Below are 115,343 nucleotides of genomic sequence, written 5' to 3' on the forward strand. Positions count from 1 at the left end.
TATATAGATTGTTTAATAGTACGTTTGCATTAGCATCACGACGTACTTCCATGACAATACGCATACCATTACGATCTGATTCATCACGTAAATCTGTAATACCTTCAATTTTCTTATCGCGAACTAATTCTGCGATTTTTTCAATTAATCGTGCCTTATTAACTTGATAAGGTAGTTCAGTTACGATAATAGATTGTTTACCGTTTGACTTCTCTTCAATTTCAACCTTAGCACGAAGCATAATGGAACCGCGACCTGTTTCATAAGCTCTTCGAATTCCACTTCTTCCTAAAATTAAACCTGCCGTCGGAAAGTCTGGACCGGGAATGTATTCCATTAATTCCGCGATAGTAATATCAGGATTATGACTTAATGCCAGCACACCATCAATTACTTCGCCAAGCTGATGCGGCGGTATATTTGTTGCCATACCAACAGCTATACCTGTTGTACCGTTTACTAATAAATTAGGGAAACGCGCTGGTAGTACTATCGGTTCTCTTTCGGAACCATCATAGTTATCTTGATAATCAATTGTATTTTTTGAAATATCACGTATTAATTCCATAGAAATCTTAGACATTCTTGCCTCTGTATAACGCATTGCAGCTGCTGAATCTCCATCTACAGAACCGAAGTTACCATGCCCATCTACAAGCATATAACGTTGACTAAAATCTTGCGCCATACGTACCATTGTTTCATAAACGGCTGAATCACCATGAGGGTGATACTTACCGATTACTTCACCGACAATACGTGCTGATTTCTTATACGCTTTATCAGCTGTAATTCCTAAATCATTCATCGCATATAAAACCCTACGATGCACAGGTTTTAATCCATCACGAACATCTGGTAATGCACGAGATACGATAACACTCATTGCGTAATCTAAAAATGAGGTACGCATTTCATGACTAATATTAATTTCTCGAATTCGTGCTTGTTGTTGATTGTCTGACATCAACGAGCACCTCCTCTTACATTTCCGTTACACATACATTGATTTATATGTAGAAGACAGGAATACTTAGATTCCTGTCATTACTCATTTAAATATCAAGGTTCTTCACGTATTTTGCATTCTCTTGGATAAAGTTACGACGTGGCTCTACTTTATCTCCCATTAAAATTTCAAATGTTTCGTCTGCTTCAATTGCATCTTGAAGGGAAACTTGAAGTAATGAACGTACTTCTGGATCCATTGTCGTCTCCCATAGCTGAGTTGGATTCATTTCCCCTAGACCTTTATAACGCTGAATCCCTGGCTTAGGTTGGGCCGGTAATTCTGCTAAGATTTTTTCAAGTTCCTTATCGTTGTAAGCATATTGAATTTTTTTACCTTGTTGTATTTTAAACAACGGCGGCTGTGCAATATAGATATAACCACACTCAATTATTTGACGCATATAACGATAGAAGAACGTTAATAATAGGGTACGAATATGTGCACCATCAACATCGGCATCGGTCATAATAATAACCTTATGATAGCGTGCTTTTTCAATATCGAAGTCTCCACCAATATTTGTACCAATCGCCGTAATAATTGTACGAACTTCATCATTTGATAAAATCTTATCTAAGCGTGCCTTTTCCACATTAATAATTTTACCCTTCAGCGGTAAAATTGCTTGGAAATGACGATCGCGTCCTTGTTTTGCAGATCCACCCGCAGAGTCACCCTCTACGATGTAAATTTCACTAATTGCTGGATCTTTCGAAGAGCAATCAGCTAATTTACCAGGTAAACTTGAAACTTCTAACGCACTCTTTCGACGTGTCAATTCACGCGCTTTTTTCGCAGCTACACGTGCACGTGCAGCCATCGTACCTTTTTCTACAATTTTTCGCGCTACATTAGGATTTTCTAGTAAGAACTTTTCAAACGCCTCTGAGAATACAGACTCTGTAATTGTTCTCGCTTCACTATTCCCAAGTTTTGTCTTCGTTTGTCCTTCAAATTGTGGGTTTGGATGCTTGATTGATACAATTGCTGTTAAACCTTCACGAACATCCTCACCAGTTAAATTACTGTCCGCATCTTTTAAAATGCTATTTTTACGACCATAGTCGTTGATTACACGAGTTAAAGCTGTTTTAAAACCTACCTCATGTGTACCACCTTCATACGTATGGATGTTATTCGTAAATGAGTAAATATTATTTGTGTATCCCTCGTTATATTGAAGAGAAACCTCAACCTGAATACCATCTTTTGAACCTTCTACGTACACAGGCTCTTCATGAATCGGTTGTTTTGAGCGATTTAAATGCTCAACGTATGATTTAATTCCACCTTCGTAATGGAATTCTTTCTTTTGCTTATGTTCACGTTTATCTTCAATTGTTAATTTAATATTACGATTTAAAAACGCTAATTCACGCATACGAGTTGCTAGCGTATCAAAATCGTATACTGTTGTTTCTTGGAAAATTTCCGGATCTGGTTTAAATCGAGTTATTGTTCCTGTTTGATCTGTGTCACCAATGACTTTTAAATCCGCAACCGGAATACCTCTTTCGTATTTTTGGTAATGGATTTTACCTTCACGATGTACAAATACTTCTAATTCTGTTGATAGAGCATTTACAACCGATGCCCCAACACCATGTAAACCACCAGAAACTTTATAACCGCCACCGCCAAATTTACCACCGGCATGGAGAACAGTCATAATAACTTCTACAGCTGGACGTCCCATTTTTTCTTGTATACCAACCGGAATACCACGCCCATTATCCGTTACACGAATACTATTATCTTCTTCGATACTAACATTAATTTCATCACAATAACCTGCAAGTGCTTCATCAATACTATTATCTACGATTTCCCACACAAGATGGTGAAGCCCTTTTCCACTTGTAGATCCAATATACATACCAGGGCGTTTCCGAACTGCCTCTAGTCCTTCAAGTACCTGTATCTGACTTTCATCATATGCATTTTCTTGCATTTGCTTTTGTTCCATTGACACAAAGATCACCTACTTTTCCATTTAAACAGGGGTTATTCCCTATCTATTTCACAATCTACAGTGCCGTTCGTTACATGAATTGTTTTCGCTTCTTTTAATGTTTCGTGTTCAATTCCGTCGACACTCGTCGTTGTAACAAATGTTTGCACTTTTCCTTGAATTGTATTTAAAAGATGTGATTGACGATAATCATCTAATTCTGATAAAACATCATCCAACAAAAGGATTGGATATTCTTTAACCTCTGAATAAATCAATTCAATTTCAGCTAATTTTAGGGATAGTGCGGTCGTTCGTTGTTGTCCTTGCGAACCAAAGACTTGAACATTTTTACTATTAACGAAGAATTGTAAATCGTCACGATGAGGACCAATTAAAGTCGTACCACGGAAAATTTCACGTTGTTTCACAGATTGAAAACTTTCATAGTATACTTCTTTTATTTTCGACAAATCCATTGATTCTGATACATCTACACTTGGTTTATAGACAATTTCTAACTCTTCTAATCCACGGCTTATACCTCGATGAATTGGAGCTGCCCATTCCTGTAGCAAATGCAAAAATTCAAAACGTTTTTGCAGTATTTTCGCACCATGCTCAATTAGTTGAAGTGTAAATACATCCAGCATCGTTTCCTCATTCTTACTATTCCCTTGCATTTTTTTCAACAAGTGATTTCGTTGCGTGAGCACCTTTTGATATTGACTTAATTCATACAAATATACAGGAGCTATTTGTCCTAATTCCATATCTAAAAAGCGTCTTCTTACTTGAGGGCTTCCTTTTACAAGATTTAAATCTTCTGGGGCAAACATGACAACGTTCATCACGCCAATATATTGACTTAACTTTTGTTGTTCAAGTTGATTTAATTTTGCCTTTTTACCTTTTTTCGAAATATTTAATTCCAAAGACAAAGAACTGTTTCTTTTTTGTAATTTCCCCTTTATTTGACCAAAATCTTCATCCCAGCGGATAAGTTCGCGATCATTAGAGGTTCTATGAGATTTCGCCATCGCTAAAACATAAATAGCTTCCATCAAATTTGTTTTCCCTTGTGCATTTTCGCCGATAATTACATTTACCTTATCTTCAAAGGAAAGCTCTAATTTTTCATAATTGCGATAGTTTTTTAATTGTATTTCTGAAATAAACAAAGGGCTCCCCCTTTATGCCTGAACTTGGAAAGTTCCGCTTCCTGGAATTTCAATAACATCATTCGCATATAGTTTGCGACCTCTTCTATTTTCAAGTTCGTTGTTCACGTACACTTCATATTCTTGTAAAAACCATTTTACAGCGCCACCTGTATCAATTACATCAGCTAACTTTAAAAATTGTCCTAGTGTAATATACTCTGTTGAAATTTTAATACGTTTCATAAAATCGCTCACTTTCTGAAAGTGTTCATTCTTTCATTGTACTAAATAAACTAGCATTAGGAAAGTAATACCCAAAAATCAAATAAGGGCCACTAGCATCTTTAAACTAGCAACCCTTATTCCTTACCTAGTAAGTACGAACCGGTAAAATTAATTGAATAATTGAATCATCATTTACTGTACGAATTAAGAACGGTCTCATTGCCCCAGTAAAGCTAACTTTAATCTCTGTACTATCCAAAGCTTTTAATGCATCCATCATATATTTTGCACTAAAAGATATTTTTAACTCTTCTCCATCTACTTTTTCGCATTGTACTTCTTCGACAACTTTTCCGATTTCTGGTGAATTCGAAGAAATCTCTAGCATTTCTTGCTCTAAAGTTGATAATTTAACAACGTTATTGCGGCCATCTCTTGCTAATAGTGAAGCACGATCAATTGCTTGTAGGAATTCTTTTGTATTTACAAAAATATCCGTTTTACTCTCTGCTGGAATTAAACGTGTCGTATCAGGATAATTTCCTTCTAACAATCTTGAGAAGAATAATAAATGTTTTGTACGGAATAATACTTGATACTCCGTAATAACGATATCTACCATTTCTTCAGACTCATCTAAAATTTTACTTAATTCATTTAAGCTCTTACCTGGAATAACAACATTAGCTTGGAATTCATCTGCAATGTTATGTCCTTCAATTTTTGCTTTTCGAAGTGCCAGTCTATGACTATCTGTTGCAATACAAGTTAACTCGCTGTTATATACCTTCCAGTTTACACCTGTCAAGATCGGTCTTGTTTCAGAAGTAGAAACTGCAAATACAGTTTGTCTGATCATATGCTTAAGTAAATCTGTTGGTATCTTAAATACATGATGTTCTTCAATCTGTGGCAATAACGGATATTCTGCAGAATCTAAACCATTTAAGTTAAACTCTGATTTTCCAGATTTTATTTTTGTCATAAAATGATTTTCTACAGAAATTTCGACAGTGTCTTTAGGTAGTTTTTTTACAATCTCACTAAAATATTTTGCCTGTAAAACAATGCTTCCTGATTGAGCAATTTCTACGATTTCTTTTCCATCTTCTTCGACTGGAATAAACGATTCAATAGAAATATCAGCATCGCTTCCTGTTAATGTAACCCCTTCTTCAGTAGCTACAACTTTAATTCCCGTAAGGATGGGGATTGTTGTACGAGAAGAAACTGCCTTCATTACATCTTGTACACCTCTTACAAGATAGTCTTTTTGTATTGTAAAACGCATAAAGAAAAACCTCCGGTAAGTATAAGATTTTATTTAATTAATAAAGATAAAAAAATAGTAGTAATAGTAATAGGGCTTGTGGATATGTGGATAACCCCTATAAAGGATGTAAAAACAGTCTATCTACATGTGGATAGACTGTGCGTAAAACAAGGTAAGTTATTCACACTATTCAGCTACTACTTTAAAATACCATTAATTTCTTCAACTTGCTTTTGTAATTGCGTATCGGTTTTTAGTAGTTTAGAGATTTTTTCATGGGCATGGATAACTGTTGTATGATCACGTCCACCAAATTCTTCACCTATTTTTGGTAAAGAGGAATCTGTAAGCTCGCGCGATAAATACATTGCAATTTGGCGAGGAAACGCAACTGATTTGGTACGTTTTTTCGCTTTAAAATCTTCTAATTTCACTTGATAAACATCCCCGACAGCTTTTTGAATATCATAAATAGAGATAATTTTTGGCTTAGAATTTGGAATAATATCTTTAAGTGCTTCAGCTGCTAAATCAGCATTAATATCTTTATTAATTAAAGATGAATAAGCTACAACTCGGATAAGTGCACCTTCTAATTCACGAATATTTGAATCAATTTGATTTGCGATATAAAGCATAACTTCATTTGGTATATCAAGCCCTTCAGCTTTTGCTTTTTTGCGTAAAATCGCAATTCGTGTCTCTAAATCTGGCGGCGTAATATCTGTAATAAGCCCCCATTCAAAGCGGGAACGAAGACGATCTTCTAAAGTCGGAATTTCTTTTGGTGGTCGATCACTAGAAATTACAATTTGTTTACTTTCTTCGTGTAATGCATTAAATGTATGGAAAAACTCTTCTTGAGTTTGTTCTTTTCCAGCAAGAAATTGAATATCATCTATCAATAAAACATCTACGTTGCGATATTTATTACGAAAATCAACAGCCTTATTATCACGAATAGAGTTAATAAATTCATTTGTAAATTTTTCTGATGATAAATATACAACTTTTGCATTTGGATTATGTTCAATTACATAATGACCAATTGCGTGCATTAAATGCGTCTTTCCAAGCCCAACTCCCCCGTAAATAAAGAGTGGGTTATACGCTTTAGCTGGCGCCTCGGCTACAGCTAATGAAGCTGCATGGGCAAAACGGTTACCAGAGCCGATAACGAATGTATCAAATGTATATTTTGGATTTAACATGCTCTGTGGTAAATGAGCTGAATCATCTTGTGCTGGATTCGGCTTAACTGGAGGCAGATCAATATCCTCTTCAGCTTGACTTTGAGGAATAATAAAGCGAATTGCTAATTTTGCCCCTGTTAAATCGTATAGTGTTTCTGAAATTAGTTCGGAGTAATGAGATTCTAGCCAGTCACGAGCAAATTCATTTGGAGCTGTAATCGTTAATACGTCTTTCTTCAAGTTATGAGCCGTTGTTGATTTTAACCATGTCTCATAACTAGGCTTGCTTACCTTTTTTTCTAATTCTTTTAAGGCACTATTCCATAAATCAGAGATATTTTCCAAAGGTGTCCCTCCTTTACTAAGATGGTAAAAGAATAAGGTTGCGCAACAAATGTACAACCCAATAAATATAAAATGTATATTTATACGAAACGTATTTTAAAACCTAAAAACGTCGTTTGTATATGAGATAGGGTTTTCGACAAAAAAAGCAAATGTGGACAACTATTTACCCACATGTGATTAAAACTGTCCACATGTTATACACAAACTGTGGATAAAATAAAGGTGTGGAAAACTTATTCAAAGTGAAAACACAACTATAATATCAAAAAAAAGTGGCTATAGCAATGAATTTAAGAAAGTTATCCACAAAATCAATACCTTGTGGAATAAACTTGTCCACAACACGATATACTGTGTAAAAGTGCGAAAAAAGTTTGTGGATATAAAAAACGTGAAAAAACATTTATCCACAAGGAAATATAGGTGCTGTGTAAAAGTATGTGAATAGGTTCAAAATGAATATTTGATGAAAATTTCTAGAACCATTGACATTTTCCTAGTTGATTAACTATAATTTATAGGACTGTCTTTAACAGATATTCCTCAGGGAGGTGTCATATAATGAAAAGAACTTACCAACCAAATAAACGTAAGCGCAGCAAAGTACATGGTTTCCGCAGCCGTATGAGCACAGCGAACGGACGTAAAGTGCTAGCAGCTCGTCGTCGTAAAGGAAGAAAAGTATTATCTGCGTAGACCACTGATCGTTCAGTGGTCTTTTTTTCTAATAATAGTGAATTTCCGCTGATGAAATACAGGAGTGTCAATTGATATGAAGAAAAAACATCGTATAAAGAAGAATGATGAATTCCAGGCGGTTTTTCAAAAAGGAAAATCAAATGCGAATCGTCAGTTTGTTGTATACCAATTAGATAAAGAAGAACAGCCAAACTTTCGCATCGGCCTTTCTGTTAGCAAGAAAATTGGAAATGCAGTAGTTCGTAATCGAATTAAGCGCATGGTCCGTCAGGCTATTACAGAGTTAAAAGATGAGATAGATTCTGGGAAAGATTTTGTTATAATAGCAAGGAAGCCTTGTGCAGAGATGACATATGAAGAAGTAAAGAAAAGCTTAATTCATGTCTTTAAACGCTCTGGTATGAAAAGAATAAAAAAGTAGCGTAAGGAAATGAATTACACTATATACATACCGATACAAGGAGGAGTAGGCTTTGAAAAAGAAATTAGGTTTACTAGCCATGGTCGTTGCATTAATGGCGATTGCCACCGGTTGTAGTGAAACGGGTCAGCCGATTACATCGAAAAGTACTGGGATTTGGAATGAATATTTCGTATATCCGCTTTCTCAGTTAATCACGTATTTTGCCGACTTATTTAACAGTAATTACGGTTTAGCAATTGTTATTACAACTCTTATCATTCGTTTTGCATTATTACCACTAATGATTAAACAAACGAAGAGTACGAAAGCGATGCAAGCGTTACAACCGGAAATGGTGAAGTTAAAAGAGAAATATAGCTCTAAAGATCAAGCAACACAGCAAAAACTGCAGCAAGAAATGATGCAGTTATATCAAAAAAATGGTGTAAATCCATTAGCTGGTTGTTTACCAATCTTTATTCAAATGCCAATTCTGTTCGCTTTTTATCATGCAATTATGAGAACAGCTGAAATTAAACAACATAGTTTCTTATGGTTCGATTTAGGACATGCAGACCCGTTCTATATCTTACCGGTCGTTGCAGCAATTACGACATTTATTCAGCAAAAGCTTGCAATGGCAGGAACAGCTGGTCAAAATCCGCAAATGGCAATGATGCTTTGGCTTATGCCGATTATGATTTTAATCTTTGCAATTAACTTCCCAGCCGCATTATCACTTTACTGGGTTGTTGGTAATATCTTTGGTATTGCTCAAATGTACTTTATCAAAGGGCCAGAAATTAAGGCTAGCAAAGCTGGAGGCTCAAGCAAGTGAGTGTAATTACTGCTAAAGGACAAACAGTCGAGCTGGCAGTAGAGGATGCTTTAAGGCAATTAAATACATCAAAAGATCGAGTAGATATAAATATTGTCGATGAGGGTAAAAGAGGATTCTTAGGTTTATTTGGGAATCGTCCTGCAGTAGTAGAAGTTGTATTGAAGAAAGATCCAATTCAAGAATGTGAAGAATATTTAAGAAATGTTATTCACGATATGGGTGTGGAAGTTGAGATTAGTAAAATTGTAAAAGGACGCGAAATTGAATTTATAATTTCTGGTAATAATGTAGGTGTTTTAATTGGGAAAAGAGGTAATACATTGAACTCTTTACAGTATTTAACAAAACTTGTCGCGAATCGTAACACGAAGCAGTATATCGGTATTACACTAGATGCTGAAAATTATCGTAGTAAAAGAAAAAGTACGTTAGAATCACTTTCTTATCGATTAGCGAAACAAGTATTTAATACGAAAAAAAGAGTTATTTTAGAACCGATGCCATCTTTTGAACGAAAAATTATTCATCAGGCATTATCAAATCATCAAGGTATCAATACAACTTCTGAAGGAAATGAACCACATCGGCATGTTGTAATATCTCCTAAATGACCGGTTGCTCAAATGAGTGCCGGTTTTTTTGAGCGGAAAATAGATGTGGATAACTAAAAAACACTAAACTTATCCACTGTGAATAAGTTTAGTGTTTTTTACATGGGGATATAATAAAATGAGTTATTCTTCTTTTGTAGATAGGTTCGTTATGGTATCCTAATAATTTAGTGAAAGAAATAATCATGTTGAAATAGAGATAAATAAGCAAGTGAGGTGAAAGGACATGGAATTTGATACAATTGCTGCGATTTCCACAGCGCTTGGAGAGGGTGCAATTGCCATTGTTCGAGTAAGTGGGGATGATGCGGTTGAGAAAGTTAATCGTATTTTTAAGGGGAAAGATTTAACAGAGGTTCCTTCTCACACTATTCATTATGGTCATATTGTTGATTTAGATACAAATCAAGTTATTGAAGAAGTTATGGTGTCTATTATGCGCGCACCAAGGACTTTTACACGTGAAAATATAGTGGAAATTAACTGTCACGGTGGACTTGTTTCAGTAAATAAAGTATTGCAACTTATTCTAGCACAAGGAGTACGATTGGCAGAACCAGGCGAATTTACAAAACGTGCTTTTTTAAATGGACGTATCGATTTATCACAAGCAGAAGCTGTTATGGATTTGATTCGAGCAAAAACAGATCGTGCGATGAATGTAGCAATTAATCAAATGGAAGGGCGATTATCTAAATTAATTGGTCTTTTGCGTCAAGAAATATTAGAAACATTAGCTCATGTTGAGGTAAATATAGATTATCCAGAATACGATGATGTAGAAGAGATGACACATAATATTTTAATTGAGAAAGCGACGCATGTTCGTTCGGAAATCGAAAAAATATTAGAAACATCAAAACAAGGGAAAATTTTACGTGAGGGTATTGCTACAGCAATTATCGGTAGACCCAACGTTGGGAAATCATCGTTATTAAATAGTCTTGTTCAGGAGAAAAAGGCAATTGTAACTGATATTGCAGGAACAACTCGTGATGTTATTGAAGAGTACGTTAACGTGCGTGGTGTACCTCTTAAACTTATAGATACAGCCGGTATTCGGGAGACAGAAGATGTTGTTGAACGAATTGGTGTGGAACGTTCAAAAGAAATGATGAGCCAAGCGGATTTAGTATTAGTTGTTGTCAACTATAGCGAGGCTTTAACAAATGAGGATGAAGATCTATTCCGTGCGGTACAAGGAAAAGACTTTATTGTTATTGTGAATAAGACTGATTTACCGCAAGCGATTGATATGGAACGTGTTACAGAGTTAGCCGCGGGAAATCGTGTTATTACAACATCCTTAATTGAGGAACAAGGAATAGATGAACTCGAAAAGGCAATAGCTGATTTATTCTTTGAAGGAACAATCGATTCTGCAGATATGACATATGTTTCTAATGCGAGACATATTGGATTATTAACACAAGCAGGAAAAACAATCGGTGATGCAGTTGAGGCGATTGAAAATGGTGTACCAATTGATATGGTACAAATTGATTTAACAAGAACGTGGGAAATACTTGGTGAAATTACTGGGGACACAGTGCATGAAAGCTTAATTGACCAGTTGTTCTCTCAATTTTGTTTAGGAAAATAATATAGTGAAGTTGTAGAAAGATAGAGATTATTAGGAGGAATAAACAATGGGATACAATGCCGGTTCATACGATGTCATAGTAATCGGTGCAGGTCATGCAGGATGTGAAGCTGGTCTTGCGGCAGCACGAATGGGCTCAAAAACATTAATGTTAACAATTAACTTGGATATGGTAGCATTCATGCCATGTAACCCTTCTGTTGGTGGACCAGCAAAAGGGATTGTTGTTCGTGAAATTGATGCATTAGGCGGAGAAATGGGACGTAATATTGATAAAACTCATATTCAAATGCGTATGCTAAATACAGGTAAGGGACCAGCCGTACGTGCACTTCGAGCGCAAGCTGATAAATTCTCTTACCAACATGAATTAAAGAAAACAATTGAAGAAACACCAAACTTAACGTTGTTCCAAGGAATGGTAGAGCGTTTAATCGTTGAAGAAGGTGTATGTAAAGGGGTAGTTACACAAGCTGGTGCAGAATATACAGCAAAAACAGTTGTAATTACAACTGGAACATTTTTACGCGGCGAGATTATCATGGGCGACTTAAAATATTCAAGTGGTCCAAATAATCAGCAACCGTCTATTACATTATCTGAGCATTTAGAGGAGCTTGGATTTGATCTTGTGAGATTTAAAACAGGGACACCTCCTCGTGTAAACAGTAATACAATTGACTACAGTAAAACAGAAATTCAACCAGGTGATGATAAGCCACGTGCATTCTCTTTTGAAACAACGAAATTTATTATGGATCAAATTCCATGTTGGTTGACATATACAAGTACAGAAACACACCGTTTAATAGATGAAAATTTACATCGTTCAGCTATGTATTCTGGTATGATTAAAGGAACAGGTCCTAGATACTGTCCTTCTATTGAAGACAAAGTAGTAAGATTTAATGATAAACCACGTCATCAAATTTTCTTAGAGCCAGAAGGGCGTAATACACAAGAAGTATATGTACAAGGTTTATCCACAAGCTTACCAGAAGATGTACAACGTGACATGCTTAGAACAATTCCAGGCCTAGAAAATGTTGAAATGATGCGTACAGGTTATGCAATTGAATATGATGCAATCGTGCCAACACAACTATGGCCAACACTTGAAACGAAAAAGATTAAAAATTTATATACAGCAGGACAAATTAATGGAACTTCTGGTTACGAAGAGGCGGCCGGACAAGGGCTTATGGCTGGAATTAATGCAGCATGCCGTTCTTTAGGTAAAGAAGAAGTTGTTTTAGGTCGCGAGGATGCTTATATTGGCGTCTTAATTGATGATCTTGTAACGAAAGGTACAAATGAACCATATCGTTTATTAACGTCTCGTGCAGAATACCGTCTATTATTACGCCACGATAATGCTGATCTTCGTTTAACTGAAGTTGGTCGTAAAATTGGATTAATTAAAGAAGAGCGCTATGAGCGATTTACAAATAAAAAATTACAAATTGAACAGGAAAAGGAACGTTTAAGCAGCATTATTATTAAACCACGTCCTGAAGTTCAAGAATTAATTCGCAATATTGGCGGAAGTGAATTGAAAGATGGAATACGTGCAAGTGACTTATTACGTCGTCCAGAGATGACATATGAGCATATTCATCTTTTAGTACCAAGTGAAGTAGAATTAAGTGATGAAGTTAAAGAACAAGTTGAAATTCAGATTAAGTATGAAGGATATATTGAAAAATCTTTACAGCAAGTAGAGCGTATGAAGAAAATGGAGAATAAAAAAATCCCTGTAGATATTGATTATGATGCGATTTCTAGCATTGCTTCAGAAGCTAGACAGAAATTGAAAGATGTTCGTCCACTTTCAATGGGGCAGGCTTCACGTATTTCTGGCGTAAATCCAGCGGATATTTCCATTTTACTTGTGTATATAGAACAAGGAAAAATTGCACGCGTATCGAACCAATAAATAGTAAGGAGATATTGCTAGATGAACATAGAACAATTTCAATCTATGCTAGAAGAGAAGGGAATCACCCTCTCTTCTAGACAGTTAGAGCAGTTCAAAATCTACTTTGAAACATTAGTAGAGTGGAATGAAAAAATGAACTTAACGGCTATTACAGAAAAAGAAGAAGTATATTTAAAACACTTTTTTGATTCCATTACAGCTGCTTTTTATTATGATTTTTCAAAACCATTCTCAATTTGCGATGTTGGTGCAGGGGCTGGATTCCCAAGTATTCCTTTAAAAATTTGTTTCCCGCATTTAAAAGTAACAATTGTAGATTCGTTGCAAAAACGTATTAATTTCTTAAATCACTTAGCACAAAAGTTAGAATTAAGTGATGTTGCATTTTGTCACGATCGTGCTGAAACGTTTGGGAAAAAAGAAGGTGTACGTGAATCATACGATATTGTAATGGCACGTGCAGTTGCGCGTCTTTCTGTATTAAGTGAGCTATGTTTACCGCTTGTAAAAGTTGGAGGAACATTCATTGCAATGAAAGGTGCAGCAGCAAACGAAGAAATTGAAAATGGCAAGTATGCTTTAGAGGTGCTAGGCGGAGAGTTAAAAGAGATGTCTACGTTCCAATTACCGTTTGAAGAGAGTGAACGTAATATTTTATTAATCGAGAAAAAGCGCAAGACACCAAAGAAATATCCACGCAAACCGGGAACACCCAATAAATTACCTATTGAAAAATAAATCTTATTAGACGTAAGATTAAATTATATAAATGAAAACGTAAATGTTTCATAGGAAACATTTTATGGAGAATAGTCAATAGGCCTAAAAGGTGGTGGAATATGTATGAAAAATACGTTTTCTCGTTTATTTGGCTTTGGAGATAAAGAGAGCGAATTCGAATTACAAGACGAAAGCCATGAAGAGATAGATAAAAAGGTATATGAAGAAATACAAGAAATTCCGATAGTAAATATTACCCCTAACCGTTATCAACCAAGAACAGTTTTTGATGATGCGCGTATTGATGAGCTAGCATTAACAATTCGTACACATGGACTTATTCAGCCGATTGTTGTAAGGCAATATGAGGATGATAAGTACGAGATTATTGCTGGAGAAAGACGTTTTCGCGCGGCAACAAAGTTAGGTTGGGAAAAGGTTCCTGCAATTATAAAGAACTTAAATGATACAGAGACAGCTTCTGTAGCTTTAATTGAAAACTTGCAACGTGAGGAACTAACGGCAATCGAGGAAGCTGTGGCATATCAAAAGCTGATTGAGTTACATAATTTAACACAAGAAGCATTGGCACAACGACTTGGAAAAGGACAATCTACAATCGCAAATAAGTTGCGATTGTTAAAGTTGCCTGAAGAAATAAAAAGTGCATTATTAGAAAAAAGCATTACAGAACGTCATGCCCGCGCTCTCATTCCTTTAAAAAATGAGGAATTACAACTGAAAGTTTTACAGGAAATTGTGGAGAAACAACTAAATGTAAAGCAAACAGAAGAACGAATTGCGAAGTTACTAGAGGAAGCGAAACCGAAGCGTAAGGCAAAGCAAAAAGCAGTAAGTCGAGATACGAGGATTGCTATGAATACAATTAGACAATCTTTACAAATGGTTACTGAAAGTGGTTTGAATGTTAATTCTGAGGAAGAAGAATTTGATGAGTACTATCAAATTACAATTAAAATTCCAAAGAAAAAATAATAATGACGTGCTAGAGACCTTATCCTATTGGAGAGGTCTCTTTTACTATATTTTCTTGTTAAATGAAGAAGGAGTTTAGAAATAAATTTTGAAGTTTAATAAAGGACGTAAAAGAAAAAGTTTTATTTCATGTTACAATAAACGTAATTGTTACTAGAATAAGATAGAAAGGTTGAAAGTAGGTGACATCATGGGAAAAATCATTGCTATTGCTAATCAAAAAGGCGGTGTTGGAAAAACAACAACATCTGTTAATTTAGGGGCTGGATTGGCGCAAGTAGGTAAAAAAGTCCTTCTTGTAGATATTGATGCTCAAGGAAATGCAACGACTGGTGTGGGAATTGAAAAATCTGAATTAGATCAATGTATTTACAACGTTCTTGTGGAAGATGCAGATGTTCAAGGGGTTATACAGAAAACCGCAACTGAAAACTTAGATGTTCTACCCGCTACAATTCAATTAGCTGGTGCTGAAATTGAATTGGTACCGACTATTTCCCGGGAAGTACGTTTGCAAAGAGCATTACAGCCAGTTCGTGATGAATATGACTATATTATTATCGACTGTCCCCCATCTTTAGGGTTATTAACGATTAATGCATTAACAGCAGCAGATTCTGTTATTATTCCTGTACAGTGTGAATATTACGCACTAGAAGGGTTAAGTCAGCTATTAAATACAGTTCGACTTGTACAAAAACATTTAAATAAAAATTTAGCAATTCAAGGTGTATTGTTAACAATGTTGGATGCCCGTACAAATTTAGGAATCCAAGTTATAGATGAAGTGAAAAAGTATTTTAGGGATAAAGTATATCGCTCGATTATTCCGCGTAATGTACGCTTGAGCGAGGCTCCAAGTCATGGGAAACCTATTATGCAGTATGACGCTAAATCAAGAGGAGCAGAAGTATATATAGATTTAGCAGAGGAAGTGATTGCAGGTGGCTAAAGGATTAGGAAGAGGAATTAATGTGTTTTTTCCTGATTTAGATGTGAAAGAAGAGGAAACAATTCAGGAGATTCTTGTAACTGAATTAAGGCCGAATCCATATCAACCGCGTAAACACTTTAATAAAGAGGCGATTCAGGAATTAGCAATTTCGATTAAGGAACACGGTATTCTACAACCATTAATTGCTAGGAAGAGCATTAAAGGATATGAAATTGTTGCAGGTGAAAGACGATTTCGTGCTGCGAAAGAGGCTGGTTTAGAAAAAGTACCTGCGGTTGTAAGACAATTAAATGAACAGCAAATGATGGAATTTGCTTTGTTAGAAAACTTACAACGAGAAGATTTAAATCCTATGGAAGAGGCAATGGCATACCAGATGTTAATGAATGAGCTAAATGTAACGCAAGAACAATTAGCGAAACGTCTTGGTAAAAGCAGACCTTACATTGCAAATTATACTAGGTTATTAAGCCTACCTTCTTTCGTACAAGATATGATTGCAAATGGTCAACTTTCAATGGCTCATGGGAGAACTTTACTTACGATAAAAGATGAAGAACAATTGAAGTCCTTATTGAAACGCATTGAAAAAGAAGGATTAAATGTTCGTCAATTAGAGAAAATCGTCCAAGAGATTAATCAACACGTTTCACGTGAAACAAAAAAAGTGAAAAAAGAGCGAAATATATTTTTCGTAGAACGTGAAACGTTCTTAAGAGAAAAGTTTGGCACAGATGTGAAAATTAAAGAGACGAAAAAAGAAAAAGGTAAAATCGAAATTGAATTTTTTAATAAAGAAGATTTAAATCGTATTTTAGAACTATTAGCACAGAAAAATTAAAAAGCAAACCATCTTATTATTTATAGATGGTTTGCTTTTTTTAATGCGGATAATTTTTGATCCGTCTCTTTTATACTTTGTGCGATTACATCAGCCATTTTCATGACTAAACTTAATCTTGTATTTTGAAGAACGAAAAACTCCATAAACCCATTTAGATTGACGATACCGTGTATGTGCAAATCACCAACTGCAGGTAATTTCTTATTCATAGCAGCTCCAGGTTTACTAGGTCCCTTTCCAGTAGTGATTGATCCGATATTTTGGGACTTTCCTAAACATGCATCAACAGCAATTATAAATGCAGTAGGATATTCTTTCTGTATATTCTGAATTTTCTCTTCTAAATTTAGCGCATGTACTGGCTCATCTAGTGTACCAAATACTTGGAGGTTTTGGATGTCTATCTGTTCAAGTTTTGTACCAACTAATGGGCCGAGTGCGTCACCTGTAGAGCGATCTGTGCCGATACAAACGAGAATGAGTGGTATATTAGTTTTAATAGGAATATGGGTAAGTAAGAAATTACTGATTATCTCGGAGGCTTCTAGATCTTGGTGCATAACGTTTTGAGTTTCTTTCTCAAAAAATGGTAAGCGAAAACTTCCAATATTCATGAAGCACCCATCCTTTTAATAAATTTTCAATATATGTTATATGGTGAGGAAAATGGAAAGTTATAAGTGCGTAATTTTTGCAAAATGTGAATGAAAACGGAAATAATAGTACTAGTATATATATATTCGTTCCATTTTATACCTGGATGTCGGGGATAAAATAGGATTAAAATCATAAAATTTTTTCAGCAATTAGGGGACTTCTGATACAATAATAAGGGTAACTAAAAAGAAATTTCAGCTAGAGAGGTAGAGGTACATGGATTTATTAGCGAAGTGGTTTAATTCTATGAAACAGTATTTATTAGATGCTGATCGTTGGGCTCATATTGGAGTTGCGACATTAAAAATATGTATTATTTTAACAATTGGTGCAGTTGTTGTGCGAATTGCAAGAGCGGTTGTACGAAATGCGTTTCGCATGGGAAGTCGTTCTCCAATTCAAATTTCAGAACGTCGTACAGTTACAGTAGCGAAATTACTTGAAAATATTGTAGCGTACGTTGTTATGTTCATTATGCTAATTGCGATTTTAGGTGTGTTTGATATTAATGCATCAGGTTTATTAGCGGGTGCTGGGGTAATTGGTTTAGCAGTCGGATTTGGTGCTCAAAGTTTAGTGAAAGACGTTATTACAGGTTTATTTATTTTGTTAGAAGATCAGTTTTCAGTTGGCGATTATGTTAAAATCGGTCAATTTGAAGGAGTCGTTTTAGAAATTGGACTTCGTACAACGAAAGTAAAGAGTTGGACAGGTGAAATTCATACTTTACCAAATGGAAGTATTATTCAAGTTACTAACTACTCAGTTAGTAATAGTGTAGCGTTTGTTGATGTATCTATTTCATATGAGGCTGATATTGCGAAAGCAGAGCAGGTTATTGAAGATTTATTAGTAGAATTACCTTCAAAGTACGAAAAAATGGTAACAACGCCTCAATTATTAGGTGTGCAAACATTAGCTGCATCAGAAGTTATATTACGTGTTATTGCTGAAGTAGAGCCGATGCAACATGCAGTTATTGCAAGGGCACTTCGTAAAGAGATTAAAAATCGTCTTGATTTACATGGAATTGAAATTCCATATCCGCGTATGGTTTTATATAATCGTGAAGAATTAGTTAGTGGAAAAGCAATTTAGTATGGAGAGGAGTTTGGAGAGTGGAGCAAAAGGAATATAACTTGTATGATGTTGTGGAAATGAAGAAAGCCCATCCATGTGGCGAGAATCGTTGGAAAATTATTCGTATGGGAATGGATATCCGCATTAAGTGCGAGGGGTGTGACCATTCAGTAATGATTCCTCGAAGAGAGTTTGATCGTAAGGTGAAAAAAATACTTGTGAAGCACGAAGAATAGAGGGAGAGTAACAGTTACAGTAGGTAACTGTTACTTTTTTTCGTTTGGCGGAAACTTGTCATTTTTTTCGTTACTATCTATAATGATGAAAGATTGAGACATAGGAGTGAAAAATATGGGATTAACGGCTGGGATTGTTGGATTACCTAACGTAGGGAAGTCCACTTTATTTAATGCAATTACACAAGCAGGAGCAGAATCTGCGAACTATCCATTCTGTACAATTGATCCAAACGTAGGGATTGTAGAAGTACCAGATGAGCGTTTAAATAAATTAACGGAACTAGTAGAACCGAAAAAGACTGTTCCGACTGTATTCGAGTTTACTGATATTGCAGGTATCGTAAAAGGTGCTAGTAAAGGTGAAGGTTTAGGAAATAAATTCTTATCTCACATTCGTCAAGTAGATGCAATTTGTCAAGTTGTTCGTTGTTTTGAAGACGAAAATATTACGCACGTTTCAGGGAAAGTAGATCCAATTGATGATATTGAAACAATCAATTTAGAGCTAATTTTAGCGGACTTAGAGTCTGTTGATAAGCGTATTGAGCGTGTTGCGAAATTAGCAAGACAAAAAGATAAAGAAGCGGTATATGAGCATGAAATTTTAGTTCGTTTAAAAGAAGCTTTTGAAGAGGGAAAACCAGCTCGTACTGTTGAATTTACAGAAGAGCAGATGAAGGTTGTTAAAGGCCTTCATTTACTTACAACAAAAGAAATGTTATACGTAGCGAATGTAAGTGAAGACGATGTTATCGATCCTTCGGAAAATAAATACGTACAAATGGTAAAAGAATTTGCAGCAAATGAAAATTCTCAAGTAATCGTTGTATGTGCAAAAATCGAATCAGAAATCGCTGAATTAGACGAAGAAGAGAAAAAAGTATTCCTTGAAGAATTAGGAATTGAAGAGTCTGGTTTAGATCAATTAATTCGTGCAGCATATGACCTATTAGGACTTGCTACTTACTTTACAGCTGGCGTTCAAGAAGTACGTGCTTGGACATTTAAACAAGGAATGAAGGCACCGCAATGTGCTGGTGTTATTCATACAGACTTTGAGCGTGGATTTATTCGTGCAGAAACAGTTTCTTACGATGACTTAATGACAAACGGTTCTATGACAGCTGCAAAAGAAGCTGGAAAAGTACGTTTAGAAGGAAAAGAATATATCGTAAAAGACGGAGATGTTATGCACTTCCGTTTTAACGTTTAATTTAATATTTCCTAGGAAAAATAAAGATATGAGCTTGGCAAATATATTATATGTTTGCCAAGTTTTTTATGTATTGGTGAGTTGATTCATATAACTTACTATGATATAATCTAAACTCGTGAGTAATTACTATAAATTAATTGCTCCTTGCCCATTACGGGCCGTTTAGACCAAAAGGAGGTGAAAGTGTAATGAGAAAGTACGAAATTATGTACATCATTCGTCCTGGCGTTGAAGAAGAAGCTCAAAAAGCTTTAGTTGAACGTTTTGCAGGTGTTTTAACAAACAATGGTGCAGAAATCATTAACACGAAAGAGTGGGGTAAGCGTCGTTTAGCTTACGAAATCAACGACTTACGTGAAGGTTTCTACATGATCTTAAACGTGAAATCTAACGCAGAAGCGATTAACGAATTCGACCGTTTAGCTAAGATCAACGAAGACATCCTTCGTCATATCGTTGTTAAAGAAGAAGAAAAATAATTGATATATAAGGGAGAGTGGTTCGATTGATGAATCGTGTTATCCTCGTTGGTCGTTTAACTAAGGACCCTGACTTACGTTACACGCCCAATGGTGTTGCAGTAGCTACTTTTACGTTAGCTGTGAATCGCGCATTTGCCAATCAACAAGGTGAGCGTGAAGCTGACTTTATTAATTGTGTAATATGGCGTAAACAAGCAGAAAACGTAGCAAATTATTTGAAAAAAGGTAGCTTAGCAGGCGTAGATGGACGTCTTCAAACTCGTAATTACGAGGGACAAGATGGTAAACGTGTATACGTAACAGAAGTTCTTGCGGAAAGCGTGCAATTTTTAGAGCCGCGTAATGGCGGTGGGGAGCAACGTGGTTCATTTAATCAGCAACCATCAGGAGCTGGTTTCGGTAACCAAGGCTCTAACCCATTTGGTCAATCTAGTAATTCAGGTAACCAAGGTAACTCTGGATTTACGAAGAATGACGATCCATTTTCAAATGTAGGTCAACCGATCGACATTTCCGACGACGATTTACCGTTCTAATACAGTAAATTTGTTAGTTTTAACAAAGAATGGAGGGAAATAGACATGGCAGGACGCAAAGGTGGACGTGCGAAACGTCGTAAGGTGTGTTTCTTCACAGCTAACGGCATCACTCGCATTGACTATAAAGATGTTGATTTATTAAAACGTTTCGTTTCTGAGCGTGGTAAAATTTTACCTCGTCGTGTAACAGGAACAAGCGCGAAATACCAACGCAAACTTACAGTTGCAATTAAACGTGCTCGTCAAATGGCACTTTTACCATATGTTGGTGAATAATAGCGTATGAAATGCACAGTAGAGTCGGACTCTACTGTGCATTTTGCTATGCTTTTCTTTTTTGAAAGAGAGGTTAAAATGTGAAACAAGCAAGATTTATTACTGAAGGTGCCGCGTTGTTGGCTATATATGCAATGTTATTGCTTATATCTATGTATGTTCCGATTTTGGGTACAGTTGTAACTTTTGCGTTGCCGTTACCATTTATACTATTAATGATAAGACATAAACTATCTAATGTGCTCGTGGTTTTTGTAGCGGCACTTTTTGTTACTGTTATTGTGAGTCAACCGATGAATTTAGTGAAGACAATTATGTTTGGATTGATAGGGATTGTTTTAGGATATATGTATAAAACAAGAAAAAAGCCAGTGGAAATCTTAATAGCTGGGACGCTTGCATACTTAATTGGTTTTGTACTTATTTATGTTGCGAGTATAAAGTTTTTCAACATAGATATAATGAAGCAAATGCAAAGTATATTTAGTGAAAGTATGGCGAAAAGCGAAAAGATAGTAAGTGCTACAGGTATGCCGATTAGTAAGGAACAAAAAGAGTTACTTGCACAAATGAACGATATATTACAATCGTTACTTCCGAGTATACTTGTGCTAGTTTCAGTATGTTTTTCTTGGATTACAGTGATAATATCAGGTAGTGTTTTGAAAAAGTTAAAACATGACGTTATATCTTGGCCTAAATTTAAAGATATACAATTACCAAAGAATATCATTTGGTATTACGTTATATTTATTTTGTTAGCAACTTTTATAAAAGTAGAACCAACGTCATATTTACATATGGTATTTTCTAACCTAAATGTCATATTTGCACTATTGCTTGTACTGCAAGGTCTGACATTTATCGCCTTTTTAGCGTATAGAAAAGGTTTTACTAAAGGGGTTCCTATTATTAGTTTTATTGCATGCATGTTTATTCCGATGCTGTTTCCTCTTGTGACAATCTTAGGTATAATTGACTTAGGGATTTCATTGCGTTCTAAAATAGGGGGATAAAATAATATTCCTTATACTATTTTAATCTGTTTAACTAACTGGAAGGTGAGTTAGTTTTACTTTATAGGAGTTGTATACATGCCTGAATTTGATAAGAAACAGTGGTTTTTATATCCTGTTTATGTATTGGCATTTTTTGTGTTTGTGCTCATTTCAATTCTCTGTTATTTTCATTTAATTATGGGGATAGCTGCTTTTGTCATTTTTTGTATCGTATTCTTTATCGTTATACGATTTGAACTTAATTTTCAAAGGAATTTCGAAAAGCATACGACAGATATGATTACAAGAGTAAAGAAAGTAAGTAATGAAGCATTTAACCAAATGCCGATTGGTATTTTGTTATACAATAAGGATTATGGGATTGATTGGGCAAATCCTTATTTATCTTCATGTCTGGGACAGCATGCATTAGCTGGATGGCACCTTTACGATGTATCAGAAACATTACTTCTTTTCATTAAAGGAGAAACTTCTGATGATATAGTCTCTTTAAATAATCGAAAGTTTCGCGTTTTTGTAAGGAAAGAAGAAAAGTTAATTTATTTCTTTGATGTAACGGAACAAACAGAAATCGAAAAGATGTACGAGGATCAAAGGACTGTTTTAGCTGTCATCTATTTGGATAATTATGATGAAGTTACACAAGGATTAGATGATCAATTACGTACGAATATAACAAGTCTTGTGACATCGCGACTAAATGAATGGGCACTTAAGTATGGGGCGTATTTAAAACGTGCATCTTCAGAAAGATTCTTCGTTGTGCTAAATGAAAGTATTTTGACGCAGATGGAAAAAGGGAAATTTAGCATTTTAGATCAGGTGCGTGAAGAAACATCTAAAAGGAATATACCACTTACATTAAGTGTGGGTGTCGGATCAGGTGATTTACCTTTATCAGAGCTTGGAGCAATGGCTCAATCTGGTTTAGATCTTGCGCTTGGGCGTGGGGGAGACCAAGTAGCTATTAAACAAGCGACAGGTAAAGTTAAGTTCTATGGAGGTAAGACAAATCCGGTTGAAAAACGTACCCGTGTACGCGCTAGGGTCATTTCGCATGCGTTAAAGGATTTAGTATTAGAAAGTAGTAATGTCATTATTATGGGGCATAGGGCTCCCGATATGGACGCAATTGGTGCTGCGATTGGTATTTTAAAAGTGGCTCAATTAAATGAGCGTAAAGGATATATTGTGTTAGATGAAAATGATTCCGATAAAGGAATTAAGCGTTTGATGGACAAAGTGAAACAAAATGAGGAGTTATGGTCTCGTTTTATTACTCCAGAGCAAGCGATGGAATTTGCAAATGATGAGTCGTTACTTGTTGTTGTCGATACGCATAAACCTTCTATGGTGATGGAGCAAAAACTGTTACATAAAATTGAAAATGTAGTAGTTATTGATCATCATCGCCGTGGAGAAGATTTTATTGAAGATCCATTGCTAGTTTATATGGAACCATATGCTTCTTCAACAGCAGAATTGGTTACAGAATTACTTGAGTATCAACCTAAAAATTTAAAGATGACAATGTTAGAAGCGACGGCATTGTTAGCGGGTATTATTGTCGACACGAAAAGTTTCACATTCCGGACAGGGGCTCGTACATTTGATGCTGCTTCTTATTTACGCTCACATGGTGCAGATACTGTACTTGTACAAGAACTTTTAAAGGAAGATATGGATCAGTATTTACGGGTTGCAAAAGCTATAAAAAATGCGTACATTTATAAAAATGGAATTGCGATTGCTAAAGTTGATAGTGATGATTACTACGATCAAGTGCTTATTGCGCAATCGGCAGACACGTTATTAACGATGACAGGGATTATTGCATCATTTGTTGTTGCGAAACGTGGCGAGAATCTCATTGGAATTAGCAGCAGGTCTTTAGGTGAAGTGAATGTGCAGCTAATTATGGAAAACTTAGGCGGTGGCGGGCATTTGACGAATGCAGCCACACAGATGAAAAATGTTACAGTAGATGAAGCTGAGGAGAAGCTTCGATTTGTTATTGATGACTATTTACAGGGAGGCACACAATCATGAAAGTAATTTTTCTAAAAGACGTAAAAGGTAAAGGTAAAAAAGGAGAAGTAAAAAACGTACCAGATGGCTATGCAAATAACTTCTTATTAAAACAAGGATTAGCTGCTGAAGCAACAAATAGCAGTATGAAAACTTTAGAAGCTCAAAAGCGTAAAGAAGAAAAAGATGCAGCAGCAGAGCTTGAAAATGCAAAAGAGTTAAAAGAGACTTTAGAGAAATTAACTGTAGAATTAAAGGCGAAATCTGGAGAAGGTGGCCGTTTATTTGGTTCTATCACAAGCAAACAAATCGTAGATGCAATGCAAAAATCACACAAGATTAAGCTTGATAAACGTAAATTTGAAATGGACGATGCAATCCGCGCGTTAGGTTATACAAACGTTACTGTGAAATTGCATCCACAAGTAACAGCAACAGTAAAAGTTCATGTTAGTGAACAATAAAAATAAATTAAGCAAGGAGGATTGCGTATGAGTGATGTACTTGCTGATCGTACCCCTCCGCATAATATAGAGGCTGAGCAGGCGGTTTTAGGGGCCATATTGATTGATCAAGATGCGTTAACTTCAGCATCAGAGTTATTGGTACCTGATTCGTTCTATCGAACGAAACATCAAAAGATTTTTGAAGTCATGCTTGGGCTATCTGATAAGGGAGAGCCGATCGACTTAGTAATGATGACATCAGCAATGGCTGATCAAGGACTACTAGAAGAAGTTGGTGGGGTTTCTTACTTAGCAGAGTTAGCAGAAGTTGTGCCAACTGCAGCTAACGTAGAATATTACGCACGCATCATCGCTGAAAAGGCGCTTTTACGTCGTTTAATTCGCACGGCGACTCATATTGTATCGGATGGATACGAGAGAGAAGATGATGTGGATGGTCTTTTAAATGAGGCTGAGAAAAAAATATTAGAAGTATCCCATCAAACGAATGCAAAAGCATTCCAAAACATTAAAGATGTTCTTGTAGATGCTTATGACAAAATTGAACTTTTGCATAATCAAAAGGGTGAAGTTACTGGGATACCAACTGGGTTTACTGAATTAGATAAGATGACAGCAGGTTTCCAACGAAATGATTTAATTATCGTGGCAGCACGTCCATCAGTAGGGAAAACGGCATTTTCATTAAATATTGCACAAAACGTAGCGACGAAAACGGATGAAAATGTAGCGATTTTTAGTTTGGAGATGGGTGCTGATCAGCTTGTTATGCGTATGCTTTGTGCAGAAGGGAATATTGATGCACAAAGACTTCGTACTGGTTCATTAACTTCCGATGATTGGGCAAAATTAACAATGGCAATGGGGAGTCTCTCAAATGCTGGTATATATATTGATGATACGCCAGGTATTAAAGTAAATGAGATTCGAGCAAAATGTCGTAGATTAAAGCAAGAACAAGGTCTTGGTATGATTTTGATTGACTATTTGCAGCTTATTCAAGGAAGTGGGAAATCAGGAGAAAACCGTCAGCAGGAAGTATCTGAGATTTCTCGTACCTTAAAAGGGATTGCACGTGAATTGCAAGTGCCTGTTATTGCTTTATCACAGTTATCTCGTGGTGTAGAATCTCGTCAAGATAAACGCCCGATGATGTCTGATATTCGTGAATCTGGAAGTATTGAGCAGGATGCTGATATTGTAGCTTTCCTATATCGTGAAGACTACTATGATCGAGAAACGGAAAACAAAAATACAATTGAAATTATTATTGCAAAACAACGTAACGGTCCAGTAGGTTCAGTGGAACTTGCATTCGTCAAAGAGTTCAATAAGTTCGTTAACTTAGAACGTCGTTTTGAGGATGGACATGCTCCACCGGCATAAAGGCAGTATAAAAAAGAAACACATTTCTTATAATAAGATGTGTTTCTTTTTTTTTATAAGAAAGATAAGGCTTTCATAAGTTAAATATATAATTCTTACGAACGAAAATGTTTTTTTGTGAAAAAATGTTCGCTTTTCGGTTGACTTCTCTTTCGGTTTTGGTACAATTATATTGTTTGAATAGATCGTTTGAAAATTGCGGAGGTGCTTTAATAATGTCTTCAGTAGTAGTTGTAGGAACACAATGGGGCGATGAAGGAAAAGGTAAAATCACTGATTTTCTTTCTGAGCATGCGGAAGTAGTTGCAAGATATCAAGGTGGAAATAACGCGGGACATACAATTGTTTTCGGCGGAGTTAAATATAAATTACACTTAATTCCATCTGGTATTTTCTATAAAGAGAAAATTTGTGTAATCGGAAACGGATTAGTAGTAGATCCAAAAGCATTACTTGAAGAGTTAAAATACTTACACGATCGTGGTGTAAGTACTGATAATTTACGTGTAAGTAACCGTGCACATGTTATTTTACCTTACCACTTAAAGCAAGATGAGTTAGAAGAAGCAAGTAAAGGTGATAACAAAATCGGTACAACGAAAAAAGGTATCGGTCCTGCATATATGGATAAAGCTGCTCGTATTGGTATTCGTATGGCTGATCTTTTAGACCGTGAAGCATTTAAAGAGAAGCTTGAGCGCAATTTAGTAGAAAAAAATCGTTTATTTGAAAAAATGTACGATACAGAAGGTTTCACTGTAGAAGAAATTTTCGAAGAGTACTTCGAGTACGGGCAACAAATCGCGCAATATGTATGTGATACGTCTGTTGTATTAAATGATGCATTAGATAATAATCACCGTGTATTATTTGAAGGTGCGCAAGGTGTTATGCTTGATATTGACCACGGTACGTACCCGTTCGTTACATCTTCTAACCCAATTGCTGGTGGTGTAACAGTTGGAACTGGAGTTGGTCCTGCGAAAGTTACTCGCGTTGTAGGTGTATGTAAAGCATATACAAGCCGTGTTGGTGATGGTCCATTCCCTACTGAACTTCATGATGAAATTGGTCATCAAATTCGTGAAGTTGGTCGCGAGTATGGAACGACAACTGGTCGTCCACGCCGCGTAGGTTGGTTCGATAGCGTTGTTGTAAGACATGCACGTCGTGTTAGTGGTTTAACGGATTTATCATTAAATTCTATCGACGTTTTAACAGGTATTCCAACTCTTAAAATTTGTGTTGCTTACAAATACAATGGCGAAGTTATTGATGAAGTTCCAGCTAACTTAAACATTTTAGCGAAATGTGAGCCTGTATATGAAGAGCTTCCAGGTTGGGAAGAAGATATTACTGGTGTAAAATCATTAGATGGACTTCCTGAAAATGCACGAAAATACGTAGAACGTGTTTCTGAGTTAACAGGAATTCAAATATCTATGTTCTCAGTTGGACCAGATCGTAACCAAACAAATATTGTTCGTAATGTATATGAAGCTTAATTAATATTTTTTAGAAAAAACTCATGTCCGCATGAGTTTTTTCTTATTCTTTTATAAAAAAACGAAAAAAAGTATTGCAATAAATACAGAATACATGTTATGATACATCTTGTCGTCACGAAAATATGACGTTGGTGAGTATGAGCCATTAGCTCAGTTGGTAGAGCATCTGACTTTTAATCAGAGGGTCGAAGGTTCGAGTCCTTCATGGCTCACCATTTTATTTTTCGTGGCCCGTTGGTCAAGTGGTTAAGACACCGCCCTTTCACGGCGGTAACACGGGTTCGAATCCCGTACGGGTCATGTTTTTTTTTGCTTGTTTTTGGTCCCGTGGTGTAGTGGTTAACATGCCTGCCTGTCACGCAGGAGATCGCCGGTTCGACCCCGGTCGGGACCGCCACTTTTGTTTATACCACCATTAGTGGTTTTATATATAGTTTTGGCTCGGTAGCTCAGTCGGTAGAGCAGAGGACTGAAAATCCTCGTGTCGGCGGTTCGATTCCGTCCCGAGCCACTCTCAGGATATTAAGTGGGCCCACTTAATATCCTTTTTATTTATGTAATTTTACAAAACTGAGTAGTTATTTTAAAATAGAACGAGGAGCCTCTAGCAGTTGAAGCTAGAGGTTTTTCTATAGATCGTATAAGATGCCGTGTAAAAGTGGATCATACATGAGTCTATGAGAATAGAGGAGAAAATACTTAAACAAAGGATGCGGTCATATAGGACATACTATGTAAACATCAATATGTTTAGGGATTATTGACCATATTTTTATAAGGAGGAAATAGACGATGATGGGAAAGAAAATTTTAGTAGTTGATGATGAAAAGCCGATTGCAGATATTTTGAAGTTTAACTTAGAAAAAGAAGGTTTTGAAATAGTAATGGCGCATGATGGTGATGAAGCAATTGAAAAGGCTAATGAAGAGCAACCAGATATGGTTTTATTAGATATTATGCTACCAGGTAAAGACGGCTTAGAGGTTTGCCGTGAAATACGTAAAAGCTCAGAAATGCCGATTATTATGCTTACAGCAAAGGACTCTGAGATTGATAAAGTATTAGGGCTTGAGCTTGGGGCAGATGATTATGTAACGAAGCCATTTAGTACAAGGGAATTACTTGCTCGTGTGAAGGCGAATTTACGCCGCCATCAACAAGGTGGTGCTGCGGAAAAAGAAGAAAATACAGAAATGGTTATTGGACCAATTGTGATTAATCCAAATGCATATAGTGTAACGAAGCGCGAGGAAAATATCGAGCTTACACATCGTGAATTTGAGTTGCTACATTATTTAGCGAAACATTTAGGACAAGTTATGACACGCGAACATTTATTACAAACAGTTTGGGGTTATGACTATTTTGGAGATGTGCGCACAGTAGACGTTACAGTACGTCGTTTGCGTGAAAAAATTGAAGATAATCCAAGCCATCCTACTTTAATTGTAACTAGACGTGGAGTAGGGTATTACTTGCGTGACCCAGAGCAGGAATAGTATATGAAGAAAGTTGGTTTTTTTCAATCTATTCATTTAAAATTTGTGCTTATATATATGCTATTAATATTAATAGCGATGCAAGTTATTGGAGTATATTTCGTAAGGGAATTAGAGAAGAGCTTAGTACAAGGTTTTAGGGATTCTTTAACGCAGCAAACAAACTTATTATCATATAATTTGAAGCAAGAGTTTAAAAAAAGTTATACAAAAGCAGAAACAGAGTCAACAGATGAAACGATTAAAACGTCAATTCGAAAATTTGCCTCTGATCAGAAGAAAGTTATACAAGAGGTAAGTGTATTTGATTCGCACAGAAAGTTACTGGCTATTTCAGATGAATCAAAGCAGAATAAGGTGAATCGAACATCAACTGATATAGCTGTTCAGCGAGTGTTAGTACAAAAAAAGCCAGAAGTGAAAATTGAGAAGGATGGTAGTACAGGTCATCGTGTTCAAGTTATGCTTACTCCGATTCTAGATGATAACGGTAAGGATGCGCTTGGTGTTATTTACATTGTGGCATCTATGGAAGATGTATATAAACAAATGAAGGATATAAATCAAATTTTTGCTACGGGAACAGTAATTGCTTTATTAGTAACGGCCGTACTTGGGATTTTATTGGCTCAAACAATTACAAGACCAATTTCAGATATGCGGAGACAAGCAATTGAAATGGCAAAAGGAAATTATTCCAGAAAAGTAAAAGTGCATAGCCATGATGAAATTGGACAACTGGCATTATCCTTCAATAATTTATCGAAAAAATTACAACAAGCTCGTTCTTCTACAGAAAGTGAAAGGCGTAAATTATCATCTGTTTTATCACATATGACAGATGGAGTAATTGCTACTGATCGAAAAGGGGATATTATTTTACTAAATGACCCTGCGGAAAAGATGTTAAATGTTTCTCGTGAAACAGCGCTCGATCAATCTGTTTTAGAGGTATTAGGGATACAGGAAGAATTTACGCTCGATCATTTATATGAAGAGCCAGATTCTGTTTTATTAGATTTTAGTACGAGAAATGAACCATATATTTTACGTGCTAGTTTCTCTGTTATTCAAAAAGAAACAGGGAAGGCAAACGGCTTAATTGCTGTACTATATGATGTAACAGAGCAGGAACGTATAGAACGGGAACGCCGTGAGTTTGTGGCAAATGTCTCTCATGAATTAAGGACGCCATTAACGACGATGCGCAGTTATTTAGAGGCACTTACAGATGGAGCATGGCAGGATCCAAATATTGCACCACAATTTTTAACGGTTACACAAGAAGAAACAGAAAGAATGATTAGACTTGTAAATGCGTTGTTACAGCTATCTAAACTGGATAGTACAGAGCATCGTTTAATGAAAGAATGGGTCGACTTTACTGATTTCTTTAATAATATTATTGATCGCTTTGAAATGTCTAAAGAGCAAAATGTAAGTTTCAAACGATCTTTCTCTAAGAAATCTAGATTTATTGATATGGATACTGACAAAATTACTCAAGTGCTGTATAACATTATTTCTAACGCATTAAAATATTCACCAGAAGGTGGAACAGTAACATATCGTTTACGTGATCGCGGTGATTTATTAGAAATTAGTGTAAGTGACCAAGGAATGGGTATTCCAAAAGAAAACGTTGATAAAATCTTTGAACGTTTTTATCGCGTAGATAAAGCTCGTTCAAGACAAATGGGTGGTACGGGACTTGGATTAGCAATTGCAAAAGAAATGATTGAGGCACATGGTGGCTCTATTTGGGCGAAGAGTGAAGAAGGAAAAGGGACAACTATTTATTTCACGTTACCAATGGCAGCAGATGAAGAGGACGATTGGGAATGAGTATGGAAAACTTTAAAACAATAGTTTTAATTAACCTAGTTGTAATTAGCCTATTTCTTACTTTTAATCTATGGACGTATGTGCCAGATTCTACATCCATGCAAAACGCGAAATTTGTACAGGGGAATGAAGGAATGAACCAAACTAAAATTTCCGATGTTGTCCGTCCTACTTCTATCATCGTGCATAAAGATAAAAATCATTATGGGAGCAGAAGAGAGGCAGATATAGAATCAATCTATAAGCCCCTGGAAGTAGGGGAACTACATGATTTTAGAGAGATATCAATCACTAAGGGTGATTTCCTTTCATATGTGCATGGTGAAGGGAAAGTTGAACTTGTTTTCCCTACCGATATCCCATTTGATGCAGTAAAATCCATGTTTAACATGAAAGAGAAAAGTACAGATAAGCCTAAACATTTTAATCGTATTCTCCTTGATCCTTCTAGAAGTAAGGATCAAGAAATTAAAATTAACTTTGTTTCTGATGGTGATAACTTTAAAATATACGAGGCAAAATTAAGTGGCTTGTATTTAAAAGATATTGTAAATGCCCAAAATCAATTTATAGTATCAGCAAAACCTTATTTTGATTATCAACTCAATGATATGAAAAAATTATTTTTACCAGATGGAACGACAGAGTTAAGCAATATAACATATATTTCATCTAATTTAGCAGTTGATACGTTTAAGAATGCTCTGTTTAGTGATCCTCGTTATTTAAGTCCGATTACCGAGATGTCGAAAGAAACATTTACAGATGGTATTAGATCCATGGAAATTGAAAACGATCGTCACATGCTAAAGTATAAAAACTCTTCTGTCTTAACTGAGAAAACGATAGATAATTTAATGCTTTTACAAAAAAGCTTTGAATTTGTAAGTGGTCACAGTGGGAGTTTGGATTCATATCGTTTGGACTATATGAATAAAGGAGAGACAGTATTTCGCTTAAATGAAGATGGATATCCAGTATTCAATGCAGATGGATTAGCGGAATTAAGACAAGTATGGGGATCAGAAGAAGTAATGGAATATGAAAGACCGTTGCTGTCTTTAAATACTAAAGGTATAGAACAGAAGGTTACTCTTCCGTCAGGGCATGTTGTAATAGCATCCCTAGAAAATAATCCAGAGATAAAGAAACAAGTAATTAAGGATATTGGCATTGGATACAAGTTATCACTAGATGGGCAAGTGGTTCGACTACAACCAATTTGGTATGTAAAGCTTGTTGAAGATGAAACAGGTAAACAGAAAATCTATGAGTGGAGTGAGGGAGGACTAAATGGATTGGGATCGGATTAAAACCATATTTATTGTGACCTTTTTTGTTTTGGACCTCTTTCTCATTTTCCAATTCATTCAAAAGCAAGATAGTAATCAATTGGAGCTTATTGCAGAAACAAAGATAGATCAAGAATTAAAAGCAAATAAAATTACGATGGGAAATATCCCTAAAGAACCGAAAAAAGAGTCATTTATTAGAGCGGAAAATAAAGCCTTTAAAGAAGAAGATATACAGTCTTTGAAAAATCAAACGGTGCATATACAAAATATGTACAAGATAGAAAGTAAGCTAAAAGAGCCTTTTTTAAATACGAAATCATTATCAAAAGATAAGTATAATGAATTTTTGAAGAACTATGTATTGGATGGACAAAAGTATGAATTTGGAGCGGTGAAAGACTCTAAAATTTATTTCTTCCAAAAATATAAAGATAAGCCTATTTTCTATAATAATCAGGCGATGATTGTTGTGGAATTAAATGAAAAAAATGAACTTGTTTCATATACGCAGACAATGCTAACTGATTTAAAAGAAATGGGCGAAGGTGAAAAAACGAAAGAGCAAGAAATTATTACGGCTCAAACAGCTTTAGAAAATTTGTATTTAAAAAATAAAATTCATGGAAATACGCATGTTAAAGAAGCGCAAATTGGTTATGCCACTCTTACCGCATCTACTTCTAATAACCAAGTACTTGCTCCAACGTGGAATTTAAAAACGGAGCAGAAGCAGGACTTCTTTGTGAATGCAATTGAAGGACAAGTTATGGAATTAGGAGAAAAGGAAAATCAAGTGGTTGATGAACATACTGGAGTGAGAAAGAATGGGGTTGCATTTTAGCGTACTTGCAAGTGGAAGTACAGGAAATATGCTATACGTAGGAACCGATGAAAAAAAATTACTAGTCGACGCAGGTTTAAGTGGTAAAGCAACAGAGGCTTTATTTAAACAAGCAGAACTAAATATAAATGATGTATCAGGTATTCTTGTAACGCATGAGCATAGTGATCATATTAAAGGATTAGGTGTATTGGCACGTAAATATGATTTACCTGTTTATGCGAATGAGAAAACATGGAATGCAATGGAACATTTAATAGGAAATATCCCAACTGAACAAAAGTTTATTTTCTCAGTTGGTGATGTGAAAACATTTGGTGATATTGAAGTCGAGTCATTTGGAGTTTCTCATGATGCGGCAGAACCGATGTTTTATGCTTTCCATAACAATAATAGGAAATTAGCGCTTATTACAGATACGGGATACGTAAGTGACCGTATGAAGGGCGTTATTAAGGGAGCTAATGCTTTTGTATTTGAAAGTAATCATGATGTAGAAATGCTTCGTATGGGACGTTATCCATGGAGCATTAAACGACGTATTTTAAGTGACGTTGGGCATGTTTGTAATGAGGATGCTGCATTAGCGATGGCAGATGTAATTACAGATGAGACAAAGCATATTTATTTAGCCCATTTAAGCTTAGATAATAACATGAAAGAACTAGCGCGTATGTCAGTATCACAAGTACTAGAGGAAAAAGGATTTGGAGTGGGTGAATCCTTTGAAATTCACGATACAGATCCAAAAATGCCTACAAAAATTCAATACGTATAATTCTTCATTTTAGTAAACAATAAAGGTGAATATAGTTGTTTTCAGGAAGATAGGTGAACAAATATGTCCTTTATTGATGAAGAAAGTTATCGTATGAAACGTGCAGGAAAAAAGAAGCACAAAGGTATAGTTCTTTCGAGTATAGCGGGAACAATTGTAGGAGCTTCTTTATTTGCGTTTGGAGCGCCTTTATTTTCAAATTCTGCTGATACGCTTCCGCAAGCTGAAGCAAGCGGAAGTAATATGGCTGAAGCTCAAGGGATTAAACAGATTAGCTTTGTAGATGCTGTTGATCGTGCATCTGAAGCTGTTGTGGGTGTTATTAACATTCAACGAGATAACTTTTCAGAGGCAGATTCAGAGGCCGGTACAGGATCAGGAGTAATTTATAAAAAGACAGATGGTCAAGCTTATATTGTAACAAATAATCATGTTGTAGCTGGAGCGAATCGTATTGAAGTAAGTCTAAGTGATGGTAAGAAGGTTCCTGGAAAAGTATTAGGAACCGATGTAGTCACAGATTTAGCTGTATTAGAAATAGATGCAAAGCATGTGAAAAAAATAATTGAAATTGGCGATTCTAATACTGTTCGCAGAGGAGAGCCAGTCATTGCGATTGGAAACCCACTTGGACTGCAATTTTCTGGAACAGTTACACAAGGTATTATTTCAGCTACTGAACGTATTGTCCCTGTAGATTTAGATCAAGATGGACATTATGATTGGCAAGTAGAAGTGTTACAAACAGATGCAGCGATTAATCCGGGGAATAGTGGCGGTGCGCTTGTAAATGCAGCAGGACAATTAATTGGTATTAATTCAATGAAAATTGCTGCAAAAGAAGTAGAAGGAATCGGCCTTGCTATTCCGGTGACTAGAGCTGTTCCGATTATGAATGAACTTGAGAAGTATGGAAAAGTAAGAAGACCTTATATTGGGATTGAACTTAGGTCATTAAATGAAATTCCAAACTATTATTGGTCAAAAACATTACATTTACCAGGTACTGTAACAGAGGGAGTTTGTATTTTGGATGTGAAAAGTCCTTCGCCAGGTGCGGATGCTGGTTTAAGAGAACATGATGTTATTGTGGCGGTAGATGGAAAACCGATTCGCGATATTATTGGATTCCGTACGGCCTTATATGATAAGGAAATTAATGATAAAATGACTCTTACGTTTTATCGTGGTACAAAAAGAGTAACAACAACAGTGAAATTAGGCATTCAAAAGTATTAAAAACAGGAGGGCCTACCTCCTGTTTTCTATTGTAGAAAAGTGAGGTGTAGAAAATGAATTTACCTTGTTGTTTAGAACATGTTGAATTAGCGTTAGATATTATTGTGGATGAGTGTGAAGTCGCACCAGTTATCAACAATGTGGATAACTTAGAAAAAGAGAAAAAAACATGTGAATTTTGTCAAAATGAGGCGACATATGTTGTATCGAACACAGATTCTCACACAATATGTGGGTAGCATTTGTGGATATGTGGATAAGTTTTGTGGATAACATGTTTGTAAGGTGGAGGATACGTGTGAATATCTCGATTATTTCAATTGGGAAATTAAAAGAAAAATATTTGAAACAAGGTATAGCAGAATACTTAAAACGATTATCTGCATACGCAAAAGTAGAAGTGATTGAATTGCCTGATGAAAAGGCGCCAGAAAATTTAAGTGAAGCAGAAATGTTAATTGTAAAGGAAAAAGAAGGTATACGTATACTGGATAAAATTTCTGATGACACGCATGTGATTGCATTAGCTATAGAAGGAAAGCAAAAGTCATCAGAAGAATTTGCGGTAAGTCTAGATCGCCTTGCTACATACGGAAAGAGTAAAGTCGCATTTGTAATTGGTGGATCACTTGGACTAAGCTCAGAAGTGATGAAGCGTTCAAATGAATCACTTTCTTTTTCAAAGATGACATTACCACACCAATTAATGCGATTAGTGTTGCTTGAGCAAGTCTATAGAGCGTTTCGGATTAATCGTGGAGAACCGTATCATAAGTAATGTATTCTATGTAAAACACTGATATTATCATATTTATTTTATTATGCCTATAATTGGAGGCTATGTGAATGGTAAGTGATCAGACGAGATATTCTAGACTCGCAAATATAACAAAAATAATAAATACGAAATTAGAACTACGTGACGTATTGCAGCGTGTGACAATGGCGATATCAGAGGAAATTGTTAGGTGCGATGCTGTTGGAATTTATTTACCCCAGGAAGATGGAACATTTAGAGGGTTTGCAGGAAAACCAGAGACTATAAATGGCGTAACGCTCGATACTCAAGTAATTGATCCTGAAATAGACTTACTGGCAAAAGAGGTTATTGAAACGAAAAAAACCATCTATATTCCTGGTACCTCAAAGGATCATCGACCAGATCCGAGACCGGTTAATGCATTCAAAATTAAGTCCTTATTAGCTTTGCCTATCTCATTTGGGCAAGAGTTATTTGGTCTAGTTTTTTTATTTGATTATGGAATTCCGATGAACTTAACAGATTCAGAAATTCAAAGTGTTGAAGCTTATGTAAATATGGCTGCGGTTGCAATTCAAAACACAAATAATTTAAAACAAAAGGAAAACCTTATTGCTGAGAAGCAGCTGTTACTAAATGTTACACGTGATTTATCAATGTGTTCCTCGATACAGGAGAGTTTTGATAAATGCTTTTTTTATCTAGAACAGATTTTAGAGAGTAAAAATATGACTGCCCATCTTCTAGATCCGCTAGATAAAACAACAATTAAAACAACGAAATTAAGTAAGGGTTGTCATTGGACAGAAGCGGATTGGACAGAGAAAAGCTATGAAGCCAAGATTCAAGAAGTTATTCAAACAAAAAATATAGATAGTAAGGGTCTATTGATGATTCCATTGGTTTCAATTGGAGAAGTATTAGGGGTAATCGTCGTTGGCAAAGAAGGAAAAGCTCACAATTATGATCATTCTCAACTTCAACTAGCAAAATCTATCGTTGATGCCACAGCCCCTACGTTTTCGAATTTGTCATATATGGATCAACTAGAAAGCATAGTGGAAGAGCGAACGAGAGAGCTAGCTGCTGCTAATGAAAAAGTTACAAGTGTGATTGAATGTATTACGGATGGATTTTTTATTTTAAATAATAAATGGGAATTTACGTACGTAAATAAGCACCAATATTTTCCGCAAAGAAAAACAGCAAAAGATGTATTAGGAAAGAATATATGGGATGTTTTCCCGAGTGAAATCGACACAGTTATGTATAAGGAATTTCATCGTGCGATGTCAGAGCGAACTACAGTTCATTTCGAATTTCTTTCTACTGCAGATGAATATTGGCACGAAGTTATTGCATACCCGTATGATGATGGTATTTGTTGTATTTTTAAAAACATAACGGAAAAAAAGAAATATGAACAGGAATTGAAAAGATTATCCAACATAGATTTAATAGGGCAAATGGCAGCAGGTATCAGCCATGAAATTAGAAATCCAATGACAACAGTACTAGGATTTTTACAGTTATTAAAAGAAGAGAATACCTATGAGAAACATAATAAGTACTTTCATTTAATGATTGAAGAACTTAACCGTGCCAATTCTATTATTACTGAATTTCTCTCAATGGGTAATACAAGGAAATCGGATTTGCAGATGTTAGATTTAAATTCAATTATCCGCGATATTATTCCTTTAATAAAGATTGATACGTACAATCAAAATAAATATATTCAAGTCGATACAAATGACATTCCAGAATTACTTTTAAATCGTAATGAAATACGGCAATTATTAATGAATCTATATCGTAATGGCTTAGAAGCGATGAATACAGGGAAAGTTCTAACCATTAGCACTTACAAGGAAGGTCAAAATTGTGTGGTGCTTGCGGTGCGGGATCAAGGAAAAGGTATCAGGCCTGAAGTATTAGAGAAACTGGGTACGCCGTTTTACACGACCAAAGATAATGGAACTGGATTGGGGTTAGGTGTATGTTATGCTATTGCTGCCCGCCATAATGCAAAAATAGAAATTCAAACAGGATCGGAAGGCACTACCTTTTTTGTTAAATTTAATTATGAAAATAATAAAAAATAACCTTATTTAGAATAGTTACGATGAACCGTATCATAAATAAATTTATTCTTTGCATATAAAAGGATAAAAAGACCATTGGACAAAAATTACCGATGGTCTTTTAAATATTATTAGATGGTATGTAGATTTCCTAAAATAAGTATGTTTCTATTTCCATAAAAATATGCTGTAATATGAAGAGGAAAAAGTATAAGTAGTTAGAGAAGTGAGGAATTAAAGGTGAAGAAGTTTAAGAAGTTTTACTTGGAGATTACGAGTGTATGTAATCTTGCGTGTAGCTTTTGTCCGCCGACGGAAAGGCAGAAGCAATTCATTTCTGTGGAGGATTTTGCTAAAAGATTAGACCAAATTAAACCTCACACAGACTACATTTATTTGCACGTGAAGGGTGAGCCGTTGCTCCACCCGAAAATAGATCAACTATTAGACTTAAGTCATGAAAAAGGGTTTAAAGTTAATATTACAACGAACGGAACGTTAATTAATAAGAGAAGACATAGGCTGTTAAATAAGCCTGCGTTAAGACAAATGAATTTTTCACTGCATAGTTTTGATGGACATCCAGGTTCGCAAGATAAAGAGGGCTATGTAAGGAGTATACTTTCCTTCATTAGGGAAGCGACAAGTCAATCAGATTTAATTGTATCGTTAAGGTTATGGAATTTAACTCAGGATAATAAAACGAATGCTGAAATCCAGAAAAATAGAGAGTTATTATCTATAATTGAAAATGAATTTGATCTATCTTATCAAATTGAAGAGAAGCTTACACCAGGAAAAGGTATAAAAATTGCAGAACGTGTCTTTATTAATCAAGACTATGAATTCCAGTGGCCAGCATTACATGAAGAAGAGGATGATGGGAAAGGATTCTGTCATGGACTTCGTAATCAAGCGGGTATTTTAGCGAATGGAACAGTTATTCCTTGTTGTTTAGATGGTGAAGGGATTATTAACCTTGGGAATATTAATAATGATTCATTTTCTAACATTATCGAAGGTGAAAGAGCAACAAACATTGTCGATGGATTTTCGAAAAGAGTTGCGGTTGAAGAACTTTGCAGGAAATGTGGATATCGCAAACGGTTTGGGAAGTAAATATGAAATAAGCCCTCATAAAGCGAGGGCTTATTTTTTATACTTGATAAGAATGCTCTAATTTATCAATTAATGAACCAACGTAAGAAACAGCTTTACGGATTGCGTCTGGTTTTGACATATCTACTCCGGCATGTTTCATTGTACCACCAGCGATCAATAGCAGGTTGTCCTTCCTCTTTAATCATTTGAGCTACTGCAGTGGATGCAGTGTGTGCTGCCTTTTTTGTAGTATTTCTAGTAACGATTTACGGAAAGGTTCAAGTTTTGTTTCTTCAGTTAAATATTTTTCAATTGTTCCTTCGCCGAATATGAGGATTTCATTATGAATAAAGGATAGTGCAGTATGTACTTTCGTCCATAAAGCAGAAATTTTGGAAGAGTTCGCTTGAATACTTGGATTTGTACGATCAGTAGATTCTTTTAAATTTGCATATGAGTACAGTTTTGTTAACGTCATTAAAAGTTCTTCTTCTAAAAGTAGGCAATTTAATAAAGTGTGGGAGCTAGTATGTAAATGTCCTTTAAGTGAATCAAGTTTCTGTATATCATTTTCCAATGCGTTTAATGCAGTATGCTATTCGGCATCAGAATTATACAAATCGGATAAATCCCATGTTAGTTCAGCAGGTACCTCTGCGCAATTAAGACGATTTTCTATTACATTTTTCAAGTCGTATATACTCCTTCTTAAGACTATCTAAAAATATAATGATAAAAAATTCAGTTAAATTAAAATTTTTTTCATTTTTATATACAAAAAAGAAGGACAAGCATGAAAATACTTGTCCTTCAAGTTAATTTAAGAATTAATATACTTTGTCACCATTGAAAATCGAGTTTTTCACGACAACATAATCTACAGTACGAATAGCATCTAATTTTGTTCCACCAGCGTAAGAGATAGAAGATTGAAGATCTTGTTCCATTTCGATTAACGTATCTTCTAAAGAACCTTTATGCTCAACGAACATTTTCTTACCTTCAACGTTTTTCTTCTCACCCTTTTGGAATTCAGAAGCAGAACCGAAGTATTCTTTATAAAGTTTGCCATCTCTTTCAATTGTTTCCCCTGGAGACTCTTCGTGACCAGCGAATAGAGAACCGATCATGACCATAGTTGCCCCAAATCGAATAGATTTAGCTACGTCGCCGTGTGTACGAATACCACCATCAGCGATAATTGGCTTACTTGCAGCTTTTGCACACCAGCGAAGTGCAGCTAGCTGCCAACCACCAGTTCCGAAGCCTGTTTTAATTTTAGTAATACAAACTTTACCAGGTCCAATACCAACTTTTGTTGCATCGGCACCAGCATTTTCTAATTCTCTTACCGCTTCTGGAGTTCCAACGTTTCCAGCGATAACGAAGCTCTCTGGTAAATGTTTTTTAATATGTTGAATCATGTTGATCACAGCATTAGAATGACCGTGTGCGATATCAATCGTGATATATTCAGGTGTCAGTTGCTCAGCAGCTAATTGTTGTACGAATTCATATTCGTCCTCTTTTACACCAACGCTGATAGAAGCGATTAATCCACGTGATTGCATATCTCTAATGAATGAGATTCGTTTCTCTGGTTGGAAACGATGCATGATATAAAAGTAGTTATTCTCAGCTAAATAAGTTGCAATTCTTTCATCAATAATCGTTTGCATATTTGCAGGTACGACAGGTAATTTAAATTTATGTTTTCCTAAAGTGACAGTTGTATCACATTCAGAGCGGCTATTTACAATACATTTTGCAGGAATTAATTGAATATCTTCATAGTCGAATACGTTTTCCATCATTTACACCCCTAAAATACGAATATTTTATTTTTATTAATCAAAAATGTTCGTCCATAGGATAATTTACATTATTTTTATTAAGAAGTCAAAGGATTTCTTAACATTTTTTGAAAAAGTAGATTTTATATCTGAAAAAGAACGTTAAAAACGAATTTAAAACGTTTTTTCATTTGTATCGTTCGTTTATGGAAAGGGTTGAAAAATTAAGATAATTATACAAGGTTGTATGTATTCTTTTTATCTTTTTTGAGTGGATGTAGGATACTATGAAAAGGTTAATGCTAACAATACGAGCAAAAGATGTTATCAAGTAGTTGAACATTATATGAAATGATAAGGTTTATTTCTATATAAAAAGATGAATCTGGCATGATCCACCTTTTTATGTGAGGTTTCAAGTATAATAAGTAGGGTGATAGTAATGTATACAAAAGATAAAAAAGAAAATAATACAAAATAAAATGAGGTTAATATATGAGTAAAAAAAGTTTTTCTGATTATAAACTAAGTACGGAAATCGTAAGGGCACTTACTGGGTTAGGATATAATCATCCAACAGAAGTACAAGGTGAGGTTATTCCAGTTGCATTAGAAAAGAAGGATCTTGTTGTGAAGTCCCAGACTGGAAGTGGAAAAACAGCTTCATTTGGTATTCCACTTTGTGAAATGGTGGAGTGGGAAGAGAATAAACCACAAGCATTAGTTTTAACACCAACGAGAGAGCTTGCGGTACAGGTAAAAGAAGATATTACAAATATAGGTCGATTCAAAAGGATTAAGGCTGCGGCAGTTTATGGGAAATCTCCATTTGCACGTCAAAAATTAGAATTAAAGCAAAAGACACATATTGTAGTTGGTACTCCTGGTCGTGTGTTGGATCATATTGAGAAGGGTACCCTTTCTTTAGAGTGCTTGAAGTATTTAGTTATTGATGAAGCAGATGAGATGCTAAATATGGGCTTTATCGATCAAGTGGAGGCAATTATTGATGAATTACCTACAAAAAGAATGACGATGTTATTTTCAGCAACACTTCCAGAAGATGTTGAGAAATTGTCTCGTACATATATGAATTCACCAATTCATATTGAAATTAAAGCAGCTGGGATTACGACGGATAAAATTGAACATACTCTTTTTGAGGTGATAGAAGACGAGAAGCTTTCACTACTTAAAGATGTAACAACGATTGAGAATCCTGATAGCTGTATTATTTTCTGTCGTACACAAGAAAATGTAGATCATGTATATAGACAATTAAAACGAGCTAACTATCCTTGTGACAAAATACATGGTGGTATGGTACAAGAAGATCGTTTTGAAGTCATGGATGATTTTAGAAAAGGAAAATTCCGTTATTTAGTAGCAACAGATGTAGCTGCGAGAGGAATTGATATTGATAATATTACACATGTTATTAATTATGATATTCCACTTGAAAAAGAAAGCTACGTACATCGTACTGGAAGAACGGGACGAGCTGGAAATAGTGGAAAAGCTATTACATTTATAACACCATATGAAAATAGATTTTTAGAAGAGATTGAGGAGTATATTGGATTTGAAATTCCAAAGGCAATTGGACCTTCAAAAGAAGAAGTTATGAAAGAGAAAGCTGCATTTGAAGAAAAGATACATGCTAAACCAATTATAAAGAAAGATAAAAATGCAGATATCAACAAAGGCATTATGAAGCTGTACTTTAATGGCGGGAAGAAAAAGAAAATTAGGGCGGTAGATTTCGTCGGTACAATTGCTAAAATTAAAGGTGTTACAGCAGAAGATATAGGTATTATTACGATACAAGATAATGTTTCTTACGTTGAAATATTAAATGGAAAAGGACCACTTGTCTTGAAAGTCATGAAGACTACAACGATTAAAGGGAAACAACTAAAAGTTCATGAAGCAATTAAGTAAATAAAAAACTATCCACTTTAATAGGTGGATAGTTTTTTATTTATGATTCTTTTAAATCATCCACTAGTTGCTCCGCTAAACGTCTATACATATTACTCATAGTCACGAAGGATGTTAGTAGTAGAAATTTTTCTAGCTTTGTATCTTCTAAGGAAGAAATCTCATTTACTTCTGTAACACGGTTATTTACGTCTTGTTTAAAGCTTTCGACATTGCTTTCAGTAAGAGCAAGATAATTTTTGTATAACGTATTTAATTCGAATGAATCATCATTTAATAAGGAGTCATTTATAGTTTCTAATGAACTTTTTATGTCATTAATGGAGAGAGCTCCCTTTAATTGATAAATTAGGCTAATTAAAATCATATGCTCTTTTGAATACTTTTTATTTTTGATAGGGATGAATAGTTTCCCTTTTGCGTAATTATTAATCATCGTTTTTGTTAATACTTTTTCATCATCAGTTCTCGTTGTATCTGCATAAGTATTCTCAAATAGTTGGACAACTTGGTCTACATATAAGTCAACATTTGGAATATCCTCAAGTTTAATGTTTTTTTCTAAATGTAATGTCTTAAGTAATTCATTTATATTTTCCACGTAGAATCCCTCACTTTTATAACTTAGTGGAACTTAATGTTTAATATATCTTTAAATATGGTATTACGAAACAAATGAATTGTAAATGTTGACCTTAAAAAGAAATGTGTATATAATTACATGTAGTTATCAAAACTACATGTGATTATATGAGGGGTGTTATTATGAATACTTATGTAAGGGAACCAGTTAATGCATTTACTCACTTAGGTGGAGCGATATTATCATTTATTGCGTTATTAGCTATGCTTGTGAAAGTTTCTATCAAGATGCCATCATTTGCCGCAATTACAGCTGTTATTTTATTTGGTATTGGAATGATGGTCCTTTATACGGCGTCAGCTGTATATCATAGTGTTGTGGCCAATGAACGTGTTATTTACTTCTTTAGGAAGCTAGATCATTCTATGATTTTTATATTAATTGCAGGTACATATGCACCCTTTTGCTTAATTACATTAAATTCAGCAAGTGGTTTACTATTATTTTGTTTAGTCTATGCAACTGCGATTTGTGGCATTGTATTTAAAATGTTTTGGTTTAATTGTCCAAGATGGTTATCGACAGCAATTTATATTACGATGGGTTGGTTAATTGTTTTATTCTTTGCACCGTTAGCTGAGAATTTAAGTACAGGAGGCATTATTTTCTTAGTACTTGGGGGCATTTTTTATACAATTGGTGGATTTATTTATGGAACAAAGCCAAAATGGTTAGAGTTTAAATATATGGGGCATCATGAAATTTTTCATGTTTTTGTATTATTAGGTAGTCTTGCGCATTTTCTAAGTGTATATTGTTACGTAATTTAATAAAAAAACGTCACATAATTTTTATTATGTGGCATTTTTTTATTACCTGATTAGAATCGTATATGCTATAAAATTATTATGGGATAAAATGTAAGTTTCTGTGTTCGCATGTTAAACATAGGATAAGAAATATGTGATATACTTTGAGAAGTTTATAATGAATGAAATATGGAGGACTATAATTATGGCAATACTTGTAACAGGTGGAGCAGGATATATTGGTAGTCATACATGTGTAGAATTACTAAATAGCGGTTACGAAGTTATAGTAGTGGATAATCTTTCGAATAGCTCGGTAGAATCTATAAATCGAGTAAAAGAAATAACAGGAAAACAATTTAAGTTTTATAAAGAAGATGTTTTAAATCGCGAAGCGCTTGACGCAATTTTTGAAGAAAATTCAATTGAAGCAGTTATTCACTTTGCAGGATTTAAAGCTGTAGGGGAGTCAGTAGCGATTCCATTAACATATTATCATAATAACATTACAAGCACGTTAGTGCTATGTGAAGTAATGCAGAAACATAATGTAAAGAAGATAATCTTTAGTTCATCTGCAACTGTATATGGTATCCCGGAAACGTCACCGATTACGGAGGAGTTTCCATTAAGTGCAACAAATCCATATGGTCAAACGAAATTAATGATTGAGCAAATTATGCGTGATGTAGCATTTGCAGATGCAGAATGGAGTATCGCATTACTTCGCTATTTCAATCCATTTGGTGCACACGAAAGTGGGCGTATCGGAGAAGATCCAAATGGAATCCCAAATAACTTAATGCCATATGTAACGCAAGTAGCGGTAGGTAAGTTAAAAGAATTAAGCGTATTCGGAAATGACTATCCAACGAAAGATGGAACAGGAGTCCGTGATTACATCCATGTTGTGGACTTAGCAAATGGTCACGTAAAGGCGCTTGAGAAAGTACTGAGTACAACAGGAGTAGATGCTTATAACCTGGGCACAGGCATGGGCTATAGTGTACTAGAGATGGTTGAAGCGTTTGAAAAAGTTTCGGGCAAGAAAGTTCCTTATAAAATTACAGAGCGTCGCCCAGGTGATGTGGCAGTATGTTTTGCTGATGCATCGAAAGCAAAGCGTGAATTAGGCTGGGAGGCAACACGCGGATTAGAAGAAATGTGTGCTGACTCTTGGAAATGGCAATCAAATAATAAAAATGGCTATTTAGAAGTTTAAGGATGAATATAAAAAAATGACCTTTGCATAAAAGCAAGAGGTCATTTTTTATATTCATTTTCTACTAAGTTTATTAGCGAACCTAGAAAAGAACGTTCGCTGTTTTAAATGATATGATTTTACAATATCTTATGCTAGAAGGTAGTAGAATGAGATAGAGTAATGTATTATTTTATTAATTTTTTATGGGAATTGAAAGCGTATTATTGAAATGTATTCCAACACTTGTATCATTGCTAGAGTACGTTTATAATCAAGGAATCCTAGTTCATGTTTTGATAGGATTATTTATTATTGAAAGCGTTTTAAGTTCACTCCTTTTTTGAGGTAGGAGGTCTGACTTATTTAGATGAAAAATTATGTATGTAGTTTTAAATGGGAAGAAAAATAATATAAGTATCATTTTATAGTGTGGGGAGGTTAAAAGTGTGAAAGGTAAAGATTTTCACACGAATATATATGGGTTATGTAGGATTATTACTTTCAGGGGCAGCTTTATTTTTAAATAGTCTTGTTATATTAGGGAAAGCAGAGATGAAAAGTGCGGGTGTTTTTAATTTATTTGTGGGTGCACTACAAATTATTATTCCGTTTTATTTGATTATGATTTCTGACCAAAGCAATTGGACAGTGTATTCATATGCGGCTACTTTCTTATTTGGATTAACTTATTTATATGTAGGTGTTACTTTTATAAAAGGAATGGATAGTAGTGGTCTAGGATGGTTTTGTATTTGGGTAGCAATTATAGCCTTATTCTATATGGTTGTTTCATTTGTTCAATTCCATGATGTTGTTAATGCGTTAACGTGGTTTATGTGGGCATTACTTTGGTATTTATTCTTTGTATTAAATACACAAAAGAAGAACATTAATCAATATCTTGGAAGGATTGCCTTCGTACAATCATGGGTAACATTGACTTTACCTTCACTCTTTTATTTTATGGGAGTGTGGGGAGAGGGATTCGTATATGAATTATGGGTTTATGTATCTGTAATTTCTATTTTATACTTCTGTTATTGTATTTATAAATATCGAGTACGTTAATATATTATCTGTATAAAGGCATGGAATCGTTAAACGAATTCCATGCTTTTTATATGTTAGCACTTATAATAGAGAGGTAGTATTTTACAATTTGCTAAAGTGGGGATGATGAAGTTGAAAAAAGTATTGGTGCTAGGGGGAACAAGATTTTTTGGTAAACATTTAGTAGAAGCACTTTTGCAAGAGGGGCACGATGTAACGATTGCGACGAGAGGAATTACGGAAGATTCTTTTGGCAGTAGAGTAAAAAGACTTATTGTAGATAGGGAAGATGAAAAACAACTAGCAGAGCGCCTAGGAGATAAAAGTTATGATATTGTATACGATAATTTATGCTATAGCTCGAATGCAGCGAAGGTAATATGTGAAGTGTTACGAGGGAAAACGAAGAAATATGTTATGACATCTTCAATGGCCGTCTATGAACCTGCCCTAAGCTTATCAGAAGAAGACTTTAATCCGTACGAGTATGCAATCGCGTATGGAGATAGGAATGACTTCAATTATGGTGAAGGAAAGAGATTAGCTGAAGCCGTTGTATTTCAACATGCAACATTCCCGGTCGTTGCAGTGCGTTTTCCAGTTGTTATTGGAGAAAATGATTATACGAAAAGGTTACAATTTTACGTTGAAGGTATTGTGAACCAAAAACCTATCGTTGTGGATCATGTAGATGGAACTTTGTCATTTATACATGAAAAAGAGGCAGGAGAGTTTCTAGCTTGGTGCGGAATGGCAAATGTGAGAGGACCAATTAACGCCTGTAGTAACGGAGTAGTTTCTATGGAAGAAATTATTCATTTCATAGAAGAGAAGACAGGAATAAAAGCACTCATTCAGAAAGCTGGGGGAAATATAGCTCCTTATAATGAGGTAACTAACTGTACGTTACATAATGGAAAGGCTCGTGAATTCGGATTTTTGTTCCGAGAGCTGAAACTAGAAATAAAAAATATTTTAAAACATTATATAAATACAATGAAGTAATCATAAATCCCCCGGTGGCAATCCGGGGGATTCTGGAGGATTTCGACAATACTGATTTTACATTACCAAATTTACCTTATACGTACGACTAATGTTTTTGTGATTGAATTGCTTGTAAATACTTCTCGTTTACTTGGTCCCAGTTTACTGTATGCCACCAGTTGGTAACAAACTCTGGGCGCCTATTTTGATACTTTAAATAATAAGCATGTTCCCATACATCAATTACGAGTAAGGGGATTTTCCCTTCTTGCAAAGGCGTATCTTGATTTGGTGTACTCATAACAGAGAGTTCCTCACCGTCAAGAACAAGCCATCCATAGCCACTTCCAAAACGACTAATAGCTGCTTTGGAAAGTTGATCTTTTAAGTTGTCAAAGGTATTGAAATAATAATCAATTACTTTTGCAACGTCTCCATTAGGCTCACCGCCACCTCGTGGGCTCATCACTTCCCAAAAAAGACTATGACAATAGTGACCACCACCGTTATTTCGTACAGCTGTAACAATTTCCTTCGGTAAAGCATCTAAATTACATAGCAATTCTTCTAAAGATTTATTATGTAATTCAGTATAATTTTCTAAAGTAGCATTTAAATTGTTTACGTATGTCGCATGGTGCTTTCCATGATGAATGGCAAGTGTATTGCTATCAATATGTGGCTCTAGTTCATCATAGTCATATGAAAGCTTTGGCAATTGAAATGAAGACATAACATTCCCTCCTTTCGACTTAAAAAGTTGGTCTAGGTAAAAATACTTTACCTGAGTCAAAAATACACCCATTTTCCATATAAGTCAATAGTAATTCCATTAATTTTCTGAAAAATATTACAATAAAAGTAACACTCTCACTTTCATTTGTGACTCCTATCCTTTTTGCTTATACTGTAAAGTAGCAGGGTTTTGTTGAAATAGAAGGAGATTGTTTATGAGTAAAACGAAACAATTAATAGAGGAAGCAAGTAATTTTATTACGATTTGTTATAAGGAGCTTCATAAAGAACAATTGATAGAAGAACGTATAAAAGAAATTCAAATTGAGATAGAGAAGACAGGGACATATGAGCATACATTTGAAGAACTTGTTCATGGTTCACGAATGGCATGGCGTAACAGTAATAGATGTATTGGAAGACTATTTTGGAGTAAGATGCACATATTAGATGCGCGCGAAGTAAATGATGAAGAGGGTGTATATAATGCATTAATTCATCATATTAAATATGCAACGAACGACGGAAAAGTTAAACCAACCATTACGATTTTTAAGCAATATCAAGGTGAAGAAAATAATATAAGAATTTATAATCACCAATTGATTCGATATGCAGGATATAAAACAGAAACGGGAGTGATTGGTGATTCTCATTCCGCTACATTTACGGACTTTTGTCAGGAGCTTGGTTGGCAAGGAGAAGGTACGAATTACGATGTATTGCCACTTGTGTTTTCTATAGATGGAAAAGCGCCTATATATAAAGAAATTCCGAGAGAAGAAGTAAAAGAAGTGCCAATTGAACACCCGGAATACCCTATTTCATCACTTGGAGTAAAATGGTATGGTGTTCCAATGATTTCAGATATGCGTTTAGAAATTGGCGGTATTTCTTATACAGCCGCTCCGTTCAATGGATGGTATATGGGAACAGAAATTGGGGCGCGCAACTTAGCAGATCATGATCGTTATAATTTACTTCCGGCTGTTGCGGAGATGATGGATTTAGATACATCGAGAAACGGTACCTTATGGAAAGATAAGGCGCTAATTGAGTTAAATATTGCCGTACTACACTCCTTTAAAAAACAAGGAGTTAGTATTGTTGATCACCATACTGCTGCACAACAATTTCAGCAATTTGAGAAGCAAGAAGCTGCTTGTGGTCGTGTTGTAACAGGTAATTGGGTATGGCTTATTCCACCATTATCTCCAGCTACCACCCACATTTATCATAAACCGTATCCGAATGAAATTTTGAAGCCAAATTTCTTTCATAAATGATATTTAGTGTAGGTTTTTTCTGTGAAATATAATTTTTTTTAATTACTGTTATGTAGCAAATGGAAGCCTTTACTCTCGGTTATTTTTGGAAGAGGCTTTTTGAACCAAGGAGTTCCTTATGTTATAATCAAATTTCTGTTTCGAAGACCTTATAGAAATATAAGGTCTTTTGTTTTGCTTTTTTATGTAAGAGGAAGAGATTCTTTCTTTTTAATAAGGGATTTGGCATATTTTTAGGGACAACATAAGTATGTGGGAAGTCGATAAAATGTTATGCATATATAATTATTGTGTTTTGGTTTTAAACAATAAAACATAATAAAGTTGTTTTTTTAGATTGCTGAGGAAGGAGGAAGTGTAAATGAGGATGAAGAGTCGAAAAACTGATTGGCCTGTATTTATTATTAGTGGTGGTTCACTTTTATTATTTGTAATTGCAGTTTTTTTGAACAAGGATTATGTAGAGAGTGCGATTAATAAAAGTTTCGCTTTTTCAATTAAATATTTCGGTGCCTTCTGGCAAATTTTATTATTAGGTACATTTATTGTTGCGATGTGTATGGCGTTCTCCAAATATGGGAGAGTTAAGCTTGGAGGATTAGAAAAACCTGAGATTAGTACGGCAAAATGGCTTGCTATTATTATGTCTACATTACTTGCCGGAGGTGGCGTTTTTTGGGCAGCAGCAGAGCCAATGTATCATTTGATGACGGTGCCACCAATACATGATGGTATATCTGCTGGAACGAAAGAAGCAGTCATGCCTGCTTTAGCACAAAGTTATATGCATTGGGGATTTTTAGCATGGACGATTTTAGGTACAATTAGTGCGGTAGTTCTGATGTATGGACATTATCATAAAGATATGCCGCTAAAACCTCGAACGCTTTTATATCCTATTTTTGGGGAAAAATTAAGAAAGAGCCTGCTTGGAACGATAATTGATGCAGCTGCAATTATTGCAGTAGCTGCAGGTACAATTGGCCCAATTGGATTTTTAGGTTTACAAGCAAGTTATGGATTACAAGAATTATTTGGAATTTCTGATGTGTTTACTACTCAATTAGCAATTATTGTTTGTGTGGTGGCCGTGTCTACCATATCGGCAGTAACAGGTATTGATAAAGGGATTCAAATTATAAGTAATTTAAATGTTAGATTAGCAATTGTATTAATGGCATTCATATTACTATTTGGGCCAGGTGGATTTATTATTGATTCGTTTGTTTCTTCGTTTGGATTTTATGTAAATGAATTTATACCGATGAGCACATATCGTGGTGATGCAAGTTGGTTAGGATCTTGGACAATCTTTTTCTGGGGATGGTTTATTGGATACGGACCAATGATGGCAATTTTAGTGAGTCGAATTTCAAGAGGGAGAACGATTCGAGAAATCATCGTTGCAATTGGAATTATCGCACCTATTATTACAACGTTTTGGTTTACTATATTAGGTGGATCAGGCGTGTTTTATGAGTTGATGAATCCTGGGTCTATCTCGGACGCATTAAGTGAATCTGGTATGCCGGCAGCTATGATTGCAATTACAGGACAATTGCCACTTTCTAATATTATTGGACCAGCATTTCTTTTATTAACAATTTTATTTGTAGTGACAACAGGGGATTCAATGGCGTATTCCATTTCAATGGCAGTGACTGGAGACGGAGATCCTAGAATTAGTTTGCGAATTTTTTGGTCGCTTATTATGGGCGCAGTTGCAGCAATTCTTTTATATATGGGTGAAGGAAGTATTAATGCGCTACAATCGTTTATCGTGGTGACGGCAGTTCCGGTATCAATTTTGTTATTCCCAATGCTATGGTTAGCGCCTAAAGTTGCGGGAGAATTAGCATTAAAACAAGGTATTGTAAAAGAAGAAGATAAAACTGCATTCTTATTTCAGAAGGCTAGTAAATCAAAATAAATAAAAACGTAAAAGAGGAAGCATCTTAAATGAGATGCTTCCTCTTTTACGTTTAATCTAATACTTTTCCCTTTGTTTCTGGTACACATAGTAGCATTGTAATTAACCCGATTGGGTAGATGATAAAAATCAAGGACAATGCTCCAAGTAGGTTGCCACCTGTAGCGAGTAAGCCAATAATAACAGGCCCAAATCCAGCTAACCCACGTCCTGTACCGAAAATAAAGTTTTCAGCGGTAGAGCGAGCTTCAGCAGGATAGTTTTCAGCTAAAATTGCCCCAAATCCTCCCATCATTCCATTTGCAAAGAATCCAAGCAATGCACTTCCCCATAATAATAATGTTGAATCTGTGAATAAGAAGAAGTAAATGAGACAGTATACTGTACCGCCAATATAATAGATTGCAAAAGTTTTACGGCGACCAATTTTATCAGCTAGAATACCAAAGATTGCAATTCCAATTAGCATACCGATGGTAGAAATGAACATCCAGCCACTTGCTTTTGCTAATGTATAGTTATATTTATTTGCTAAAATAGTGGGCATCCATGTGAAGATTCCGTAATATCCGAAGTTTTGGATAAACGACATAATAATAAGACCAATTGTTGTAATTGTTACTTTTTTATTGGCAAATAACTTTCGAAGTGGGAATTTTTTTATATGTTTTAGTTGTTCTGCTTCAGTAGTTGTTAATTTACCTGTAGATTCTTTTTGCAACAGTTCCTTTTTGTAGCGTTGTTTTTGCTCCCATATTTTCGGTTCACTTAAACTTTTACGGACATAGACAGCTAGTAAAGCTGGAATTAATCCAAATAAGAAAACGGCTCTCCATCCAAAGTGTGGGACAATAAATGCTGGAAGGAGTGAAGCAATCAGTACACCAAATTGCCATCCAAGTGCAACAACAGATGTCGCTTTAGCTCGCATTTCTTTAGACCAGGTTTCTGTTACGATGGCCATTCCGATTCCGAATTCACCACCAACTCCCATTCCAACTAAAAAGCGCAGAATTAATAATTGCCAGTAGTCTGTTGCGAAATAAATGAGTGCGGTTGCTAGTGAAAACAGTAAGATTGTGAAGGCCATTGTACGAATACGGCCAAATAAATCAGCAATAAATCCAAATAAATAAGAACCAATTAACATCCCTATTGTGGTAGCTAATGTTAAGTTTCCACCTTCAACAGGACTTAAGTGAAACTCTTTTAAAATATAGACAAGTACGAAAGATAATAGCAACATATCTAAACCTTCTGCTGCATATCCTAGCGCAGAACCAAATAATGTTTTATATCTTTTCGCTTTTGTCTCCTCTGTTGTTTGTTGTACATCAGTAGTGACGTTCATTATTACTCCTCCTTATTTTCTACAGTCGCTATGGAAGAATAACAAAAGGCCTTCTCACCTGATATGATGAGAAGGCCAAAAAAGCATACGTATCCCCAAAAAAGAACATACGTATATTGTATTCCGACTTCCTTCTCAACCTCACGGGGTTGGGTTAAAGGACTGTATTATATTACTTTATTTTTAGCACTCTTCTATTGTATTGTCAAATAAAGAGGAAGTTATTATGTGTAAAATATTTCGAAAAATATTTCGTTCTTCTTGACGCCGACTTCATTATTTTCCCATAATAAAACTAACTAAATAAAAAGGAATGAATCAAAGATGCTAAATTTAGTACTCATGATGATTGAACGAGTCGGACTTATAGTTATTTTAGGATTTTTACTCTCTCATATTAAAACTTTCAGACGCCTCCTTCATAAACAGGATGGCTATGTAGATAAGCTGAAGCTTATTTGTATTTTTTCGGTATTTACAATTGTAAGCAATTACACTGGGATTGAAATAGCAGGAAATACGATTATGAATGAAAACTGGTTACAAGGTGTTTCTTCGTCAAGTACAATTGCGAATACGCGTATTATGGGTGTCGGTATTAGCGGCTTACTTGGTGGCCCTATCGTAGGGGTTGGAGTAGGATTTATTGCTGGTATTCATCGTTATATGCTTGGTGGTACGACAGCGCTAAGCTGCGCAATCTCTTCTATTTTAGCGGGGATTATAACTGGTTATATTGGATATATTTTCAAAAAATATAATCGTACAATTACTCCTAAGTTTTCAGCAGTTTTAAGTGTTTTTATCGTATCTTTAGAAATGCTAATGATTTTATTAATTATAGAGGATGGAATTAGCGTTGTGAAAACAATAGCGATACCAATGATTCTTGTAAATAGTTTTGGAAGTTTTATTTTACTTTCTATGATACAAGCTATTTTGCGTCAGGAGGAGAATGCAAAGGCACTTCAGACCCATAAAGTATTACGTATTGCAGATAAAACGTTACCGTATTTCCGCCAAGGCTTAACAGAAGAATCATGTAAGCATGTGGCACAAATTATTCACCGTTTTACAGGAACAGATGCGGTATCCTTAACAGATACAGAGAAAATATTAGCTCATGTTGGATTAGCATCAGATCACCATATTCCTTCACATAGTTTAATAACCGGTTTGTCGAAAGAAGTGTTAAACACAGGGAAAATAATGAAAGCGAAATCACGTGAGGTTATTAATTGTCAACATGAAGGCTGCCCTTTGCAAGCGGCGATTGTAATTCCACTAACTTCGCATGGAAATACGATAGGGACATTAAAACTCTATTTCAAAAATCCTAACCAGTTAAGTCGTGTGGAAGAGGAATTAGCAGAAGGGTTAGCAAAAATATTCTCCACGCAGTTAGAGTTAGGAGAAGCTGAGTTGCAAAGTAAATTACTTCAAGATGCGGAGATAAAAGCATTACAAGCGCAAATTAACCCACACTTTTTATTTAATGCGATTAATACAGTATCAGCTTTATGTCGAACAGATGTAGAAAAAGCAAGGAAGTTATTATTACAGCTTAGCGTATATTTCCGTTGTAATTTGCAAGGGGCACGTCAGTTATTGATTCCACTAGAACAAGAATTAAACCATGTACAGGCATACTTATCACTAGAACAAGCAAGGTTCCCAAATAAGTATGAGGTAAAGATGTATATTGAAGATGAGCTAAAGACAACTTTAGTACCACCATTTGTTCTTCAACTATTGGTTGAAAATGCATTGCGACATGCTTTTCCGAAGAAGCAACCAGTATGCGAAGTGGAAGTGCATGTTTTTGAAAAAGAGGGTATGGTTCACTTTGAAGTAAAAGATAATGGACAGGGAATTGAGGAAGAACGTTTAGAACAATTAGGAAAGATGGTAGTTTCGTCAAAGAAAGGGACTGGAACAGCTTTATATAATATTAATGAACGTCTTATTGGGTTATTTGGGAAAGAAACGATGCTTCATATTGAAAGTGAATTAAATAAGGGGACGGAGATTACCTTTATTATTCCAAAAAAAGTAGGGGAGGAAGAGCCGGGTGTTAAAAGTATTAGTAGTTGACGATGAAATGTTAGCACGTGATGAACTAAAGTATTTATTAGAGAGAACGAAAGAAGTTGAGATAATTGGTGAGGCTGATTGTGTGGAAGACGCATTAGAAGAACTAATGCAAAGTAGACCAGATATTGTGTTTTTAGATATTCAATTATCCGATGATAACGGATTTGAAATCGCGAATATATTAAAGAAGATGAAAAATCCACCTGCAATTGTATTTGCTACTGCCTATGATCAATATGCGCTGCAAGCATTTGAAGTAGATGCGTTAGACTACATTTTAAAACCATTTGATGAAGAGCGTATTGTGCAGACATTAAAGAAGTATAAAAAACAAAAACAAGCGCAAATAGAAACGAAGCACGAAATAAAGGGGACAGATGTAACAGCAGAGATGCATAAATTAGCATTACCAATTGAAGAATCAATCGTACTTGTGAATATTGAAGATATTATATATGTAGGGCTTGTAGATGGGAAAGTAACAGTAAAAACAACGAGGGAAACGTATGTAACACATGATACACTTGTAATTTTAGAGAAGAAGTTACCACAAGCAAGCTTCATGCGCGTACACCGTAGCTTTATTGCGAATATTAATCATATTACTGAAATTCAGCCATGGTTTAATTCTACTTATAATTTAATCATGAAAGAAGGATCGAAAGTACCTGTTAGCCGTACATATGCAAAAGAACTCAAGAAGCTGCTTCGTATTTAAGAAGCAGCTTTTGTATTTCATCCTTTTATATTTGTAACTGATTCTGTATATTTGACGTTCTGTTATGTAAACGCTTACTTATACGTTTGTATCCTATACAATAAAGGTACCAAATCGAAAGAGGTGGCCAAAATGAGTACGAAAAAAGTATATAGTTTCTTATCACAAGCATTCATATTCTCAGCTATTATGTTAATTTCTAATATTATTGCAACACATTTACCAATTCCAATGCCTTCATCGGTAATCGGGTTAGTTATTTTATTTAGTCTATTATGTTTAAAAGTTATTAAATTGGAGCAAGTTGAATCACTCGGAACAGCTTTAACAGGTATTATTGGATTCTTATTCGTCCCATCAGGTATTTCAGTTATTAATTCTCTTGGTGTAATGGGGCAATACTTTGTACAAATTTTAACTGTAATTGTTGTAGCAACAGTTATTTTACTTGCTGTAACAGGGTTATTTGCACAATTTATTTTAGGAAAAGATGAAAAAGAAACAGAAGATACAAAAGAATTGAAAGTAGTAAATAAAGGACGCAAGCACGGAAAGGTTGCGTAACCATTGCATTTATATATTGTTAGGAGGTAATGAACATGGGAAGCACAATGACTCCATATTTCGGAATCGTCGTTTCATTAATCGCATACGGAATCGGAACATTATTATTCAAGCATTCAAAAGGGTTCTTCCTATTTACACCATTATTCGTAGCGATGGTATTAGGGATTGTCTTTCTAAAGGTAGGTAACTTTACTTTTGAAGAATATAATACTGGCGGAAAAATGATTAGTTTCTTCTTAGAGCCAGCAACAATTGCATTTGCTATCCCACTCTATAAACAAGTTGATAAGTTGAAAAAATATTGGTGGCAAATTTTATCAGCTATCGTGGTTGGATCTATTTGCTCAGTAATTGTCGTGTTCATTGTTGCAAAAGCAATCGGTTTAGATACAGCAGTAATGAATTCAATGCTACCACAAGCAGCAACAACAGCAATTGCGTTACCAATTTCAGAAAGTATTGGTGGTATTCCAGCAATTACATCGTTTGCAGTTATTTTCAACGCAGTTATCGTATACGCATTAGGAGCATTATTCTTAAAAACATTTAGAGTGAAACATCCGATTGCAAAAGGTTTAGCACTTGGAACAGCGGGTCATGCATTAGGAGTTGCGGTAGGAATTGAAATGGGTGAGGTAGAGGCAGCGATGGCAAGTATTGCTGTAACAGTAGTTGGGGTTGTAACAGTAGTTGTCATCCCAATGTTCATAACATTCATTGGATAGTAAAACTTACTTAAAAAACAAGAAAAGCAAGCTATTTGTAGGACAGATTTCTACTGATAGCTTGCTTTTTATGTTACAGTAGTGGTAAGACCTATTTAAAAAAATATAAGTTTCCTTAAATCTTCATTAATACTATGTAGAATACGTTTTGAATTAGGTCATTGTATTGTAAAATAAGAAGTAAGCTACTATATACCTGTTAAGGTAGGCATATAATGAGTTTATAAAAATCTTAATATGAATGAATAATTAAAAGTAGAAAAGAGAGAGAAATCTACTTATTAACGTTTTAGTTTATAGGACAGGAGAGAGTATTCGTCGATTATGCAAATAAAAAACCTGTTTCAAAGTAAAGGATTTCAGAGGTTACTCGTATTAGTAATACTTGCTCTCGTGTTATACGGGCTGCAAAGTATGTTGAATTTAATATTAATTACGTTTATTCTCACGTATTTAATGGATCGATTCCAAAAGTTTATTTCCCGCAAATTAGATCATTTCATGCCTATTAATCGAAAAATTATTATAGCATTTCTATATGTAATGTTAATTGGTGGAATTGCTATTACGCTATTTAAATATTTACCAGTATTGACGATACAAATTTCACAACTGATTTACCAATTCAATGTATTTTTAAGAAACCCACCAGATAGTGAACTAATTAAGTATGCAGTTAATGCTGTCAATCATATGGAGCTTTCTAAATATGTAGGACAAGGCGTAGACATTTTGTATAAATCGATTACGAATGTTGGTAAATTTGGCCTTCAGGTTTTACTTTCTTTAATTTTGAGTTTGTTTTTCTTATTAGAAAAATCTCGTATTGTTGGTTTTACTGCAAAGTTTAAAGAAAGCAGGCTTGCAATTTTCTATACTGAAATTGAGTACTTCGGAAAGAAATTTGCACGTTCATTTGGAAAGGTAATCGAAGCACAATTTTTAATTGCTATTGTTAACTGTGTTCTTTCAGTTATCGCATTATGGATATTAGGATTCCCGCAATTATTAGGTTTAGCATTAATGATTTTCTTGCTTGGATTAATTCCAGTAGCGGGGGTTATCATTTCGTTATTCCCACTTTGTATGATTGCTTACAATATTGGCGGTATTATGTACGTTGTTTATATTTTAGTTATCGTAACAGTGATTCATGCGCTTGAAAGTTACGTATTAAATCCGAAGTTTATGTCGCAAAAAACAAATTTACCGATTTTCTATACTTTTATGGTATTAATTTTCTCAGAGCACTTCTTAGGTGTATGGGGACTGATTATCGGTATTCCAATCTTTATTTTCTTACTAGATGTTTTAGACGTGACAAGTGATGAAATGGAGAAGGATGTTGGAAAAAATAAAGTGAAGTAAGAAAAAGCATCGATGTTCGATGCTTTTTCTTTTATAACATTATGTTTCTTATGCCATACTGTAAGGAGAATATAGAATAGGGGTGAAGTAATGGCTGTAAATGAAAAGGTAGAGTTAGCTACATTTGCTGGAGGGTGTTTCTGGTGTATGGTTTCTCCATTTGAAGAGATGGAGGGCATTATACAGGTTATTTCAGGTTATACAGGCGGTCATAAAGAGGACCCAACGTATAAAGAAGTGTGCTCAGAAACAACAGGACATTATGAAGCGGTACAAATTACATTTGATGCAAATAAAATGTCGTATGAGGAATTGTTAAATATATATTGGAGACAAATTGATCCGACCGATATTGGAGGACAATTCCACGACCGCGGACAGTCTTATGAAACAGTGATTTTTTATCATAATGAAGAACAACATAAAAAAGCAGAAGCCTCAAAAGAAGAACTTGAGCAGAGTGGGCGCTTTTCAAAACCAATTGCGACAAAAATACTACCAGCAGCTACATTTTATCCAGCTGAAGAATATCACCAAGGATATCATAAGAAAAACACATTCCGCTATGAGTTATATCGTAAAGGCTCAGGACGAGATGCTTTTATTAAGCAACATTGGCCAAAGGATAATGCTCATTTAAAAGAAAAACTCAATGAGATGCAGTTTTATGTAACGCAGGAAAATGGTACAGAACCACCATTTCGAAATGAGTATTGGAACCATAAAGAGGAAGGTCTTTATGTAGACATCGTTTCAGGTGAGCCGCTATTTACTTCTCTAGACAAATTTGATAGTGGATGTGGATGGCCTAGTTTTACAAAACCAGTTATGTCAGCAAGTGTGAAAGAAAAGATGGATGTGAGTCATAATATGACACGTACAGAAGTGAGAAGTAAAGAAGGAGACTCACATCTTGGGCACGTATTTCCAGACGGTCCAGGACCAAATGGCCTTCGTTACTGTATTAATTCCGCAGCTCTTCGATTTATTCCAAAAGAGGAATTAGAGAAAGAAGGCTATGGTGATTTCCTAATCTTGTTTGGATATAAAAAATAACCTCGCAGTTAGCGAGGTTATTTTTTGTTATTTTGTTTTTTTCTTTTTAAATTTGCTTAATACCTCATAAACGATTGGAACAATAAGAAGTGTTAATAACGTTGAACTTGTTAATCCACCAATTACCGTTACACCAAGTCCTTTAGAAATTAAGCCACTACCTTCAAATCCTAATGCAAGCGGGATAAGAGCACCAATTGTTGCAATTGCAGTCATTAAAATTGGACGAAGGCGTGTTGCACCAGCTTCTAATAAAGCTTCACGTGTTGATAGTCCTTCATTTTCTTTATGAATAACGCGGTCGATAAGCACGATTGCGTTTGTTACAACGATACCGATTAACATAAGCGCCCCAATCATTGCAGACACACTTAATGTTTCACCGGAGATTAATAAGGCAACAAGAGCTCCGATAATTGTAAATGGTAGCGAGAATAAAATTGCAAATGGTGCAAGGGCACCGCCAAATGTAACGACAAGAACGAAGTATACAATGGCAATCGCAGCTAACATCGCTAAGCCAAGTTGCTTAAATGATTCTTCAATATCTTTTGTAACGCCGCCCATAGAAACATCTACGCCAGAAGGAAGATCCATTTTATCTACTTCTTTTTGAACAGCGGCAGATGCTTTTGAAACGTCATCAGATGTTAATTTGGCACTAACCTCTGCATAAACACGGCCATCGCGGTGTTTCACTGTATTCGAAGTTTCACCTTCTTTTACAGTCATAACATCTTTCACAGCTACTTCATTACCAAGTGGTGTTGTAATTTTGCGATTTGTTAAGTCATCGATTGTTTCATAATTTTGTTTTTCAGCTTCTACATATACATTGATATCTTTACCGTCTTTTTTAATTGTTGTCAGAACAGGGCGATCATGTTGATTAGAAAGTCCCATTCCAATTTGAGCAGCCGTTAAGCCCATTTTACTCAGCTTTTCTTGATCTGCGACTAAAGTGTACTCTGCATATGTTTTTGCAATACTAGAATCTATATCTTTTAAGTCTTTATTTTTCTTCATGATATTTTGAATATCTTTTACGACAGGCTTAATGTCTTCTGAGCTATCTCCGTAAACGTATAGTTTAATTTCGTTACTACCGCCACTTGCTCCGAAGTCTTGGTTTTTCCATTCGCCTTTGCCAGACATCTTCTGTAAATCTTTAACGACTTGTTCTTTCTCTTTTTCAAAGTTTTTCGTGTCGTTATCATATTGCACGAAGAACATTGCTTGGTTTGATTGACCAGGACTCATTGGATTCTCTCCACCTAATGAGAACTGAATTGTTTTGACGTTTTTATTATCTTGGAAGTGCTTCTCAGCTTTTGTTGCAATTTTTTCAACGTCTTCTAACGTTTGACCTGGTTCAGGATTATATGTTGCAATAATCATTTTTTCTTCTTCAGAAGGTAAGAAACTTACACCGATAACTGGTACAAGTGCAAGACTACCAACCAATAGAAGGACAGCGATACTTGATGTAATAATTTTGTGATTTAAAGCCCATGCAAGTATGCGTTTATACCCATTTGCTAATTTACTTGGTTTTTCTTCATGATGTACTTCTTTTTCCCTCATACTCTCTTTCTTAAATAAAGAGTGAGCTAGCATCGGTACGATTGTAACAGCTACTAGTAATGATGCTAATAAAGCGAAGACGATAGTTAAGGCGAATGGTAAGAACATTTCACCAATCATACCTTTTACTAGTCCAAGTGGTAAAAATACAGCAATTGTTACGATGGTAGAAGACATAATTGGGATAAACATTTCTTTCGTAGCTTCACGAATTAAATCTTTTCCGCGCAATTTCTCTTCTGATAACGACATACGTCGGTAAATATTTTCAATAACAACAATTGAGTCATCGACAACGCGGCCTATAGCAACGGTCATTGCTCCAAGTGTCATAATGTTAAGTGTAATATCCATTTGCTTTATGACTAAAACAGCAATTAATAAAGAAAGTGGTATTGAAACGACAGAGATTAACGTTGTTCGAATATTTCGCAGGAACAGCATAATAATAACGATCGCAAAGATAGCACCGAAAATTGCTTTGCTTAGCATTGTTTCAACTGATTTTTCAATAGGTGCACCTTGGTCGAATGTTGAAATAATCTCTAAATCTTTATATTTTTTCTCAAGATCTTTTACTTTATCTTTTACTGCATTTACAACATCAACTGTATTTGCATCAGAGGCCTTCACAATTTGAATTCCAATTGCTTCTTTTCCATTTGTTCGAGAAATGGATTCTGCTTTCCCAACTTCTTTAATGTCAGCAATTTCTTCTAATGTAACTGTTGGAATCCCGTTCATAGCAGCTGGATTCATTTGCGGCGTTTGTGCACCAGCGCCGGCATTTTGACTACCTTGACCGTTAGGTGAGGAAGGTATAGCTGGGATTTTAAGTTCTTTTAATGCTTTAATCGTTGTAATATTGCCATCTACAACAACTGATTTTTCCGTGTCTTTAAATGTGTATAAGCCAAGTGGTAAAGATACATCCGATCCCTTAATCACATTTTTTACAGTATCTTCACTTAGTCCTAGTTCTTTCATTTTATCTTTCTTGAAGACAAGCTGTACTTCATCTACTTGTTGGCCAGCAATTTGGACAGATGCAACACCATCAAGTCCTTTTAATCCTGGTACAACATTCTTTTCTACATTTTCAGTTAAGGTAGCTAAAGATTCATTCTTGCTTGCTACGCTTAACGAAATAACAGGAAAAGCATTGAAGTTTACTCGTGAAACTTTAGGATCTTTAACACCTTCTGGGAGTTTTACATTTGTGAGAGCTTCTTTAATTTCTGTTTCTGCTTTTTCCATATTTTTGTCAAAATCGTATTCTACTTGAATAGAAGATGCGTTTTGAAAAGATGATGAACTCACAACGTTAACACCGCTTAAATTTTGTAGTTGTTCTTCCATCGGCTTTGAAACTTTATCAGCTACTTCTTCTGGTGTAGCACCAGGATAGACCGTAGTTACTGTCACAATCGGTGTTGTAATATCAGGAATTGTTTCCAGCTTCATATTGAGTCCAGAGTAGATCCCCGCAATAGTAACAATAATGGTTAGTAGCCAAACTGCGAACTTATTTTTTAACGAGAAATTGATGATTTTGTTCATGTTTGCGCTCCCTTTGTATTATATTGACCAACTGGTCAGTCTAATACATAATATAACTGACCGTTCGGTCAATCGTCAATAAAAAGGGATGGTATAATACATTTATAATAAGATGCGAGATTAAATTTAGGAGAGAAGATATGAAAGAAAAAGAGCGTTTAATTATAGAATCGGCTATGAAGTTATTTGCTACTAAGGGTGTAAATGCGACATCAGTGCAGGAAATTGTGACAGCTAGTGGTATATCTAAGGGAGCTTTTTACTTATATTTTAAATCGAAAGATGAGCTTTTATTAGCGACACTTCGATATTATTATGACAAAATCCAAAAGAAAATGCTGGATATTGAACAAGAGTCTTTATTACCACGTGAAAAATTTGCAAAACAATTACATTGTCAGTTTAATGATATACAAAAGCATAAAGAATTTATTATTATGCATGCGAGAGAAAATGCAATTCCGTTTAATAAAGAAGTAGAAGAATTTATGATGCGGATGAAGTTAGAGTCTCATGCATTTTATCGGAATAGTTTATTGTCCATTTATGGTGAAAAGGTTATGCCATATTTATTGGATTTAGTAATTATAGTAGAAGGCATATGCCGTGGTTATTTAGAATTAATTATTTTACAAGCACCAGAAATTGACTTATCGTATGTCGCTGCTTTTATTTTAAAAAGAGTAGATCATTTAGTAGATGGCTTGGTAGAATCTTCGGAAGAACCTATTTTACATGAAGAAAAGCTTGGAGAATTCCTTTGTAAATCAGAGCTTATTAAGGAACAAGTTAAAGAGCATTTTTTAAAAGAAATTATTGTATTTAAGCGTAGTTTAGCTGATCAATTAGAGGATGATGAGTTGTTAGTAACGTTAGATGTTTTAGAGGCGGAAATACGATTGCTTAATCCAAGAATTCCAGTAATTAGAGGTATGTTAGCAAATTTAGAGGCGTATCCGGAATTAAAAGAATTTCGATTACGACTTATAGGATACTACAATATAAAAAATTCTTAATAAAAATAAGTAAAAAACTCCTTGTCTACACAAGGAGTTTTTTCTTAAAGACTATTTACTATTTTGAGACCATTCTTCAACATCCCAAACTTTTGTAATCCAATCTTCATAGAAGTCCGGTTCGTGACATACAAGGAGGATTGTTCCTTTATATGCTTTCATAGCCTTCTTAAGTTCCGCTTTTGCTGTAACATCAAGATGGTTTGTCGGCTCATCAAATAGTAGCCAGTTACTTTCCTCACCCATTAGCTTACACAAACGAACTTTTGCTTGTTCTCCACCACTTAATTGACTTAATGGGCGAGAAATATGTTCATTTTTTAATCCGCATTTTGCTAACATCGCACGAATTTGATGCTGGTCTAAACCAGGGAATGTATTCCATACATCATCAATTGGTGTTATATTGTCAGCTTTAACTTCTTGCTCAAAGTATGCAGGCTCTAAGAAGTCACCAAGGCTTGTTTTACCGCTTAAAGGCTTAATTTTACCTAAGATTGTTTTTAGTAACGTTGATTTACCAACACCGTTACATCCAACAATAGCAATTTTTTCACCACGTTCGATCGTCATTGATAGCTTTGGTAGTAGCGGATGTGTATATCCGATTTCTACATTTTCACCTTCAAAGACGAAGCGACTACTTGCGCGACTTTCTTTAAATGAGAATTCAGGTTTAATTGCTGTTTCTGGGCGATCAATAAGTTCCATGCGATCAAGTTGCTTTTGACGACTCTTTGCACGACCTGTCGTTGAATAACGAGCCTTGTTTTTTGCAATGAAGTCTTCTTGCTTTTTGATAAACTCGCGCTGCTTTTCATAAGCGTTTATATGTTGGTTTTTATTGATTTCTGCTAGTTCTAGGAATTTTTCATATGTCGCTGTATAGCGTGTCATTTTTGTGAATTCTAGATGGAAAATAACATCAACACATTTGTTCATAAATTCCGTATCATGAGAAATTAATAAGAATGCATGTGGGTATTCTTTTAAATAATTTGTTAACCAATGAATATGTTCAACGTCTAAATAGTTAGTAGGTTCATCAAGCAATAATACTTCTGGCTGTTCAAGTAATAGCTTTGCAAGCAATACCTTTGTACGTTGTCCACCACTTAGTGCTGAAACATCACGATCTAAACCAATAGCATCAATTCCAAGACCACGTGCAGCCTCTTCAATTTTCATATCTAGTAAATAGAAACCACCTGCTTCAAGTGCATCTTGTATTTCTGCCATTTGTTCAAGAAGTTCTTCTAGTTCTTCTGGTGTAGCAGTTCCCATTTTTTCTGTAACTTCATTTAAAGCTTTTTCCTTTTCGAATAACGGTAAAAATGCATCCGCTAGTACGTCACGGATCGTACGTCCAGGCGTTAAAACAGTATGCTGATCTAAGTAGCCGTAATGTGTGCCCGGTGTCCATTCTACACGACCTTGGTCATGAATAAGCTGACCAGTAATGATATTCATGAATGTTGATTTACCAACACCGTTTGCACCAACTAATCCAACGTGCTCACCTGCTAATAATCGCATAGATACATCTTTAAATAATGTACGATCACCAAATGTATGTCCTAATTTTTCAACTGTTAATAAGCTCATAGTATCCTCCGTCCAACTTGAAATAGTACCTTGAATCATGATACTAAATTCTTTCATATAATGCCATCATTTCAAAATGTATATTTTTTCAAAAGAAGTGTTTGTAAATGTTAGTATATAAAAAAGTTACTTCTACCTACAGAAGTAACTTTTTGGTTATGCCTTTTGTTTAACTTCACTAACTTTCTTTTCAGCTACAATAAAATGCGGTCTACGTTTTGTTTCATAATAAATACGACCGATATATTCACCAATAACACCTAGGAATATGAGTTGAATACCGCCAATAAATAGTATAGCGGAAATGAGAGTAAAGTAACCAGGAACTTCCACACCACCAAGGATGATTTGAACGAACGTAGTGATTACGTATAAAAGTCCTAAAATGGTTGTTAGTAATCCGAGATATATAGATAGACGTAACGGTTTATTATTAAATGAAATTACACCATCAATTCCGTAATTTAATAATTTCGAGAAGGTCCATTTACTTTCTCCATCAGAACGTAATACATTTTCATATTCAATGATTAATTCGTTATAACCGATCCAAGAAAATAAGCCTTTTGAAAATCGGTTGTATTCACTTAAAGATAATAAAGAATCTACTGCTCTTCGACTTAAAAGTCTAAAGTCACCAATACCGTCTACTAATTCAATATCTACAAATTTATTCATCACTTTATAGTAAAGACGAGAGACGAAAGAGCGAACGGGTGAATCACCAGTTCTTGTTCTTTTTGCAATGACTTGGTCGTAGCCGTCGTTATATCCTTCTAACAGTTCTTTTATTAACGTAGGAGGGTGTTGTAAGTCAGCATCCATAATAACAATTGCATCGCCTGTAGCATATTTTAAACCAGCTAACATTGCAGCTTCTTTTCCGAAGTTTCGACTAAATGATATGTAGTGTACTGACGAATCTGAACTAGCTAAATCACGTAAAATATTTAAAGTATCATCTTTACTACCATCATTAACAAAAACAAATTCATAATCGGTAGTTAATTTATGAATTTCAAGAGAAGTCTCTGAATAAAAGGCTCGAAGCACCTTTTCTTCATTGTAGCATGGTACAACGATTGAAAGAGTCATTTTTGACACTCCTTGTTTGTAGTGGGTTAAAACAATGTTATGCGTTTTTATATGAATCTATCCAATTGGATAGATTCATGATTCATTGATTGCTCATTATTGCTTTTTAAAAGAAAATTTTCGTCGTGCTTTTGGATTTTTGAAAATTAGTAAAGCTATACAGATAATTAGTGAGATGATTGATATAATCATACCTAATTTGAAGTAAGGTGTAACGTAAGTCATTTCGATTACATGTGAACCTTTTGTAATGGGAACACCGATAAAGGCAGAATTCGCTTTCGTAAATTCTGTTTCTTTTCCATCAATTTTTATAGTCCAGCCTTTACTATATGGGACAGATAAATATAAGAGCCCGTCTTTATTTGATTTGATATCCCCTTTTAAATAATTGTTCTTATAATAAATATTTTCAAGCCTATTTTCAGTTAGTTTTTTTGTTTCTTTTTGTACACTTTCATAGTTTACAATATTTGCTTGCAAGTCACCTAATTCATACTCACCTGCCATATCAATAGAGATAGTTAGGTTTTCTGGACGCTCATTGCCCAAATTGTAAACAAACCTTTCTAACGGATAAGAGTATGCACCAGCATCGTCCCCTTTTCCTATCGTTTTTCCATTAACAGTTGCATTGAATGTGCCTGCATTTTTTAATTTTAATTCTATCAGTAGATCACCAGGTGTATCAGGATAATTGATAGGTACAATCATATTTCCAAAGCCATGAACAATTAGTTTATTTTCTTGTTTTTCTATGTTTTCGAATTTTGCTTTTTCCGTTTTAATAGATACTGCCTTTGATTTAAGGTCTTGTTTATTAAAATGGTTTAATGAAAATTCTTTTGTATTATTAACGACAACAGCATGTAATAATAATTGATCACGCTGAGCGAAGTTTAATTTAGAAAATTCTTCCTCACTTATAGCCGAATCATATACATATCCTAACGGTAAAGCATAGTCATTTTTGTAAATATTATACGGTCCTACTTGCTGTAATAGTTTATATCCATAAGGCACATTCTTTGAATCTGTATCAGCACTTAATACGCGATATTTTACACCTAGCATATTTTCAAGTAGTAGTCGACTATCAGCTTGATAAAACATTGAAGGTGTATCGTACATTTGGAATACACCATATTTATTTTTCATAAAGTCATGGACATAATAATTAACTAAGCTTTGATACGTACTTAAGCCATGATAACCTTGTAGCATTGGTGTGTTATATTCACTATATGGATTAAGAATACGATAAAAGTCTTTATCATTTTCTTGTATGTAGCGAATTGCAGCAATTTCTTCTTTATTATCATAGCCTGGTTCGTGTAACTTTTCAGTTGAAATCTGGCTCTGTCCGTAAACGGTGCTAAGTATATTATTCGCATACATATAATTCATAGAAATTGTGCTAACGAGTACATTCAATACAACTAAAAATTGTATGAAAGGTTTGGAAATATAACGCCATAAACATACTGTAATAACAGAAAGAACGACAGTTCCGAGTAAAATGTTATCAACGTCTTGTAAAGGTTTATCAGTTACATTTATATTTGCTTTTCTATAAAATGCATAAATGAATAATCCAATAGACACTAATAAACTTATTAAATAAGGTAATTTGTAGTCTTTCTTATGAATAATCATCCAATCTAGAATGTATGCAATTGTTTGGGCAATTACAAATACAAATAAATAGAACCATCTAGATTGCATTGCTGAAAAACCATTAAACACAGAATATGTATATGGAAGCATAAACAGAATGAACATGAATAACGTAAAGAATACTTTATTTTTAACGAGTTTATCACGTATAAACATTCCAAATACGATTAAGAATAAAATTAAAGCTGGTAAAGCTAATTGATGATTTTCAGCATTATACATGAAGAAAATATTTTCCATTAAATCTTTATAAAATTTATCTTCAAATAATAATGGTATCTCAAACTTTTTTGATAGTCGATCAGCACTAAATACGGCATTAACTGATGGGAGGAAGCAAACGGCGGCTAAACCGAGTGATAATCCATACAATAAACCGATTCTAATATAATAAGTTAGAAAAGAGACAATCGTTTTATTTTGTTGTGTCGCAAAGTATTGGAATAATGCATAAATAAATATGAAAATACTTGTGATAAAAGCAAAATAAAAGTTTGATGCTAACATTAAAGTAGCAGCGATTAGGAAAAGTCCGCGCTTCTTTTCAATAATATATTTATCAAGTCCCCATATTACTAATGGTAAAAATACAATGGCATCAGCCATGAAATCCCATAGTAAAGAGTGGCGGATGAAAGTAATACAACCACCATATATAATAGCAGCAACAAAAGATGAGAATGCTGTTTTATTATGGTAACGTAAAGAACCATACATGAATACCATAGCTAAAAAGTTTTTTAAAATACTCATGTATAATTTCACGTCATATACTTGCTCAAGACTTAGTTTAGGTAGTAACAGTGTAATCCAGAAAAACGGTGATGTGCTGTAATAATAACTAAACTCTCCAAATAAATCTCCACCTAATCCATAATCAAAAGACCAAAAAAGGTTGCCATCTTTAAAGGCATGTTGTAGAAGAAACGTAAAAAAACCAAATTGACGTAACGCATCCCCTGTACCAGAAAAGGCTTGATTAGATGTTAAAAAGAAATAATGAAAAGCAAAAGCGCACAATAATAATATTGGCATAATTATTATTGTTTTCTTGGAAAAGAATTTATTATTCGGCTTTATGCTCATAAAAATTGATAATCCTCCTTTGAAAGTCGTTACATGTAGCAACTAGTTTTTAGGTAGCATATAAAAACACACCAATTTTTAAAGGTGTGTTCTTTAGTTTTAACATGAGAAAATATATATTTTTGTTGAAGCATATATATTTTTACAAGCGTTGAAGTTCATAGTTTACATGTAATTTAGTATAAGGCATTTTCAGAAAGTAAGTCAATTTGAGCTGGAATATATAGCATTTTTTTACTGAAGAAAAATGATGGTATATAAAAAAGCAAAAAGCTTTTCCATTTTTAAATAGGAAAAGCTTTTTGCTTTTAAGCATGTTTGCGAATAATCTTTTGTTTTATAAATCCTAAAACGAATCCACGTATTTGAGGATCAATTACAATTCCGATTATACCGTATAGTATACCAGTAAGAGTTAAAGCAACTAATGGTGGTAAGTTGATTAATGCAATTCGGTATATACCGTAACTAATAATAAAGGCTAAGGAATTAAATATAATTCCTTTAACTAATAATTGCATGCCTTTACGAATAAAGAGGGTAAATCCAATTAATAGTGTAATTTCGGTAATGATGGCTGCGGCAGCTGCCCCCATCATTCCATATTTACTACCTAATACAATATAACCTATGATGGCAACAACTAATCCAATAGTCATTGTTGTTGCACGTTTCCATTGCTGGCCAATCGTTGTTAAATTATCGGCTAGTGGATAGTTAATTGATTGTAAAATAACCATAAACGCTAGAATAGCAAGAGCGTCACCAGCGGGAGCGTATTTTTCTCCTAATAAACTAACAATCCAGAAACTTGGATCAGCAATAAAGGGGATAGAAATTCCCATTCCTAAAAAAGACATAAGTTTTAATTCAAAACTTGATAATTTTCTATGTTCTTCAATATTTTTCTCATTACCAAAAGCAAAAAGTCTTGGATAAAAAGCAGCTGCAATTACTCCAGGTATTTGATATAGTACAGCAGGTATTTTAGATGCAGCACCAAAGAATCCAACTTGCTTATATGTTGAAACCTTTTCTAATATAATAGGGCCCAATTGTGGTAAGAGCATAATAATGATTCCGTTGATCGTGAAAATAAGTAGTTGATCTAAAATGCCTTTATCCCAACCCTTATGGACTCTCGTGTAACGTATTGTCATTATAAAGGCGATAACACCTGTTACAAGACTAGATACCCCGTACATGGCAGCAACCATCATAAGTGACCATTGGAAAGACATCCCTAATAATAGGGCAGCAGCAGCTGTTACACCTTGTAGTACAGAAATAATAGCTGTAAATTGCATGCGTTCTGTTACTTGGAAGTAAGCCATACCAACACCTTGTAAGGTTGCTCCGAACATTGTTGGTAGGACAACCCAATATACCATCGCACGTAAGTAAGCATCGGGATAGAAGAACTGGGCAAAAATAGCGAAAAGTACAGAAATTACGATAGCTAATATTAAACGAATACGTAAATAACTACTTATTAGCACACTAATATTAGCATCGCTTCTCGTTCCTTCACGCATAAACGTATGTGTTAAACCTGCATCTGTAAAGTAACAAATAACAGCTGAAACTGCTAACGCAGTTGTAAACATACCGTAATCACTTGGAGAAACATATCTTGCAAAGAAAATTGTTGCAATAGCCAGTACAAAGCGGACAGTAATGTTTCCTACAAAGAGGTAGGATGCGTTTTTTAGAATTTTATTTGTTTTCATGAGAAAAGACCTTTCTATTCTTTAGGACCCGGTTAGTTTGTCCTATTTGTAAATTTAATTTGTTCACAGAAAGAGAGAGTATCGTTATATTTTCAGTTTAAGAAAACAGAAATTTAATTCGTACAAACCAAAGCATTGCATATAGTTTTTTACTACGCTTTCCATTCTTTGAATAGATTTTACGGCAATATTTCCTTATATCTTTTTTGATTAATTGAACTTGTGATTTATCTAATCGAGAGTTTTCTTTAATATATATACAAGCGTTATTGATGACTGTATAAGGGAATAAATAAGTCTCAAGAATCTCAATCAGTGACTGAGGGTCTTTCGTAATGAAGTCTTGAGATTTATTATGTACCCAATCTTTCATACGATTGAATACTTCTAGCTCTTTTGTTGTTTTTAATTCATAATCTTTATACTTAGAAGAAAGATTTCCTTCTGATAAGATTCTATAATAAGTTAAGTATTCATCGACATAACATACATTTGTCAAACTCATAAGTTTAAATAAAAACTCTAAATCTTCTCCCCAACTACATCCTGGTGTAAAACGAATGTTATGATCCATTACGATGGATCGTTTGAAAATCCAAGTACTTGTTTGAGCAACAACTTGATGTGTTAGGAATGCTTTTGCCATATCACCTTTAATAAAGTTTGTTGTATGCTCAAGCTTTTCGCCTGTTTCTTCGTAGAAATTCATATAACCACAATAGCACGCGTCCATGTTGTTTTTATGCATACTCTCGATTTGTTTCTCAATTTTAGTTGGATGCCATAAGTCGTCACTATCAAGGAAAGCGATATATTCTCCGCTAGCATTTTCGATACCTGTATTACGGGCTACCGAAACACCTTGGTTTTTTTGATGAACGTATTTTACTTGCCCTGGGTATTTTTCAGCAAGGTTTTTCACAATAGAAGGTGATTGATCTTTACTTCCATCATCTACAATTACAATTTCAATGTTTTTATATGTTTGATCTAGTATTGACTGCATCGTTTCTTCAATATATTTTTCCGTGTTATACAGGGGTATGACAACAGAAACAAGTTGCTTTTGTTCCATCATAGAATTTTTATCTCCTCAAGTTTTTTATGTCTTGCATCATATATACAAGCCTTTTGGAAGGAAGAAGATTACAAGAACATCTGTATAAGTTTAACGCATATAAACTTTGTAAATCAACTTTCTATTGTTGTACTTTGTATAAAAAGTATTTATTATAGAACGTATTGTGTTGTAAAAATATAGAAATATATTTTGAAAATTATGTATCTGAAGGGAGAAGATGAGATGTTAGGGCGATTTACTCGCAAATCTAATATAATCCTTTTAGGGATTATTATGATAGTCGGTTTTGCACTTCGTTTTGCAACTTTACAAACACATGGTGCAGATCTATCTATAGCTAGCGATGATATAGGTTATCAAAAAACGGCAAATATTTTATTGGAAACAGGGATGTTAACATATCATGAACCAGATAAACCAACGATTCATATTATGCCGGGTTTTCCAGCTTTATTAGCTGTTGTATTTTATTTTTTTGGAAATGGCAGTGAAGGTCTTTTTGTAGCAAAATTAATTATTATCCTATTAGGGGTACTTAGTATTTTGCTAACTTATAAGATTGGTACTTATTTATTGAATTCTGCTGCAGGATTAATAGGTGCTTTCTTATTAGCTGTGTATCCTCCAGAGATTGTTATGGAAAATTTAACTTTAACAGAAGGACCGTTTCTATTCCTTTCATTAGGATTAGTATATTGGAGTTTAAAATTAGCTGATACTCATAAAACGAAACATCTTCTGATTGTATTAATTTTCTACTTTTTAGCACTGTACCTCCGTGTACAAATTGCCTTATATCCAATCTTACTATTTGGGTATCTTTTAATGAAACGCTACCCATTCCGTATTATGATGAAGCAAGCGATTATAAGCATAGGAATAGGACTTATCGTACTTGGACCATGGTGGGCTCGCAATTACATTCAATTTGATAAATTTATCCCACTAACTGCTGGGGCAGGGAATCCGTTATTACTTGGAACGTATCAAGGGAAAGGTTACCCAGAAGGTAAGGATATGGGGGAACTTGAAATAGAGTTACATGCAAAATACCCTAATCTTGAAGCGCATGAATTTATGGAATTAGAAGAAAAAATAGCGATTGATAAAATGAAGGAATGGTGGAAAACTGATAAGGAATCTATGATAGAGAGTTATTTAGTTTTGAAGCCAGAAATTCTTTGGAAAAAACCGTATTATTCTATAGAGCATAATATTGAAGTATTCAATGTTTCTGCAAAGGATATGAATGAAATATATAATTTTATTAAGACGACGTTTTTAATATGTACAGTACTTTCATTTATTTTCCTTTTAAAAAGGTGGAGAGAGACTACATTTTTATGGTCAATCCTTTTATTGCAAACAGCTTTAACATGTTTTTATGTTGCATATGAACGATATGCATTACCGTTAATACCATTCTTATTTATTATAATTGGAGTTGGGACCGTGGCAACTGTTATGAAAATTAGTAAATTATTAATTAGAAAAAAATAGTTTGCAATAAAAAACATCTTAATTTTTTTAAAAAATTAAGATGTTTTTTTGTATATATTCATATTTAAATAGAAAACTATTCTTTATCGGTTTCAGGTTGCGTTACTTTTAATTTTTGCTTTAATAACGCATAATCTTGCGTTAACGTTACAAGTTGATGATGTAATTTAGAAATTTTTCTTGTTAAGTCAAAAATTAATATGAAACAGAATAATAGTCCAAATAAGAATAAAACAGATGGAGGATATTCTACGTGTAATAGTTGGCCAATCCAATTTATAATTTTTTCAGTAGAACTTAAAATAGCCATTGCAACACAAACAAAAATCCATAAAATAGCATATTTAGTTTCTAAAGCTCCACGACGAATGGAATTAATAATTAATAAAAATAATAATAGAATGAAGATAAATGAAAAGGTAATTATAGGCATTTATTATCAACCTTTCACAATTTTTTGCATCAATATAGCAAGGCTTACTTTAATCATGTAATATGCAGATTTAAGAGGTGTGATAGAAGATTGTCCCCCTTGACGCTCTTGCATATTTACGGATATTTCATTAATGCGTAATTTTTTCTTTTTTAAATGAATAAGGACTTCTGGTTCTGGATAATCTTTTGGATAATTATGTGCAAAAATCTTAATTACTTCTCTATTGATAGCACGATACCCAGAAGTTGGATCCATAAAGGTTTGTTTTGTTAGTACTTTCAGTAGAGCAGTAAAATAAAAAATACCAATTCTTCTAGAAATACTACCTTTATAGGCTGTTTTCTCTGTAAAACGTGAACCTAGCACCATATCGCATTGGTCTTCAGCAATAGGTTTTATAATTTTGTACAAATCATCAGGATTATGTTGCCCATCAGCATCGAACTGAATCGCAATATCATATCCATTCTCATAAGCGTATTTATAACCAGTTTGTACAGCTGAGCCAATACCTAGGTTATATGGTAAGTTCACAAGGTGAACAGGAAAATCATTTACGATTTGAGCTGTTTTATCATGTGATCCATCATTAATAACGCAAATGCTTAATTCTGTAAAATGCTGTTTTAGTTTTAATAATCTTGTTAATGTATCTGCAATTGCTTCTTCCTCGTTATACGCAGGAATAATAATTAACGTTTTTGGTATTGAAATTGGTACCTCAATAGACATTATCGCACCATCCCTTATATACTTAATTATATTATAGTTATTTTTAAACGAACCTTATCTAATATACCATTAATAGTATAGCAAAATAAAGGAAAAACTGGTGGATTATTTTAGGAGACAAACAGTAAATAAAAGATAAGAGGTGGAATTTTTTACAATAAAAAATACATGCAAGGATGAAATAAACCTGTGCATGTATGAAGTGAGAGTATCGTATTATATATTCCATGGCTTACTTAAAGTTAAAACTTCAGCCATCTCTTTACTTTTTAAACGTCCCTTTTTTCGGTTTTCCGCGCGTTCTAAACCGGTTGTGTGTAACCAATGTTCTTCTTCAGTTTCAGGAAGTACTTGTGGTACGGATGAAGGTTTTCCATCTTTTATTGCCACAAATGTAATGAAGCAAGTAGCAGCAATTCTACGCTCGCCTGCTAATAAGTTTTCTGCGATTACTTTTACGAAAACTTCCATTGAAGATTTCCCTGTATAACATACAAATGCTTCATAACAAACAGAATCAGCTTGGTGAATTGGAGTTAAAAAATCAACTGAATCAATAGATGCTGTTACGCAATGTTTACGACTATGTCTTGCAGCCGCAATTGAAGCAATACTATCAATTTCTGCTAATAATTTCCCTCCAAAAAGTGTTTGGTGATTATTTAAATCGTTAGGAAAAACACGTGTTGTCTTAATTGCTTTAGATTCTCGCATGAATTTCTTTTCCATATATTCAGCCCCTATAGTCTGTTTTCAATCAGAATAATATGTGTAAGCAGATTACTCATATTAGATATTTAATGAAGTAAAGTGTATTCCAAAAGAGGATTATTTAAACTTCTGTATTTGTATTCATGTAACTGAAAGAAAATTTATTTTATCTAAAATGTAGTGTAAAAGAGGATTCGCTTACATTGCAAGTAAAAAGTAATGACTATGTATTTGTCATAGAAATTCCCTATCAGCCGTGTACCCATTCATGATAGAATCGTTTTGTTATGAATGGAAATAGAGGTGCAATGGACATATGAATCATATACAAACAAATTTTTCATCTTTCTTCAATAAAATTACAATCGGTGCGATGCTCGCATTTTTTGTTTATAGTTGTTGGGCAGCATTTGAGACAAGTAAGCAATTTTTTGGAGGAAGTACAACAAGTGTAACAATCATATTAGCAATTTTTATCATACTTATTTTGTTAGTGGCATCAATTCTACAATATCGTTTTACAGATAAACAATTTCTTATTTTTCTTATAAGTATATCTATAGTTGTGAGGGTTAGTATGCTGTTATTTGTAGATGCTCCAATAATTGGTGATATGAAAGTGATGTATGAGTCTGCAAAGCAGATTGCAATTGGTAATAATATAGGGACTGTAACTCATTTGCCTTTTATTATATATGAGTCGGTAATTATTCGTATATTTGGTGATTCATTATTCGCTTTACAACTATTTAATGTGCTATTTTGCACAGGAACAGCATTATTTATTTATCGTATTGCGGGAATGGTTTTTGGAGAAGAATGCGGTCGTATTGCTTCTATCTTTTATGCTCTGTATATTCCAAATATATTCATGAGTTCCGTATTAACTCCTGAATCACTTGCAATATTTTTATTTTATTTTGCTTGTTACATACTTTTATATAAAGGATTAGATCATCCTTATATGTGGGTGTTTTCAGCGATTTTATTTGCATTTAGTAATATGGTTTTCCCAATGGGATTATTTCTTCCTATTTTTATTACGGTATATGTATTATTAATCGAAGTATTTCAATCAGCAACGAAACAAAAGGTGTTACTAAAAATGATAGGGATACTTATTCTATTTTATAGTGCCCATTTTAGTGTGAATTATGGAATTAAGGCAATGGGATTGTCACAATATACGATTTCAAATGAGACGTATGTTCAATCTGTTTTAATTGGAAAGACGCAACATGAAGAAAAAATATCGAAAAATCAAAGTGTAACAGAGCATATTGATCAAAAGTTAAAAGAGATTGAGGGAGAAAGATTTAAACTTTTAGAGCCGATGATAAATCAGTTTTCAGATGAAGGGGTAAATTCTATTCTTTTCAAATGTGAAAAACTGATATATATAGCCGTAACATTGTTTATGACTATAGCTCTATTACACTTCCTTATTAAGAAACAACAAAATGAGGGATATATGTTGTTCTTATTTTTAATTAGTGGCTACGTATTGTTAAAGCTCTTTCAAGTAGATATGGCATATTACAATGTAATTATGCCGGCATTGTTCATTTTGCAGAGCTTTGGTGTTTATATGAGTTATGTGTATTGTCAAAAAATATTTTTCAGAAAATAAAAAGAATCCATTCTGGATTCTTTTTTTGATGGAAGATGAAATTTAGTAGTCAGTGCAGATGAAAAGTATGCCTGACTTGAATTTGATCCCGCTATTTTCCAGGCAGTAAGACCCCCACCTCAAAATCAGCGAAAGCAAAGAAGTTAGGTGGGGGGCGGGCTGCCCGTAAAAGCCCGATTGGTGAGGGCTGATAATCAACGGGGGATGAACAAAACCCCCGTTGATTAAAGTTTCACTTTATCTTATCGATTTAGTTCTAGTTGTAAATTATCGGCTGTTAGAGCCATTTGTGAGGAATCATCTTGAATTCCTTTCATTACTTGTGAAATAGCTTGTAGCTCGTGTTCAATTTTCTTATTCTGTTCTTTTGAGTTAGACATATCTTTTACAATTTCTTGGAAGTATCGATCTGTTGCTGACATACTATCCGTTCCTTCCGATACGAGAGAGCTAATTTGTTTCACGGAAGACGAGACACGGGTAATTTGTTCATTTGTTTTTTCAACGAGCTTTGTAACGTTAAATATAGATTCTTTCGTTTGCTCTGATAATTTTCGAATTTCACCAGCAACAACAGAAAACCCCTTCCCAAATTCTCCAGCACGTGCAGACTCGATAGCTGCATTTAGTGCGAGTAAATTGGTTTGCTCCGCAATCGATTTAACAATATCTATGATTTCATTAATTTTGTTAGAAATATTAAGGAGTTCATGAGTATCTGTAATAATCGTTTCCATATTCATTTGAATAGATCCCATTCGTTTGTTTTGCTGGTTTAATTGTTCTTTCCCTTTATTGGCTTTTTCTTCAGATGTTGTAGCTAATGATGTACCTGTTTTAGCAATCTCTACAATAGTTTCAGATTTGGCGGTTAGTTTTTGAATAGAAGAGCTTGTTTTTTCAGATACAGCAGCTAGTTCTGTTGCGATATGCGTAATTGTCATAGCAGTTAGTTCTTTTTCTTTCTCATGCTCTTTTTGCATTCTTTCATATTCAGATTCATAAGCTGCAAGAACAAGTTCTTGTTCAAGAGTAAATAATTTATTTATAACATTTATAGAATAGGAAAAATCATCGATTGTTGTTATTTTTGTTTGCAAAATCTTCATGATAGAGCGGAACAATTCTTGATAAGCAGCAGTATACCATTTTCGATGTAAACCAATTTGTACATGCCTTTTGGCAATCCTAACACGCTGTTCAATAAAATCTTCATGCATATTGCCGCTGAATAATTCTTTAATATGTGTTTTTAAAGTTTGTTTTAGTTTTGGAATAGAGCTGTAACGTTCAATAATAGTAATTAAATTAGGTTGTTTTGTAATGTTGGCATAGAATTTTTCAGTAATCCAATCAATTTCTGCATAAATAAAAGGCTGTAGTACTTTTACAACTTGTAAATCTTCTTTTGAAATATGTAGCATATCCATTTGAATTTTTAATTCAGAATTAGTAGGGACATTAAAAGTTATTTGTTGGTCCTTACTTAATTCGATTATACTGGCATTTGTTTTATTAATATTTTTTTTGAAAACCCCAAGCATCATTCTTCCCCCTGTATATAAAACGTTTTCAATTTTAAAACTAATATAGAGTAATTATATATGCTTATATATAATTACTCTATATTAGTTCGTTGAATAGTATATAAATTAAGAGAATTCTATCTAGAATTCTCTTAATGGCCTTTATTAATTTTAGCATGTGTTTTAAAGAAAACAGGGAAATGAACATTATATATTACAGTGACGACACGAATAATGAATGTTACTAATAAACAAACATAGAAAGCTAACACGTGCGCCCCCATAGCGTGTGTGATTAGGAAGCTAATTGCTCCTAAGATAGAAGCGATTGCGTAAATCTCTTTTCGGAATACGTAAGGGATATCTTGAGCACAAATGTCACGCAAAATACCGCCTCCAATACCTGTAATGACTCCCATTGAAACAACTAGAAATGAGGCGTCAACATGATGTGACATTGCCGCATTTGCACCAATAGCTGTAAAAACACCTAAGCCAACAGCATCAGAAAGCATAATAACGACTTGAAGTTTATTGATGCGCTCAAAAAACATACAAGTAAATAATGCTGATAATACACTTACGAAAAAGTAAATGGGTTTTACAAATGCGACAGGGGGCAGGTTACCAATCATGATATCACGAATAATACCGCCGCCGAGCGCAGTAGCTACAGCTAAACAAAGGACACCAAATAAATCTAAATCTTTTTTTAAACCAACTAATGTACCAGAAATGGCAGCAGCGATAATGCCAAGAAACGTAAATATATCGATTAATAACATGGCCTTAATCCCTTCCTCTTAAAGATGTTCCAGAGAAAAAATATACACTAAAGTATTGGAAATAACAATTACTTTTCGCTACATGTAGAAAAACGGATAAAATTCATAAAGAAAGCGTTTGAAAATGTTTGGAAAATAGCCATAAAGTAATTTGAAAAAGATATGAAAAGATTAATTTTACATTTTTTGATGTTGTTTATTTGGTAAAACATTACAATTATAGGTAGGTTATTTATATTTGTATAAAATGATAAAAAAATATTTATATACTGACAAAAATAAGGGGATGGTTGTTAGATAGATTTTATAAAAATAGGGGAGTATAGCTAAAGGACGATAATTTCTATTACTGATTAATACTTGTCCTGGCTAGTTTTAGCTGGAAAAATAGTTCTCGATTTGAATATGAGTTATGTTATAATTGCTAGGTGTGTTTGAATGATAAAAAATTATGATTAAAAGATAATGTTAAGATTTTGTATGGAGGTCTTGGAATGTTAGCAAATCAAGCTAGGGTTAGATTTGAGCATTTTTTGCTCTTTTTTATTATTTTACAGCCTGTTTTAGATTTATTAACGTCTCTTAGCATCACTTTATTAAAGTCAAATGCTACCGTTGGAATTTTAGTAAGATTCCTTATTATGGCTGTTGGTGGTATTTACATTTTAATTCAGGCAAAAGAGAAGGAAAATAGAAAGTTTTTAATTTATCTTATATTGTTAGCCGGAGTTTTAGGGATAGGATTTATTAATAACAAACTAGTTAAGGATCCTATTGTACTTAGTGAAGAGGTTAAATTCGTTGCGAAAGCATTATATATATATATCATGCTGGGATCATACATTTTAGCTTTAAAATCATTGAAAAAGACAGTTAATATTAGTGATAAGGTTCGAAATAGTATTGTATATTCTACATTAATCATTAACGCAATTATGGTTATTTCTATTTCAACATCTACTGACTTTGGTAGTTATGAATGGATGAAGGTTGGTTCTCGAGGTTGGTTCTATGCAGGGAATGAACTAGGTTCAATCTTAGCTATTATTTTCCCTATTGTAGTACTATATTCTATTCAAAAAACAAAGAGCTGGAAACACATTCTATATTGGATTCCATCACTTTTAATGATTTATTCGCTAATTCAAGTTGGTACAAAAGTAGGAATGGGCTCAATTGGTGCTACGCTAGCGGCAGCAATCGGGATTATTTTACTACAATTATTATTTGATAGAAAAAATCCGAACAAAAAATCCCTTGCACTTAATGCAGTAATTGCTATTGTCCTATTAGCTGGTGTAGTCGGAACGTTTAAACAAACGCCATTAGCACAAAATATGGGTATTCACAATAATTATTTATCAGAGCAAAATGTGGCACAGCAAGGTCAAAAAGAAAAAGAAATTAAAGAGAAGCTGAAAAAAGAGCAAGAACTTAAAGCAAAAGAAGAAAATCATCATAAAGTTGAAAAGCCAGAAGAAAAGGCGAAGATAGAAGAGGAAGTTAAGAAAGAGCTTGAGAAAGAGCAAAAGAAAGAAAATCAAGAAAATCTTATTTTCAGTGGACGTCAAGTATATGAAGAAAGACATAAGCAGTTCTTTAAAGAAGCGCCAATGTCACAAAAGTTATTAGGAATGGGTTATGCAGGTAACTTTAAATACAATGAACAAAAGCAGCCAGATCCAAAACTAATTGAAATGGACTTCCATGATTGGTTTTATGATTTCGGGATTATTGGCTTTGTATTACTAATGATTCCATTTATTTATTACGGGCTAAGAATTCTACTAGCATTTGCTACGAGATTTAAGGACATATTTAATATAAAATATGGAATGATTTCAGCAAGCTTATTGTTAGCGTTAGGTATTGCTTATATTGCAGGACATATTTTAACAGCACCAGGAGTTGGGATTTACTTTGTAGTGGTGTTAGCTTATCTAATAGTAGACCTAGAAATTGAATGATAAAAATAAAAGCTAACTTTTGTTAGCTTTTATTTTTTAGTACAGTAAAATAAAAATAGATGGAAACGTAGCGAGGATTTAAAGGAGGAAAAAATATGAAAATATTGCATATGAATGCAGGAGCAGAAGATGGAGGAGGGAAAACACATATTATTTCACTTCTCGATCAGTTTCCAACTGGTGAAGTAGAATTAGCAGTATTTGAAGATGGAATTGTTGCGAAGGAAGCAAGGGAGTTAGGGATAAAAGTCCATGTGTTTTCACAAAAATCGCGCTATGATTTATCCATTTTAAAGAATATAAGTGAATTTATTAATAAAGAAAAATTTGATGTAGTTCATACACATGGCCCTAGGGCTAATTTCTATGTTTCTTTAATGAAAAAGAGAATAAAGGCAAAATGGGTAACGACTATTCATAGTGATCCATTTCAAGACTTTACTAAACAGGGCTTAAAAGGTTGGATTTTTACGAAATTAAATTTGAAAGCCTTAAAAAATATAGACTTATTTTTCGTTGTAACAAATAGATTGAAAAAAAGCCTGGCAGCATTAGGTATTTCAAATGAAAAGATGCATGTTATTTATAATGGAATTGAATACGATAAGGAAAAAGCAGAAGGCTATAATAAAAAAGAAATGTTCAATATTGATGAAGATGTATTTACGGCAATCCAAGTAGCACGATTACATCCTGTCAAAGGACATGAAGTTTTATTCGATGCGTTACAACAAACAAAATTAGAGAAAATTAAAGTATTATTAGTTGGCGATGGCCCATTAGAAGAAAATCTAAAGTCATTAGCTACTGAAAAAGGGATTAACGATAAAGTAGAGTTTTTAGGACATCGTCAAGATGTAAAACAATTATTTGCGTCGTCACATGTAAATTTATTAACTTCCCATAGTGAAGGGTTCCCACTAGTTTTATTAGAAGCGGCAAATCAACGCGTACCATCAATTGTGACTAGGGCTGGAGAAATTGAACCATTAATCGTAGATGAAACTTACGGATGGATTGTGCCAACAGGTGATGGAAAGGCATTAGCATTAGCTTTAGAAGAAGCGTATGATAAGTGGAAAACTGGAGAGTTAGCAGCAATGGGTAAACATATTTATGAGCATGCTACTATGAACTTCTCACTTCAGAAACTATATGAAGATACAAAGGAAACATATAAGCAATTAATAGCGAAAAACTTGTAATGATAGAGAGGATAGTTAACTATGGCAGTACAAACAGTTGATATTCTAGGCGTTCCTTTTTCTACAATGACAATGGATGAAACGGTCCAATATTTAAAAGAACAACTAGAAGCGGAGCGAACTCATACGTTTCAGGTAGTAACAGCAAACCCTGAAATTGTTATGTGCGCAAAAAAGGATGAAAAGTTCTATCAAACATTATTGAATACAGATTTAATTACACCTGATGGTATTGGGGTTGTAAAGGCAAGCGGGATGCTTGGTACACCTTTAAAAGAACGTGTAGCAGGTTTTGATTTAATGTGTAATTTACTTGCGAAGTTATCAGAAGATAGTAAGCCGGTATCTGTTTTCTTATTAGGTGCAAAGCCGCATGTTGTACAAGCTGCAGCAGATCATTTAACAAAGACATATTCAGCTGTATCCATCGCCGGTATACAAGATGGTTATTTTAAACAAGAAGACGAAGAGAATATTATTTCTCGCATTCAAGAAGCAAAACCAGATTTATTACTTGTTGCACTTGGTTTCCCGAGACAAGAGAACTTTATCCAAAACAATAAGCATCGTTTAGAAACGAAAATGGCTGTTGGAGTAGGTGGAAGTTTAGACGTATGGGCTGGAGAGGTAAAACGTGCACCAAAATGGATTCAAGCGATTCATTTAGAGTGGTTTTATAGATTATGCAGTAATCCAACACGCTGGCGTCGTCAGTTAGTATTAGCGGAATTTTTAAAAGAAGTAATGCGTTCGAAAAAGTAGCGAAATATCGCTGCTTTTTTTATTTATTCATTTTTAATAAATTGAAACTTTAATCAGTGAGGCATCCCCACAGATTATTAGCTCTCACCAATCGGGATAGACGTTTTACTTTTTGGGAATGATGAAGGAGAATTTTTTACACAAAAGTATTTTACTTATACAATTCACACATGTAAAATGATGTGTAAAGACACCTGTGTGAGGAGGACTTCTAGTGGGCAAGGTTAAAGAAATTTCGAAGCGCAAACTACTAGGTATAGCTGGGCTTGGATGGCTATTTGATGCAATGGATGTTGGAATGCTTTCATTTGTAATGGTAGCCTTGCAAAAGGATTGGGGATTAAGTACGCAAGAAATGGGCTGGATAGGCAGTATTAACTCAATCGGTATGGCAGTAGGAGCGCTTATTTTTGGGATACTATCAGATAAAATAGGGCGAAAATCAGTCTTTATTATTACATTATTATTATTTTCTATCGGTAGTGGTTTAACTGCATTAACAACAACACTTGCGATGTTTCTCGTTTTACGCTTTTTAATTGGTATGGGGCTTGGCGGAGAGCTTCCGGTTGCCTCTACACTAGTATCAGAGAGTGTTGAAGCGCATGAACGTGGGAAAATTGTTGTGTTATTAGAAAGTTTTTGGGCAGGTGGATGGCTAATTGCAGCTCTTATCTCGTATTTTGTTATTCCTAAATATGGTTGGGAAGTTGCGATGGTATTGAGTGCAGTTCCAGCATTATATGCTTTATATTTAAGATGGAATTTACCGGATTCCCCAAGGTTCCAAAAAGTTGAAAAAAGGCCATCTGTTATTGAAAATATAAAATCAGTTTGGTCTGGGGAATATCGTAAAGCAACAATTATGCTATGGATTCTATGGTTTTGTGTTGTTTTTTCCTATTATGGAATGTTCCTTTGGTTACCGAGTGTAATGGTGCTAAAAGGATTTAGTTTAATAAAAAGTTTCCAATACGTACTTATTATGACATTAGCTCAACTTCCAGGATATTTCACAGCTGCTTGGTTTATTGAACGTCTCGGTCGTAAATTTGTTTTGGTTACGTATTTAATCGGGACAGCTTGCAGTGCTTATTTGTTTGGGGTTGCGGATTCATTAACAGTATTAATCGTGGCAGGTATGTTACTATCCTTCTTTAACTTAGGTGCTTGGGGAGCATTATACGCCTATACACCTGAGCAGTATCCAACGGTTATTCGTGGTACAGGTGCAGGAATGGCAGCGGCATTTGGTCGTATTGGTGGTATTCTTGGGCCACTATTAGTGGGATATTTAGTTGCCTCAGAAGCTTCACTATCATTAATATTTACGATTTTTTGTGGATCAGTTTTAATTGGTGTATTCGCTGTAATAATACTTGGACAGGAAACGAAGCAACGAGAATTAGTATAAAGTGAAAATTTGAACGTATCCCTGACCGTTTATTATCCTACACTACTCAGCTCTTTATAGGCAGTTAGTGCGGGATAAAAGGGGAGAGGAAACCGAAGTGGTTTCCTTTTTTCTGTTTTTTTAGATAAATAATGGTATAGTAAGAAAAAGGGATTATTTCTTATAAAAGCGAATGTATACAACAGGACATATGGACAAAGAATTAGGTGGTTGAAGAAATGAAAATTTTACTGATCATGGAAGAGGCAGAAGAGAGAAGAGAGTTAGCTGAAAATTTCACTGAAAATATGAGAAATGTAGAATGTTTTGAAGCAAAGACAGGAACAGAATCTTTATTTATGATGAAAAAACATATACCAGACTTTGTTTTTTTAAGTTCCAAATTACTAGATGGTACTGGTTTTGAATATGCAAGTTTATTACGAGAAATAAATTGCTATACAAAATTTATTTTTGTAGGTGAAAACATAGAAGAATCTATTACAGCTTTTCGTTTCCAAGCATTTTATTATTTATTGCGACCATTTCGTGAAGAAGATTTACAATTTCTTTTATATAAAATAGGTAAAGAACAAGGTGAGAAAGCAAAGAGTTATTTGCGAAAACTACCGATAGAAAGTCAAGAGGGTATACGATATATTCTTCCAGAAGATATCGTATATGTAAGTAAAAATAAAGAAAATAAAACTGTTTCAATTTACACAACGAATAATCAGTATATTTCAACATATACACTTCAGGAATTAGAAAATAAGCTAAATGCATATGATTTTTTACGTGTACATAAAAGCTATTTAATTAATATGTCATATGTAAAAGAACTGAAACCTTACTATAATGGCACGTATAATTTGTATTTAGATAGGTATGATGAGCAACCGATTCCAGTCAGTCGTAATTATGTAAAACGCCTTCGAAATAACATTGAATTATAGTAGGTAATGAGAGTATTTTAACATGATAAACTGAAAATCCTTCATGATAGGGAGGATTCAAGTTAAATATTCAGAAAATTTAGTACAATCTCCACTAAGAAATAGTATTGGGGGAATTGTATGTGAAGACATTGAAATCGATCTTACTTTGGGGCGTTATTACAGCAGTAGGAGCAGGTGCTTTTGGGGTAATAGCTTTATCACAAGGTGAAACCATTAATGCTGTATGGCTCTTAGTAGCTGCCGTATGTGTATATGCAGTTGCTTACCGCTTTTATAGTAGATTTATAGCGAGAAAGGTTTTTAATTTAGATGATAATCGGCAAACACCAGCCCATACATTAAACGATGGGAAAGACTATGTTCCAACAAATAAATGGGTATTGTTTGGACATCACTTTGCAGCGATTGCTGGGGCGGGACCTTTAGTAGGACCGATTTTAGCAGCACAAATGGGATATTTACCAGGAACCATTTGGATTATTGTTGGGGTAGTTGTTGCGGGGGCTGTCCAAGATTTTGTCATTTTATTTGCTTCGATGAGACGTAATGGTAAATCGTTAGGAGAAATGATTAAAGATGAGATTGGACCTGTTACAGGACTAATTGCAATGATAGGTATTTTAGGAATTATGATTATTTTATTAGCAGTATTAGCGTTAGTCGTAGTAAAGGCACTAATCGGAAGTCCTTGGGGAATGTTTACGATAGCAGCAACGATTCCTATCGCTATTTTAATGGGAGTTTATATGCGCTATATTAGGCCTGGTCGTGTTGGAGAAGGATCAGTAATTGGTATTATCCTACTTATTTTATCTCTTGTTGGAGGACAGTATGTAGCAGAAAATCCAACACTTGCAAGTATGTTCACATTTAGTGGTGAAACAATTGCTATTATGCTTATTGTATATGGATTTATCGCATCGGCATTACCAGTTTGGATGCTTTTAGCACCACGTGATTATTTAAGTACATTTTTAAAAGTCGGAACAATTGTAGGGTTAGCAATCGGTATCTTAATTGTAGCACCAGATTTACAAATGCCAGCAGTTTCGAAATTTATTGATGGAACTGGTCCTGTGTTTTCTGGAAACTTATTCCCGTTCTTATTTATTACTATTGCTTGTGGTGCAGTGTCTGGATTCCATGCTCTCGTTTCATCAGGTACGACGCCGAAGATGATCGAGCAAGAGGGACACGCACAGCCAATCGGTTATGGAGCAATGTTAATGGAGTCGTTTGTAGCAGCGATGGCGATGATTGCGGCTTGTGTATTAACACCGGGAACGTATTTTGCAATTAATAGCCCCGCAGCACTTATCGGTACAGATGTTTCGCAGGCAGCTCAAGTTATTTCCTCATGGGGATTTGCTATTACACCAAATGAACTAAAAGATCTCGCTGTAAATGTTGGAGAGCAAACAATTTTATCACGTACAGGTGGTGCGCCAACATTAGCGATAGGTATGGCATATATTTTCTCAAAAGTAATAGGTGGAACGGCCATGATGGCATTTTGGTATCATTTTGCGATTCTCTTTGAAGCTCTATTCATTTTAACAACAATTGATGCCGGAACGCGTGTCGGCCGATTTATGATTCAAGATATTTTAGGGCATGTATATAAGCCATTTGGGAAAACGGATTCTACATTAGCGAATGTAATCGCTACAACATTATGTGTATTAGGGTGGGGATATTTCTTATACCAAGGGGTAATAGATCCGCTCGGTGGAATTAATACATTATGGCCACTTTTCGGTATTGCAAATCAAATGCTAGCAGGTATTGCATTATTACTTGGAACGACAATTTTGTTCAAAATGGGAAAAAAGGCGTACGTTTGGGTAACACTTATTCCAACTGTCGGGTTGCTGATTGTAACGATGACGGCGGGATATCAAAAGCTATTTCATGAAAATCCTAAAATTGGATTTCTATCGCATGCAAAGGTATTTCAGGGAGCATTAGATGAGGGAAAAGTGTTAGCGCCAGCAAAAAATGTTGCTCAAATGAAGCAAATTATTTTCAATGATTATATCGATGCAGCGCTTTGCGGAATTTTTATGATAGTTGTAATCGCTGTGTTAATTTCAGCACTTCGAATTTGGATCCAAGTATTAAGAAATAAGCCAATGCCGTTAAAAGAGGCACCATATATTCCTAGAGATGAAAGTGAGTCGAGGAACTATGCTTAAAAAGTTGTGGCAAGTATGGGGTGAAAGAAAACGCTTTATTAGTTTGCTCGTTGGGGTACCAAGTTATGAAGTATATGTGGAGCATATGAAAAAGCATCATCCTGAAGAAGAGGTTGTATGTCAAAAGCAATTTTTTGCTGAGGCACAAGAAGCAAGATTTAATGCAAAGGGTGGAAAAATATCACGCTGTTGTTAATGAAAAAGGGCGAGTTTTCGCCCTTTTTATTTTTTTGCTGTTTCACGTGGAACAGCAAAAATAAACAAAATATTTGGGAATTAAAGGTATTTCGTATACAATAAGGTGAGGAAGGGGATAGATGGAAAAGTAGGGAGATTATTTTATGTTAAGGGACTTATTTGTAAATACAACAATTATTCTTTCCTTTATTTTTATTGGAGGTCAGCTTTTAAGGGATAAGCCGTTAAAAGAAGGATTCTCTTTTGGGCAGAAATGTGTAGTAGGCATTTTTACTGGGATACTAGGTATAGTATTAATGTATTTCAGTGTTCGTGTTGGTACCATTCTATTGGATTTACGCTACTTAGCTGTTATTCTAGCTGTTATTATTGGAGGACCGATAGCGAGTACCATAACAATTGGTATGATTTTAGTAACTAGGCTGTTGTTTATGGATTATTCATTAGCTTCTCAAGTGGCTTTTTATACAATCATTGCGATAGGAATAGGGAGTATCTTTATTTCGCGCATGAAGCTTTCTTTAGGGGGAAAGTGGGTATGGTTACACACATATATTTTATCTATTCTAATCCCAGCGTTATATATATGGTTAATTAAAGAGATCCACATAGTGGGATTATATTTAATTTCTAGTATTATTACAGGTTACATAACATTCATAAGTGCAAATTATGTTTTACAATCCAATGAGTTATTTCAAAAGATGAAACAATACGCAACGATAGATGCATTGACAGGTTTAGGAAACGTAAGACAGTTTGATTTAGAGATGAATCGTCATATTAGTAATAAGAACATGAAAAATGATTCGTTTTGTTTACTACTTATAGATATTGACCACTTTAAGTATGTAAATGATACGTACGGGCATCCTGCAGGGGACGAAGTGCTAAAACAAGTAGGATGTATTTTACGAGAAACTTCACAATTTCCAGATTTGGCTTTTCGAAAGGGTGGAGAGGAGTTTGCGCTTTTGATACCGAATAAGGGATTAGCTTACGGAATTCTTACGGGCGAGCAAATTCGTACAGCTGTTGAAAGTCACTCATTTCAATTGTTAGATGAAACGAAAATAAAAATTACAGTTTCGGTGGGGGTTTCAGAATATGAAGGATCACCGGAGCAATTTATTCAAGCGGCAGATGATGCGTTATACTACTCGAAACGAAATGGTAGAAATAAGGTCAGCTCTGTATCTTAAAGATAAGATGACCAGAAGACATAAAGCTTATAAAAAACACTCACAGAGGCAATGTATGAACTTTGTGAGTGTTTTTTATTTATATATTAGACAAGTTCTTTTGATACAACAAATTTACGATATGCACCATGGTGAGTTGGACCTACGTATTCGTTAATTTTGAATGAGTAACGAATAGCAGCTGTGATGAATTCTTTAGCAGTTTTTATTGCTTCTTTCACAGGTTTTCCTTTTGCAAGTTCTGCTGTAATTGCAGCAGAATATGTGCAACCTGCGCCGTGTGTATTTGTCGTATCAATTTTTTCTGATTCTAGAAGGTCGAATGTTTCTCCATCATATAGGACGTCGATTGCAGTTTCCGTACCAAGTTTGCTACCGCCTTTAATTAGGACGTATTTCGCACCTAAAGCATGGATCTTTTTCGCTGCTTCTTTCATGTCTTCAAGAGAATTAATCTTTACGCCACTTAATTGGTAAGCTTCAAATAAGTTTGGTGTTACAACTAATGCCTTTGGAACAAGAACGTCACGTAAGCAATCATTCGTTTCAGGATGTAATGCTTCATCAGCACCTTTACATACCATAACAGGGTCAACTACTACATTTTTGAAATTGTGCTTTTCGATTGTTTCTGCAACCATTTCAATAATTTCTACTGATCCAAGCATACCTGTTTTTAAAGCGTCTACGCCAACACCTTCAATTGTTGTTTCTAATTGTGGTTTTAATGTAGAAGCTGGGATTGGAAATACGTTATGTGCCCAACCGTTATGTGGATCCATCGTTACGATTGTTGTAAGAGATGTCATTCCGTATACGCCCAGTTCTTGGAATGTTTTTAAATCTGCTTGTATACCAGCACCGCCACTTGTGTCAGAACCAGCGATAGTAAGTGCTTTATTTAATGTCATTATGAAAGCCCCCTCGAGTGATATAATGAAAACTATGTTCTCACCATTATATCAATGTTACGAATAAGTACAAAGTGAAAAGTAGATGATTTATTTTAAGAGCTATTTAAAATCTTGTATGCAGGAGACTGAGTATGTTTCGAGATAATCGTACAAATGAATTAGTTATATTAAAGGAAATTGCAGAAACATTAAATACATCAAATGATACATATCATGTATTGCAAGCTGTCCTAGAGAAATTACTAAGTGTAACAGGTTTAACGACAGGATGGATTTTTCTTGCGGATGAAAATGGGAAGTATACGAAGTTAATTGATTATCAATTACCAGAGGCACTTACATATGAAAATAAACGCCCGATGTGCGAAGGTGAATGTTGGTGTTTACGAGGTTTTGTAGATGGAAAATTAGAGAGAGCCGTTAATATTATTGAATGTAAAAGAATTAATAATGCAATTGAATATAATTGGGGGGATACGGAGGGCATTCTTCATCATGCTACGGTTCCTTTAAAAGCTGGGGGAGAAAAATTTGGGTTGTTAAATGTTGCAAGTCCGGGTAAAACACATTTTTCAGAAGAAGAATTAGTATTACTCCAATCGGTTGCCTTCCAAATTGGTACGGCTTTAAAGCGAACAAAATTATATGAAAATGAAAAGAGAAGAGCACATTATTATGTGAAATTAGAGCGTTTCATTCAAGATTTAAAAACGATTCATAAGTTTAATGTACTACCTGAAAAAGTGGTAAATCACGTAGGTGAAGTATTTCAATGGAATCAAGTAGCGCTTTTTATTAGGGAGGAAAAAGAATTATCTCTGCGAGCGTCTTACGTTCAGGAAGAGTTAAAAGAGGATATAAAAGAGGCGGCCAAGAGGGCGTTAGAACAAGATGAACCAGTTCTAATAAAACATCAAATAGGACATAATGTACATCTAAATCGAGCTGTTATTGCTACACCAATACATATTCAAAACCATATATTTGGTGTTTTATGTGTTAGCCTGAATAATGGAGAGTTTGATGCTAATACAATAGACGTAATTCAAGCATTATCGAACCATGTTTCGTTAATAATAGAGAATTTGAGGTTAAACGAGCAGCGCCGTGAACTTGTGCGAATGGAAGAAAGAAATCGGTTAGCAAGAGATTTACATGATTCTGTTTCGCAAAAATTATTTTCATTAACCTTCATGACAAAAGGCGCCGAGGCAGTTTTAAAAGGTAAAAATGAAAAGGTAGATCAATCTTTGCATGAGATGCGTGAACTTGCGCAAGGAGCTTTGAAAGAAATGAGGACATTAATTTGGCAGCTTCGTCCGGCGGGATTAGAAAAAGGATTATTGCCCGCTCTAAAGCAGTACGGTGAAAATTTGGGACTGAAAATTAGGGAGCAAGTTACGGGTGTTCGTGATTTACCTCGTGTAGTAGAAGAAGTTTTGTGGCGCATAGGCCAAGAAGCACTGAACAATGTAAGTAAGCATGCAGGTATAAAAGAAGCGACGATTTATTTTACAGTGAATGAGAAAAATGTATCATTAGAAATAGTTGATCAAGGAAAGGGATTTGTGGAAAAGAATATAAAAGAAAAGAAATCACTAGGTATGACTACGATGCGTGAAAGAGTAGAATTAGTTGGTGGAACAATTAAAATTGTAAGTAGTAATAAACGAACGAGCGTAAAAGTAAATGTACCATTATGATGTGAAAATGAGGGAAGTTTGTGAAAATAAAAGTATTGTTAGTTGATGATCATACAGTCGTTTTAAAAGGATTAGCATTTTTCTTAAGTACACAGGAAGATTTAGAGTTAGTTGGAGAAGCGAATAATGGGAAAGAAGCGTTAGTGAAAGTAGGAGAAACAACTCCCGATGTTATATTAATGGATTTATACATGCCTGAAATGGATGGTGTTGAGGCGACGGCATATATTAAAAAAGAGTATCCAAATGTGAAAGTAATTGTATTAACTAGCTTTTCTGATCAGGCGCATGTGTTACCTGCATTAAGGGCTGGAGCAAGTGGGTATATTTTAAAAGATGTAGAACCAGATCAGCTTGTTGAGGCTATTCGAAGCGCATATAAAGGTAATATTCAATTACATCCGGATATAGCAAATGCTCTTCTCTCTCAAACATTACCTGTAGAAGAAAAGGAAGAAGAACCTTCTATTCAAGTGGATGTGCTAACAGCGAGAGAAAATGAAGTATTGCAGCTATTAGCGAAAGGGATGAGCAATAAGGAAGTTGCATCTGTTTTAGTTATTACAGAAAAGACGGTTAAGGCGCATGTAAGTAGCATTTTGAGTAAGTTGAATTTATCTGATCGTACGCAAGCGGCATTATATGCAGTGAAAAATGGAATTGTATAAGACGAAAGTCGTAAGACCAAGTTCGCCTTTGGAAGGTGGACTTTTTTTATGGAAAAATACGTCTATGTGAGGACGAAATTGTCATTATATAAAGATAAAATATGTTTGTAAGCAACAAAACAACAATTACAAGGGATACCTTTTTTGAAAGCATATAACAACATAAGAGTGAGTACTAGGAGGAATAAATAATGGCAACAGTTTTATTCGTTAAAGCAAATAACCGTCCAGCGGAACAAGCAGTTAGTGTAAAATTATATGAGGCATTTTTAGCAAACTATAAAGAAGCACACCCAAATGATACAGTAGTAGAACTTGATTTATATAAAGAAGAATTACCATATGTAGGCGTAGATATGATTAATGGTACATTCAAGGTAGGTAAAGGATTTGATTTAACAGAAGAAGAGGCAAAAGCAGTAGCAGTTGCTGATAAGTATTTAAATCAATTCCTAGAAGCTGATAAAGTTGTTTTCGGCTTCCCATTATGGAACTTAACGATTCCAGCAGTATTGCACACATATATTGATTATTTAAACCGTGCTGGTAAAACGTTCAAATATACGCCAGAGGGTCCAGTTGGCCTAATCGGAGATAAGAAGATTGCATTATTAAATGCAAGAGGCGGCGTATATTCAGAAGGTCCAGCAGCTGAGGTAGAAATGGCTGTTAAATATGTAGCAAGTATGATGGGCTTCTTCGGCGCAACAAACATGGAAACAGTAGTTATTGAAGGGCATAACCAATTCCCAGATAAAGCAGAAGAAATCATTGCTGCAGGTCTTGAAGAAGCAGCTAAAGTAGCAAGTAAATTTTAATTAAAAGTATAATCGTCACTCGAAAAAACAGCATTAACATGTAAACGTTAATGCTGTTTTTTTATATTTTTAGTTCATCAGCAAGTTTTTCTAATGTATTTCGATCTTGTATATAATATGTTCGGCCTTCTTTTCTTAAATAATTTTGTTGGCAAAACTGATTTAATACATATAAAAGATGACGGTAGCTGACATTTAAATATTCCGAGGCCTCGGTATGCTTTTCTATATAACAATTATTTTGCTCTGTTAATAAAATAAAAGCAGCTAATCGATTTTCAAAAGGATAACTATAGTTTTTTGCGTAATTTTCAGTGCGAGTAATTGTCTTTTCTCCAATAAATTTACATAAGTGCTGTAAAAACGTTGCATCTTGTAATAAAAGTTGCTGACAATCTTTAAGAGGAAGTGCCAAACACACACAATCTTCTAGTACTTCAACGGACTTAGTAATATTTTCTACTCCTATTAATCCTAATTCCCCGATAAAAGATGGTGCTTGAATAAAATTAATTAATGAAACCTTCCCGTTTTTATGACTCATATATATTTTTGCCTTCCCAGAAATTAAGTAATAGAGATAAGGGAGAGTATTTCCTTCGCTACATATCATCTCTTTCGTTTGAAAAGAATGTAGCTCTACATATGGCAAGACATGAAATGAAAATAGGGTATGGAATTGATGGATTTGCATGTATTGATAAATTTCTTCCTCATTTTTGCTGATTTTCATATTTTCACCCCTATGTATAGTATGAGATATCTCCTATTATCTTTACAAGAAGGAATGATACGATTTATGTAAATTTGTTTTTGTAGAAAAGAGAGTGTGATGAGTTTATGAAAAAATATAAAACATTGCTATTTGATGTAGATGATACATTATTAGATTTCCAAAAGGCTGAAAAAGTGGCTTTACGGGTGCTTTTTGAAGAGAAGGGAATCCCTTTAACAGACGAGATAGAGGCTCGTTATAAAAAAATAAATAAAGGTCTTTGGGATGCTTTTGAAAAAGGTGAACTATCACGCAATGAAGTTGTAAATACACGATTCTCTCTGTTGTTTAAAGAGTATGGAGAAGAAGTAGACGGAATATTATTGGAAAATAATTACCGTAACTACTTAGAAGAAGGAAATCAACTCATGCAAGGTGCGTTTAAATTTATAAATCAAATTCAAGGGGAGTATGAGTTGTATATAGTGACAAATGGTGTTTCTAAGACGCAAGATAAACGTTTGCGTAATGCAGGGTTACATTCATTGTTTAAAGATGTTTTTGTTTCGGAAGATACAGGTTTTCAAAAGCCGATGAAAGAGTATTTTGATTATGTTTTTGAACGGATTCCTAACTTTGCACCTGAAGAAGGGCTGATTATTGGAGATTCATTAAGCGCGGATATTAAAGGTGGATATGTAGCGGGAATTGATACTTGTTGGTTTAATCCAGAAAGGAAATTAAATGATAGTGGGATTATACCGACATATGAAGTGCATAATTTTGAGGAGTTAGAAGCGTTATTAAAGCAGCATGTGTAATAAAAAAATAGGCAGTGGAGCTTTCATCCCCACTGCCTATTTTTATTAATTTTTATTTTCGTTATGTTTTGGCAGCGGAAAGGCATTCCCGATAGCAGCTGCACCAAGCATGGGCAATAGTAAATTAAGCGGGAAAAACATAAGTAATAGTAATGTTATAGCTATTGGCTTTCGTAACGCATAGCTTGAAATTGCTGTCGTTACGATGGCAACAGATGCTACTGGATCTATAGGAAGAATAGATGCTACAGCGTATCCGATACTTGACCCGGAAAATATAATTGGGAAGATATGTCCACCTCGCCACCCTGTGTTCAAACAAACGGCAGTAATGCACAACTTTAAAATCCCTGAAAGAAGTAGTATCCAAAAAGATAAATGGCTCCATTCAACAACTAATTCTTTTAATTGATGTTCCCCTGAAAATAATGTGTACGGAAGAAAAGTTCCCGCAATTCCTAATAAAATACCACCGATAATTCCGAGTGTCAGTTTGTATTCCCTAAAAGGGTGAATTAACTTCTCTAATGTGAATTCTAACTTGAAATAAAAGAAACCAACTATAGCACCGATACTAGCAAGTGGAAGAAATGCGATCCATTCATTGAAAGAAAGTGCACCTTCCCCAAAATCAACAATAAAGGATCCACGATTATCGAGTTTACTCAGTAGTAAATAAACAGAAAAACCTGCGAAAGTAGTAGCTAAGTATACAATCGCCTTTTTTCCTTTAGAAAAAGCAGCAATTTGTTCCCCCTCATTTTCATTTGGTGCTAAATAACCGAATAATGGTGCGTTAAAAATGACACTTAAAGTAGCTCCAATTCCGATCTCGGTTAGCTCATTCATACCCTTTAAGGCAAATTTAAAGCGATCCCCTACCCATGTGCACAGTCCGCCTATAATTCCAACTAGTGCGGCTTCTGGACCAAGACTAGCACCGAAAATTAAAACAATAATCGCTGTTAAAGTAGCCTGATGGACAAAGCGATATTCGATTCGACCAGTTTTTTTATATTCAGCCATCACTTCAGGCATAAGGCGTGGGTATGTACCGAAATGTTTTTGTGATAGACCAACAAGGACCCCGCCAATTATTGTTACGCAAAGGGTGTAATAAGAGGGAAAAGAGAGAACTTCAGGCAAGTATCCCCAAATAAAGTGGATTCCAATATTTATTGTGACTAAAAATAACCAGACTGTAGCTCCTACTATAGATCCTAGAAGAATGCCATATAGAGCAAGTATGTACTGCATATCTTTTTTATTTGTCATGTTATACCTCCGTTATGTAAATCTTAGTAGGTAAAAAAGTGAAATACACTAGTGAAAAATGGATTGAATATATATAGTATCTTTTTGAGAAGATGGCCTATTCAACATATAGGCTAACTTTAGGGGAATTTGAATTTATAGGTTAAATTACTTATTTAATTTTATAGACTGATTTGAGGTTTTTAAAGGTCTTTTTTGAAATAGACTAGAATATATTTCTTTTGTTGCTTTATATGAAACTGTTAACATTTATTTTAGAACATTCAGAAAAAATGTTTGACATTAGGAAATTATTGCTATAAAATCAACGGTAATTGCATAGTCTTATCAAGAAAAGGTGGAGGGACAGGCCCGATGAAACCTTGGCAACAGCCGTATAACGGAATTGTGCCAAATCCTGCAGGTAATAATCCTGAGAGATAAGAAAGAGCCTTTAGAGCGTGTTTTCAAACTGCTCCTTTCTTGTTTTCAGGAAAGGGGCAGTTTTTTATTTTGTATAAAAGAAAGGAGAATGAGAGATGGGAGAATCATGGGGAAAAGGAACAATTTGTGTGCAAGGTGGCTATACGCCAAAAAATGGTGAACCACGTGTTTTACCACTTTATCAAAGTACAACATATAAATACGATACTTCAGATGATTTAGCAGCCCTATTTAACTTAGAGGCAGAAGGATATATTTATACACGTATTGGAAACCCTACTCTAGCCGCATTTGAGCAGAAGTTATCAGATTTAGAAGGCGGTGTAGGAGCTGTTGCAACGGCTTCTGGGCAAGCAGCTATTATGCTCGCAGTTTTAAATATTTGTAGTAGTGGGGATCATTTACTTTGTTCTTCAACGGTTTACGGGGGAACGTTTAATTTATTTGGAGTGAGTTTGCGTAAACTGGGCATTGATGTTACGTTCTTTAATCCAAATTTAACGGCAGATGAAATTACGGCGCTTGCTAATGACAAGACGAAACTTATCTATGCAGAATCGTTAGGAAATCCAGCGATGAATGTTTTAAATTTTAAAGAATTTTCAGCTGCTGCTAAAGAATTAGAGGTACCTTTTATCGTTGATAATACATTAGCAACTCCTTATTTATGCCAGGCGTTTGAACATGGGGCAAATATTATTGTTCATTCTACGACGAAGTATATCGATGGGCATGCGAGCTCCTTAGGCGGTATTGTAATTGACGGTGGAAACTTTGATTGGACAAATGGAAAGTATCCTGAACTTGTTGAACCAGATCCAAGTTATCACGGTGTAAGTTACGTTCAAAACTTTGGTGCAGCAGCGTATATTGTGAAAGCACGTGTTCAGCTATTAAGAGATTATGGAAATTGTATGAGCCCATTCAATGCATATATTAGCAATATTGGCTTAGAAACATTGCATTTACGAATGGAACGTCATAGTGAAAATGCTCTTGCAGTTGCTAAGTGGCTTGCTAATCATGAACGTATTGAATGGGTGAATTATCCGGGCTTAGATAGTAATGAAAATTACTCATTGGCACAACAGTACTTGAAAAAAGGTGCTAGTGGTGTTTTAACTTTCGGTATTAAAGGCGGATTAGAAGCAGCAAAAGAATTTATCGCAAATGTAAAACTAGCAACTCTTGTAACACACGTAGCTGATGCACGAACTTGCGTTATACATCCTGCTAGTACGACGCATAGACAATTAAATGCTGAAGATCAGCGTTTAGCTGGTGTTACATCTGATTTAATTCGTTTATCAGTTGGTATAGAAGATGTTTCTGATATTATTGCAGATTTGGAAGCAGCTCTAGTTGGGGGCAAAACACATGCCGATCATAATTGATAAAGATTTACCGGCTCGCAAAGTGTTACAAAAAGAAAATATTTTTGTAATGACGAAGGAGCGAGCGGAAACACAAGATATACGCGCTTTGAAAATTGCTATATTAAATTTAATGCCAACGAAGCAAGACACAGAGGCGCAATTACTTCGCTTAATTGGAAACACACCGTTACAATTAGATGTTCATTTGCTTCATATGGAATCACATCTATCTCGTAATGTAACGCAAGAACATTTAACAAGCTTTTATAAAACGTTTCGTGATATTGAAAATGAAAAGTTTGATGGGCTCATTATTACAGGAGCGCCAGTGGAGACCCTTGCTTTTGAAGAGGTAGATTATTGGGAAGAGCTTAAACATATTATGGAGTATTCAAAAACGAATGTAACATCTACGCTCCATATTTGCTGGGGAGCACAGGCTGGCTTGTACTATCATTATGGTGTTCCAAAGTATCCCCTTAAGGAAAAAATGTTCGGTGTATTTGAACATGAAGTTTGCGAGCAACATGTGAAATTGTTACAAGGATTTGATGAATTGTTTTTTGCTCCGCATTCTCGTCATACAGAAGTACGAGAGAATGATATTAGAGGAGTGAAAGACTTAACATTGTTAGCAAACTCTGAAGAAGCAGGTGTTCACCTTGTTATTGGGCCAGAAGGAAGGCAAGTGTTTGCCCTTGGACATAGCGAATATAGTTGTGAGACGTTAAAACAAGAATACGAACGAGATCGTGACAAGGGATTAAATATTGATGTGCCAAAAAACTATTTTAAACATAATAATCCAGATGAAAAGCCGCTTGTTAGGTGGAGGAGTCATGGTAATTTATTGTTTTCTAATTGGTTGAATTATTACGTGTATCAAGAAACCCCTTATATATTGTAAAGAAAGATTGTGTAACACGTGGCAACGTTTTCCTTGTAAAGATTAACCTTTATTTTTCCGAATGTTCAAAATACATTGTTTTTCAGATTTTTTACTCATATAATTTCATCTAAACACAATTTTTGAGGGGTGGACAGTACTATGAAAGAAATTCAAGTTGGGTTATTAGGTCTTGGGACAGTTGGCAGTGGTGTGGTTCGTATTATTACGGATCATCAAGAACGACTCATACACCAAGTAGGTTGTCCAGTGAAGGTAACGAAAGTATTAGTGCAAAACATTGAGAAAGAGAGAGAGGTAGAGGTACCTTCTACTCTATTAACACAAGATGCAAATGAAATTTTAGATAATCCAAATATTGATGTTGTCATTGAAGTGATGGGTGGCATTGATGATGCAAAATCATATATTTTACAAGCTTTAAAAAGCGGAAAGCATGTTGTAACTGCAAATAAAGACTTAATGGCATTACATGGAGCTGAATTATTAGCGACAGCAAAAGATAATAAGGCTGATTTATTCTATGAGGCGAGTGTGGCAGGGGGAATTCCAATTTTACGCAGTATCGTAGAAGGACTTTCCTCAGATCTTATTACGAAAGTAATGGGAATTGTAAATGGAACGACAAATTTTATTTTGACGAAAATGTCAGACGAAGGGAGAGCATATAACGACGTGTTAAAAGAAGCCCAACAACTTGGATTTGCAGAAGCAGATCCAACATCAGATGTAGAAGGTTTAGATGCAGCAAGAAAAATGACGATTTTAGCTACTCTCGGTTTCTCTACAAATGTAGAGCTTGGAGACGTGAAAGTAAAAGGGATTACCTCTATTACAGAGGAAGATATTGAATATAGTAAGAGCTTAGGTTATACAATTAAATTAATCGGTCTTGCAAAACGAGATGGTGAAAAATTGGAGGTTACAGTTGAACCAACTTTACTTCCAAATACACATCCTCTTGCGGCAGTACAAAATGAATATAACGCTGTGTATGTGTACGGTGAAGCAGTTGGGGAAACGATGTTTTATGGACCAGGCGCAGGAAGTTTACCAACAGCGACAGCTGTTGTTTCGGATTTAGTTGCTGTAATGCAAAATATTAGATTAGGGGTAACAGGAAATAGTGCTGTAGTCCCACAATATCAAAAAGTATTAAAAGAGCCAGACGAAATTGTCGTGAAAAAGTTTTTAAGACTGCATGTAAAAGACGAAATTGGTGTATTTGCAAAAATTACTTCATTGTTCTCTGAGTGCGGAGTTAGCTTTGAGAAAATTATTCAAATGCCGCTTGAAGAGAAAGGAAAGGCTGAAATTGTAATTGTAACGCATCGTGCGTCTCTTGCTGATTATGATTATATTCTACATACGTTGCAAGGGTATGAAGAAATAGATTGTTTGAAAGCGAACTATCGAATTGAAGGGGATGCTAAGTAGTATCCTTACCATAAAACAGAAAGAGCCTATTAAGCAGCTTGCTTAATAGGCTCTTTTCTATTTAAAATCTGCGTACCAACTTGAATAAATGCTTGGATAATCCAGCCTGTTGTAAAGGATAAGATGATTGTTCCAAAATAGATAGGTCCGTCTAATAAAAAGCTTAACGTTAAAAATAAAAAGGCTAATGAAATCTCTGTTCTTCTAAACGTCCATTTTTTCTTCTCAGCAACCGTTAAAACGAAAGCTTCTTGAGGCGCTGCGCAAAGGTTTGTAGAGACGTAAAGACCAATTCCAGCTCCAACGAATAGATTTCCGCAAATAAGTGTTATATATTTTGGAAGAGAGCGGATAGCGTCCATAATAGTTGTAATGGAACCAATCCAATCAACAAAAAGAGAAATAAGAACCATCGTTACAATTGTACCTATTGTAATTTGTTTTTTATTCCAAAAGAGTACGATAAGTGTAAAGGCAAAGTTAATCATAAAAATCCAAAAACCAATACTTATGCCAAAATTTTGATATAGTGCAATAAAGAAGGAATCATAAGGGCTAAGTCCAAAGGAAGTAATTGTCGTCATCATATTAATACCGATGGCAAGAATGAGTAAACCGCCAATGAAAAATATATATTCTAATTTGAATCGAAGCATAGTTGTATATCCTTTCTAAATGTATTTGCTAGGAAAGGATATATTGTGGAAAGCTTACCAGGTCAAGGGAGAATTTTTGTGAGAAGGGGAAAATGAGATGACAAATATAAGAAAGATTGCTGAACTTGCTGGAGTATCTGTTTCAACTGTTTCACGTGTACTAAATAATCATCCGTACGTAAATGAACAGAAACGAAAAGAAATTTTAGCGATTATAGAAGAATTAAATTACACGCAAAATGTGAATGCAATTCATTTAGTGAAAGGAAAAACGAATGTAATTGGCGTTTTATTGCCACACGTAAATGATCAATATTATAGCGCTATTATCGAGGGGATATCAAAAGAGACAGCAAAGAATAATTATAATATGATGCTTTGCCAGACGAATTATAGCGAAGAAAGAGAACTAGAGATTTTAAATATGTTAAAAATGAAAAAGCTTGATGGGGTTATTATTTGTTCTCGGGCAAATAGTAAGGAGAAGCTTGAAGAATATACAAAATTCGGCCCGATTGTTATGTGTGAAGAAATAGATTCAAAATGCATTTCAAGTGTCCATATCGATTACTACAAAGTATTTTCACTTGGGATGAAAAGCTTAATAGATGCCGGTCATACACATATTGGATATTGTATTGGAAGAAGTAATAGTGTTAATAGCCAAAGACGAAAGAAGGCATATGAAGATTCGCTTCAACAGAGTATCGTAACACCGTTAGAGACCTGGAAATTTGAGGGTTGTTTTACAGTGGAAGATGGACGCAATGTAATTAGAGAATGGGCTCATATGTCAGTAAAACCGACGGCGTTCCTTGTATCTTGTAACCATATTGCAGCGGGGATGGTTACAGAAGCAAAAAAACAAGGAATTCGTATTCCAGAGGATATTACGATTATCGGGTGTGATGATCAAGAGGTGGCAGATATATTGGGTATAACGACGATTTCGCATTCTAGTAAAAACGTTGGAGTAAAAGCGTTTGAATTATTATATGAAAAGATTAATGAAGAGAAATTAGATGTGAAGCATATAGAGTTATTACCAGAGTTAGTAAATAGAGAAACGACGTAATTGAGAAGGTGTGAAAATCGCTTTTCAAAATTTCGTTTGGTATAATTATGGACAATCTATGAGGGCTAAAAGGGGTTTTGATATGAGATCAAAAGTAGTAAAAGTAATTCTACTCATTACAATTGCATCTTTCTGTTTATTTGCATATGGCTTTGTTTCAGGTGTAAATGATGTATTAAATCCGAAAGCTTCAAATTTAATTAAAAAGACCGATGTAGTGGCAAAAGAGAAAAAGAAAACGGGAACGTTACAAATCGTTAGTTTAGGTGATTCATTAACGCGTGGCGTTGGTGATAAAGAAGGAATTGGCTATGTTGGGCGAATGAAAGAGGATTTACAAAAAGATTATAAGCAAAAAATTGCATTAACAAATTTAGCAGTTAGTGGTGCAAAAATGCCCGATTTATTAAAACAAATTGAAAGTAATGGCGCTCAATATTCAATTAAGCAAGCAGATGTAATCGTGTTAACGATTGGTGGGAATGATTTGTTCCCAGGCTGGGAATCGCTTGGGAAAATAGATTTAGAGACGTATCGTCCTGACACAGAAACGTTTCAAAATGAAGCAAAGAAAATTATAGAAGAAATTCGTAAATTAAATACAGATAGTCCGATTTTTTGGCTTGGTTTATACAATCCTTTTGAAGATGTAGAAGATTTAAAAGGGTCTTCAAACATTGTTGTGGACTGGAATGCATCTTTAGAGAAGTTAGCGCTAAACGATAAAAATGTGTATATTACACCGACATTTGATTTATTCCAAAACCGTGGGAAAGATTTATTATACTCTGATCATTTTCATCCGAACGAAGTAGGTTATACGTATATGGCAGAACGTTTAGTTCAAAATGTTGTAAGTAAATTAAAACTAGAACAAGGAGGGGTAAAATGACGACGATACTTTCCGTACGAGATTTGAAGAAGGTAATTGGAAAGAAGACTCTTGTAGAGAATATTTCCTTTGATGTAAAGCAAGGAGAAGTGTTCGGGTTCTTAGGACCAAATGGTGCTGGAAAGACGACTACCATTCGAATGTTAGTCGGATTGATTAAGGCGACAGAAGGTACGATTTCTATTGGTGGTTATTCGATTAAGGAAAATTTCAGAGAAGCGATGCGTCAAATTGGGAGTATCGTTGAAAACCCAGAGTTGTATACATATTTAACGGGATGGGAAAATTTAAAGCAATTTGCTCGTATGTTAGGTGATATATCAGATGAACGTATTATTGAAATTGCTGAAATGGTTCATTTAGATGAAAGAATTCATGACAAGGTAAAAACGTACTCACTTGGTATGAAACAACGCCTTGGAATTGCGCAGGCGCTCCTTGGGAATCCCAAATTGCTCATATTAGATGAGCCAACGAATGGTTTAGATCCAGCAGGGATTAGAGAACTTAGGGAATTTATACATAAGCTTGTAAAAGAAGAAAATATGAGCGTGTTTATTTCAAGTCACTTGCTAAGTGAAGTGCAAATGATATGCGATCGCGTTGCTATTATTCATAAAGGAAAAATGATAACAGTTGCCAAGGTTGAAGAATTAATTAAAACAGCAAGTGATCGTGTAGAATGGATTGTTACACCAATTTCTAAGGCGAAAGATATGCTAGAAGCGGCCGAAGAAGTAAGGGAAGTGAGTGTAGAAGGCGATCGATTACTATGCCGCATGGATATTGCATCTATAAGTAGTTGGAATAAACACTTTGTCGAAAATGAAATAGATGTACATAGCGTTAAGGAGCTTGTATTTACGCTAGAAGATTTATTTATTGAACTCACAAGGGGTGAGCAGCATGCGTGAATTTGCGAATCTAGTTTTAAATGAATCAGAAAAGATTTACCGCAAGAAACGTATTTTTGTTGTCATGCTTATTTTAGCAATCTTGATCCCGCTTTTTGTGTATGCGCAGTATCGTGAAATAGAAACGACACAAAAAAGACTCGGTACAACTGATTGGAAGGTTTCATTGCAACAGCAAATTGTTGATTCTCAGAACCGGTTGAACAATTCTAGGTTGCCAGAAGAATGGCGTGATTGGTTAAAGGTAAGAGTTGAGCAACAACAATATTATTTAGATCATGATATTAATCCGATGGCACCGGGTGCACCGACTTTTGTCAGAGCATTTATTGAACAAGGAATTACATTATTTATTCCGCTTCTTGTAATGATTGTAGCCATTGATATCGTTTCAGGAGAACGAAGTGATGGGACGATGAAGATGTTACTTACGCGGCCAATTCGGCGTTGGAAAATACTCCTTAGTAAATACGTGACGATGTTATTTTTCATTTCGCTCATACTGTTTCTTGTAGGTTTGTTTGCTTACATATTATCAGGGCTTGTATTTGGATACTCGGGATGGAATTTACCTGTTTTAACAGGATTTGTTATTGATAAGGAAACGCTAAATACGAACTTTGTGCATCTTATTCCGCAGTGGCAATACATCTTAATGGCGTATGGACTAGCATGGTTTGTTGCTATCGTTGTCGGAACTATATCATTTATGGTCTCTGTTTTAATTCGTAATACACCAGCTGGTATGGGCGTTATGCTAGCTGCATTAATTGCAGGCGGTATTTTAAGCTCGTTCGCAACATCTTGGGAAGGCGCCAAATATATTTTTAGTGTGAATTTATCATTAACGGATTATTTATCAGGAAAATTACCTGCATTACAAGGTTTATCGATGGGATTTTCTTTGATGAATTTAACTGTTTGGGCAGTTGTTTCTCTTGTTATTTCGTTCGTAGTATTTACAAGACAGGATATGGTGAATTAATTAGACAGGAAGTGACAGTATGGAAAATGTTTTAAAGAATGATTGGGAGCCACTATTGGCACCAGAATTCGAGAAAGAGTATTATCTTACTCTATCCAGTTTTTTGACAGAAGAATACAGCACGCATGTTGTTTATCCGAAGGTAGAAGATATTTTTAACGCTCTTCAGTATACAAGTTATGAAAATACAAAGGTTGTTATTTTAGGACAAGATCCATATCATGGACCGAATCAAGCGCATGGTTTAAGCTTTTCTGTGCAACCTGGTGTTAAAACACCACCGTCATTGTTAAATATGTATAAAGAACTTCGAGATGAATATGGTTATGAAATCCCGAATAACGGTTATTTAGTAAAATGGGCGGAACAAGGAGTATTATTACTAAATACCGTATTAACAGTTCGTCAAGGCGAAGCAAATTCTCATAAGGGAAAAGGATGGGAGCACTTTACAGATCGTGTAATTGAACTGTTGAATGAACGTGAAAAGCCAGTTATTTTCATATTGTGGGGGCGCCATGCGCAGGCGAAGAAGAAGTTAATTACGAATCCGAATCATCATATTATCGAATCTGTACATCCAAGCCCATTATCGGCAAGACGTGGTTTCTTTGGTAGTAAGCCATATTCTAAAGTAAATACGATTTTAGCTAATATGGGCGAAAGAGAAATTGATTGGGAAATTCCAAATTTATAAATAGAAAAGGTAGTTAACAGTCGTTAACTACCTTTTTATTATTATTGTTGCTCGTTCTTTAATTTTGCATCTAGTACAAAAGTGCCAAATGGGATAACTGATGAAACAAATGCTCCAAGTGCCCATAAAATTGATTTACGGTGTACGATTGTTACTTGAATTACTGCAAAGATGAATAGAATAAATAGAACACCATGAGCCATGCCTGTAATTTTAACAGCTGTTGCAAATCCTGCGAAATATTTCAATGGCATTGCTACAAATAATAGTAATAGGAAAGAAATACCCTCAACTAGTCCAATTGCTCTTAATCGTCCGATTGGTGTAGATAACATAAAGTAGCCTCCTTTAACGTATGCTTGTATATAGTAAATTTGTATTCTTTTTCAAAATAAAATAGTCTATTTTGTTTCATTATATACAAAAAGAAAGTTTACACTACGAGAATAGTGCAAAGTTCAAAATATAGTCACAAAAGCATGAGAATTTAAATAAAAACCTATTTGAAGTATTTGACTTCAAATAGGTTTTGTGAATGAAAATATTAAACAAGTACATCCGTTTTTAAAACGAATTTCTCTACAACTTTTGCAACACCATCGTTCATATTTGTATCTGTTACGTAGTTTGCAATTTCTTTAATATCATCAGGTGCATTGCCCATTGCAACGCCAAGACCAGCAAATTCAATCATCGCTTGGTCGTTATAGCTATCGCCCATTGCGATAACTTCTTCACGCTTAATGCCAAGCTTTTGGATCAGTTTGTTTAAGCTCGTTCCTTTTGTAACACCAGCTTCAGTAAATTCTAAGAAGAATGGTTTCGAACGCATCACGCTTAATTGGCCTTCTAGCTGTTTTTGTAGTTTCTTTTCAACTTCAACAAGGCGTTCAGCTTCTTTATTCATTAATACTTTTACTACGGGCTCTTTAACTGCAGCTTTAAAGTCATCTACTACAACAATTGGCATACCAGTAATATCGCCCTCAATTTCAGTATAAGGATTATTTTCTTCCGTTACGATATCATCGCCCATATAAGTATGAATCCATACATCTTCAGTTTGACTAATTTCAAATAGGTTGTGAACGATTTCAGGAGATAGTGTACTACTAAAGATTTCTTCGTTTGTTTTACAGTTAATAATTTTTGCACCATTAAAAGATAAAATGAAACTGCCGTATTCTTCTAAACGAAGTTCTTTCGCTACATTGCGCATACCGAACGTTGGACGTCCAGAAGCAAGTACAACCTTTACGCCTTGCTCTTGTGCAGTCATTAACGCTTCTTTCGTACGAGGTGAAATAGTATGGTCATCACGTAATAAAGTATCATCTAAATCTAAAACAATCATTTTATAAGTCATATAGAAAATTCCTTTCTTTAATTGAAATCAAAATACATGTTCATGAAGAGATTGAGGAATAATAGTAAGACATCAAACCTCTTTGAAAAGAAGTAGGTAAATTATTATGAGTGTGTTGCTCATAATATTGGTTAATAATCATTGGGGATGAATAAAACCCCAATGATTAAAGTTTGATTTTATCGTAACAACTCTAAAGGTAGAGTGCAATAATGGAAGTTTTCCAATTTAAGATATTTGTTTTGCTGTGGAACGAGAAAATAGTATTTCTAGCAAGATTGCCATTACAGATCCAAGAACGAGACCATTACTTAAAAACGATGCTAGAAATGGTGGAAGTGTGGAATATGCTCCTGCTGGAACAAACATAACTCCGACTCCCGTAAAGATTGAAAGACCGGCTACTTTAAATAATCGTTCTTTATCCTGGACAGTTTCGTATTCTCGAAAGGCGAGGCCAATCATGCTTGCGAATACAGGATAAATAGCGGCATAACCAACTGCAACAGGGATTGCTGCAAAGAATGAAGTAATCTTTGGAAATATACTAACGACAATAATAAAGCTTGACCCTAATATAAACGGGAGACGTTTATAAATATTAGTCGTTGCAATAAAACCTGCTGATCCAGAAATAGCGACAGGCCCAATAGCTGAAAATAGGCCGCCTAGCAATTGGTTGATTCCTGTTATAATGCCAGCTTGTTTAAAACGATCTGATGCAGCGTTTTCTTCATATTTAGAGACAACCTTTTGTACAACGCGAATACTTGCTAACATATTTGTTAGAAGTAAGAGCGTAACGAAAATGACCGTAATTACCATGTTCCATTCAACACGAGGCATTCCGAAAACAAATAAGGATGGAAAACGGATTATGTCTGTCACTGGTGTTATTGGATTAGATAATCCGAAGCATGCGAATAATATCCAGCCGCATACGATACTGAAAAGAACGGAATATTGTCCAATAATAGGTAGCTTCATGATGAAAAAAGATAGTAAAATAACAATGAGTGAAAGAATAAATACGTTAGGTTGTACTTCTGAATGTTTTCCATCAAGGCCAAACATTCCCTTTAAGAAGGAGCCACTAAGCTGCGCGACAAGAAGAAATAAATACGTTCCAATGACTGTCGGTGTAAAATAGCGAACGAGTTTATCAATAAGTCCAAAAACGCTAAGAATAATACAAATAATACCACTTAATAAGAAAGCATATTGAAGAACTTTAAGTGTCTCATTATTTGATCCAAATAGTACGACGCCTAAACTTGCGTAAAGGGAGAAAATTCCCCACCAAAGGCCAGCAGGACCTTCTTGAATAGGAAGTTTATGCCCAAATATAGCTTGCAAGAGACCAGCAAAACCTAGAACAAATAATGTTCTTTGTACAAATGCGATGGCTTCAGCGCCATTAAGACCATAACTAGTTGCGACACTAATTGGTACAATAAGGCTTCCAGCTAAAATAAATAGTGCCCATTGTAAGGCGGAAAGAAATGTCTTCATTATATCAACCTCTTTCATAGATTCCGTATCTAGTATATACGTATTTTATTTCCACTGGCAAAGATTGTAGATAGAGAAAAGAGTTGAAACACAGTATGAATGCACGTAAGCAATTATGGATAGCAGTTATATGTATGACTTTTGTTGTAATTCTAGGAACGATAGGATTTATGACGATTGAAGAGATTAGTTTGTTTCAAGCATTTTGGATGACAATGATTACTGTATTGACTGTTGGATACGGAGATGCCGTTCCTGTAACGCAAACGGGGAAAGTATTTGCGCTTCTTATTATTCCTGTTGGCGTAGGTATTGTTACGTATGCAATTGGGGTAGTGGCAGCTATGATTATTGAAGGGAATTTATTTCATGCAGTACGGAGGAAGAAGATGGATAAACAAATAGCGCAGTTGAAAAATCATATTATAGTATGTGGTTGCGGTAGAGTGGGGCTTCAAGTTGTACATGAATTGCAAGAAAAGAATATTCCATTTGTCGTTGTTGATAAAGATGAAAGTATATTGGAGCAGGAAAAGCTTTTATTTGTACATGGAGATGCAACGGAAGATCAAGTATTACATAATGCCGGAATTTTAAAAGCAGCTGGTTTAGTTGCTATTGTTGCAAATGATGCCGAAAATGTATTTATTACATTAACAGCAAGAGGGTTAAACGATACGATTAAAATTGTGGCGAGATCTGAAAAGCCAGAAACTGAAGAGAAATTAAGGCGTGCTGGTGCAAATAAGGTTATTAATCCATCTAGTATGGCGGGTATTCATATCGCAAAAGGTATTGCAAATCCATTAACCGTTCATTATATTGATACAGTGTTGTATGGAGTAGAACAGTCATTTGTCATTGAAGAAATTCTAGTTGGAAAAGATTCAATATTAGTTGGTAAATCGTTACTAGAGAGTAATGTAAGGAATCAGTTTGATGTAACAATATTAGCGATTTCAAGAAATGGGAATATTATACATAATCCGGCAGGGCAGGAAAAATTGAAAGAACGTGATATGATAATAGTATTTGGTTCAGTAGAAAAATTGGGACAATTCGAGAAAGAATTACAAAGTACGAGGTGATAAGGAATGCAAATATCTAGCGACAAGATTTTAAATAAAATGGCGAATGAAATTGCGAAGGCAAAAAGTAGTGAAGGACAAAAGTCAAAAGAACATTTATTAGTTGTGCGTGCTTTATGTGACTTATTATTAGATGAACAAGTTGAAACATCTACATATAGAGAACCGAAAATTCAATCGCAAGTAATTGGATCACAACCAGTAACAACTATGCAACCAATTGCACCTGTTTCTGGGGAGCCAGTATATATAAAAGAAAGTGATGCAAACGGTAATTCTTTATTTGATTTTTAGAAGATAAATCGTTTGGCTTATATGCAAAAATTGCTTATGATAAAGGTAAAAAAGGGGAATTAAGATGAAAATTTTCTTTTTACTAGGTTGTATTGCAGCGGGGCTATCTGTTGCGTTAGGGGCCTTTGGAGCACACGGTTTAGAAAATAAAATTTCTGCAAAAATGTTAGAAGTTTGGAAAACAGGCGTTACATATCAAATGTTTCATGCAGGTGGACTATTCGTAGTTGCTTTATTGATGGATAAGGTTCAATCATCACTTTTAACTACTGCTGGTTGGCTAATGGTAGCTGGAATTATTATGTTCTCAGGTAGTTTGTATGCATTAAGTACGACAGGCATTAAGTTCTTTGGTCCAATTACACCTCTTGGTGGTGTAGCGTTTATTGTGGCGTGGATTCTAGTAGGGACTGCAGTTGTAAAAGGATTATAAAAAACAAAAGCTGGCATTTGCCAGCTTTTTTATGGTCTTGGAGCATAAGTTGCTTGTTGACCCGGTAAATACGTAATTCTTTCTGGAAATTCTACATAATCTAAGTAAATCATTAGTAATAAGTAACGCTTTCCGGATTCAGGCTCACTAATGATAATATGATCACGACCAGCTGCCTCGATAATACCTGTATAAGATTGAGTACCAAGAGAACTACCACGCTCATAAGTCATTACAACTGTAGCTTGCTTACCTTTGTTTAGACGAAGGATATTTTCAATATATGATTGTTCTAGAGGTAACATCCCTTGAGAAATTGCATATTGCGCTTGCGCAGCTTGTTGCTGCATTGCTTGTTGCTGCATTGCTTGTTGTTGCTGTTGCTGTTGCCCAGCGGTCATTTGTTGCGGTTGTACATAAGTTCCAGATGGTTGATAAAAACCTGTTCCATAATACGGGTTTTGTTGCTGTGTCATTCAAAAATCCCTCCTCATTTTTATTCCTTAATATACGCTAGGGCAGTCTCCAGCAGATGGCTGGAAGAAGCAGTGCTTTTTAAAGCGACCAGAGTTTTGTTGGTTATACCAAGTCGGTGGACATGCCCCTTCAGGTCTAAAGAACCATAAGGCAAAGTTGGCAGGCCAAAAACGTTGCCCTTGAATGGTCCGTCTCGCTAGGGCAATATCTTGTTCACGTGCCCGTTGATAAAAGTATCCTTTTTGCGTTGCTTCAAAACCGCCGGGGTTTTGATAAACCATTTGACGTAAATTACGAATGCTTTTAAAGTCTAAACAATTTCCGCGGACACGATTTACCCCAACGTTTCCGACCATTAACATTCCTTGTTGCCCTTCTCCTTCGGCTTCAGCACGCATCAGTCTAGCCAACAACTTTACATCTTCTTCGTTATAAGCAATAACACCCATTATGTGTCACCTCTCTTTTTGGAATACCTTTTGGAAAGAGGTTTATCTCTAGATGAAGTGTGTAACAATTACTAGTTCATACGTATGAGGAAAAGGGCTCAGATATGACAACCAAACGAAGTTTTACATTGAGAGTGGAAAATAAAAAAAGCTAGCGTGAGCCAGCTTTTTTATTAAAAAACTTTAGACCATAAGTTTGAGAAGAAATCACCAATAGAGCGCATTGTTAACACAAACCAATTTGCTTTTTCAACTTCCTCTGTCGTTTTTGCAGTAACTTTCATACTTTTACTACCGTCTAAGAAACCATATTTATCAGTTGATTCTAAAGTAATTGAGCCTACTTTGGCATCTTTCTTAATAGGAGCAACTAAATGTCCATCTTCAGCAAGAGATTTATCTAATTCAGTCCCAATTTTATAAGGTTCTTTGCTACCTTTTTTCGCAATTACTGTTATTTCTTTTTCGGGTGCAACAGTTACTTGGTCTTCTTTCCCTTTTACTACAGAGATTGTATTGTTCTTATTAACTTTTAGTTTTTGTTTTTCAAAGTTATTAAATCCATATTCGATTAATTCACGAGATTCTGTGAAACGTTCATCCATTGATTTTGTTTTAATAATAACCGAGATAAGACGTACATCACCACGTTTAGCAGTAATAGTAAATCCGTATCCAGCTGTATCAGAGCTTCCGGTTTTTAAACCATCGGTACCTTCATAAGCGAAAGAAGCTCCTGGTAACATCCAATTCCAGTTTTCCATACGAATTGGTTTTGGGTGATTGTCTGGGAAGTTTCTAAATCTTTGTTTTGTATCCTCTAGTATTTCTGGATACTTTGTAATCATTGCTTTTGAAAGCATACCCATATCACGAGCTGACATAGAGTTTTCTGCATTTGGATCAGTACCCTCAGGATGTTTTCCTTTTAAGTCAGCGTTATTTAAGCCAGTAGCGTTTACAAATTTATATTTCTTTAATCCTAGCTTTTTAGCATGTTCATTTGCAAGATTTAAGAAGTTTTTCTCACTTCCTGCAAGAAGTTCTGCTAAAGCGATACTAGATCCATTTGCTGAGAATATAACAATAGAATGATATAATTCTTTTACAGTATATTGACGTCCTTTTTCGAACGGTACATTAGAGAATTCATTATTACGAGAGACTTCATAAGCGTAATCAGAAATATTTACTTTCGTATCCCATGTGATTTTTCCTTCTTTAATTGCTTCTAAAACAGCGTAAACAACAATTAATTTCGACATACTAGCAATAGCCAGCAATTCATCTGGATTTTGCTCGTGAAGTATTTTTCCAGTATCTGCATCAAATAAAAGTGCAGCGGCTGCCTCAATATGTATTTTTTCTTCCGCATGGGATGTTGTTACTCCTAAGGAAGAAATTGACAATACAAGCAATAGTAAAATAGACAAAATTTTTTTCATATAGATTATCACCTTCGCATCGTTATTTAGCATATAGCTCGTATCATTTTAGCATATCTTTATATATAAAAAGGTTACAATTTTACAATAAATTTGAAAAAATGTCGGTTTTTCTTCAAAAGTGCAGAAAAAAGGAGATTTTTGAGGATAAATATAGAGAAGAATAAAAAAAGGAACGAATTTCGTTCCTTTTCACCATTTATATGTGTAAAAATTTCTCTACTTTTTCGTCTGGTAAAATGTTTCCAACGAAGAATGTTCCAAATTCACCATAACGAGCACTTACTTCATCGAAGCGCATTTCATATATAAGTTTTTTAAATTGAAGAACATCGTCAGCGAATAATGTTACGCCCCATTCGAAATCGTCGAATCCAACAGATCCTGAAATCACTTGGCGTACTTTACCTGCGTATTGACGGCCAATTTTACTATGACTGTACATCATTTTTTTACGCTCTTCCATAGGAAGCATGTACCAGTTGTCATCACCTTGGCGACGCTTATCCATTGGATAGAAGCAAATATGATTTGCTTTCGGCAATTCAGGATATAAGCGAGCTAAAATTTGCGGGTTTTGGTATGGATCCTCATCAGCTGGAAGATAGTTGCTTAATTCAACAACAGATACGTAAGAATATGCAGGAACCATATATTCAGCTAAAGTTGTTTTATTCAATTCTGTCTCAATTTCATTTAACTCTTCCATTGTTGGACGTAAAATCATAAGCATAATATCAGCTTTTTGGCCAACAACTGTATACATTGCGTGACTACCTTTTTTCGCAGTAGCTACTTCGTTCCATTTTTCAACGACATTTAAAAATTCAGACACTGCTTGTCCGCGTTCGTCGCTAGATAATGTTTTCCATGCAGCCCAATCAATAGAACGTAAATCATGTAAACAATACCAGCCATCTAACGTTGTTGTTGCTTCACTCATTCTATTCACCTCAGTTAATGATAGTTTTACACGTTAACTATAGCATATATAGTTTTAAAATCATCTATATAAAACCTTGGCGCATAAAATTGTCACATTTAAGTGTTTAAGCAAGGTGAATTTAACGGCTGAATTTTATGAAAATATAATCATTTTTATTTTATCTATTTTTTGGGAGCTATAAGTTTAAAATATAGAAGAAAAGCAGTATTCTTAAAGATAGAGTTTTTTTAACATATGTAGGAGGGTTTATTCGTGAGCAACTTATTTACAACAGTAAAAGAAAAAGTTCAAGGAAAAGGCATTTCTATCGTACTTCCTGAAGGAACTGATGAAAGAATTTTAGGCGCTGCAGAGCGTTTAGCAAAAGAAGAGTTAGTAAAACCAATCTTAGTTGGTAATAGAGAAGAAATTAGCGCAAAAGCTGCTAGCATGAATTTAACATTAGCAGGCGTTGATATTTACGACCCAGCTACATACGAAGAAATGGATGCAATGGTAGCATCTTTCGTTGAACGCCGTAAAGGTAAAGCAACTGAAGAAGACGCTCGCAAAATCCTTAAAGACGAAAACTACTTCGGTACAATGCTTGTATACATGGGCAAAGCACACGGTCTAGTAAGTGGTGCAGCTCACTCTACAGCTGATACAGTTCGTCCAGCACTTCAAATTATTAAAACAAAACCAGGCGTTACAAAAACTTCTGGCGTATTCATCATGGTACGTGAAGAAGAGAAATATGTATTCGCTGATTGCGCAATTAACATTGCACCAAACAGCCAAGATTTAGCTGAAATCGGTATCGAAAGTGCGAAAACTGCTGAGTTATTCGGCATTGATCCACGCGTTGCTATGTTAAGCTTCTCTACAAAAGGTTCTGCGAAATCTCCAGAAACAGAAAAAGTTGTAGAAGCAACTCGCATTGCAAAAGAAATGGCTCCTGAGTTAACTTTAGATGGAGAATTCCAATTCGATGCTGCATTCGTACCATCTGTAGCTGAGAAAAAAGCTCCAGGTTCTACAATTAAAGGTGATGCTAACGTATTCGTATTCCCAAGCTTAGAAGCTGGTAATATCGGCTACAAAATCGCTCAACGTTTAGGTAACTTCGAAGCAGTAGGACCAATCTTACAAGGCTTAAACATGCCTGTAAATGACCTATCTCGTGGATGTAACGAGGAAGAAGTGTACAAGTTAGCTTTAATTACAGCAGCTCAAGCACTTTAATTCTATAATGAATTGAAATAAAGACCGTCGCTATTATAGCGACGGTCTTTATTTTTCTAAACCAAGTGCTTTATTATTACGATCAATAATACGTTGTAAATTCGTCTCATATAAAGGAATCTCATCTATTGTTAATTGAGATGGTGTTAACTTTGGAGCGAATTGCTGCAATGTTTTTAAAAGACGCATCATTAAATCTTGTACTGTAATGGTTTCACCAAGTAATTCTGAGAGTGAGGCCATCGTACTTGGTACAATTTCAGGGTACGTAAAGCGTGTTTCTTCCCCTTGAATTGCTAGGTTGTAGAAATCACGAACGAGTGCGGCACGCTCAGAGCCACTTCCGGTAGCGCAGAGATAGATTTGGACAGCGACACCTCCGCGAATACGACGTTGTGAAATACCAGCGAATTTTTGATCGCGAATACTTAAGTCATAACTACCAGGACAGTAAGAGCCGACAATTTCTTTTGCCTCGATAGTAACGTCGTAATCCTTTAACATCTCCTTAATCAAATGCCACATTGTATCGTATCCAAGGTCAATATCGATACCTTTTTCTGTTTCTTGGAATAAAAGTGATACGTTTAAAACACCTTCATCAAGCACGACCGCAAGCCCGCCAGAATTACGGACAATAACATTGAAGTTGTTTTGTTTTAAAAAAGAAATACCTTCTTCTAAATGCGGAAGGCGTGAATCTTGAATGCCAAGGACAATTGTATTGTGATGAACCCATGAACGCATTGTTGCCGCTGACTTGCCATTTCCAATGCTTGTGCATAATGTGTCATCCATTGCGAATGACTGAAGTGCATGGAATGTTGGTCCTAAACTAGATTGATCTACAATGCGCCACTCTGGCTGAGATAAAATGGAACGGGA

General features: G+C 34.9%; 106 protein-coding genes, 4 tRNA genes, 1 pseudogene and 1 riboswitch (2 of these 112 only partly in view). Of the genes and pseudogenes, 75 read left to right on the plus strand and 36 right to left on the minus strand.

The window, feature by feature from the left end; translation table 11 throughout:
• From gyrA to dnaA, 6 genes are all read right to left on the minus strand, one after another.
• Positions 1-967, minus strand: the start of a protein-coding gene (gene gyrA / locus B9A45_RS01695) for a DNA gyrase subunit A (protein ID WP_001282864.1). 1,505 nt of this gene lie to the left of the window's left edge; the window shows 967 of its 2,472 coding nt (coding positions 1-967); it begins with the start codon at positions 965-967; its stop codon lies off the left edge, out of view.
• 88 nt (positions 968-1,055) lie between these two features.
• The gene (gene gyrB, locus B9A45_RS01700) at positions 1,056-2,978 is read right to left on the minus strand and encodes a DNA topoisomerase (ATP-hydrolyzing) subunit B (protein ID WP_000435982.1); all 1,923 of its coding nucleotides are present in this window, start codon (positions 2,976-2,978) and stop codon (positions 1,056-1,058) included.
• A gap of 38 nt (positions 2,979-3,016) precedes the next feature.
• Positions 3,017-4,144 (minus strand): DNA replication/repair protein RecF, encoded by a 1,128-nt coding sequence (gene recF / locus B9A45_RS01705; RefSeq protein WP_000470745.1) that lies wholly within the window; start codon positions 4,142-4,144, stop codon positions 3,017-3,019.
• Positions 4,145-4,156: 12 nt separating this feature from the next.
• Positions 4,157-4,369, minus strand: a complete 213-nt coding sequence (gene yaaA / locus B9A45_RS01710) for a S4 domain-containing protein YaaA (protein WP_000821364.1) — start codon at positions 4,367-4,369, stop codon at positions 4,157-4,159.
• 127 nt (positions 4,370-4,496) lie between these two features.
• Positions 4,497-5,642 (minus strand): DNA polymerase III subunit beta, encoded by a 1,146-nt coding sequence (gene dnaN, locus B9A45_RS01715; protein WP_001212884.1) that lies wholly within the window; start codon positions 5,640-5,642, stop codon positions 4,497-4,499.
• Positions 5,643-5,821: 179 nt separating this feature from the next.
• Complete coding sequence (gene dnaA, locus B9A45_RS01720) at positions 5,822-7,162, minus strand: chromosomal replication initiator protein DnaA (protein WP_000428017.1); 1,341 nt, start codon at positions 7,160-7,162, stop codon at positions 5,822-5,824.
• A 564-nt stretch (positions 7,163-7,726) separates the two neighbouring features.
• On the opposite strand from dnaA, the gene rpmH reads away from it, so the two are divergent.
• The 10 genes from rpmH to spo0J all read left to right on the plus strand — a co-directional run bounded on the left by rpmH (position 7,727) and on the right by spo0J (position 16,773).
• Complete coding sequence (gene rpmH / locus B9A45_RS01725; protein WP_000831901.1) at positions 7,727-7,861, plus strand: 50S ribosomal protein L34; 135 nt, start codon at positions 7,727-7,729, stop codon at positions 7,859-7,861.
• A 76-nt stretch (positions 7,862-7,937) separates the two neighbouring features.
• Entirely contained in the window at positions 7,938-8,285 is a 348-nt protein-coding gene (gene rnpA / locus B9A45_RS01730; protein WP_000726621.1) for a ribonuclease P protein component, read from the plus strand.
• 52 nt (positions 8,286-8,337) lie between these two features.
• On the plus strand, positions 8,338-9,105 hold the full coding sequence (gene spoIIIJ / locus B9A45_RS01735) for a YidC family membrane integrase SpoIIIJ (RefSeq protein ID WP_000727737.1): 768 nt from the start codon (positions 8,338-8,340) through the stop codon (positions 9,103-9,105).
• Positions 9,102-9,719: an RNA-binding cell elongation regulator Jag/EloR gene (gene jag / locus B9A45_RS01740; protein WP_084063820.1), complete on the plus strand. Its 618-nt coding sequence runs from the start codon at positions 9,102-9,104 to the stop codon at positions 9,717-9,719. Before spoIIIJ ends, jag begins: the two co-directional genes overlap by 4 nt.
• A 226-nt stretch (positions 9,720-9,945) precedes the next feature.
• Positions 9,946-11,322 (plus strand): tRNA uridine-5-carboxymethylaminomethyl(34) synthesis GTPase MnmE, encoded by a 1,377-nt coding sequence (gene mnmE / locus B9A45_RS01745; RefSeq protein ID WP_000393769.1) that lies wholly within the window; start codon positions 9,946-9,948, stop codon positions 11,320-11,322.
• A 46-nt stretch (positions 11,323-11,368) separates the two neighbouring features.
• Positions 11,369-13,258, plus strand: coding sequence for a tRNA uridine-5-carboxymethylaminomethyl(34) synthesis enzyme MnmG (gene mnmG / locus B9A45_RS01750; RefSeq protein ID WP_000541055.1), 1,890 nt, complete (start codon positions 11,369-11,371; stop codon positions 13,256-13,258).
• A gap of 21 nt (positions 13,259-13,279) precedes the next feature.
• On the plus strand, positions 13,280-13,999 hold the full coding sequence (gene rsmG, locus B9A45_RS01755; RefSeq protein WP_001019628.1) for a 16S rRNA (guanine(527)-N(7))-methyltransferase RsmG: 720 nt from the start codon (positions 13,280-13,282) through the stop codon (positions 13,997-13,999).
• 105 nt (positions 14,000-14,104) lie between these two features.
• Positions 14,105-14,977 (plus strand): nucleoid occlusion protein, encoded by an 873-nt coding sequence (gene noc, locus B9A45_RS01760; RefSeq protein ID WP_000799016.1) that lies wholly within the window; start codon positions 14,105-14,107, stop codon positions 14,975-14,977.
• Positions 14,978-15,167: 190 nt separating this feature from the next.
• Positions 15,168-15,929, plus strand: coding sequence for a sporulation initiation inhibitor protein Soj (soj, locus tag B9A45_RS01765; protein WP_000516114.1), 762 nt, complete (start codon positions 15,168-15,170; stop codon positions 15,927-15,929).
• Positions 15,922-16,773 (plus strand): stage 0 sporulation protein Spo0J, encoded by an 852-nt coding sequence (gene spo0J / locus B9A45_RS01770; RefSeq protein ID WP_001051829.1) that lies wholly within the window; start codon positions 15,922-15,924, stop codon positions 16,771-16,773. The genes soj and spo0J overlap by 8 nt, the downstream gene beginning before the upstream one ends.
• Positions 16,774-16,793: 20 nt before the next feature.
• Here spo0J and yyaC read toward each other — a convergent pair whose 3' ends face one another.
• The gene (gene yyaC, locus B9A45_RS01775; protein ID WP_001020715.1) at positions 16,794-17,390 is read right to left on the minus strand and encodes a spore protease YyaC; all 597 of its coding nucleotides are present in this window, start codon (positions 17,388-17,390) and stop codon (positions 16,794-16,796) included.
• A gap of 259 nt (positions 17,391-17,649) precedes the next feature.
• Between yyaC and B9A45_RS01780 the strand changes: the two genes are divergently transcribed.
• The 25 genes from B9A45_RS01780 (at position 17,650) to B9A45_RS01900 (ending at position 39,134) form a co-directional block, all read left to right on the plus strand.
• Positions 17,650-18,531, plus strand: a complete 882-nt coding sequence (locus B9A45_RS01780; protein WP_000364814.1) for a mechanosensitive ion channel family protein — start codon at positions 17,650-17,652, stop codon at positions 18,529-18,531.
• 20 nt (positions 18,532-18,551) lie between these two features.
• The gene (locus tag B9A45_RS01785; RefSeq protein WP_000435485.1) at positions 18,552-18,749 is read left to right on the plus strand and encodes a DUF951 domain-containing protein; all 198 of its coding nucleotides are present in this window, start codon (positions 18,552-18,554) and stop codon (positions 18,747-18,749) included.
• Between the two features lie 115 nt (positions 18,750-18,864).
• Positions 18,865-19,965, plus strand: coding sequence for a redox-regulated ATPase YchF (ychF, locus tag B9A45_RS01790; RefSeq protein ID WP_000524672.1), 1,101 nt, complete (start codon positions 18,865-18,867; stop codon positions 19,963-19,965).
• A gap of 191 nt (positions 19,966-20,156) precedes the next feature.
• Complete coding sequence (gene rpsF, locus B9A45_RS01795) at positions 20,157-20,447, plus strand: 30S ribosomal protein S6 (protein WP_001233778.1); 291 nt, start codon at positions 20,157-20,159, stop codon at positions 20,445-20,447.
• A gap of 26 nt (positions 20,448-20,473) precedes the next feature.
• Positions 20,474-20,986: a single-stranded DNA-binding protein gene (ssb, locus tag B9A45_RS01800; RefSeq protein WP_000981966.1), complete on the plus strand. Its 513-nt coding sequence runs from the start codon at positions 20,474-20,476 to the stop codon at positions 20,984-20,986.
• Positions 20,987-21,031: 45 nt separating this feature from the next.
• Entirely contained in the window at positions 21,032-21,265 is a 234-nt protein-coding gene (gene rpsR, locus B9A45_RS01805) for a 30S ribosomal protein S18 (RefSeq protein ID WP_000918873.1), read from the plus strand.
• Between the two features lie 80 nt (positions 21,266-21,345).
• Positions 21,346-22,281, plus strand: a complete 936-nt coding sequence (locus B9A45_RS01810) for a YybS family protein (protein WP_118415557.1) — start codon at positions 21,346-21,348, stop codon at positions 22,279-22,281.
• Positions 22,282-22,359: 78 nt separating this feature from the next.
• Positions 22,360-24,333, plus strand: coding sequence for a DHH family phosphoesterase (locus B9A45_RS01815; RefSeq protein ID WP_001113788.1), 1,974 nt, complete (start codon positions 22,360-22,362; stop codon positions 24,331-24,333).
• A complete protein-coding gene (gene rplI / locus B9A45_RS01820) occupies positions 24,330-24,776 on the plus strand; it encodes a 50S ribosomal protein L9 (RefSeq protein ID WP_000864228.1) in 447 nt (148 codons plus the stop codon). The genes B9A45_RS01815 and rplI overlap by 4 nt, the downstream gene beginning before the upstream one ends.
• A 27-nt stretch (positions 24,777-24,803) precedes the next feature.
• On the plus strand, positions 24,804-26,165 hold the full coding sequence (gene dnaB / locus B9A45_RS01825; protein ID WP_001286148.1) for a replicative DNA helicase: 1,362 nt from the start codon (positions 24,804-24,806) through the stop codon (positions 26,163-26,165).
• A 215-nt stretch (positions 26,166-26,380) separates the two neighbouring features.
• Positions 26,381-27,670: an adenylosuccinate synthase gene (locus B9A45_RS01830; protein ID WP_000100239.1), complete on the plus strand. Its 1,290-nt coding sequence runs from the start codon at positions 26,381-26,383 to the stop codon at positions 27,668-27,670.
• Between the two features lie 142 nt (positions 27,671-27,812).
• Positions 27,813-27,888: transfer RNA gene (locus tag B9A45_RS01835), tRNA-Lys, on the plus strand.
• Positions 27,889-27,901: 13 nt separating this feature from the next.
• Positions 27,902-27,973, plus strand: a tRNA-Glu gene (locus B9A45_RS01840).
• Positions 27,974-27,994: 21 nt separating this feature from the next.
• A tRNA-Asp gene (locus B9A45_RS01845) sits at positions 27,995-28,070 on the plus strand.
• 41 nt (positions 28,071-28,111) lie between these two features.
• Positions 28,112-28,184, plus strand: a tRNA-Phe gene (locus tag B9A45_RS01850).
• A 281-nt stretch (positions 28,185-28,465) separates the two neighbouring features.
• Entirely contained in the window at positions 28,466-29,173 is a 708-nt protein-coding gene (walR, locus tag B9A45_RS01855; RefSeq protein WP_000971865.1) for a cell wall metabolism DNA-binding response regulator WalR, read from the plus strand.
• Positions 29,174-29,176: 3 nt separating this feature from the next.
• Positions 29,177-31,018: a cell wall metabolism sensor histidine kinase WalK gene (gene walK / locus B9A45_RS01860; protein ID WP_000755367.1), complete on the plus strand. Its 1,842-nt coding sequence runs from the start codon at positions 29,177-29,179 to the stop codon at positions 31,016-31,018.
• Positions 31,015-32,331 carry a YycH family regulatory protein gene (yycH, locus tag B9A45_RS01865; RefSeq protein WP_000061563.1) on the plus strand — a complete coding sequence of 439 codons (1,317 nt, stop codon included), beginning with the start codon at positions 31,015-31,017 and terminating at the stop codon, positions 32,329-32,331. The genes walK and yycH overlap by 4 nt, the downstream gene beginning before the upstream one ends.
• Positions 32,312-33,154, plus strand: a complete 843-nt coding sequence (locus B9A45_RS01870) for a two-component system regulatory protein YycI (protein WP_000383740.1) — start codon at positions 32,312-32,314, stop codon at positions 33,152-33,154. Before yycH ends, B9A45_RS01870 begins: the two co-directional genes overlap by 20 nt.
• Positions 33,138-33,932, plus strand: coding sequence for an MBL fold metallo-hydrolase (locus B9A45_RS01875; RefSeq protein ID WP_000522837.1), 795 nt, complete (start codon positions 33,138-33,140; stop codon positions 33,930-33,932). Before B9A45_RS01870 ends, B9A45_RS01875 begins: the two co-directional genes overlap by 17 nt.
• A 63-nt stretch (positions 33,933-33,995) precedes the next feature.
• On the plus strand, positions 33,996-35,171 hold the full coding sequence (locus B9A45_RS01880) for a S1C family serine protease (RefSeq protein WP_000008043.1): 1,176 nt from the start codon (positions 33,996-33,998) through the stop codon (positions 35,169-35,171).
• 53 nt (positions 35,172-35,224) lie between these two features.
• Positions 35,225-35,410: a CxxH/CxxC protein gene (locus tag B9A45_RS01885; RefSeq protein WP_001052824.1), complete on the plus strand. Its 186-nt coding sequence runs from the start codon at positions 35,225-35,227 to the stop codon at positions 35,408-35,410.
• A 59-nt stretch (positions 35,411-35,469) separates the two neighbouring features.
• On the plus strand, positions 35,470-35,949 hold the full coding sequence (rlmH, locus tag B9A45_RS01890; RefSeq protein WP_001027003.1) for a 23S rRNA (pseudouridine(1915)-N(3))-methyltransferase RlmH: 480 nt from the start codon (positions 35,470-35,472) through the stop codon (positions 35,947-35,949).
• 68 nt (positions 35,950-36,017) lie between these two features.
• The gene (locus B9A45_RS01895; protein WP_084063821.1) at positions 36,018-38,036 is read left to right on the plus strand and encodes a GAF domain-containing sensor histidine kinase; all 2,019 of its coding nucleotides are present in this window, start codon (positions 36,018-36,020) and stop codon (positions 38,034-38,036) included.
• Between the two features lie 219 nt (positions 38,037-38,255).
• A complete protein-coding gene (locus B9A45_RS01900) occupies positions 38,256-39,134 on the plus strand; it encodes a radical SAM/SPASM domain-containing protein (RefSeq protein ID WP_000713633.1) in 879 nt (292 codons plus the stop codon).
• Between the two features lie 37 nt (positions 39,135-39,171).
• On the opposite strand, the gene B9A45_RS01905 is transcribed toward B9A45_RS01900, so the two are convergent.
• From B9A45_RS01905 to guaC, 3 genes and pseudogenes are all read right to left on the minus strand, one after another.
• On the minus strand, positions 39,172-39,276 hold the full coding sequence (locus tag B9A45_RS01905; protein WP_009327392.1) for an oligoendopeptidase F: 105 nt from the start codon (positions 39,274-39,276) through the stop codon (positions 39,172-39,174).
• Between the two features lie 66 nt (positions 39,277-39,342).
• Positions 39,343-39,807, minus strand: a pseudogene (locus B9A45_RS01910) (oligoendopeptidase F); the annotation flags it as partial.
• A gap of 136 nt (positions 39,808-39,943) precedes the next feature.
• Positions 39,944-40,927, minus strand: a complete 984-nt coding sequence (gene guaC, locus B9A45_RS01915) for a GMP reductase (protein WP_000432447.1) — start codon at positions 40,925-40,927, stop codon at positions 39,944-39,946.
• Positions 40,928-41,404: 477 nt separating this feature from the next.
• Here guaC and B9A45_RS01920 point away from each other — a divergent pair, with 477 nt between their 5' ends.
• Positions 41,405-42,850, plus strand: coding sequence for a DEAD/DEAH box helicase (locus B9A45_RS01920; RefSeq protein ID WP_000039354.1), 1,446 nt, complete (start codon positions 41,405-41,407; stop codon positions 42,848-42,850).
• Between the two features lie 40 nt (positions 42,851-42,890).
• Here B9A45_RS01920 and B9A45_RS01925 read toward each other — a convergent pair whose 3' ends face one another.
• Complete coding sequence (locus B9A45_RS01925; protein WP_000427884.1) at positions 42,891-43,451, minus strand: DUF1836 domain-containing protein; 561 nt, start codon at positions 43,449-43,451, stop codon at positions 42,891-42,893.
• A 164-nt stretch (positions 43,452-43,615) separates the two neighbouring features.
• Between B9A45_RS01925 and B9A45_RS01930 the strand changes: the two genes are divergently transcribed.
• The 4 genes from B9A45_RS01930 (at position 43,616) to B9A45_RS01950 (ending at position 47,501) form a co-directional block, all read left to right on the plus strand.
• Positions 43,616-44,263 carry a PAQR family membrane homeostasis protein TrhA gene (locus B9A45_RS01930; RefSeq protein ID WP_001099728.1) on the plus strand — a complete coding sequence of 216 codons (648 nt, stop codon included), beginning with the start codon at positions 43,616-43,618 and terminating at the stop codon, positions 44,261-44,263.
• A 184-nt stretch (positions 44,264-44,447) separates the two neighbouring features.
• Positions 44,448-45,464 (plus strand): UDP-glucose 4-epimerase GalE, encoded by a 1,017-nt coding sequence (gene galE / locus B9A45_RS01935; protein WP_000996548.1) that lies wholly within the window; start codon positions 44,448-44,450, stop codon positions 45,462-45,464.
• A 459-nt stretch (positions 45,465-45,923) separates the two neighbouring features.
• The gene (locus tag B9A45_RS01945) at positions 45,924-46,514 is read left to right on the plus strand and encodes an AmiS/UreI family transporter (protein ID WP_000542569.1); all 591 of its coding nucleotides are present in this window, start codon (positions 45,924-45,926) and stop codon (positions 46,512-46,514) included.
• A 105-nt stretch (positions 46,515-46,619) separates the two neighbouring features.
• Positions 46,620-47,501 (plus strand): NAD-dependent epimerase/dehydratase family protein, encoded by an 882-nt coding sequence (locus B9A45_RS01950; protein ID WP_084063823.1) that lies wholly within the window; start codon positions 46,620-46,622, stop codon positions 47,499-47,501.
• A gap of 88 nt (positions 47,502-47,589) precedes the next feature.
• Here the strand turns inward: B9A45_RS01950 and sodA are convergent, their stop codons facing one another.
• On the minus strand, positions 47,590-48,216 hold the full coding sequence (sodA, locus tag B9A45_RS01955) for a superoxide dismutase [Mn] (protein WP_000094035.1): 627 nt from the start codon (positions 48,214-48,216) through the stop codon (positions 47,590-47,592).
• 217 nt (positions 48,217-48,433) lie between these two features.
• Between sodA and B9A45_RS01965 the strand changes: the two genes are divergently transcribed.
• Complete coding sequence (locus B9A45_RS01965; RefSeq protein WP_000047625.1) at positions 48,434-49,504, plus strand: nitric oxide synthase oxygenase; 1,071 nt, start codon at positions 48,434-48,436, stop codon at positions 49,502-49,504.
• A gap of 361 nt (positions 49,505-49,865) precedes the next feature.
• Complete coding sequence (locus tag B9A45_RS01970; RefSeq protein ID WP_084063824.1) at positions 49,866-51,434, plus strand: BCCT family transporter; 1,569 nt, start codon at positions 49,866-49,868, stop codon at positions 51,432-51,434.
• 52 nt (positions 51,435-51,486) lie between these two features.
• Here the strand turns inward: B9A45_RS01970 and B9A45_RS01975 are convergent, their stop codons facing one another.
• The gene (locus B9A45_RS01975) at positions 51,487-52,785 is read right to left on the minus strand and encodes an MFS transporter (protein WP_084063825.1); all 1,299 of its coding nucleotides are present in this window, start codon (positions 52,783-52,785) and stop codon (positions 51,487-51,489) included.
• A 324-nt stretch (positions 52,786-53,109) separates the two neighbouring features.
• Between B9A45_RS01975 and lytS the strand changes: the two genes are divergently transcribed.
• The 6 genes from lytS to msrB all read left to right on the plus strand — a co-directional run bounded on the left by lytS (position 53,110) and on the right by msrB (position 59,313).
• Positions 53,110-54,879: a two-component system sensor histidine kinase LytS gene (lytS, locus tag B9A45_RS01980; protein WP_000933590.1), complete on the plus strand. Its 1,770-nt coding sequence runs from the start codon at positions 53,110-53,112 to the stop codon at positions 54,877-54,879.
• The gene (locus tag B9A45_RS01985; protein WP_000921841.1) at positions 54,857-55,597 is read left to right on the plus strand and encodes a LytR/AlgR family response regulator transcription factor; all 741 of its coding nucleotides are present in this window, start codon (positions 54,857-54,859) and stop codon (positions 55,595-55,597) included. Before lytS ends, B9A45_RS01985 begins: the two co-directional genes overlap by 23 nt.
• Before the next feature lie 132 nt (positions 55,598-55,729).
• Positions 55,730-56,161, plus strand: coding sequence for an antiholin-like murein hydrolase modulator LrgA (gene lrgA, locus B9A45_RS01990; protein WP_000104901.1), 432 nt, complete (start codon positions 55,730-55,732; stop codon positions 56,159-56,161).
• A gap of 35 nt (positions 56,162-56,196) precedes the next feature.
• Positions 56,197-56,889, plus strand: a complete 693-nt coding sequence (gene lrgB, locus B9A45_RS01995; RefSeq protein WP_084063826.1) for an antiholin-like protein LrgB — start codon at positions 56,197-56,199, stop codon at positions 56,887-56,889.
• Between the two features lie 324 nt (positions 56,890-57,213).
• Positions 57,214-58,257 carry an AI-2E family transporter gene (locus tag B9A45_RS02000; protein WP_053513752.1) on the plus strand — a complete coding sequence of 348 codons (1,044 nt, stop codon included), beginning with the start codon at positions 57,214-57,216 and terminating at the stop codon, positions 58,255-58,257.
• 90 nt (positions 58,258-58,347) lie between these two features.
• A complete protein-coding gene (msrB, locus tag B9A45_RS02005; RefSeq protein WP_084063827.1) occupies positions 58,348-59,313 on the plus strand; it encodes a peptide-methionine (R)-S-oxide reductase MsrB in 966 nt (321 codons plus the stop codon).
• 27 nt (positions 59,314-59,340) lie between these two features.
• On the opposite strand, the gene B9A45_RS02010 is transcribed toward msrB, so the two are convergent.
• Complete coding sequence (locus B9A45_RS02010) at positions 59,341-62,457, minus strand: efflux RND transporter permease subunit (protein WP_084063828.1); 3,117 nt, start codon at positions 62,455-62,457, stop codon at positions 59,341-59,343.
• Between the two features lie 140 nt (positions 62,458-62,597).
• Here B9A45_RS02010 and B9A45_RS02015 point away from each other — a divergent pair, with 140 nt between their 5' ends.
• Entirely contained in the window at positions 62,598-63,473 is an 876-nt protein-coding gene (locus B9A45_RS02015; RefSeq protein ID WP_000659645.1) for a TetR/AcrR family transcriptional regulator, read from the plus strand.
• A 51-nt stretch (positions 63,474-63,524) separates the two neighbouring features.
• Here the strand turns inward: B9A45_RS02015 and B9A45_RS02020 are convergent, their stop codons facing one another.
• The 5 genes from B9A45_RS02020 to B9A45_RS02040 all read right to left on the minus strand — a co-directional run bounded on the left by B9A45_RS02020 (position 63,525) and on the right by B9A45_RS02040 (position 71,744).
• On the minus strand, positions 63,525-65,078 hold the full coding sequence (locus B9A45_RS02020) for an ABC-F family ATP-binding cassette domain-containing protein (protein WP_000055410.1): 1,554 nt from the start codon (positions 65,076-65,078) through the stop codon (positions 63,525-63,527).
• A gap of 156 nt (positions 65,079-65,234) precedes the next feature.
• On the minus strand, positions 65,235-66,173 hold the full coding sequence (locus B9A45_RS02025; protein ID WP_000175827.1) for a glycosyltransferase family 2 protein: 939 nt from the start codon (positions 66,171-66,173) through the stop codon (positions 65,235-65,237).
• Positions 66,174-66,269: 96 nt separating this feature from the next.
• Positions 66,270-68,936 (minus strand): YfhO family protein, encoded by a 2,667-nt coding sequence (locus B9A45_RS02030; RefSeq protein ID WP_084063829.1) that lies wholly within the window; start codon positions 68,934-68,936, stop codon positions 66,270-66,272.
• A 308-nt stretch (positions 68,937-69,244) separates the two neighbouring features.
• Positions 69,245-70,666, minus strand: a complete 1,422-nt coding sequence (locus B9A45_RS02035; RefSeq protein WP_084063830.1) for an oligosaccharide flippase family protein — start codon at positions 70,664-70,666, stop codon at positions 69,245-69,247.
• A gap of 97 nt (positions 70,667-70,763) precedes the next feature.
• On the minus strand, positions 70,764-71,744 hold the full coding sequence (locus B9A45_RS02040; protein ID WP_000970519.1) for a glycosyltransferase family 2 protein: 981 nt from the start codon (positions 71,742-71,744) through the stop codon (positions 70,764-70,766).
• A 225-nt stretch (positions 71,745-71,969) separates the two neighbouring features.
• Here B9A45_RS02040 and B9A45_RS02045 point away from each other — a divergent pair, with 225 nt between their 5' ends.
• Entirely contained in the window at positions 71,970-73,247 is a 1,278-nt protein-coding gene (locus B9A45_RS02045; protein ID WP_000901470.1) for a glycosyltransferase family 39 protein, read from the plus strand.
• A 76-nt stretch (positions 73,248-73,323) separates the two neighbouring features.
• Here the strand turns inward: B9A45_RS02045 and B9A45_RS02050 are convergent, their stop codons facing one another.
• The 3 genes from B9A45_RS02050 to B9A45_RS02060 form a co-directional block, all read right to left on the minus strand.
• Complete coding sequence (locus tag B9A45_RS02050; RefSeq protein ID WP_001121767.1) at positions 73,324-73,680, minus strand: DUF2304 domain-containing protein; 357 nt, start codon at positions 73,678-73,680, stop codon at positions 73,324-73,326.
• 6 nt (positions 73,681-73,686) lie between these two features.
• A complete protein-coding gene (locus B9A45_RS02055; RefSeq protein ID WP_000021476.1) occupies positions 73,687-74,415 on the minus strand; it encodes a glycosyltransferase family 2 protein in 729 nt (242 codons plus the stop codon).
• Between the two features lie 216 nt (positions 74,416-74,631).
• Positions 74,632-75,144 carry an acyl-CoA thioesterase gene (locus B9A45_RS02060; protein WP_000412120.1) on the minus strand — a complete coding sequence of 171 codons (513 nt, stop codon included), beginning with the start codon at positions 75,142-75,144 and terminating at the stop codon, positions 74,632-74,634.
• Between the two features lie 298 nt (positions 75,145-75,442).
• Between B9A45_RS02060 and B9A45_RS02065 the strand changes: the two genes are divergently transcribed.
• Positions 75,443-76,756: an ArnT family glycosyltransferase gene (locus B9A45_RS02065; RefSeq protein ID WP_044585043.1), complete on the plus strand. Its 1,314-nt coding sequence runs from the start codon at positions 75,443-75,445 to the stop codon at positions 76,754-76,756.
• A 242-nt stretch (positions 76,757-76,998) separates the two neighbouring features.
• Here B9A45_RS02065 and B9A45_RS02070 read toward each other — a convergent pair whose 3' ends face one another.
• Together B9A45_RS02070 and B9A45_RS02075 are read right to left on the minus strand one after the other, a co-directional pair.
• Positions 76,999-78,300, minus strand: coding sequence for a globin-coupled sensor protein (locus B9A45_RS02070; RefSeq protein WP_000901887.1), 1,302 nt, complete (start codon positions 78,298-78,300; stop codon positions 76,999-77,001).
• A gap of 134 nt (positions 78,301-78,434) precedes the next feature.
• Complete coding sequence (locus tag B9A45_RS02075) at positions 78,435-79,067, minus strand: trimeric intracellular cation channel family protein (protein ID WP_000924369.1); 633 nt, start codon at positions 79,065-79,067, stop codon at positions 78,435-78,437.
• A gap of 494 nt (positions 79,068-79,561) precedes the next feature.
• Between B9A45_RS02075 and B9A45_RS02080 the strand changes: the two genes are divergently transcribed.
• The 8 genes from B9A45_RS02080 to B9A45_RS02120 all read left to right on the plus strand — a co-directional run bounded on the left by B9A45_RS02080 (position 79,562) and on the right by B9A45_RS02120 (position 88,948).
• Positions 79,562-81,034: an O-antigen ligase family protein gene (locus tag B9A45_RS02080; protein WP_000880749.1), complete on the plus strand. Its 1,473-nt coding sequence runs from the start codon at positions 79,562-79,564 to the stop codon at positions 81,032-81,034.
• A gap of 95 nt (positions 81,035-81,129) precedes the next feature.
• Positions 81,130-82,239, plus strand: coding sequence for a glycosyltransferase family 4 protein (locus B9A45_RS02085; RefSeq protein ID WP_000697464.1), 1,110 nt, complete (start codon positions 81,130-81,132; stop codon positions 82,237-82,239).
• Between the two features lie 21 nt (positions 82,240-82,260).
• On the plus strand, positions 82,261-83,001 hold the full coding sequence (locus tag B9A45_RS02090) for a WecB/TagA/CpsF family glycosyltransferase (RefSeq protein ID WP_000290748.1): 741 nt from the start codon (positions 82,261-82,263) through the stop codon (positions 82,999-83,001).
• A 214-nt stretch (positions 83,002-83,215) separates the two neighbouring features.
• Positions 83,216-84,415: an MFS transporter gene (locus B9A45_RS02100; RefSeq protein WP_058840337.1), complete on the plus strand. Its 1,200-nt coding sequence runs from the start codon at positions 83,216-83,218 to the stop codon at positions 84,413-84,415.
• A gap of 218 nt (positions 84,416-84,633) precedes the next feature.
• Positions 84,634-85,350, plus strand: a complete 717-nt coding sequence (locus B9A45_RS02105) for a LytR/AlgR family response regulator transcription factor (RefSeq protein WP_000698256.1) — start codon at positions 84,634-84,636, stop codon at positions 85,348-85,350.
• 122 nt (positions 85,351-85,472) lie between these two features.
• Positions 85,473-87,548 carry a carbon starvation protein CstA gene (gene cstA, locus B9A45_RS02110; protein ID WP_084063831.1) on the plus strand — a complete coding sequence of 692 codons (2,076 nt, stop codon included), beginning with the start codon at positions 85,473-85,475 and terminating at the stop codon, positions 87,546-87,548.
• Positions 87,541-87,744: a YbdD/YjiX family protein gene (locus tag B9A45_RS02115; protein WP_000914504.1), complete on the plus strand. Its 204-nt coding sequence runs from the start codon at positions 87,541-87,543 to the stop codon at positions 87,742-87,744. The genes cstA and B9A45_RS02115 overlap by 8 nt, the downstream gene beginning before the upstream one ends.
• A 145-nt stretch (positions 87,745-87,889) precedes the next feature.
• On the plus strand, positions 87,890-88,948 hold the full coding sequence (locus tag B9A45_RS02120) for a GGDEF domain-containing protein (protein WP_000942901.1): 1,059 nt from the start codon (positions 87,890-87,892) through the stop codon (positions 88,946-88,948).
• Positions 88,949-89,034: 86 nt separating this feature from the next.
• Here the strand turns inward: B9A45_RS02120 and pdxK are convergent, their stop codons facing one another.
• Complete coding sequence (gene pdxK / locus B9A45_RS02125; protein ID WP_084063832.1) at positions 89,035-89,859, minus strand: pyridoxine/pyridoxal/pyridoxamine kinase; 825 nt, start codon at positions 89,857-89,859, stop codon at positions 89,035-89,037.
• A 134-nt stretch (positions 89,860-89,993) separates the two neighbouring features.
• Here pdxK and B9A45_RS02130 point away from each other — a divergent pair, with 134 nt between their 5' ends.
• From B9A45_RS02130 to B9A45_RS02140, 3 genes are all read left to right on the plus strand, one after another.
• Positions 89,994-91,565, plus strand: a complete 1,572-nt coding sequence (locus tag B9A45_RS02130; protein ID WP_053513768.1) for a GAF domain-containing sensor histidine kinase — start codon at positions 89,994-89,996, stop codon at positions 91,563-91,565.
• A gap of 20 nt (positions 91,566-91,585) precedes the next feature.
• Entirely contained in the window at positions 91,586-92,233 is a 648-nt protein-coding gene (locus B9A45_RS02135; protein WP_000695813.1) for a response regulator, read from the plus strand.
• A 191-nt stretch (positions 92,234-92,424) separates the two neighbouring features.
• On the plus strand, positions 92,425-93,051 hold the full coding sequence (locus tag B9A45_RS02140; protein WP_000246735.1) for an FMN-dependent NADH-azoreductase: 627 nt from the start codon (positions 92,425-92,427) through the stop codon (positions 93,049-93,051).
• A gap of 61 nt (positions 93,052-93,112) precedes the next feature.
• Here the strand turns inward: B9A45_RS02140 and B9A45_RS02145 are convergent, their stop codons facing one another.
• Positions 93,113-93,784: a transcriptional regulator YeiL gene (locus B9A45_RS02145; RefSeq protein WP_000703312.1), complete on the minus strand. Its 672-nt coding sequence runs from the start codon at positions 93,782-93,784 to the stop codon at positions 93,113-93,115.
• Between the two features lie 107 nt (positions 93,785-93,891).
• Here B9A45_RS02145 and B9A45_RS02150 point away from each other — a divergent pair, with 107 nt between their 5' ends.
• The gene (locus B9A45_RS02150; protein WP_053513769.1) at positions 93,892-94,587 is read left to right on the plus strand and encodes a YjjG family noncanonical pyrimidine nucleotidase; all 696 of its coding nucleotides are present in this window, start codon (positions 93,892-93,894) and stop codon (positions 94,585-94,587) included.
• Between the two features lie 45 nt (positions 94,588-94,632).
• Here B9A45_RS02150 and B9A45_RS02155 read toward each other — a convergent pair whose 3' ends face one another.
• Positions 94,633-95,862, minus strand: a complete 1,230-nt coding sequence (locus B9A45_RS02155; RefSeq protein WP_000182464.1) for a chloride channel protein — start codon at positions 95,860-95,862, stop codon at positions 94,633-94,635.
• A gap of 321 nt (positions 95,863-96,183) precedes the next feature.
• Positions 96,184-96,288: riboswitch (SAM riboswitch) on the plus strand.
• 92 nt (positions 96,289-96,380) lie between these two features.
• Between B9A45_RS02155 and B9A45_RS02160 the strand changes: the two genes are divergently transcribed.
• From B9A45_RS02160 to B9A45_RS02170, 3 genes are all read left to right on the plus strand, one after another.
• On the plus strand, positions 96,381-97,679 hold the full coding sequence (locus tag B9A45_RS02160; RefSeq protein WP_000504780.1) for a bifunctional O-acetylhomoserine aminocarboxypropyltransferase/cysteine synthase: 1,299 nt from the start codon (positions 96,381-96,383) through the stop codon (positions 97,677-97,679).
• On the plus strand, positions 97,663-98,568 hold the full coding sequence (gene metA, locus B9A45_RS02165) for a homoserine O-acetyltransferase MetA (protein WP_001121538.1): 906 nt from the start codon (positions 97,663-97,665) through the stop codon (positions 98,566-98,568). The genes B9A45_RS02160 and metA overlap by 17 nt, the downstream gene beginning before the upstream one ends.
• 141 nt (positions 98,569-98,709) lie before the next feature.
• Entirely contained in the window at positions 98,710-100,005 is a 1,296-nt protein-coding gene (locus tag B9A45_RS02170) for a homoserine dehydrogenase (RefSeq protein WP_016111042.1), read from the plus strand.
• Positions 100,006-100,034: 29 nt separating this feature from the next.
• Here the strand turns inward: B9A45_RS02170 and B9A45_RS02175 are convergent, their stop codons facing one another.
• Entirely contained in the window at positions 100,035-100,661 is a 627-nt protein-coding gene (locus tag B9A45_RS02175) for a YczE/YyaS/YitT family protein (protein WP_000943411.1), read from the minus strand.
• A gap of 97 nt (positions 100,662-100,758) precedes the next feature.
• On the opposite strand from B9A45_RS02175, the gene B9A45_RS02180 reads away from it, so the two are divergent.
• From B9A45_RS02180 to B9A45_RS02200, 5 genes are read left to right on the plus strand one after another with little or no spacing between them, the layout of a single operon-like run.
• Entirely contained in the window at positions 100,759-101,736 is a 978-nt protein-coding gene (locus tag B9A45_RS02180; protein ID WP_000181959.1) for a LacI family DNA-binding transcriptional regulator, read from the plus strand.
• A 10-nt stretch (positions 101,737-101,746) separates the two neighbouring features.
• A complete protein-coding gene (locus B9A45_RS02185; RefSeq protein WP_002022849.1) occupies positions 101,747-102,628 on the plus strand; it encodes an SGNH/GDSL hydrolase family protein in 882 nt (293 codons plus the stop codon).
• Positions 102,625-103,542 (plus strand): ABC transporter ATP-binding protein, encoded by a 918-nt coding sequence (locus tag B9A45_RS02190; RefSeq protein WP_000207719.1) that lies wholly within the window; start codon positions 102,625-102,627, stop codon positions 103,540-103,542. Before B9A45_RS02185 ends, B9A45_RS02190 begins: the two co-directional genes overlap by 4 nt.
• The gene (locus tag B9A45_RS02195; protein ID WP_001206477.1) at positions 103,535-104,527 is read left to right on the plus strand and encodes an ABC transporter permease subunit; all 993 of its coding nucleotides are present in this window, start codon (positions 103,535-103,537) and stop codon (positions 104,525-104,527) included. The genes B9A45_RS02190 and B9A45_RS02195 overlap by 8 nt, the downstream gene beginning before the upstream one ends.
• A gap of 19 nt (positions 104,528-104,546) precedes the next feature.
• Entirely contained in the window at positions 104,547-105,224 is a 678-nt protein-coding gene (locus B9A45_RS02200; RefSeq protein WP_000432520.1) for a uracil-DNA glycosylase, read from the plus strand.
• A gap of 41 nt (positions 105,225-105,265) precedes the next feature.
• Here B9A45_RS02200 and B9A45_RS02205 read toward each other — a convergent pair whose 3' ends face one another.
• From B9A45_RS02205 to B9A45_RS02215, 3 genes are all read right to left on the minus strand, one after another.
• Positions 105,266-105,559 carry a DUF3817 domain-containing protein gene (locus B9A45_RS02205; protein WP_000953396.1) on the minus strand — a complete coding sequence of 98 codons (294 nt, stop codon included), beginning with the start codon at positions 105,557-105,559 and terminating at the stop codon, positions 105,266-105,268.
• 209 nt (positions 105,560-105,768) lie between these two features.
• On the minus strand, positions 105,769-106,590 hold the full coding sequence (locus B9A45_RS02210) for a Cof-type HAD-IIB family hydrolase (protein ID WP_000221395.1): 822 nt from the start codon (positions 106,588-106,590) through the stop codon (positions 105,769-105,771).
• 228 nt (positions 106,591-106,818) lie between these two features.
• The gene (locus B9A45_RS02215) at positions 106,819-108,102 is read right to left on the minus strand and encodes a purine/pyrimidine permease (RefSeq protein WP_016111041.1); all 1,284 of its coding nucleotides are present in this window, start codon (positions 108,100-108,102) and stop codon (positions 106,819-106,821) included.
• A gap of 95 nt (positions 108,103-108,197) precedes the next feature.
• Between B9A45_RS02215 and B9A45_RS02220 the strand changes: the two genes are divergently transcribed.
• The 3 genes from B9A45_RS02220 (at position 108,198) to B9A45_RS02230 (ending at position 109,917) form a co-directional block, all read left to right on the plus strand.
• A complete protein-coding gene (locus B9A45_RS02220; RefSeq protein ID WP_000993988.1) occupies positions 108,198-109,190 on the plus strand; it encodes a potassium channel family protein in 993 nt (330 codons plus the stop codon).
• A gap of 6 nt (positions 109,191-109,196) precedes the next feature.
• Positions 109,197-109,484, plus strand: coding sequence for a YwdI family protein (locus tag B9A45_RS02225; RefSeq protein WP_001167349.1), 288 nt, complete (start codon positions 109,197-109,199; stop codon positions 109,482-109,484).
• A gap of 64 nt (positions 109,485-109,548) precedes the next feature.
• The gene (locus B9A45_RS02230; protein ID WP_000688315.1) at positions 109,549-109,917 is read left to right on the plus strand and encodes a DUF423 domain-containing protein; all 369 of its coding nucleotides are present in this window, start codon (positions 109,549-109,551) and stop codon (positions 109,915-109,917) included.
• A gap of 29 nt (positions 109,918-109,946) precedes the next feature.
• On the opposite strand, the gene gerQ is transcribed toward B9A45_RS02230, so the two are convergent.
• From gerQ to hemQ, 4 genes are all read right to left on the minus strand, one after another.
• The gene (gerQ, locus tag B9A45_RS02235; RefSeq protein WP_084063833.1) at positions 109,947-110,393 is read right to left on the minus strand and encodes a spore coat protein GerQ; all 447 of its coding nucleotides are present in this window, start codon (positions 110,391-110,393) and stop codon (positions 109,947-109,949) included.
• Positions 110,394-110,420: 27 nt separating this feature from the next.
• Positions 110,421-110,843: a cell wall hydrolase CwlJ gene (cwlJ, locus tag B9A45_RS02240; RefSeq protein ID WP_000538167.1), complete on the minus strand. Its 423-nt coding sequence runs from the start codon at positions 110,841-110,843 to the stop codon at positions 110,421-110,423.
• 173 nt (positions 110,844-111,016) lie between these two features.
• The gene (locus B9A45_RS02245) at positions 111,017-112,288 is read right to left on the minus strand and encodes a serine hydrolase (RefSeq protein WP_016111040.1); all 1,272 of its coding nucleotides are present in this window, start codon (positions 112,286-112,288) and stop codon (positions 111,017-111,019) included.
• 199 nt (positions 112,289-112,487) lie between these two features.
• Positions 112,488-113,231: a hydrogen peroxide-dependent heme synthase gene (hemQ, locus tag B9A45_RS02250; protein WP_001287595.1), complete on the minus strand. Its 744-nt coding sequence runs from the start codon at positions 113,229-113,231 to the stop codon at positions 112,488-112,490.
• 255 nt (positions 113,232-113,486) lie between these two features.
• Here hemQ and pta point away from each other — a divergent pair, with 255 nt between their 5' ends.
• Positions 113,487-114,458: a phosphate acetyltransferase gene (pta, locus tag B9A45_RS02255; RefSeq protein WP_000067225.1), complete on the plus strand. Its 972-nt coding sequence runs from the start codon at positions 113,487-113,489 to the stop codon at positions 114,456-114,458.
• A 48-nt stretch (positions 114,459-114,506) separates the two neighbouring features.
• Here the strand turns inward: pta and B9A45_RS02260 are convergent, their stop codons facing one another.
• Positions 114,507-115,343: the 3' portion of a lipoate--protein ligase family protein gene (locus tag B9A45_RS02260; protein ID WP_000071949.1), read on the minus strand. The gene runs 9 nt beyond the window's last position; 837 of the gene's 846 nt are visible here — the last part of the coding sequence; its start codon lies off the right edge, out of view — the gene reads right to left on this strand; the stop codon is at positions 114,507-114,509.

It is taken from the genome of Bacillus sp. JKS001846, from assembly GCF_900176455.1.
Classification (GTDB): Bacteria; Bacillota; Bacilli; order Bacillales; family Bacillaceae_G; genus Bacillus_A; species Bacillus_A cereus.

Coding starts and splice junctions, on each gene's coding strand:
- gyrB (WP_000435982.1), bottom strand. CDS start 2,978: ATGGAACAAAAGCAAATGCAAGAAAATGCATATGATGAAAGTCAGATA.
- yaaA (WP_000821364.1), bottom strand. CDS start 4,369: ATGAAACGTATTAAAATTTCAACAGAGTATATTACACTAGGACAATTT.
- dnaN (WP_001212884.1), bottom strand. CDS start 5,642: ATGCGTTTTACAATACAAAAAGACTATCTTGTAAGAGGTGTACAAGAT.
- rpmH (WP_000831901.1), top strand. CDS start 7,727: ATGAAAAGAACTTACCAACCAAATAAACGTAAGCGCAGCAAAGTACAT.
- rnpA (WP_000726621.1), top strand. CDS start 7,938: ATGAAGAAAAAACATCGTATAAAGAAGAATGATGAATTCCAGGCGGTT.
- mnmE (WP_000393769.1), top strand. CDS start 9,946: ATGGAATTTGATACAATTGCTGCGATTTCCACAGCGCTTGGAGAGGGT.
- mnmG (WP_000541055.1), top strand. CDS start 11,369: ATGGGATACAATGCCGGTTCATACGATGTCATAGTAATCGGTGCAGGT.
- rsmG (WP_001019628.1), top strand. CDS start 13,280: ATGAACATAGAACAATTTCAATCTATGCTAGAAGAGAAGGGAATCACC.
- noc (WP_000799016.1), top strand. CDS start 14,105: ATGAAAAATACGTTTTCTCGTTTATTTGGCTTTGGAGATAAAGAGAGC.
- soj (WP_000516114.1), top strand. CDS start 15,168: ATGGGAAAAATCATTGCTATTGCTAATCAAAAAGGCGGTGTTGGAAAA.
- yyaC (WP_001020715.1), bottom strand. CDS start 17,390: ATGAATATTGGAAGTTTTCGCTTACCATTTTTTGAGAAAGAAACTCAA.
- B9A45_RS01780 (WP_000364814.1), top strand. CDS start 17,650: ATGGATTTATTAGCGAAGTGGTTTAATTCTATGAAACAGTATTTATTA.
- ychF (WP_000524672.1), top strand. CDS start 18,865: ATGGGATTAACGGCTGGGATTGTTGGATTACCTAACGTAGGGAAGTCC.
- rpsF (WP_001233778.1), top strand. CDS start 20,157: ATGAGAAAGTACGAAATTATGTACATCATTCGTCCTGGCGTTGAAGAA.
- rpsR (WP_000918873.1), top strand. CDS start 21,032: ATGGCAGGACGCAAAGGTGGACGTGCGAAACGTCGTAAGGTGTGTTTC.
- B9A45_RS01815 (WP_001113788.1), top strand. CDS start 22,360: ATGCCTGAATTTGATAAGAAACAGTGGTTTTTATATCCTGTTTATGTA.
- rplI (WP_000864228.1), top strand. CDS start 24,330: ATGAAAGTAATTTTTCTAAAAGACGTAAAAGGTAAAGGTAAAAAAGGA.
- dnaB (WP_001286148.1), top strand. CDS start 24,804: ATGAGTGATGTACTTGCTGATCGTACCCCTCCGCATAATATAGAGGCT.
- B9A45_RS01830 (WP_000100239.1), top strand. CDS start 26,381: ATGTCTTCAGTAGTAGTTGTAGGAACACAATGGGGCGATGAAGGAAAA.
- walR (WP_000971865.1), top strand. CDS start 28,466: ATGATGGGAAAGAAAATTTTAGTAGTTGATGATGAAAAGCCGATTGCA.
- walK (WP_000755367.1), top strand. CDS start 29,177: ATGAAGAAAGTTGGTTTTTTTCAATCTATTCATTTAAAATTTGTGCTT.
- yycH (WP_000061563.1), top strand. CDS start 31,015: ATGAGTATGGAAAACTTTAAAACAATAGTTTTAATTAACCTAGTTGTA.
- B9A45_RS01870 (WP_000383740.1), top strand. CDS start 32,312: ATGGATTGGGATCGGATTAAAACCATATTTATTGTGACCTTTTTTGTT.
- B9A45_RS01875 (WP_000522837.1), top strand. CDS start 33,138: ATGGGGTTGCATTTTAGCGTACTTGCAAGTGGAAGTACAGGAAATATG.
- B9A45_RS01880 (WP_000008043.1), top strand. CDS start 33,996: ATGTCCTTTATTGATGAAGAAAGTTATCGTATGAAACGTGCAGGAAAA.
- B9A45_RS01885 (WP_001052824.1), top strand. CDS start 35,225: ATGAATTTACCTTGTTGTTTAGAACATGTTGAATTAGCGTTAGATATT.
- B9A45_RS01895 (WP_084063821.1), top strand. CDS start 36,018: ATGGTAAGTGATCAGACGAGATATTCTAGACTCGCAAATATAACAAAA.
- B9A45_RS01905 (WP_009327392.1), bottom strand. CDS start 39,276: ATGAAACATGCCGGAGTAGATATGTCAAAACCAGACGCAATCCGTAAA.
- guaC (WP_000432447.1), bottom strand. CDS start 40,927: ATGGAAAACGTATTCGACTATGAAGATATTCAATTAATTCCTGCAAAA.
- B9A45_RS01920 (WP_000039354.1), top strand. CDS start 41,405: ATGAGTAAAAAAAGTTTTTCTGATTATAAACTAAGTACGGAAATCGTA.
- B9A45_RS01930 (WP_001099728.1), top strand. CDS start 43,616: ATGAATACTTATGTAAGGGAACCAGTTAATGCATTTACTCACTTAGGT.
- galE (WP_000996548.1), top strand. CDS start 44,448: ATGGCAATACTTGTAACAGGTGGAGCAGGATATATTGGTAGTCATACA.
- B9A45_RS01945 (WP_000542569.1), top strand. CDS start 45,924: ATGGGTTATGTAGGATTATTACTTTCAGGGGCAGCTTTATTTTTAAAT.
- B9A45_RS01950 (WP_084063823.1), top strand. CDS start 46,620: ATGATGAAGTTGAAAAAAGTATTGGTGCTAGGGGGAACAAGATTTTTT.
- sodA (WP_000094035.1), bottom strand. CDS start 48,216: ATGTCTTCATTTCAATTGCCAAAGCTTTCATATGACTATGATGAACTA.
- B9A45_RS01965 (WP_000047625.1), top strand. CDS start 48,434: ATGAGTAAAACGAAACAATTAATAGAGGAAGCAAGTAATTTTATTACG.
- B9A45_RS01970 (WP_084063824.1), top strand. CDS start 49,866: ATGAGGATGAAGAGTCGAAAAACTGATTGGCCTGTATTTATTATTAGT.
- B9A45_RS01975 (WP_084063825.1), bottom strand. CDS start 52,785: ATGAACGTCACTACTGATGTACAACAAACAACAGAGGAGACAAAAGCG.
- lytS (WP_000933590.1), top strand. CDS start 53,110: ATGCTAAATTTAGTACTCATGATGATTGAACGAGTCGGACTTATAGTT.
- lrgA (WP_000104901.1), top strand. CDS start 55,730: ATGAGTACGAAAAAAGTATATAGTTTCTTATCACAAGCATTCATATTC.
- lrgB (WP_084063826.1), top strand. CDS start 56,197: ATGGGAAGCACAATGACTCCATATTTCGGAATCGTCGTTTCATTAATC.
- B9A45_RS02000 (WP_053513752.1), top strand. CDS start 57,214: ATGCAAATAAAAAACCTGTTTCAAAGTAAAGGATTTCAGAGGTTACTC.
- msrB (WP_084063827.1), top strand. CDS start 58,348: ATGGCTGTAAATGAAAAGGTAGAGTTAGCTACATTTGCTGGAGGGTGT.
- B9A45_RS02010 (WP_084063828.1), bottom strand. CDS start 62,457: ATGAACAAAATCATCAATTTCTCGTTAAAAAATAAGTTCGCAGTTTGG.
- B9A45_RS02015 (WP_000659645.1), top strand. CDS start 62,598: ATGAAAGAAAAAGAGCGTTTAATTATAGAATCGGCTATGAAGTTATTT.
- B9A45_RS02020 (WP_000055410.1), bottom strand. CDS start 65,078: ATGAGCTTATTAACAGTTGAAAAATTAGGACATACATTTGGTGATCGT.
- B9A45_RS02025 (WP_000175827.1), bottom strand. CDS start 66,173: ATGACTCTTTCAATCGTTGTACCATGCTACAATGAAGAAAAGGTGCTT.
- B9A45_RS02030 (WP_084063829.1), bottom strand. CDS start 68,936: ATGAGCATAAAGCCGAATAATAAATTCTTTTCCAAGAAAACAATAATA.
- B9A45_RS02035 (WP_084063830.1), bottom strand. CDS start 70,666: ATGAAAACAAATAAAATTCTAAAAAACGCATCCTACCTCTTTGTAGGA.
- B9A45_RS02040 (WP_000970519.1), bottom strand. CDS start 71,744: ATGATGGAACAAAAGCAACTTGTTTCTGTTGTCATACCCCTGTATAAC.
- B9A45_RS02045 (WP_000901470.1), top strand. CDS start 71,970: ATGTTAGGGCGATTTACTCGCAAATCTAATATAATCCTTTTAGGGATT.
- B9A45_RS02050 (WP_001121767.1), bottom strand. CDS start 73,680: ATGCCTATAATTACCTTTTCATTTATCTTCATTCTATTATTATTTTTA.
- B9A45_RS02055 (WP_000021476.1), bottom strand. CDS start 74,415: ATGTCTATTGAGGTACCAATTTCAATACCAAAAACGTTAATTATTATT.
- B9A45_RS02060 (WP_000412120.1), bottom strand. CDS start 75,144: ATGGAAAAGAAATTCATGCGAGAATCTAAAGCAATTAAGACAACACGT.
- B9A45_RS02065 (WP_044585043.1), top strand. CDS start 75,443: ATGAATCATATACAAACAAATTTTTCATCTTTCTTCAATAAAATTACA.
- B9A45_RS02070 (WP_000901887.1), bottom strand. CDS start 78,300: ATGCTTGGGGTTTTCAAAAAAAATATTAATAAAACAAATGCCAGTATA.
- B9A45_RS02075 (WP_000924369.1), bottom strand. CDS start 79,067: ATGTTATTAATCGATATATTTACGTTTCTTGGCATTATCGCTGCTGCC.
- B9A45_RS02080 (WP_000880749.1), top strand. CDS start 79,562: ATGTTAGCAAATCAAGCTAGGGTTAGATTTGAGCATTTTTTGCTCTTT.
- B9A45_RS02085 (WP_000697464.1), top strand. CDS start 81,130: ATGAAAATATTGCATATGAATGCAGGAGCAGAAGATGGAGGAGGGAAA.
- B9A45_RS02090 (WP_000290748.1), top strand. CDS start 82,261: ATGGCAGTACAAACAGTTGATATTCTAGGCGTTCCTTTTTCTACAATG.
- B9A45_RS02105 (WP_000698256.1), top strand. CDS start 84,634: ATGAAAATTTTACTGATCATGGAAGAGGCAGAAGAGAGAAGAGAGTTA.
- B9A45_RS02115 (WP_000914504.1), top strand. CDS start 87,541: ATGCTTAAAAAGTTGTGGCAAGTATGGGGTGAAAGAAAACGCTTTATT.
- B9A45_RS02120 (WP_000942901.1), top strand. CDS start 87,890: ATGTTAAGGGACTTATTTGTAAATACAACAATTATTCTTTCCTTTATT.
- pdxK (WP_084063832.1), bottom strand. CDS start 89,859: ATGACATTAAATAAAGCACTTACTATCGCTGGTTCTGACACAAGTGGC.
- B9A45_RS02130 (WP_053513768.1), top strand. CDS start 89,994: ATGTTTCGAGATAATCGTACAAATGAATTAGTTATATTAAAGGAAATT.
- B9A45_RS02140 (WP_000246735.1), top strand. CDS start 92,425: ATGGCAACAGTTTTATTCGTTAAAGCAAATAACCGTCCAGCGGAACAA.
- B9A45_RS02145 (WP_000703312.1), bottom strand. CDS start 93,784: ATGAAAATCAGCAAAAATGAGGAAGAAATTTATCAATACATGCAAATC.
- B9A45_RS02150 (WP_053513769.1), top strand. CDS start 93,892: ATGAAAAAATATAAAACATTGCTATTTGATGTAGATGATACATTATTA.
- B9A45_RS02155 (WP_000182464.1), bottom strand. CDS start 95,862: ATGACAAATAAAAAAGATATGCAGTACATACTTGCTCTATATGGCATT.
- B9A45_RS02160 (WP_000504780.1), top strand. CDS start 96,381: ATGGGAGAATCATGGGGAAAAGGAACAATTTGTGTGCAAGGTGGCTAT.
- metA (WP_001121538.1), top strand. CDS start 97,663: ATGCCGATCATAATTGATAAAGATTTACCGGCTCGCAAAGTGTTACAA.
- B9A45_RS02170 (WP_016111042.1), top strand. CDS start 98,710: ATGAAAGAAATTCAAGTTGGGTTATTAGGTCTTGGGACAGTTGGCAGT.
- B9A45_RS02175 (WP_000943411.1), bottom strand. CDS start 100,661: ATGCTTCGATTCAAATTAGAATATATATTTTTCATTGGCGGTTTACTC.
- B9A45_RS02180 (WP_000181959.1), top strand. CDS start 100,759: ATGACAAATATAAGAAAGATTGCTGAACTTGCTGGAGTATCTGTTTCA.
- B9A45_RS02190 (WP_000207719.1), top strand. CDS start 102,625: ATGACGACGATACTTTCCGTACGAGATTTGAAGAAGGTAATTGGAAAG.
- B9A45_RS02195 (WP_001206477.1), top strand. CDS start 103,535: ATGCGTGAATTTGCGAATCTAGTTTTAAATGAATCAGAAAAGATTTAC.
- B9A45_RS02200 (WP_000432520.1), top strand. CDS start 104,547: ATGGAAAATGTTTTAAAGAATGATTGGGAGCCACTATTGGCACCAGAA.
- B9A45_RS02205 (WP_000953396.1), bottom strand. CDS start 105,559: ATGTTATCTACACCAATCGGACGATTAAGAGCAATTGGACTAGTTGAG.
- B9A45_RS02210 (WP_000221395.1), bottom strand. CDS start 106,590: ATGACTTATAAAATGATTGTTTTAGATTTAGATGATACTTTATTACGT.
- B9A45_RS02215 (WP_016111041.1), bottom strand. CDS start 108,102: ATGAAGACATTTCTTTCCGCCTTACAATGGGCACTATTTATTTTAGCT.
- B9A45_RS02220 (WP_000993988.1), top strand. CDS start 108,198: ATGAATGCACGTAAGCAATTATGGATAGCAGTTATATGTATGACTTTT.
- B9A45_RS02225 (WP_001167349.1), top strand. CDS start 109,197: ATGCAAATATCTAGCGACAAGATTTTAAATAAAATGGCGAATGAAATT.
- B9A45_RS02230 (WP_000688315.1), top strand. CDS start 109,549: ATGAAAATTTTCTTTTTACTAGGTTGTATTGCAGCGGGGCTATCTGTT.
- gerQ (WP_084063833.1), bottom strand. CDS start 110,393: ATGACACAGCAACAAAACCCGTATTATGGAACAGGTTTTTATCAACCA.
- cwlJ (WP_000538167.1), bottom strand. CDS start 110,843: ATGGGTGTTATTGCTTATAACGAAGAAGATGTAAAGTTGTTGGCTAGA.
- B9A45_RS02245 (WP_016111040.1), bottom strand. CDS start 112,288: ATGAAAAAAATTTTGTCTATTTTACTATTGCTTGTATTGTCAATTTCT.
- hemQ (WP_001287595.1), bottom strand. CDS start 113,231: ATGAGTGAAGCAACAACAACGTTAGATGGCTGGTATTGTTTACATGAT.